The 115343-nt window shown below is 43.2% G+C and carries 84 protein-coding genes, 2 tRNA genes and 2 pseudogenes (2 of these 88 running past the window's edge); 29 read left to right on the forward strand and 59 right to left on the reverse strand.

All coding sequences use genetic code 11. The features are described from left to right. Positions 1-377, forward strand: partial view of a DEAD/DEAH box helicase gene (locus MmiHf6_RS05870; protein ID WP_316556870.1) — the end only. The gene continues 2239 nt to the left of window position 1, outside the view; only the last 377 of its 2616 coding nucleotides appear in the window; its start codon lies beyond the left edge, outside the window; its stop codon occupies positions 375-377. Positions 378-454: 77 nt separating this feature from the next. On the opposite strand, the gene MmiHf6_RS05875 is transcribed toward MmiHf6_RS05870, so the two are convergent. Then, positions 455-925 carry an Sjogren's syndrome/scleroderma autoantigen 1 family protein gene (locus MmiHf6_RS05875; protein ID WP_316556871.1) on the reverse strand — a complete coding sequence of 157 codons (471 nt, stop codon included), beginning with the start codon at positions 923-925 and terminating at the stop codon, positions 455-457. Between the two features lie 508 nt (positions 926-1433). Between MmiHf6_RS05875 and MmiHf6_RS05880 the strand changes: the two genes are divergently transcribed. After that, the gene (locus MmiHf6_RS05880; RefSeq protein WP_316556872.1) at positions 1434-1706 is read left to right on the forward strand and encodes a stationary phase-response protein; all 273 of its coding nucleotides are present in this window, start codon (positions 1434-1436) and stop codon (positions 1704-1706) included. A gap of 173 nt (positions 1707-1879) precedes the next feature. On the opposite strand, the gene MmiHf6_RS05885 is transcribed toward MmiHf6_RS05880, so the two are convergent. Both MmiHf6_RS05885 and MmiHf6_RS05890 read right to left on the reverse strand, forming a co-directional pair. Further along, positions 1880-2212 (reverse strand): hypothetical protein, encoded by a 333-nt coding sequence (locus MmiHf6_RS05885; RefSeq protein ID WP_316556873.1) that lies wholly within the window; start codon positions 2210-2212, stop codon positions 1880-1882. A gap of 96 nt (positions 2213-2308) precedes the next feature. Beyond that, positions 2309-3232, reverse strand: a complete 924-nt coding sequence (locus tag MmiHf6_RS05890; RefSeq protein ID WP_316556874.1) for an AEC family transporter — start codon at positions 3230-3232, stop codon at positions 2309-2311. A gap of 1107 nt (positions 3233-4339) precedes the next feature. Here MmiHf6_RS05890 and MmiHf6_RS05895 point away from each other — a divergent pair. Beyond that, complete coding sequence (locus tag MmiHf6_RS05895; RefSeq protein ID WP_316556875.1) at positions 4340-5005, forward strand: hypothetical protein; 666 nt, start codon at positions 4340-4342, stop codon at positions 5003-5005. A gap of 201 nt (positions 5006-5206) precedes the next feature. Beyond that, positions 5207-14530 carry an InlB B-repeat-containing protein gene (locus MmiHf6_RS05900; protein WP_316556876.1) on the forward strand — a complete coding sequence of 3108 codons (9324 nt, stop codon included), beginning with the start codon at positions 5207-5209 and terminating at the stop codon, positions 14528-14530. Positions 14531-14693: 163 nt separating this feature from the next. Here MmiHf6_RS05900 and MmiHf6_RS05905 read toward each other — a convergent pair whose 3' ends face one another. Both MmiHf6_RS05905 and cofH read right to left on the reverse strand, forming a co-directional pair. After that, positions 14694-14993: a hypothetical protein gene (locus MmiHf6_RS05905; RefSeq protein WP_316556877.1), complete on the reverse strand. Its 300-nt coding sequence runs from the start codon at positions 14991-14993 to the stop codon at positions 14694-14696. A gap of 315 nt (positions 14994-15308) precedes the next feature. Beyond that, complete coding sequence (gene cofH / locus MmiHf6_RS05910; protein ID WP_316556878.1) at positions 15309-16418, reverse strand: 5-amino-6-(D-ribitylamino)uracil--L-tyrosine 4-hydroxyphenyl transferase CofH; 1110 nt, start codon at positions 16416-16418, stop codon at positions 15309-15311. Positions 16419-16694: 276 nt separating this feature from the next. On the opposite strand from cofH, the gene MmiHf6_RS05915 reads away from it, so the two are divergent. Further along, the gene (locus MmiHf6_RS05915) at positions 16695-17939 is read left to right on the forward strand and encodes an HD domain-containing protein (protein WP_316556879.1); all 1245 of its coding nucleotides are present in this window, start codon (positions 16695-16697) and stop codon (positions 17937-17939) included. A gap of 97 nt (positions 17940-18036) precedes the next feature. Here MmiHf6_RS05915 and MmiHf6_RS05920 read toward each other — a convergent pair whose 3' ends face one another. The 15 genes and pseudogenes from MmiHf6_RS05920 to MmiHf6_RS05990 all read right to left on the reverse strand — a co-directional run bounded on the left by MmiHf6_RS05920 (position 18037) and on the right by MmiHf6_RS05990 (position 29666). Further along, complete coding sequence (locus MmiHf6_RS05920) at positions 18037-18183, reverse strand: hypothetical protein (protein ID WP_316556880.1); 147 nt, start codon at positions 18181-18183, stop codon at positions 18037-18039. 415 nt (positions 18184-18598) lie between these two features. Beyond that, positions 18599-19861, reverse strand: a complete 1263-nt coding sequence (lysA, locus tag MmiHf6_RS05925; protein WP_316556881.1) for a diaminopimelate decarboxylase — start codon at positions 19859-19861, stop codon at positions 18599-18601. 252 nt (positions 19862-20113) lie between these two features. Beyond that, on the reverse strand, positions 20114-20542 hold the full coding sequence (locus tag MmiHf6_RS05930; RefSeq protein WP_316556882.1) for a GNAT family N-acetyltransferase: 429 nt from the start codon (positions 20540-20542) through the stop codon (positions 20114-20116). 189 nt (positions 20543-20731) lie between these two features. After that, positions 20732-20809: transfer RNA gene (locus MmiHf6_RS05935), tRNA-Pro, on the reverse strand. A 145-nt stretch (positions 20810-20954) separates the two neighbouring features. Next, positions 20955-21683, reverse strand: coding sequence for a DUF1829 domain-containing protein (locus tag MmiHf6_RS05940; RefSeq protein ID WP_316556883.1), 729 nt, complete (start codon positions 21681-21683; stop codon positions 20955-20957). Positions 21684-21715: 32 nt separating this feature from the next. Further along, positions 21716-22150, reverse strand: coding sequence for a DUF6978 family protein (locus MmiHf6_RS05945; protein ID WP_316556884.1), 435 nt, complete (start codon positions 22148-22150; stop codon positions 21716-21718). A 94-nt stretch (positions 22151-22244) separates the two neighbouring features. Continuing rightward, on the reverse strand, positions 22245-22799 hold the full coding sequence (locus tag MmiHf6_RS05950; RefSeq protein ID WP_316556885.1) for a hypothetical protein: 555 nt from the start codon (positions 22797-22799) through the stop codon (positions 22245-22247). Then, the gene (locus tag MmiHf6_RS05955; RefSeq protein ID WP_316556886.1) at positions 22796-23287 is read right to left on the reverse strand and encodes a hypothetical protein; all 492 of its coding nucleotides are present in this window, start codon (positions 23285-23287) and stop codon (positions 22796-22798) included. Before MmiHf6_RS05955 ends, MmiHf6_RS05950 begins: the two co-directional genes overlap by 4 nt. 295 nt (positions 23288-23582) lie before the next feature. Beyond that, a pseudogene (gene pyrF / locus MmiHf6_RS05960) lies at positions 23583-24269 on the reverse strand (orotidine-5'-phosphate decarboxylase). A 47-nt stretch (positions 24270-24316) separates the two neighbouring features. Beyond that, positions 24317-25339 carry a deoxyhypusine synthase gene (locus MmiHf6_RS05965; protein ID WP_316556887.1) on the reverse strand — a complete coding sequence of 341 codons (1023 nt, stop codon included), beginning with the start codon at positions 25337-25339 and terminating at the stop codon, positions 24317-24319. A 126-nt stretch (positions 25340-25465) separates the two neighbouring features. Continuing rightward, positions 25466-26131, reverse strand: coding sequence for a hypothetical protein (locus MmiHf6_RS05970; protein ID WP_316556888.1), 666 nt, complete (start codon positions 26129-26131; stop codon positions 25466-25468). 197 nt (positions 26132-26328) lie between these two features. Further along, positions 26329-26520 carry a hypothetical protein gene (locus MmiHf6_RS05975; protein WP_316556889.1) on the reverse strand — a complete coding sequence of 64 codons (192 nt, stop codon included), beginning with the start codon at positions 26518-26520 and terminating at the stop codon, positions 26329-26331. Further along, positions 26511-26693, reverse strand: coding sequence for a hypothetical protein (locus MmiHf6_RS05980; RefSeq protein ID WP_316556890.1), 183 nt, complete (start codon positions 26691-26693; stop codon positions 26511-26513). Before MmiHf6_RS05980 ends, MmiHf6_RS05975 begins: the two co-directional genes overlap by 10 nt. 404 nt (positions 26694-27097) lie before the next feature. Then, positions 27098-27664 carry a LemA family protein gene (locus tag MmiHf6_RS05985; protein WP_316556891.1) on the reverse strand — a complete coding sequence of 189 codons (567 nt, stop codon included), beginning with the start codon at positions 27662-27664 and terminating at the stop codon, positions 27098-27100. Between the two features lie 163 nt (positions 27665-27827). Then, positions 27828-29666 (reverse strand): DUF2207 domain-containing protein, encoded by a 1839-nt coding sequence (locus tag MmiHf6_RS05990; RefSeq protein ID WP_316556892.1) that lies wholly within the window; start codon positions 29664-29666, stop codon positions 27828-27830. 150 nt (positions 29667-29816) lie between these two features. On the opposite strand from MmiHf6_RS05990, the gene MmiHf6_RS05995 reads away from it, so the two are divergent. Beyond that, positions 29817-30452 carry a helix-turn-helix domain-containing protein gene (locus MmiHf6_RS05995; RefSeq protein WP_316556893.1) on the forward strand — a complete coding sequence of 212 codons (636 nt, stop codon included), beginning with the start codon at positions 29817-29819 and terminating at the stop codon, positions 30450-30452. A 94-nt stretch (positions 30453-30546) separates the two neighbouring features. Here MmiHf6_RS05995 and MmiHf6_RS06000 read toward each other — a convergent pair whose 3' ends face one another. The 5 genes from MmiHf6_RS06000 to MmiHf6_RS06020 all read right to left on the reverse strand — a co-directional run bounded on the left by MmiHf6_RS06000 (position 30547) and on the right by MmiHf6_RS06020 (position 47691). Beyond that, positions 30547-30696 (reverse strand): hypothetical protein, encoded by a 150-nt coding sequence (locus MmiHf6_RS06000; RefSeq protein ID WP_316556894.1) that lies wholly within the window; start codon positions 30694-30696, stop codon positions 30547-30549. Continuing rightward, positions 30665-30898, reverse strand: coding sequence for a hypothetical protein (locus tag MmiHf6_RS06005; protein WP_316556895.1), 234 nt, complete (start codon positions 30896-30898; stop codon positions 30665-30667). Before MmiHf6_RS06005 ends, MmiHf6_RS06000 begins: the two co-directional genes overlap by 32 nt. A 294-nt stretch (positions 30899-31192) precedes the next feature. Beyond that, complete coding sequence (locus MmiHf6_RS06010; protein ID WP_316556896.1) at positions 31193-31993, reverse strand: RecB family exonuclease; 801 nt, start codon at positions 31991-31993, stop codon at positions 31193-31195. A gap of 233 nt (positions 31994-32226) precedes the next feature. Further along, positions 32227-37020, reverse strand: coding sequence for an InlB B-repeat-containing protein (locus MmiHf6_RS06015; protein WP_316556897.1), 4794 nt, complete (start codon positions 37018-37020; stop codon positions 32227-32229). Positions 37021-37470: 450 nt separating this feature from the next. After that, complete coding sequence (locus MmiHf6_RS06020; RefSeq protein WP_316556898.1) at positions 37471-47691, reverse strand: InlB B-repeat-containing protein; 10221 nt, start codon at positions 47689-47691, stop codon at positions 37471-37473. Between the two features lie 619 nt (positions 47692-48310). Here MmiHf6_RS06020 and MmiHf6_RS06025 point away from each other — a divergent pair. From MmiHf6_RS06025 to MmiHf6_RS06035, 3 genes are all read left to right on the forward strand, one after another. Continuing rightward, positions 48311-49057, forward strand: coding sequence for an ArsR/SmtB family transcription factor (locus MmiHf6_RS06025; protein ID WP_316556899.1), 747 nt, complete (start codon positions 48311-48313; stop codon positions 49055-49057). Positions 49058-49146: 89 nt separating this feature from the next. Next, positions 49147-49983: a tRNA pseudouridine(38-40) synthase TruA gene (gene truA, locus MmiHf6_RS06030; protein WP_316556900.1), complete on the forward strand. Its 837-nt coding sequence runs from the start codon at positions 49147-49149 to the stop codon at positions 49981-49983. Between the two features lie 461 nt (positions 49984-50444). After that, positions 50445-50744 (forward strand): hypothetical protein, encoded by a 300-nt coding sequence (locus tag MmiHf6_RS06035; RefSeq protein ID WP_316556901.1) that lies wholly within the window; start codon positions 50445-50447, stop codon positions 50742-50744. 143 nt (positions 50745-50887) lie between these two features. On the opposite strand, the gene corA is transcribed toward MmiHf6_RS06035, so the two are convergent. Then, the gene (corA, locus tag MmiHf6_RS06040; RefSeq protein ID WP_316556902.1) at positions 50888-52327 is read right to left on the reverse strand and encodes a magnesium/cobalt transporter CorA; all 1440 of its coding nucleotides are present in this window, start codon (positions 52325-52327) and stop codon (positions 50888-50890) included. A 38-nt stretch (positions 52328-52365) separates the two neighbouring features. After that, on the reverse strand, positions 52366-52572 hold the full coding sequence (locus MmiHf6_RS06045; protein ID WP_316556903.1) for a hypothetical protein: 207 nt from the start codon (positions 52570-52572) through the stop codon (positions 52366-52368). Positions 52573-52631: 59 nt separating this feature from the next. Here MmiHf6_RS06045 and MmiHf6_RS06050 point away from each other — a divergent pair, with 59 nt between their 5' ends. From MmiHf6_RS06050 to MmiHf6_RS06065, 4 genes are all read left to right on the forward strand, one after another. Further along, positions 52632-53621: a calcium/sodium antiporter gene (locus MmiHf6_RS06050; RefSeq protein WP_316556904.1), complete on the forward strand. Its 990-nt coding sequence runs from the start codon at positions 52632-52634 to the stop codon at positions 53619-53621. A 245-nt stretch (positions 53622-53866) separates the two neighbouring features. Next, the gene (locus MmiHf6_RS06055) at positions 53867-55552 is read left to right on the forward strand and encodes a KEOPS complex subunit Pcc1 (RefSeq protein ID WP_316556905.1); all 1686 of its coding nucleotides are present in this window, start codon (positions 53867-53869) and stop codon (positions 55550-55552) included. A gap of 109 nt (positions 55553-55661) precedes the next feature. After that, a complete protein-coding gene (locus MmiHf6_RS06060; protein WP_316556906.1) occupies positions 55662-57164 on the forward strand; it encodes a serine--tRNA ligase in 1503 nt (500 codons plus the stop codon). A 42-nt stretch (positions 57165-57206) separates the two neighbouring features. Beyond that, positions 57207-58316 carry a THUMP domain-containing protein gene (locus tag MmiHf6_RS06065; protein ID WP_316558652.1) on the forward strand — a complete coding sequence of 370 codons (1110 nt, stop codon included), beginning with the start codon at positions 57207-57209 and terminating at the stop codon, positions 58314-58316. A 52-nt stretch (positions 58317-58368) separates the two neighbouring features. On the opposite strand, the gene MmiHf6_RS06070 is transcribed toward MmiHf6_RS06065, so the two are convergent. The 3 genes from MmiHf6_RS06070 to MmiHf6_RS06080 all read right to left on the reverse strand — a co-directional run bounded on the left by MmiHf6_RS06070 (position 58369) and on the right by MmiHf6_RS06080 (position 60420). After that, positions 58369-58569, reverse strand: coding sequence for a hypothetical protein (locus MmiHf6_RS06070; protein ID WP_316556907.1), 201 nt, complete (start codon positions 58567-58569; stop codon positions 58369-58371). Positions 58570-58767: 198 nt separating this feature from the next. Next, complete coding sequence (locus MmiHf6_RS06075; RefSeq protein ID WP_316556908.1) at positions 58768-58998, reverse strand: hypothetical protein; 231 nt, start codon at positions 58996-58998, stop codon at positions 58768-58770. A 255-nt stretch (positions 58999-59253) separates the two neighbouring features. After that, positions 59254-60420 (reverse strand): class I SAM-dependent methyltransferase, encoded by a 1167-nt coding sequence (locus MmiHf6_RS06080; protein ID WP_316556909.1) that lies wholly within the window; start codon positions 60418-60420, stop codon positions 59254-59256. A 312-nt stretch (positions 60421-60732) separates the two neighbouring features. Here MmiHf6_RS06080 and purN point away from each other — a divergent pair, with 312 nt between their 5' ends. Next, positions 60733-61362: a phosphoribosylglycinamide formyltransferase gene (gene purN / locus MmiHf6_RS06085; protein WP_316556910.1), complete on the forward strand. Its 630-nt coding sequence runs from the start codon at positions 60733-60735 to the stop codon at positions 61360-61362. A 382-nt stretch (positions 61363-61744) separates the two neighbouring features. Here purN and MmiHf6_RS06090 read toward each other — a convergent pair whose 3' ends face one another. From MmiHf6_RS06090 to MmiHf6_RS06110, 5 genes are all read right to left on the reverse strand, one after another. Further along, positions 61745-63112 carry a tRNA (N(6)-L-threonylcarbamoyladenosine(37)-C(2))-methylthiotransferase gene (locus tag MmiHf6_RS06090; RefSeq protein ID WP_316556911.1) on the reverse strand — a complete coding sequence of 456 codons (1368 nt, stop codon included), beginning with the start codon at positions 63110-63112 and terminating at the stop codon, positions 61745-61747. Positions 63113-63317: 205 nt separating this feature from the next. Beyond that, positions 63318-64400 (reverse strand): class II fructose-bisphosphatase, encoded by a 1083-nt coding sequence (glpX, locus tag MmiHf6_RS06095; RefSeq protein ID WP_316558653.1) that lies wholly within the window; start codon positions 64398-64400, stop codon positions 63318-63320. 142 nt (positions 64401-64542) lie between these two features. Then, entirely contained in the window at positions 64543-64731 is a 189-nt protein-coding gene (locus MmiHf6_RS06100) for a hypothetical protein (protein ID WP_316556912.1), read from the reverse strand. A gap of 262 nt (positions 64732-64993) precedes the next feature. Further along, on the reverse strand, positions 64994-65290 hold the full coding sequence (locus MmiHf6_RS06105; RefSeq protein ID WP_316556913.1) for a hypothetical protein: 297 nt from the start codon (positions 65288-65290) through the stop codon (positions 64994-64996). A 340-nt stretch (positions 65291-65630) separates the two neighbouring features. Then, positions 65631-66890 (reverse strand): AI-2E family transporter, encoded by a 1260-nt coding sequence (locus MmiHf6_RS06110; protein WP_316556914.1) that lies wholly within the window; start codon positions 66888-66890, stop codon positions 65631-65633. Positions 66891-67578: 688 nt separating this feature from the next. On the opposite strand from MmiHf6_RS06110, the gene MmiHf6_RS06115 reads away from it, so the two are divergent. The 4 genes from MmiHf6_RS06115 (at position 67579) to MmiHf6_RS06130 (ending at position 70516) form a co-directional block, all read left to right on the forward strand. After that, positions 67579-67782, forward strand: a complete 204-nt coding sequence (locus MmiHf6_RS06115) for a hypothetical protein (RefSeq protein ID WP_316556915.1) — start codon at positions 67579-67581, stop codon at positions 67780-67782. Between the two features lie 254 nt (positions 67783-68036). Continuing rightward, on the forward strand, positions 68037-69218 hold the full coding sequence (locus tag MmiHf6_RS06120; protein WP_316556916.1) for a redox-regulated ATPase YchF: 1182 nt from the start codon (positions 68037-68039) through the stop codon (positions 69216-69218). Positions 69219-69354: 136 nt separating this feature from the next. After that, entirely contained in the window at positions 69355-70011 is a 657-nt protein-coding gene (locus tag MmiHf6_RS06125; RefSeq protein ID WP_316556917.1) for an undecaprenyl diphosphate synthase family protein, read from the forward strand. A 52-nt stretch (positions 70012-70063) separates the two neighbouring features. Then, positions 70064-70516 carry a DUF5817 domain-containing protein gene (locus tag MmiHf6_RS06130; RefSeq protein WP_420891300.1) on the forward strand — a complete coding sequence of 151 codons (453 nt, stop codon included), beginning with the start codon at positions 70064-70066 and terminating at the stop codon, positions 70514-70516. A 108-nt stretch (positions 70517-70624) separates the two neighbouring features. Here the strand turns inward: MmiHf6_RS06130 and MmiHf6_RS06135 are convergent, their stop codons facing one another. The 9 genes from MmiHf6_RS06135 to MmiHf6_RS06175 all read right to left on the reverse strand — a co-directional run bounded on the left by MmiHf6_RS06135 (position 70625) and on the right by MmiHf6_RS06175 (position 87807). Continuing rightward, positions 70625-72466, reverse strand: coding sequence for an InlB B-repeat-containing protein (locus tag MmiHf6_RS06135; protein WP_316556919.1), 1842 nt, complete (start codon positions 72464-72466; stop codon positions 70625-70627). A 657-nt stretch (positions 72467-73123) separates the two neighbouring features. Next, on the reverse strand, positions 73124-73774 hold the full coding sequence (locus MmiHf6_RS06140; protein ID WP_316556920.1) for a hypothetical protein: 651 nt from the start codon (positions 73772-73774) through the stop codon (positions 73124-73126). A 417-nt stretch (positions 73775-74191) separates the two neighbouring features. Next, a complete protein-coding gene (locus MmiHf6_RS06145; RefSeq protein ID WP_316556921.1) occupies positions 74192-74374 on the reverse strand; it encodes a hypothetical protein in 183 nt (60 codons plus the stop codon). A gap of 423 nt (positions 74375-74797) precedes the next feature. Further along, the gene (locus MmiHf6_RS06150; protein WP_316556922.1) at positions 74798-74950 is read right to left on the reverse strand and encodes a hypothetical protein; all 153 of its coding nucleotides are present in this window, start codon (positions 74948-74950) and stop codon (positions 74798-74800) included. A 134-nt stretch (positions 74951-75084) separates the two neighbouring features. Next, on the reverse strand, positions 75085-76515 hold the full coding sequence (locus MmiHf6_RS06155; RefSeq protein ID WP_316556923.1) for an RHS repeat domain-containing protein: 1431 nt from the start codon (positions 76513-76515) through the stop codon (positions 75085-75087). A gap of 1088 nt (positions 76516-77603) precedes the next feature. Then, a complete protein-coding gene (locus MmiHf6_RS06160; RefSeq protein ID WP_316556924.1) occupies positions 77604-81140 on the reverse strand; it encodes an InlB B-repeat-containing protein in 3537 nt (1178 codons plus the stop codon). A 217-nt stretch (positions 81141-81357) separates the two neighbouring features. Next, positions 81358-82974, reverse strand: a complete 1617-nt coding sequence (locus MmiHf6_RS06165) for a TCP-1/cpn60 chaperonin family protein (protein ID WP_316556925.1) — start codon at positions 82972-82974, stop codon at positions 81358-81360. 247 nt (positions 82975-83221) lie between these two features. Next, entirely contained in the window at positions 83222-85222 is a 2001-nt protein-coding gene (locus MmiHf6_RS06170) for a hydantoinase/oxoprolinase family protein (RefSeq protein WP_316556926.1), read from the reverse strand. A 668-nt stretch (positions 85223-85890) separates the two neighbouring features. Beyond that, positions 85891-87807: a uroporphyrinogen decarboxylase family protein gene (locus MmiHf6_RS06175; RefSeq protein WP_316556927.1), complete on the reverse strand. Its 1917-nt coding sequence runs from the start codon at positions 87805-87807 to the stop codon at positions 85891-85893. A gap of 360 nt (positions 87808-88167) precedes the next feature. Here MmiHf6_RS06175 and MmiHf6_RS06180 point away from each other — a divergent pair, with 360 nt between their 5' ends. Then, on the forward strand, positions 88168-88509 hold the full coding sequence (locus MmiHf6_RS06180; protein ID WP_316556928.1) for a hypothetical protein: 342 nt from the start codon (positions 88168-88170) through the stop codon (positions 88507-88509). A 574-nt stretch (positions 88510-89083) separates the two neighbouring features. Here MmiHf6_RS06180 and MmiHf6_RS06185 read toward each other — a convergent pair. Beyond that, complete coding sequence (locus tag MmiHf6_RS06185; protein ID WP_316556929.1) at positions 89084-91003, reverse strand: uroporphyrinogen decarboxylase family protein; 1920 nt, start codon at positions 91001-91003, stop codon at positions 89084-89086. An 813-nt stretch (positions 91004-91816) separates the two neighbouring features. On the opposite strand from MmiHf6_RS06185, the gene MmiHf6_RS06190 reads away from it, so the two are divergent. Beyond that, entirely contained in the window at positions 91817-92125 is a 309-nt protein-coding gene (locus MmiHf6_RS06190; protein ID WP_316556930.1) for a hypothetical protein, read from the forward strand. Between the two features lie 198 nt (positions 92126-92323). On the opposite strand, the gene MmiHf6_RS06195 is transcribed toward MmiHf6_RS06190, so the two are convergent. Together MmiHf6_RS06195 and MmiHf6_RS06200 are read right to left on the reverse strand one after the other, a co-directional pair. After that, positions 92324-93100: a helix-turn-helix transcriptional regulator gene (locus MmiHf6_RS06195; RefSeq protein WP_316556931.1), complete on the reverse strand. Its 777-nt coding sequence runs from the start codon at positions 93098-93100 to the stop codon at positions 92324-92326. Further along, a complete protein-coding gene (locus tag MmiHf6_RS06200; RefSeq protein ID WP_316556932.1) occupies positions 93090-94814 on the reverse strand; it encodes a sensor histidine kinase in 1725 nt (574 codons plus the stop codon). The genes MmiHf6_RS06195 and MmiHf6_RS06200 overlap by 11 nt, the downstream gene beginning before the upstream one ends. Before the next feature lie 83 nt (positions 94815-94897). Between MmiHf6_RS06200 and MmiHf6_RS06205 the strand changes: the two genes are divergently transcribed. Then, positions 94898-95137 (forward strand): hypothetical protein, encoded by a 240-nt coding sequence (locus MmiHf6_RS06205; RefSeq protein WP_316556933.1) that lies wholly within the window; start codon positions 94898-94900, stop codon positions 95135-95137. Positions 95138-95195: 58 nt separating this feature from the next. On the opposite strand, the gene MmiHf6_RS06210 is transcribed toward MmiHf6_RS06205, so the two are convergent. The 4 genes from MmiHf6_RS06210 to nadA form a co-directional block, all read right to left on the reverse strand. Next, a complete protein-coding gene (locus MmiHf6_RS06210) occupies positions 95196-95828 on the reverse strand; it encodes an indolepyruvate oxidoreductase subunit beta (protein WP_316556934.1) in 633 nt (210 codons plus the stop codon). Continuing rightward, positions 95825-97660: an indolepyruvate ferredoxin oxidoreductase subunit alpha gene (iorA, locus tag MmiHf6_RS06215; RefSeq protein ID WP_316556935.1), complete on the reverse strand. Its 1836-nt coding sequence runs from the start codon at positions 97658-97660 to the stop codon at positions 95825-95827. The genes MmiHf6_RS06210 and iorA overlap by 4 nt, the downstream gene beginning before the upstream one ends. A 255-nt stretch (positions 97661-97915) precedes the next feature. Then, entirely contained in the window at positions 97916-98782 is an 867-nt protein-coding gene (locus MmiHf6_RS06220) for a geranylgeranylglycerol-phosphate geranylgeranyltransferase (RefSeq protein ID WP_316556936.1), read from the reverse strand. Between the two features lie 185 nt (positions 98783-98967). After that, on the reverse strand, positions 98968-99882 hold the full coding sequence (nadA, locus tag MmiHf6_RS06225; RefSeq protein ID WP_316556937.1) for a quinolinate synthase NadA: 915 nt from the start codon (positions 99880-99882) through the stop codon (positions 98968-98970). Between the two features lie 124 nt (positions 99883-100006). On the opposite strand from nadA, the gene MmiHf6_RS06230 reads away from it, so the two are divergent. Beyond that, positions 100007-100219: a hypothetical protein gene (locus tag MmiHf6_RS06230; RefSeq protein WP_316556938.1), complete on the forward strand. Its 213-nt coding sequence runs from the start codon at positions 100007-100009 to the stop codon at positions 100217-100219. 471 nt (positions 100220-100690) lie between these two features. Here MmiHf6_RS06230 and MmiHf6_RS06235 read toward each other — a convergent pair whose 3' ends face one another. Continuing rightward, on the reverse strand, positions 100691-101506 hold the full coding sequence (locus tag MmiHf6_RS06235) for an aspartate dehydrogenase (RefSeq protein ID WP_316556939.1): 816 nt from the start codon (positions 101504-101506) through the stop codon (positions 100691-100693). Between the two features lie 328 nt (positions 101507-101834). Between MmiHf6_RS06235 and nadC the strand changes: the two genes are divergently transcribed. From nadC to MmiHf6_RS06255, 4 genes are all read left to right on the forward strand, one after another. Then, positions 101835-102689 (forward strand): carboxylating nicotinate-nucleotide diphosphorylase, encoded by an 855-nt coding sequence (gene nadC, locus MmiHf6_RS06240; protein WP_316556940.1) that lies wholly within the window; start codon positions 101835-101837, stop codon positions 102687-102689. A gap of 199 nt (positions 102690-102888) precedes the next feature. Continuing rightward, complete coding sequence (locus tag MmiHf6_RS06245; RefSeq protein ID WP_316556941.1) at positions 102889-104142, forward strand: COG1361 family protein; 1254 nt, start codon at positions 102889-102891, stop codon at positions 104140-104142. Between the two features lie 457 nt (positions 104143-104599). Continuing rightward, on the forward strand, positions 104600-105727 hold the full coding sequence (locus tag MmiHf6_RS06250; RefSeq protein WP_316556942.1) for an FtsZ/tubulin family protein: 1128 nt from the start codon (positions 104600-104602) through the stop codon (positions 105725-105727). Positions 105728-105841: 114 nt separating this feature from the next. Further along, positions 105842-106195: a hypothetical protein gene (locus MmiHf6_RS06255; RefSeq protein ID WP_316556943.1), complete on the forward strand. Its 354-nt coding sequence runs from the start codon at positions 105842-105844 to the stop codon at positions 106193-106195. Between the two features lie 53 nt (positions 106196-106248). Here MmiHf6_RS06255 and MmiHf6_RS06260 read toward each other — a convergent pair whose 3' ends face one another. Further along, positions 106249-107814, reverse strand: a complete 1566-nt coding sequence (locus MmiHf6_RS06260; protein ID WP_316556944.1) for an MATE family efflux transporter — start codon at positions 107812-107814, stop codon at positions 106249-106251. Between the two features lie 599 nt (positions 107815-108413). Between MmiHf6_RS06260 and MmiHf6_RS06265 the strand changes: the two genes are divergently transcribed. Continuing rightward, positions 108414-108872 (forward strand): 30S ribosomal protein S15, encoded by a 459-nt coding sequence (locus tag MmiHf6_RS06265; RefSeq protein ID WP_316556945.1) that lies wholly within the window; start codon positions 108414-108416, stop codon positions 108870-108872. A gap of 324 nt (positions 108873-109196) precedes the next feature. Here the strand turns inward: MmiHf6_RS06265 and MmiHf6_RS06270 are convergent, their stop codons facing one another. Then, positions 109197-109391: a hypothetical protein gene (locus MmiHf6_RS06270; RefSeq protein ID WP_316556946.1), complete on the reverse strand. Its 195-nt coding sequence runs from the start codon at positions 109389-109391 to the stop codon at positions 109197-109199. 280 nt (positions 109392-109671) lie between these two features. Between MmiHf6_RS06270 and MmiHf6_RS06275 the strand changes: the two genes are divergently transcribed. Beyond that, positions 109672-109899 (forward strand): hypothetical protein, encoded by a 228-nt coding sequence (locus MmiHf6_RS06275; RefSeq protein WP_316556947.1) that lies wholly within the window; start codon positions 109672-109674, stop codon positions 109897-109899. Here the strand turns inward: MmiHf6_RS06275 and hisS are convergent. From hisS to ilvE, 4 genes and pseudogenes are all read right to left on the reverse strand, one after another. Then, a complete protein-coding gene (gene hisS, locus MmiHf6_RS06280; protein WP_316556948.1) occupies positions 109886-111139 on the reverse strand; it encodes a histidine--tRNA ligase in 1254 nt (417 codons plus the stop codon). The genes MmiHf6_RS06275 and hisS overlap by 14 nt on opposite strands. A gap of 133 nt (positions 111140-111272) precedes the next feature. Next, positions 111273-111725, reverse strand: a complete 453-nt coding sequence (locus tag MmiHf6_RS06285) for a VOC family protein (RefSeq protein ID WP_316556949.1) — start codon at positions 111723-111725, stop codon at positions 111273-111275. Between the two features lie 213 nt (positions 111726-111938). Beyond that, entirely contained in the window at positions 111939-113036 is a 1098-nt protein-coding gene (locus tag MmiHf6_RS06290; protein ID WP_316556950.1) for an OBG GTPase family GTP-binding protein, read from the reverse strand. Between the two features lie 740 nt (positions 113037-113776). Then, positions 113777-114640: pseudogene (ilvE, locus tag MmiHf6_RS06295) on the reverse strand (branched-chain-amino-acid transaminase); the annotation flags it as partial. A gap of 421 nt (positions 114641-115061) precedes the next feature. On the opposite strand from ilvE, the gene MmiHf6_RS06300 reads away from it, so the two are divergent. Next, a tRNA-Arg gene (locus MmiHf6_RS06300) sits at positions 115062-115136 on the forward strand. Between the two features lie 150 nt (positions 115137-115286). Here MmiHf6_RS06300 and MmiHf6_RS06305 read toward each other — a convergent pair. Continuing rightward, positions 115287-115343, reverse strand: the 3' portion of a protein-coding gene (locus MmiHf6_RS06305; protein ID WP_316556951.1) for a hypothetical protein. 453 nt of this gene lie beyond the right edge of the window; the window shows 57 of its 510 coding nt (coding positions 454-510); its start codon lies beyond the right edge, outside the window; the stop codon is at positions 115287-115289.

The raw sequence follows: 115343 nt of genomic DNA on the forward strand, positions 1-115343 counted from the left end.
AAATGCATGAAAATTCTGTTCGCGGCGCTTTGCTTTCGATTGAAATTGATTTGAATGTGTCGATTTTTTATACAAAAAGCGAAGAAGAAACTGCTTTGCTTTTGAAAATGATGGCTAAAAAAGAACAGATCAACGAGAAAAAAACAGTCAATCCGCACGGGAAAAAGCCGGCCAAAACAACGCATGAGCAGCAGGAATATATTTTGTCTTCCATTTCAGGTGTCGGTCCGCACGCCGCTCAAATTCTGCTTCAGGAATTCGGTTCTTTAAATAATATTTTTAACGCGTCGGAAGAAGATTTGTGCCGCGTCAAAGGCATTGGAAAAGTGACGGCAAAACGCATTCGAGAAGTCGTTGCAGCGGAATATAAGAAATAAATCGAATGGAAAATCGATTAAAATTAAATCGAAGATGAATTGAAAAAAATGATAAAATGAATGGAAAATTGAAAAACTCAATAGAGTCTTTCGATTAAATCCAACCCCTTTTCGATAATTTCCAAATATTCAAAAACGCGGCGCGGGTCTGTTTCGTTCTGCATATCTTCGGCAACCGCCGTGAGTTTCATCAGAATCAAATCGCGAAGCTGTTCTTCTTCGACAGAATAAACAGTCGGTTCAACCTCATAATTTTTGTAGTTCTCAACAGGTGTACCTGACGCGGTTTGTTTTTTGTTTTCTTTGTTGTATTTTTGGGGCGGGTTTGCTTTTTTAGCGGGAACGCCGGGCGAACAAAAGACGGGCGCCGCATCTTTTGAAATCGGCGCGGGCGTTTGGTCTGTTTCAACGCCGCTGCAAAGCGGGCAGATGATTTCTCCTTTAAATCGGAAGAGGGGAGCGCCACAAGTGTCGCAGTGATTGGCAAGCATTGTGCCGCCGTTTTCAAGGAAACGGGCAATTTTTTTAACATTATCATCGGAATCCATTTTTTCACCTTTATTTTTATTTCTGATTTTTATTATTAATTGTTTGAATTTTGAATTTTTAATTGTTTAATTTGAAATGAATTAATTTGAAGAATTAAATTGAAATGAAGAAAATAGAATTGGGTTTTTGTTCTAATATAACTTTTCCAACGGTTTCGTTTTTATTTGTGATTTCTCTTTTTGATTCGATTGATATTGTTCGTTGTCTTCAGCGGCTGTTTTTTTGTTTTCAAAGGTTAAATTTAAATGAGAGTTCTCTCTACTCTAAGGTTAAGTCTAAAAGGCGACGTTAAAGTAATTAAAGTAATAAACCTTTAAATTTTATTCAACTTTATTATTAATATATATCAAATTTATTTATCGAGTCCGTTATCAAAAACAAAATTGTTTTGGATTTGGGGAAACCGACTTTTGGTTTGTTTTGCCTGATTAATTTCATTTGTTTCTCTTCAGTTTTTATTCCGGTATAACCCGGGTTTTTGATTTCGACTTCGGTTCAGGTGATATTATGGCAGCTGATGAATACCAAAAGACCATTGACCAATGTATTTCGGAATTGGATATGATTGCAAACGACACATCCGTTCCGAGAAATATAAGACGTTCCGTTACGGAAATTATTGAAGTTCTCAAAGACGAAAATCAAGAGCTTTTCCTGCGCGCGGCATCTGCGCTTAAAACGCTTTCCGATGTCAGTTACGACCCGAACCTCCCGATGCATACGGGAACTTACATTTGGAGCATCCTCGGAAAGCTCGAAACAATCCCGCCGGAAGCTTAATTCCGGTTATTTTTATATTTTTACTTTATTTTTTAGTTTTCTTTTATTTTCTTTTTTTAAATTGTTTTTTTTGAAACAGCGTATGCTCCGTTTGTTTTTGATTTTTGTAAAACGCGCCCGTTAATGAATATTTTTTGAATTTCTTGGTTCGTTATTGAATATTTTTTGAAAATTTATGCGGCTCGCGCGGCGGCGGTGGCCGGCGATTGGCAAAGCCGAAAAAGATGGCAAAAAATCGCGAAGCGATTTTTTATAAACACCTCCCTCCCGCCGGAAACAAACACCTGACTCCAATCGGAAACAAACACCTCCTTCCCACCGGAAACAAACATCTCCCTCCCGCCGGAAACAAACACCTCCCTCCCGCCGGAAACAGAAACCTGACTCCACGCGGAAACAGAAACCTGCTTCCAATCGGAAACAGGCGAAGCCTGAAAAATCGCGAAGCGATTTTTTAAAAACACCGCCCCCTGCCAGATGAAATTTTGTGAGGCGAAGCCGAGCAAAATTTTTTTACAAACACCACACTCCCCCCGCAACCTGAAATTTTGTGAGAGGCTGACCGAAGGTCAGCCGCGAACAAAATTTGAGCAAACCTTTTTTCACACCAGCCCCGCTTCCAAGATCAAATGAAGCAGCGGAATCGAACCGAGTGAAACGACGGTTGAAAGGAAGATGGACGCTGAAATCAATTTTGTATCAAAACCGTAAATTTCCGCAAAAATTGCGGGCGTCATCGCAGGCGGCATACCGGATTCCAAAATCGCGACTTTTTTATCAAGCGCCGCAAACGAAAACAGCGGCGATATGAGAATACCCATAATCGGAGCGATGATAAGCTGAATAATTGTAACGCCGACTGCCGGAATCAATGCGATTTTCAAATATTTTCCGGAAAGAGAAACGCCGAGCGAAATCATAATCAGAGGAACGACAATGCCTGCCAGCAAATCAAGAACTGTCGGAACAAATGTCGGAAACATTTCCATATTGATACCGAGCAAAATCAAAACAAGAGCAATCGCCCAGGCAATTGACGGCGGAAATTTCAAGACTTGCTTGAAGACATTCACTTTTTGGCCGCTGACTTTTGCGCCTAAATAACTTGCAAGACCGACAACAACAATTAAAGTCGCGACATCGCAGAAAATCGCGCGCGTGAATCCTTCCGTTCCGTAAAAACCGGTGATGATCGGAAAACCCATAAAAGCCGTGTTGCCGCAGGCGCAGACAAGAATGAAAGCGGCGAGTGATTTCGGCTGCAATTTCAAAATTTTTTTGCCGACCAAATAAGAGACAAACGCGCAAAGCAGCGAAATGATTAAAATGAAAAGCGTCAGCTTAAAAAAAGATGCCAAATCACTTGATTTGACATTCGTCAGCATCGAATTAAAAACAAGTGCCGGCATGCCGACATAAATGACAAGATTATTCAGCGTGATTTTGTCTTTTTCCGACAAAAATCCGAGACTTTTTAAAACCCAGCCCAAAAGAATTAAAAATATTATGACAAAAATAATATCCATACAATCATCGCTTATTGATACATTTTTTAATTTAAATTAAAGTATAAATCATAGTAAAATTGATTTCTTTATAATTCTTTTGTCTTATTTTTATCTATTTTTGTCTTTTTTATCTATTTTTGTCTTACTTTTGCCTGCCGTCGTTTTTTGTAGATTATCGTTTTTTCTTGTCTTTTACTCTTTGTTTTTTGTTTCCTTTGTTTTTTGTTTCCTTTGTTTTATTTTTGTTTTATTTTGCTGTCGATTTATGCTATTACTTCATGTATTTATTTGTTTATGATTTTGCTTGGTTATGATTTTGCTTGGCTTATGATTTTTTTGTTTACACTTTTTAGTTTATTTAATTTTAGTGTTTGTTTTTATTGGTTTTCTGCGGTTTTGAAAAACAGATTGAAGATACGTTTTTACAAAAAATCGGAAAACACACAGATTTCATACAAAATATATAGTTCATATAATGTAAAAGAGCAAATCGAAAACCGTATTATACATTGTATCGACTATTGTCTAATAAATATAAAATTAGGAACAGAACGTTTTACAAAAAAATAAAAAATAAAGAGTCAAAAAATAAACGGTTTTTGGAAAAAATTCGAATGTGTAAAATTATTATATTCTATAAATTAATCTTTCAAAAATATAGAATTTGCAAATAAAATATATTTGACGAATAACGAATAAGTTTCGAGAATGCAACAGATATCGATTAACAAATATTATAAGAATAACATTATTATGTTTTTTATCATCACTATTTTTTTTAATTCGGAAATTTTCCCATATGCAGAATAACATCATTTAAGTGATAAAATGTCGCTCGACGTTTATATAAAAATAGTTTAATAATATAGATAATTAAAAAATAAATTTTCGACAAACAGCGACATTTTACATAAAAGATTATCAGTCGCCGCCTTTTACCAAAATATTTATATCACTTTATAAAAAGATTAGTGGTTGAAAACGGACTTAAAAATCATCAGATTAAAATTGAAAAACGAAATAACCCGATTTTTTTTGGTTTTGTGAAATAACGAGATTCTAATCGTGATTGGTTTGCTATACAAATCAGGGTTTACATAAGTAAACCCGTGATGAGGGAAGCCTATGAAACGCAATAATTTATTTGCCGTTTTGATACTCGTATGTTTATTCGGACTGCTCAGCTGCGGAATGGCAGCGGCCGCCGAAGTTCCGTACGATCTCAGCAGCGGCGATTTAAAAATAAACGTTACAAACACAAATACTATGACAATAAATGGCGGCAGAACCAGTTATTCAATTTCTGACACTGTGATTTCGGTAAACAGTTCAGGAATAACAAACAACGCTATTTATATCGACGGCAGAAATCAAACCTCTGCTAATACAATACAAATTATTTTGAACGGGGTTGATATTGAAGCTCAATATCAGTCAAAAACAAGCCTCAGCTACAAACAAAATCCGATTTCCATCGTGAATCGGGCTAAAGTGAATTTAGAAATCAAAGAAGATACGGTGAATTCACTCAAAGCACCGGATTGGTACGCTGCAATCAGAGTTTCAAACGGAACTCAAATGACAATGAATGGAACCGGCACATTGAACATTCAGGGCGGTTCATACGCTGCGGGTATCGGCGGTAACGCCGGTTTAAATAACGCCGCAGGCGAGAGCACCGGTTCCATCACCATTAACGACGGCATCATTAATATTAATGTCGCTGAATACAGTATCGGCATTGGCGGAGGTGCAGGAGGCATCGGTTCCGTCGGCAAATACAGCGGTTAGGAATGCAATTCCTACGGCACAGACGGCGGTTCTGTTAATTTAACGATTAACGGCGGCGCGGTTTTAATCAGCGGTGCAAACACCGAGAACACAGTCGGCATCGGAGGCGGCACAGGCGGCGACGGTGCAACGATTGCGCAATGCGATCACAAATAGGGATACAGCACACCCGGTAAAGGCGGAAACGGCGGAAACGCAAATGTGACCATCAATTCCGATTCCGTGACGATTCAGAATGTTTGGCGCGGCGTTGCAGGCGGAGACGCAGGCGACGGCGGCCAGGCATACAGCACCGGCAAGAAATGGTTCGGCGGCAGCTCTTACAGCATCAACGGCGGTAACGGCGGCACAGGCGGAAGCCTCCTCCTTAAAATCACAGACAGCATCGTTACAATCAACGGTCTCGAAAGTGATGCAGCATTTGGTCTCGGCGGCGCTGCCGGTGAAGGCAAAAAAGCAGGAACCGCAGGAAAAGACGGCACAGCCGTTTCAACATTCATCGGTGAAAAGAACGATGTTGTGACACTCGGCGGCGGTTTTAAAGGAACCGTTACTATTGATGACGGCAGCTTGTACACTTTAAACCAAGGCACAGCCTCTTACATAAACAGCAAAACAGAAACGGTCTACCCGATGACTTTCAGAGTCATAGAATGTCCCGGAGTTGACCCTGTAACAAAACTATCCGGCGTCAGAATTGAATCCGGAGAATATGCAGCCTACTCGAGAACAAGCACACGATTGGACTCACCCGACCAAGCCACTTTCGGCTGGGCAACAGTTTGGCTGCCTGCAACAAGTGCCTTCCTTTTCACGTTAGATGATTATGAAGACACAGAAGCGATCGATATTTTGATCAACAGCGAGCAGGACGTTATGATGTGTCCGCTCGGAACAGTAACATTCTATGCCGACCCCGGCAATGTGACGGTTTCCGGTGAAGATGGTGATGTAGATTCCGACACATACGCAATGAAAGCTTCACACGGGAAAGTCTTTTCAGATCCGTTTGACGGCGAGAATGTTATTTTGAACCCGCCCGCAGGTTACACTTACAACGGCTGGTATGAGAAAGTCAACGGCGTGTTAAAGGAAACATCCTGGAACTTTGAAAGCGACTTGATGCCGCACGGCAACTTGGATTTGTATGCTGATAATTATGTAAGCTCTAAGTTCACCGTTACTTACCACCCAGGCACAGGAACAGGCACGGAAAAAGTATATGATGAAGACTTGGATGCAATCCACGCTGTTTTGACTCATGATCATGCTGACCTTGGATTCTCTAAGGATGGACACACATTCAGCCACTGGGAGGATGATTCAGAAAATCCTGTCACATATTCAGCTACCGAATCATTCCCGGTCACGAGAAACAGCGTTTTGACGGCGCAGTGGACTCCTATATCATATTATACTGTGACATACAAAGACAGTGAAGCATATGACGCTGCGACGTTTATTGATGACAACTTGGCATCAATTGGCGGCGTTCCTTACGACTATACTGTTCGCGGATGGGTCGGCGATGATCCTGAAAATCCGGATCCTGATGGCGTGCCTTTCACAAAGACAGGCTACACCTTGACGCACTGGTACAATGAAGCCAACCCTGCCGAGATTTATGAGTTCGGTGATGATGCTGCGCTTTTGAGCGATTTGACGCTCATTGCGGCCTGGCAGGCTTCTGACTGTTACTATGTCAACTACTACGGCGGCGAGTATGGTATTCCGATAACTCTGCCGTACACAGACGGCAATTTGGTATATGGTGAACTCTATGAAGTTTTGGATTTCAAAGATACCAATTTAACAAACAGCAGTGTAGGTCATGAGTTCGCTTACTGGCTCGATAATGATGTCCCTGACACGAAATGGTATCCGGGCGACACATTCACGGTTGAAGGTTACAAAAACTTGACAGCCGTTTGGGTTGCTAAGGAATATACTGTGACTTGGAACTATCTCAACACGGCTGACGCAGCGCAAACCGACGAAACCGAGACCTACAACTACGGCGCAACCCCGATTGCTCCGGTCAACGCAGTTTCCTTCGTCTTTGAAGGCAAAAACTATGAATTGACAGGATGGGAGCCGACCGTCGTTACCGTCACAGGCGACGCGGAATACACAGCTCAGTACGATATTACCGATGTCGACTACAACGTCGTTTGGAACTATCTCAACACGGCTGACGCAGCGCAAACCGCCGAAACCGAAACATACAACTACGGCGCAACTCCGATTGCTCCGGTCAACGCAGTTTCCTTCATCTTTGAAGGCAAAAACTATGAATTGACAGGATGGGAGCCGACCATCGTTACCGTAACGGGTGACGCGGAATACACAGCTCAGTACGATATTACCGATGTCGACTACAATGTCGTTTGGAACTATCTCAACACGGCTGACGCAGCGCAAACCGCCGAAACCGAAACCTACAACTACGGCGCAACCCCGATTGCTCCGGTCAACGCAGTTTCCTTCGTCTTTGAAGGCAAAAACTATGAATTGACGGGATGGGAGCCGACCATCGTTACCGTAACGGGTGACGCGGAATACACAGCTCAGTACGATATTACCGATGTCGACTACAATGTCGTTTGGAACTATCTCAACACGGCTGACGCAGCGCAAACCGCCGAAACCGAAACATACAACTACGGCGCAACCCCGATTGCTCCGGTCAACGCAGTTTCCTTCATTTTTGAAGGCAAAAACTATGAATTGACGGGATGGGAGCCGACCATCGTTACCGTAACGGGTGACGCGGAATACACAGCTCAGTACGATATTACCGATGTCGACTACAATGTCGTTTGGAACTATCTCAACACGGCTGACGCAGCGCAAACCGCCGAAACCGAAACCTACAACTACGGCGCAACTCCGATTGCTCCGGTCAACGCAGTTTCCTTCATCTTTGAAGGCAAAAACTATGAATTGACGGGATGGGAGCCGACCATCGTTACCGTAACAGGCGACGCGGAATACACAGCTCAGTACGATATTACCGATGTCGACTACAATGTCGTTTGGAACTATCTCAACACGGCTGACGCAGCGCAAACCGCCGAAACCGAAACCTACAACTACGGCGCAACCCCGATTGCTCCGGTCAACGCAGTTTCCTTCGTCTTTGAAGGCAAAAACTATGAATTGACAGGATGGGAGCCGACCATCGTTACCGTTACGGGTGACGCGGAATACACAGCTCAGTACGAGATTACCGATGTCGATTACAACGTCGTTTGGAACTATCTTAACACGGCTGACGCAACGCAAACCGCTGAAACCGAAACCTACAACTACGGCGCAACCCCGATTGCCCCGGTCAACGCAGTTTCCTTCGTCTTTGAAGGCAAAAACTATGAATTGACAGGATGGGAGCCGACCATCGTTACCGTAACGGGTGACGCGGAATACACAGCTCAGTACGATATTACCGATGTCGACTACAATGTCGTTTGGAACTATCTCAACACGGCTGACGCAGCGCAAACCGCCGAAACCGAAACATACAACTACGGCGCAACCCCGATTGCTCCGGTCAATGCAGTTTCCTTTGTCTTTGAAGGTAAAAACTATGAATTGACAGGATGGGAGCCGACCATCGTTACCGTTACGGGTGACGCGGAATACACAGCTCAATACGATATTACCGATGTCGACTACAATGTCGTTTGGAACTATCTCAACACGGCTGACGCAACGCAAACCGCTGAAACCGAAACCTACAACTACGGCGCAACCCCGATTGCTCCGGTCAATGCAGTTTCCTTCGTCTTTGAAGGCAAAAACTATGAATTGACAGGATGGGAGCCGGCCATCGTTACCGTAACAGGCGACGCGGAATACACAGCTCAGTACGATATTACCGATGTCGACTACAACGTCGTTTGGAACTATCTCAACACGGCTGACGCAACGCAAACCGCCGAAACCGAGACCTACAACTACGGCGCAACCCCGATTGCTCCGGTCAATGCAGTTTCTTTCGTCTTTGAAGGTAAAAACTATGAATTGACAGGATGGGAGCCGACCATCGTTACCGTCACGGGTGACGCGGAATACACAGCTCAGTACGATATTACCGATGTCGACTACAATGTCGTTTGGAACTATCTTAACACGGCTGACGCAGCGCAAACCGCCGAAACCGAAACCTACAACTACGGCGCAACCCCGATTGCTCCGATCAACGCAGTTTCCTTCATTTTTGAAGGCAAAAACTATGAATTGACAGGATGGGAGCCGACCATCGTTACCGTAACAGGCGACGCGGAATACACAGCTCAGTACGATATTACCGATGTCGACTACAATGTCGTTTGGAACTATCTCAACACGGCTGACGCAACGCAAACCGCTGAAACCGAAACCTACAACTACGGCGCAACCCCGATTGCTCCGGTCAACGCAGTTTCCTTCACCTTTGAAGGCAAAAACTATGAATTGACAGGATGGGAGCCGACCATCGTTACCGTAACAGGCGACGCGGAATACACAGCTCAGTACGATATTACCGATGTCGACTACAATGTCGTTTGGAACTATCTCAGCACGGCTGACGCAACACAAACCGACGAAACCGAAACCTACAACTACGGCGCAACCCCGATTGCTCCGGTCAATGCAGTTTCCTTCGTCTTTGAAGGCAAAAACTATGAATTGACAGGATGGGAGCCGGCCATCGTTACCGTTACGGGCGACGCGGAATACACAGCTCAGTACGATATTACCGATGTCGACTACAACGTCGTTTGGAACTATCTCAACACGGCTGACGCAGCGCAAACCGCCGAAACCGAAACCTACAACTACGGCGCAACCCCGATTGCTCCGGTCAACGCAGTTTCCTTCGTCTTTGAAGGCAAAAACTATGAATTGACAGGATGGGAGCCGACCATCGTTACCGTTACGGGTGACGCGGAATACACAGCTCAGTACGATATTACCGATGTCGACTACAACGTCGTTTGGAACTATCTCAACACGGCTGACGCAGCGCAAACCGCTGAAACCGAAACCTACAACTACGGCGCAACCCCGATTGCTCCGGTCAATGCAGTTTCCTTCACCTTTGAAGGCAAAAACTATGAATTGACAGGATGGGAGCCGACCATCGTTACCGTTACGGGTGACGCGGAATACACAGCTCAGTACGATATTACCGATGTCGACTACAACGTCGTTTGGAACTATCTCAACACGGCTGACGCAGCGCAAACCGCCGAAACCGAAACCTACAACTACGGCGCAACCCCGATTGCTCCGGTCAACGCAGTTTCCTTCGTCTTTGAAGGCAAAAACTATGAATTGACAGGATGGGAGCCGACCATCGTTACCGTTACGGGTGACGCGGAATACACAGCTCAGTACGAGATTACCGATGTCGACTACAATGTCGTTTGGAACTATCTCAACACAGCTGACGCAGCGCAAACCGCTGAAACCGAGACCTACAACTACGGCGCAACCCCGATTGCTCCGGTCAATGCAGTTTCCTTTGTCTTTGAAGGTAAAAACTATGAATTGACAGGATGGGAGCCGACCATCGTTACCGTTACGGGTGACGCGGAATACACAGCTCAATACGATATTACCGATGTCGACTACAATGTCGTTTGGAACTATCTCAACACGGCTGACGCAGCGCAAACCGCCGAAACCGAAACCTACAACTACGGCGCAACCCCGATTGCTCCGGTCAATGCAGTTTCCTTCGTCTTTGAAGGCAAAAACTATGAATTGACAGGATGGGAGCCGGCCATCGTTACCGTAACAGGCGACGCGGAATACACAGCTCAATACGATATTACCGATGTCGACTACAATGTCGTTTGGAACTATCTCAACACGGCTGACGCAGCGCAAACCGCCGAAACCGAGACCTACAACTACGGCGCAACCCCGATTGCTCCGGTCAACGCAGTTTCCTTCGTCTTTGAAGGCAAAAACTATGAATTGACAGGATGGGAGCCGGCCATCGTTACCGTTACGGGTGACGCGGAATACACAGCTCAGTACGATATTACCGATGTCGACTACAACGTCGTTTGGAACTATCTCAACACGGCTGACGCAGCGCAAACCGCTGAAACCGAAACATACAACTACGGCGCAACCCCGATTGCTCCTGCCGATGCAGTTTCCTTCGTCTTTGAAGGCAAAAACTATGAATTGACAGGATGGGAGCCGACCATCGTTACCGTAACGGGTGACGCGGAATACACAGCTCAGTACGATATTACCGCTCTTCTCACCGTCACCTACCGCTCCGGCGATGGCAACGGCAACGATGTCACATATTATGAGTCAGTCGACGCAACTCACGCCGTTTTGGCTCATGACGACGAAGCAATCGGATTCTCCAAAGACGGACATGAATTCCATTGCTGGAATATTGAAGGCATCGAACACCCGACAGGCACCTGTCAGCCCGAAGAAGAACTTCAGGTTGCTGACCACGTCACTTTGACTGCAATGTGGGTCGCTGATACATTTACAGTGACTTATACGGCAGGCGAAGGCGGTCTCGGCGGCCCGACTGTAATTCAGGAAACAAACGGTGCAGAGCACACTGTTCTTACTGCCGACGATGTTTCGATCTCAAAACCGGGTCATAAACTCATACATTGGGAAGTTGCTGCTGTCGAACGCAGTGTTGCAGTCGGTGATACATTCATCCCCGACGACACATTCACCGTCGAAAACGACGTTACTTTGACTGCCGTATGGGAAGCTGAAAAATATACAGTGACCTATAAAGCAGGAGACGGCGGCGTCGGCGGTCCGTATGTTGTCGATGGCTTCACTTACGGAGACGGACACAACATCATAACCAATGAAACTGCAGGCATTTCCAAGCCGGGATACAACTTCTCGTACTGGATGAATGAAGATACAAGTGACACGAAGAAATATCGTTCACCTGAACTCATCACCATCACAGAAAACTTGACCCTGGTCGCGTTCTGGGAGGCCGGAAACTGTTATACTGTCACCTATTACCCGGGAGACGGCACATACGAAGGCGGAAACAGCTTTACAGACCCAGGTTTGTACACAGATTCCGACTACACCATCAGAAATCCGAACTCCATACCGTTTGAAGCCCCTGAAAACCATGTCTTTGACTATTGGCTGAAGGTGGAGAACCCGCAACCCGCTGACCCGACGACATACCAACCCGGCGATGAAATTACCATCACCGATTACGTACATCTGAAAGCGGTCTGGAAACTCGCAAGCGATTCATTCACTGTGACCTACAAGAGCGGTGACAACGGAAACGGCGCAGACTTTATGGAAACCGTCTATTACGATGACGAAGCCTATACTGTGCTTGGCCCGTACAACGACTTGGTCAGGTTCACGCCGGCAGATGAAGGTTGCAGTTTCAACTACTGGCTCGCCTCTGACGGTGTTACAAAATACTATCCGGATCAAATCCTCACAATCGGCGAACAGCTCACCGGTGATGAGACTTTGACAGCATTTTGGTCAACCGACTGCGTTTCTGTGACTTACCTCTCGGGTGACCACGGAAAAGGATGGTATGCAGACAAGACACCTGTTGTCGGCGAACCTTACACCATTTTGACATTGGATTCAACAGGAATTATCCCCGACGGTGCAGAATATGTTTTCAGCGCATGGAGAGAATCCGGCACAGGAAACTACTACTACCCCGGAGATGAATTCACGTTTGAAGCCAGCAAGACTTTAACGGCGATTTGGTCTCCTGCAGAAGGATACACTGTTACATATCAGGCCGGAACCGGCGGTTCAGGCGACGATTATGCTGACAGCGGATTGTCTTTTGGAACCTACAGTGTTAAGTCAATCGATGATGTCAATATAGCTGCAATGGAAGGCTATGAATTCAGCCACTGGGCAGACTCAACCGGTCAGCTTGTCGGCTCTGAACTCTTCCTCACTGCGGATGTAATTTTAACAGCTCAATGGGTATCAGAAGACGAATCTTGCTACGTAATTGTTTACAATTCGGGCGAATTCGGCACAGGAGATCCGTTCCACGATGATATCGGCTATGGTGAGGAATACAATATCTTTACGATCGGCGAATCAGGATTTACAGCTGTTGACGGATATGTGTTCTCACACTGGATTTCAGAAAACAATGTCATCTATGACGGCGGCGAAACGATCACCGCAATTGAAGACGTTTTCCTGACAGCCGTTTGGGTACAGGAAATTGCCGGTTACACGGTGACATACCTCGATAACATTGAAGGCGCTGACGTTTACAGTGATTCTGCTGCAGGCACTTATGTGATTCAAACTCCTGAAGACATCGGTTTGACAAACGAGTTCTACTCGGTCAGTCACTGGATTGATGTCACAAACGGAATCGGATCATCATATGCCTCTGGAGAAACCATTACAGTTGAAAGCGATCTTGTTCTTGCACCGGTTTGGGTTTCCGTCTGCCACCGCGTTTACTACTTCAATGATGTAAGTGATGCGGATTTGATTGGAGATCTCAACGCAATTGAAAAATTGAGTGTTGCGACAAACAAGACATTCCAGCTGGAACACGACGCTGCCTACACGGTCTACACTCCGGAAGAAGCACTTGTTTCTAACGAAGGCTATGAATTCCTCTACTGGGTCGACCAGGACGAAAATATCATTTATCCGGAACAAACAATTACGATCGACAAAATCGAGACGTATTTGTATGCTGTCTGGGATGATGATTTCGGAAATGTTGAAGTCACTTTCAATGCCGGACTCGGTGAATTTGAAAGCGGACATCCAACATCAAGTGTCCTTGTTAATTCAGGAAGCTGGCTTGAAGAACCTGTTGCACCTGAGAACGGCGATTATGAATTGATTGCCTGGGTGACGGAAGACGACAGAATTTGGGAATTTGATAAATTTATTGTTCAAGAACCTGACTTCACGTTGGATGCTGTCTGGAAGGATGATGAAACAGAATGGCTGACAATTACATTCGATGCGGCAGGCGGCACTTTTGTGCTGGCTAACACAGGAAATGAATTGGACAGCTATTCAATCATGATTCCCATGGACAGTGTCATTTCAGAACCCGCTGAATTCTCGATTGAATCTTTCGGCTACAGAGCTCCGGAAGGCGCGACTTTGACCAATTGGGTTGACAGTGACGGAGTCTCTTGGGACTTCGGCGAACCGGCTGTCCAGTCCATGGATTTGAGCGCAGTCTGGGATTACGAAGAAGGCGATGAAATCGATGATAAACAGGGTGAAGACGAACAGGAAGAAGACGAAGATGAACAAGAAGAATCCGGAACCAAATCGAGGAGGATTTTTTCTTCATCATCAACAGCTTCATCAACAGCTTCATCAACAACTTCTGTTGTGACTCCTGAAGTTCCTGAATCAAACCTTGATGAAACAGAAGAAATCAATGACGGATTCAGTCAGGATCTGACTGCCTCTGATGATAAAGCCGAAAACAGTTTATTTGGCTTAATCCGGTCTGTCTGGTCTGTGATTTTGTCTTTGTTCGGGTAACTTGAACGATATTAAAAATATGAAAAATGGATTCAATTGAATTCATTTTTCTCTTCTTATTTTTTCATTCATTCTTTTCGTTTCATTATGACTCATTCTGTTTTTCTGTTCTTTTGAATGAATTTCTATTTTTACAATTATTTCATTTTTTGAAGCCGGCTCATCACATTGAATTTAAAAGAAAATGAGAGATTGATTTTGAAAAAGAATTGAAGAATGAGAGAGCTATTTTTAAAAAAATAATTGAAAAATGAGAGAGCGTTTTTTGAAAAAAATAATTGAAAAATGATGCGGCTCGCGCGCGGCGGCGGATTGTAGCGGCTGTAGGGCGGCGGTGCAAACCTGAAGGTAGCGGCGGCACGTTCGCGAATGCGAACGGATTACTTAAAAAAGAGCAGATACACACAGCAACGCAAACCTGATTGGCAGCAGTAAATGTAACGGCAAGTAGCAGCGGCAACATTAAAAGACAGTTGCAGACCGGCAGACTTAGAGGGAGCCGAAAAGCAAAATCATAAGTTCAGCGGTTTTTGGAATTTCATTTCATTTAGTTAAAATTCAATTGAAACATCGTTTTTATCAATCTAATACAAAAACGGAACGCCGTCTTTTTTTCAAAGGTTAAATATTTTTTAGGGTTTTATCGGGCGTTCAGGTTCACCGATTTCAAAAATGGGATGTTTAGGTTTCATCCAAAAATAAAACAAAAATGCCGGACAGGTTTGAAAAAATAAAACAAAAAATGATGCATTTCGCGCGCGCCGCCGCGCCGACCGAATCAAACCCTGACCGCGATTTTTGCGGGCGCTTCTTCCACGTGACTGTAAGTTGTGGTTCGCAGCTGCGGTTTTCTGCCGATTTGATTGAGACATTCTTCAATTTTCTTTTGCTCCATATTGGTGCCGTATTTGGCGCCGGCCGCTCTTGAGATGGTGTCTTCCATCAGCGTGCCGCCGAAGTCATTCGCGCCCGATCTGAGGCCGACTTGACAGAATTTGGCGCCGAGCTTAACCCAGGACACTTGAATATTCGGAAGCAATTCTTTGAAAAGAAGTCTCGGGACCGCATACATTCTCAAATCATCCAAGCCCGACGCGCCGGATTTGACGATTCCTTTTCTGTAAAGCGGCGTATTTTCATGCAAATACGTGAGCGGGATAAATTCCGTAAAACCGCCCGTTTCTTCTTGAATACGTTTGAGACGGAATAAATGTTCAACGCGGTCTTCGTTGTTTTCGATATGACCGTACATAATTGTAGAAGTGGTTCTGATTCCGGTTTTGTGAATGGTTTTGATCGTTCTTTCCCATTCGTCAACGGAAAGTTTTCCGGGGCACAAATTTTTTCGGACATCGTCGACCAAAATTTCGGCGGCCGTTCCGGGTGTTGTGTCGAGTCCGGCTTCTTTGAGCATTTCAACGGCAGTTTTTAAATCAAGGCCGGCGTTTTCTGCTGCCGAATGGATTTCCATCGGCGAAAAGCCGTGAATCGTAATGCCGCCGTAGGGTGCCGTTTCTTTTCGGATGTTTTTGACCATTTCGACTTGCAGATGCGTGTCGATTTCTTTTCGGATGCCGCCTTGGACGCAGACTTCCATTGCGCCTGCTTTTCTTGCCGCCAGCGCTTTTTTGCCGACCTGCTCAGGCGTCATGAAATACGCGTTTTCGTCTTTGGGTTTCGCTTTAAACGCGCAGAAGCCGCAGTTGAGATTGCAGACGTTTGTGAAATTGAGATTGGCGTTGATGATGTAAGTGACAACGTCGCCGCATATTTCTTCGCGAAGCTCGTCAGCTGCTTTGAGCGTGTCAAAAAACAGGTCATCATTTTCGAACAATTCCAAACATTCGGATTTGGATATGTCTCTGTTTTTCAGTTCAAATACATCCATTATAGACACCAAATTCGGTCTTTCGTTTAAACCTATTTAAACCTAATCAACGGCGAATGATTTTTCCGGCGAGTTTTTTTCGGTTTCAGATGAAAAAAGAACAAAAATGTAGAATTTTTTGAAATAAATGACAAATACAAACGAATTTGAGGGAATTTAAGAAGGATTTATAAATACGATTTTGAATTTTATTATATCATTGTTTGATTTCATTATATCATTAAATTATCATTGGAACAAGTAATACATAATTATCATTGGAACAAGTGCCTTACAATGAATCGAAATGTCATTTTGGATCCGATTCACGGATATATTGAATTTGATGAATTGAAAAGTTCTCTTTTTGACACGCCTCAAATGCAGCGCCTCAGACGCATCAAGCAGCTCGGCTTTTCGAATCTTGTTTATCCCGGCGCCAACCACACACGTTTTGAACACAGCATGGGAACGATGCATTTGGCTTCGCTTTTCACGAAAATTCAGCGCGAGAATGAAGTTTCGATTTCGGCCGTCACGGATTATGACGGTTTGGATGAGATTGTTGTTGCAGCGCTTCTTCATGATATCGGCCACGGCCCATTTTCGCACGCAACAGAAAAGCTGATTGAAAATTACACGCGCAAAAGCCATGATGATGTCCGCGGAATTCTTTCCGAAACGGAAGTCGGCGACGTCCTCAGGGACAACGGTTTCAAACCGTCTCGAATTGCCGAGCATATTGCAGGAAAAACGCCTGTCAGCCAGATTTTGAGCAGTGAAATCGATGTCGATAAAATGGATTATTTGGCGCGTGATATGCATTACACGGGCGTTACTTCCGGAAGCGTCGACTACATTCGTTTATTAAATCATTTGGAATATTTTGAAAGCAAACTTGTTTTGGACGCGGGCGCGATTCGTGCGGCTGAAGGTCTTTTGGTGTCGCGTTATTGGATGAACGTTTCTGTTTATTATCATCACGTCTCAAGAATTTCGGAAACAATGTGTTCGCGCGCTTGCGCTTATCTTTTGGAAAACAAAATCGTCCGCCCGCAGGAATTTGCGCGCTTGGATGACACGAGTCTGATGTCAATCATGAGAGCCGATGACGGTTTTGCCGGCGAAATTTCAACGCGCTTGGATAACAGAAATCTTTACAAGCGGGCGCTGTACACCGGAATTGATTCGATCGGCTTGAATAATATTTTTGAGCAGCGCAATCATGTCGCTCGAATTGAAAAAGAAATCGCGGAAAACGCGAATGTTGATCCCGAAAATGTGATCATTGACATTCCGTCAAAGCCGGCGATGGCCGAAATGAAGGCTTTGGTGATGGACGGCGGCATGAAAAAGCTGACGGACGCTTCTTTGTTCGTGAAAGATTTGGAAAGCGTTCAAGTCGCGAATTGGAAGATGGGCGTTTTCACGCCGAAAGAGCATTTAGAAGCGGTTTCGAAAGCAGCGAATAACTATTTTGAGATCGATTTGAAGCCGAAAATGAAACAGTCTTCGTTGACGGATCTTTTGGAGAATGAATAATCCGATTTCGATTATTCTATTTCTATTTTTGAAAAACGATTTTTAGAAAAATAAATTTTTGAAGATTTTAGAAAGACGGGGTACCGAAAGGTACCCCTCATAACGTAAACAGACTCCAACTGCAAACAAACATCGCCCTCCCACTGCAAACAAACACCACCCTCCAAGCGGAAACAAACACCACACTCCCACTGCAAACAAACACCGCCCTCCAAGCGGAAACAAACACTCCCTCCCGCTGCAAACCTGCAATCTCGACCGCGCGCGAACTGCATCATTTTTATTTTGATTTTCAAAAACCCGTTCTGCCATTTTTGTTTTATTTTTGGATGAAACCTAAACATCCGATTTTCGAAAGCGGGGAACCGGGACGCCCGATAAAATCCTAATCTTAAATTTTTAGACTTCAATAAAAAAGGCGTTTAAAAACTCTAAAATCACTGATTGTTAATTGCTTTTCGGCTCCGGCGAAATCTGTTTTTTGCTGCCAGCTTCAAGCTGAGCCAGCTCGTCTGCAACTGTCTTTAAATGTTGTCGCTGCCGGCAAACACAACTGCCGTCCCGCGCGAGCCGCTCCGCTTTTCAAAAAATTAAATGAAAAACGCCCCGCGATTTTTAATAAACAAAATAAAAATGAAAAAAGAAAACGGTCGAATCATTCATTTGAACGATCCCAATCCGTCAAAATCCAATGTCGAGAAATAATCATCAATCGTTTCCGCTCTTCTGATTTGTTTGACGCTACCGTCGGGTCTTAAAAGAAGTTCGGCGGATCTGAGTTTTCCGTTGTAATTGAATCCCATTGCAAAACCGTGAGCGCCCGTGTCGTGAATGACAAGCAAATCGCCGCGCTCGATTTCGGGAAGCATTCTGTCAACCGCGAATTTGTCATTGTTTTCACAAAGCGAGCCCGTGACATCGTATTTGAAATCGTGGGGCGCGTTTTCTTTGCCGAGAACCGTGATGTGATGGTAGGCGCCGTAAATGCCGGGGCGCATCAGATTTGCCATGCAGGCGTCCGTTCCGACATAATCTTTGTAAATGTGTTTCATGTGACGGACTTCCGTGATCAGGTAGCCGTACGGACCCGTGATTACGCGGCCGCATTCGAAATAAACATTCGGCTGAGCAATGTCCGCTTTTCCGATTGTCGCGTCGTACGCCATTTTCACACCGGCTGCAACGTCGTCGAAAAAGATACGCTCCTGCTCGGGACGGTAAGGAATACCGATGCCGCCGCCGAGGTTGACGAATTCAAAGTTGATGCCGACTTTTTGTGAAATTTCAACAATCACTTCAAACAAAATGCGGGCGGTTTCAACGAAATAATCGACATTGAGCTCGTTGGACGCGACCATCGTGTGAAGACCGAATCGCTTGACACCTTTTTGTTTAAGCATAACGTATCCGTCAAAAAGCTGTTCGCGCGTAAAACCGTATTTGGCTTCCTCCGGTTTCCCGATAAGTTCGTTTCCGCCTTTCAAAGGTCCGGGATTATATCTGAAACAAACGATGTCGGGAAGACCCGCGACTTTTTCCAAATATTCGATGTGAGAAATGTCATCCAAATTAATGATTGCGCCGAGCTCTCTTGCTTTTTTGAATTCCTCGGCGGGTGTATCGTTTGAGCTGAACATGATATTTTCGCCCGTGATGCCCGCTTTTTCGGCCAAAAGAAGTTCAGGCAAAGAACTGCAGTCGGCGCCGAATCCGTGTTCGGCAAGGATCTTTAAGATATAAGGATTCGGAAGCGCTTTGACCGCGAAAAATTCTTTGAATCCTTGGACGACGGAAAATGAATGCTTCATGTCCTCAGCGTTGTCGCGAATCGCTTTTTCATCATAAATGTGAAACGGCGTCGGATAAGTTTTGACAACTTCTTCAATTTGAGATTTTGTGAAAGGAAGTTCTTTTGAAACCATGAGTGTGCCTCTGATGTTTGTTTTAAATTGAAAAGAAGTAGGTTTGAATGATATATATTTTTATGGAGACAGGGGAACAAAATAAAAGGTTCAATTTGTTGTGTCATAAAAAAGCAATCGGAAGATGATTTAAAAACAAAAATAATATAAAAGGGGATGAGAAACGAGATGAAAAATGAGATGGAAAAAGAAAAAGAGAATAGAAAAGAGAATAGAAAAGAGAAGAATAGAAAAGAAAATTTAAAAAAAAGATTAATCAATAAACCCTTTTTCAAGCGCCGATTCCATATCAACAAATCGGCACATTCCGGTTTTTGCAGTCTTGAATCCGAATTTTTGATAAAATGCTTCTTTTCCCGGCGTTGCGTACAAAATGATGTTTTTATCTTCTTCGTCTTCCGTTAAAAGGCGAACGATCATTTTTCCGATTCCTTTCCCCTGCGAATCAATGTCTACTGCGACATCGTAAATAACGCTCTGATATGCGAAGTCGGACAAAAGGCGGCCGCAGCCGATTAGAATGTCGCCGTGATAAATGAAAATGACTTTGGCGCTGTTTTCAAATGCTTTTTGATGCAATTCCACATCGTAAGTTGTCATATCGGTTCGCTGAAGCAGGCTTTTGACATCCGCCCAGTTGATGCCGTCCGTGTTTTTTTGTATGGTTAAGTCCATGAACATAATTGTTCCCCCAAACCATTAAAGCGCTAATGGTTTATAAAATTTTTAATACGGCAATAGACGATTTTTAGAAAAAATGGAATCTGTTGACTCTGTCGAGAAGAATTAGAATTTAAAAAGAAATAAAGAAAGAATAATGAAAAGAAATGAAAGAAAAGAAAATACTAAGAAAAGAACAAATGAAAAGTATGGTGGGGCTGCTGAGATTTGAACTCAGGTCGCAAGACCCCCAGCCTTGCAGGATGGACCAAGCTACCCTACAGCCCCATTTTGAGGTCATTTTAATTAGAAAAGCAAGTGTAAAAACCGTTTTAATTATATAAAGGTTTCAATCGGAATGTTGAAAATAGGATTGGAAAGTATGAAGGTCAATTTGCCGAACAATATGTCAAATCACCAGACTGTCAAACCATCAAACTGTCAGCTTGTCAATTACATCATCTCGTTTTGACCAAAGCAACGGATAAATGCCGTAATTTTCAAGAGCTTGAACTGATTTTTGAGCATTTCTCTCGGTATCATCTAAAATTGCATAAAGCGCTGTATCTTCTGCGCGCAGCTCTTTGGAATCTTCCCACATCCAAATGAGATTTCCGATTTTTTCTTTCTGAGGATTGCTCACAGCTTGAATAATGCGTTCGGGAGCCTGATCGGATTTAGGAATCACAAAGTGGAATTCATGATTAAATCCGGTTTTGCCGGTCAGTTTTATTTTTGACGTGTGTCTGATTTTCTCTTCGTTCAGCCAAGCGGCAACATCTTCATAAAAAATATTTTCAACATTATGAGAAGCGGTGTAATACAAATCATCTGCCGAAATAAGTGCTTGAATGAAATTATTGTAAATTACAGAATAATTTTCGGATGTTGCGTATGCAAAAATTTGATCCTCGTTTAATTGAATACCGAGCCCCGCCAGCATATTGTTGAGCAAAGATTTTCTTTTATCTGTGTCAATCGAACAGCCGGAATCTGCTAAATCACCGATGGTAAAACCGCCGTCCGTTAAAAGAAATTGCCCGTCCTCCTTTTTTACAAATAATTGAAGACAATCATTATGATGATTCAAAAAAGGTACCGTAATTTCGATACAGCCGTCGCTGATTTCTTCAAATAAAGTTTTCTCATGAAGCCATTTCAAATGGTTTTCAGATAATCGGCAGAGTTCATCTTTTAATATAATTCCAACCCCTTTTGAATCGGCGGCTTAAGCGTAATATTGCAATAATCCATAAATTCCTGTAAAGTTTTAAAAGCATCGGAAGGATCACTAAACTCGGAAGGCAGCGGATAAGCCCATCTCGCGTCATACCCGTCTTTATAGATGTGGATGTGCGGACAAGGAACATCCTCATGATTCGGATTTCGATGCATTCGCCCGCCCAAATCAATTCGAAGAAGGACAACGCTTTTACGAACACGATTTTGAAACGATGCTTTCGTTAATTCGACACGGTTGATTCGGACAGTCAGAATAAACTCACATTCCCTGTCAACCGAATGAAGCGGGATATGAACCTCTCCCGGCATATAAAACATATTATTTCCTAAATATTTCTTTTCCATTCGACAGTAATTTTTTGCTTCTTCGTTTGTTAATGTACTCATAAAAATCCCGAAAATCGAGTATTTCTTTGGAGTACATCAAGATTTTTTAATTTTTCGAAAACAGATGAAAATATAAAAATAAAAATGAGATAAATTATTCGAAATCAAAACCCCATTCAATCTTCAGGCGCTTGGATTTAACAACGGATTTTACGATATAATTTTCATACTTTTCTTGTACATAAGCCAAAATGCCTTTATGGCCGAGTTCATCTAAATTTTTTCTGTATTCGATTATTTCGGTTTGCATTTTTTCGGGAAGCGACAAAAATAATTCTTCCGCATGTATTCTGCCGAATTTTGTAAGACTGTAAAGAGCATCCTGATCTTTGCGGTCATTTTCTATGACAAGCAGTCCCGAATATCTGAGAATAGAAGCGAGTTCAACGACTTTGTCACTGTAAGGACCTGATTCGGATGCGTAATACTCACCGTTTTGAACGTAAAAATCCGCATTCTTTTTGAAAAAAACATCGTAAATGATGAAAATTTCCTCAACGAATACAGTTTTACCTTTAATCGGCTTATCCGGCTGAGCATATAATACAAGCATAATCAATTCATCTAACGATAGCACTGCTTTATCAAAATCACGAAGCTTATCCTGAATGGCAGCCAATTCTTCCCAAACACTGAGTTCAGTACTCATTCGTAAACACTCCTTTGTATAATGCATTTAATTATTTTGAGTTTGTTTTTCTTTTTACTGAGTATTACTATAAACATTTTGTCTTTTTTTAGAAAGATGTGATGAATCGTTTCCTTTGAAGATCTTGTTCGTAGTTTTGTACAAAATTGACATAATTGATGAAGTTCATCAACATCCAACCCGATTTTGCTGATGTTTTTTGCTAAATGATTTTTCTCACTGTAAGTCATATTATCCAGTGCGTTTTTAACCATCGCTTCCATCTTTTCATAGTCAGATTTTTTCCATTGAATGACATATGTCAAATTGCATTCTTTACAATGAATTTCTGTTAAAGAATAATCAATGTTTTTTGTATTCTCATCAGAACCCGACAAACCGATTCCTTTGATGCTTAACGAACTGTTTAAACCGATTTTTTTGGTTTTGAATGAATTGCATTCAATATCGGATGTTAAACAGTAGCAGCAATGAGACGGGAAAAACATGGATGTACTCCGGCTTATAATTTGAAATGAACAAAAAATTAAAAGAGCGACAGCTATTTTAAAATATTCAATTTTTTATAAAATGATAGAATCAGTGAAATAAAATATGGCAAATAGAATTCAATGAAGTAAAATTCAATGAAGTAAAATTCAATAATGCAAAATTCAATAATGCAATGAAAACAGAATAATCAAAAACGCCTCAGGACTCATAGGGCTCATCACAAAAATCAGCTCAAACTCTCATCATCGGCATTTTGATTTCAAAAATAAATTAATAAATAAAGCAATAAATTCAAATCAACTTTTCAATCTCATTTTTCACTTTCATCGCTTCATCTCGCGGATTTTCAGCATTATAGATACTGCGCCCGACAATCACCCAGTCCGCGCCCGCTCGAATCGTATCGGCAGCGCTTCCGCCCTGCGCGCCCACGCCCGGCGAAATGATTTTCATGTCATCACCGATGACGGCACGCAACTATTTAACGCGCTCGGGGCGCGTCGCCGGCGCAACGATTCCAAAAGCATTTGACTTCTTGGCAAGCGCCGCAATTTCTTTTGAAACGGAATCCGTAAAGAAATAATCGCCGCCCGGATGACTCATCTCGGAGACGACAAAAACTTTGCCGCCGAATTCGTCTGCCGTTTTCACGCATTCCGTCAAACTGTCGGGACCGGTAAATCCTTGGACAATAATGGCGGCACATCCCGCTTTAAAGACGTGTTCGCAAATCAGGCGGTCGGTGTTTGGGATGTCTGCCACTTTAAAATCGGCAATGACAGGCGCGAATTCGGCAAGTTTTGAAACGATTGGAAGGCCTGTTCCGAGAATGAGCGGGTAGCCGATTTTGACGGCGTCGACCAATCCCGCAACCTGCGATGTCACTTCAAGCGCGCTTTTTTCATCGGTCACGTCAAGCGCTAAAATAATACCTGTTTTTCTTTGAAATTCAAATTTTGATTCGGATGTGTTTGCCATTTTTTTCACCGTTTGTTTTCACCGTTTGTTTTCACCGCTTGCCCTTTTCAGTCCGTCGGATAAGTGATGCCGTCTTTATCGACTTCGGATTTTCGCTCGACTTTGTTTCCGGCAGCTTTCTTTCTGAGCCGCGCTCTTGCCGCGCCGACCATGAGCGGAAGTGTGATTGTCGCGTCGGAATAAACGGTGACCGTCTTGGATTCGGCGTTGACTTTGCCCCAGGAAACCGCTTCATCAAGCGTTGCACCCGACAAACCGCCTGTCTGCGGCGTGTCCATCGTCAGCTGAATCACGTAGTCAAATTCGCGCGGCGTCACCAGCATCGTTTGAAGCGTATAATTTTTCGGAACGCCGCCGCCGACGAAAACTGCGCCTGCGCGTTCGGCTTCCCAGCAGATGTCCATCAAATCATGCATATCGCCGAGCGCGTCAATCACAAGCGGATTTGTTTCTTTGTAAAGCCAGGCCTGAAGACCGATGACGGAATCGGGAAACGCGGGGCAATAAATCGGGACGTTCATGTCGTACGCGGCTCTTAAAATGGAATCGGGATTGTCGATATTTTTTCCCATATGGCGCATAAATTCGGTAATTGAAATCGGCTTTTCGGTCGGAAGCGTTGCAATGATTTCCTGCATGAAGCCTTCGAAATCTTCGAAATGATTGTCGGGCAGATAAACATCGTAAATTCGGTCGATGCCTTCTTCACGGAGTTCGATGTCGTTTGCGTTGTCATCGCCGACAAAATGCGGCATGTACAAGCCTTCAAGCGCGTCGTGAACCATATTTGCGCCGGTCGTGACAAGCACGTTGATGTGTCCGTCGCGAATCAAGTCGGCAATGATTTTGCGCATGCCGGCAGGGACCATGGCACCTGCGAGACCGAAAAACTTGACCGCTTTGTCATCAGACAGCATTTCCGTGTAAATGTCGGCCGCTTTTCCGATTCTGCGCGCGCCGAATCCGCAGCCTGAGAGTGATGCGGCAAATTCATCCAAATCCATGTCATTCGTGATTTCAGCCGGCACGATCGGTTTGACCAACTTGCTTTGACCTTCCGTAATATGCATAATTTTCCTCTGTTTTGAATCGCCTTTCAAAATAAAATAAAAATGAAATTAAATTTAAAAAAGTGTAAGAAAGTATAAGAAAGAATTGAGGGGCAAACAATTTAAATTAACCGATTGAAAGCTGTTTTATTCGACGGATTTTAAGAACGCTTTCGCGATTTTTCGGGTTTTCGGGCTGTCGCCGTTTAAATTGGATTCGGCAAATTCGATCATCTGTTTTTTGTTTTCGTAATTTTCATAAAACGAACCGAATGATTCAATGGCGCTTCCCGCCAAAAATGAAAGCTGTCTTTCATTTCGCCCAGTACCTTTTTCAGAAACAATACAATCAATACAATCAATATAATCAATAATGGTCTGAACGATTTTTTCGGAGAGCTCGGGTTTGTAAACGGCAATCAGCGCACAGTTTTGGATGCAGTCGTTTGCCGTCATAAATTTGACGTCATCCAATAACGAAAGATAATCGTCAATGCAATTATTCATTTTGTTGTCGGCATCGACTTTTGACAAGCGCGCCAATATCGAAAGCGCAAAATTTCGGTGATAGGAGTTTTTGTGTTTGAGCAGTTTTTCGATTCCGTCCCAATATTCATACATCAATTCGGGAGAAGATTCGGAGACGGCTTCGGCGATATAATAACAGTGATAGTAAACCATAATCTGTTTATGATTCAGCATTTCATCAACAATGAAATCACGGAAATCTTTGTCTTTTTCAGCAGCGGCGGTATAATATTGCAGATCAAAATTCGGATCTGAAATTTCTTCTAAAAGTTTTTCCTTATTCATACGGCTCACTCTGAATTGTTAAACTGAACTTCTGAGAAGAATCTGATTTTATGATATTTAAAACCATAATCCTGTTGTTGAAATTTGAGAGAAAAAGAGAGACTGAATTGAGAAATAAAATAAAAAATGAAGGCAGGGTGGAAAATAAAATAAAAATCAGAGTCGGGTTAAAAATTAAAATAAAAATCAGAGTCGGGTTAAAAATTAAAATAAAAATGGAGCAGTTCGCGCGCGGCAGCGGCAGCTGCCGGACGGCAAGCTGAGAGGCGACGGCAAACGCAAACCTGACCGGCAGCGGAAACGCAAACCTCCCTCCCACTGCAAACAAACACCGCCCTCCCGCTGCAACCTGAAATTTTGTGAGCGAAGCGAACAAAATTTAATGCCAACGGATTACGATAAAAAGAGCAGATGCACGCGGAAACGTAAACCTGATTCGCAACGGCAACGCAAACCGCCCCGCAACGGCAACATTAAAAGACAGTTGCAGACGAGCAGGCTCAGCAGGGAGTTGACAGCAAAAGACAGTTGCAAGACAGCATTTCGCAAAGCTGAAAAGCAATTCACAATCAGCGGTTTTGAAATTTTTGTATTGTATTGGAAGAATCCGCCAAGTCTCGTCTCCTCGCTGCGCTCGGAAACTCAACTTGCGGGGGCGGTTTTTGAAAGTTCATACAATTCAAATTCAATTGAAACATCTTCTTTCATCAAAATTATTCAAAATGGAACGCCGTTTTTTTTCCAAATCTAAAACATTTAAAATTAGGGTTTTATCGGGCGTTCGGGTTCACCGATTTTGAAAATTGGATGTTTAGGTTTCGATGTTGAAAATGAAATAAAACATAGATGAAATATAAAACAAAAATAAGAATGAGTCGCAAAGTTTGAAAAATAAAAGAAAGAATGGAGCCGCTCGCGCGCGGCGGCCCCGTCAAAACGATTGAATTCGTATTGAATTCGATTGAATCAGAACTGAACTTTCGGTGCTTCTCTGACTTCTTCAGGTCCTGCATCAAAGAGTTCTTTGGGTTCGAAACCGAACATTTTTGCAACAATATTTCTCGGAATCGTTTGAATCGAGTTGTTGTATTTTGTAACGGTATCGTTGTAAAATTGGCGCGCGTAAGCGATTTTGTCTTCCGTGTCCTTCAATTGTTTCTGAAGGTCCTGGAAGTTTGTGTTGGCCTTCAAATCGGGATAGGCTTCGGCAACCGCGAACAAGCTCTTTAATGTTGATGTCAGCATGTTGGATGCTTCCGCCGCTTCGTGAGGCGTTTTCGCGTTCATCGTCGCGTTTCTTGCAGCAATCACATTCTCAAGCGTTCCTTTTTCATGGCTTGCGTAACCTTTGACAGTTTCGACCAAATTCGGAATCAAATCGTATCTTCTTTTCAATTGAACTTCGATTTGACTCCAGGCATTGTCGACAAAGTTTCTGCTTTTGATTAAACCGTTATACATTGCGGCGAACGCAACGATAACCAGCAAAAGCAAAACGATAATAATAATCGCAATAATAATACCGGTTGACATTTTTGTTTCTCCTTTTTTGTTTAAATTTCAAACCACCGTATTCATTTTATTTTAGCGGTTCTGATTCTTATATTCATCGTCGCTTCAAATAATTCAAATAAATAAAAATTGAAAATTGAAAAGCGGAGGGTCGGTGAAGGGTCGGTGAAAGGTCGGTGGAGGGTCAGCGAAGACCGCCGCCGCCGCCGCCGAAGCCGCCGCCGATACCGCCGCCTCCAAAGCCGCCGCCACCGCCGCCGCCATTGTTGCTCGGCGTCGATGACGCGTAGGCGCGTCCCATTCCTGTATAGAAGAGCGGGTAATAGTAAATGATACCGAAATGACTGGCAGACATCTGTCCTGTGGGAACAGCTAAATTCATATTTTTCAGCGCTTCTTCTGCAACGCCAAGCGCCATCGCATACACAATATAATGATCCCAAATAATCACGGATGCCGGCGGATATTTTTCAATCAGAGAATAATCCGTCAGATATTTTTCAAAGTTTTTCCACTTTAAGTAGAAAACACGACCGTCTTTCGTCCATTGTCCCATTGATTTTTTCCAAATCATCGGATAAACGATCAAAAAGATTCCTAAGATCAAACCGAGGAAACAGAAAGTGGCGACAATGGAAGTTGAGGGAAACTCTGAAGAAGGCGCAACAGATTCTGAGATGAAATACACCAAAATCGAACAAACGATAGATAACAATCCGACACTTGCGATTTTTCGGTTTCCTGTTTCATCAAAATATTGTGAAAAATGCGCTTTAGACGTGATTTTCGAGTTCCAGCTGTTGAGGAAATTATAAAATGAATCATTTGCTCCCAACTTATTTTGAAATGCTTTCCATTCGATTTCATCATTGACGGCATATCTTTTCAGGAAGCGATAGACATCTTTTTCAAAATCTTCCAGATTATTGTCTTCGGGAGCTTCGAATTTTAAAACGACTTCCTTAGAAGACTTGCCTCTTTGACTGATTTTTTCAGCTTCACGAATGGATAAATAATTTCTGTCAACCAAACTCATAATCGTTGAAACGAAACCGTCCATATTCGGTTTCCCGTGGCCGACAATAATTGCATTGACAATTGCGGGCTTTGTATCTGTCGGCAAATCTCTTTCATAAAGCGCGTTATATTCGATTTTGTGTTCTCTTCCGTATTTATTGTAAATATAAATCGGGCCGGCTATACAAATAAGAAGAATCAGAATTTGTAATCCCAAAAATAAATAAGAATACATGGCTTTTCTTTCGTATTGCGCTTCTTCTTCAAGGATTGTATCCAATCCGTTCCCGCGGATAATGTTCACATATGTGCTGTCCGGTGAATCCAACCGCGGATATACGATTCTGACATCGCAGCGTGTATATGAAGGAATATCCTGCGCATTAAATGTAAATGAAATTGTTTTTTCATCTGCGGTTGAGTTGACAACTTTGTCACTGAATTCCGTTGTATACGCATACGGGTGAGACCAGTAAAGAACAGTATTTTCGCCGTCGATCGTTTGATTTAAAACGCCTAAAAATGTAATGTTTGCATTCAAGTTTTGAATCGGCTCGCCCCAGTTATTACCCCATATGTTGTAATTAAATTCGGTAATGTCATCGTAAACATTAATACCGCCGTAATATTCGTAAGAAAGGACAAACGTAACTTCTCTCGGATTCGGCTGCGGCAGTTTGCAGATAAGTTCATAACCGCCTTGTACAGGCTGTACATAAAACAGCAGATTTTCGTAACCTTCTAAATATCCGGTCGCATTTTGAATCGTAATATCTGAATTTGTCTGAATAAATCGATAAGCTTCGGTGAATTGTTCTCCTTCTCCGGTTCTGAATTTTATTGTTTCATGAACGTAGACGATTCCTTTTTCATCAACAGTGATATTCACATCCGCATTTTCCATTGTATAAGCAAATGCCTGCGAACTCAATAACAGCAAAAGGAAGACTGCAACTGCCGCGAAGAGCGCAGTTTTTTTCAAAAATAATTGGTTATTTTTTATCATAAATTCGCCTGAATCCTTTTTGATATTTTCGATGTTAGTTTTATATATCTTAGTCAATAAGATAAAATAAATAAGATGTAAACTTAATTTACCATTATTTAAATCAGGTTCTAATAAAACTTATCTCTTTACTCTCGTGAGTGATTTTAAATGGCGACAAAATCAACTTCAGCAAAAGGTACAACAAAAAATGTGAAAAAAGGCGGACGCGCGCCGAAAGAGGAATCACAGACGGAAAGCACTCAGATGTTTGCCGCTGTTTCCAGTCAGATGCGTCAGAGGATTCTTCAGATTTTGGCCGAAGAAGATATGCATATTTCGGCGATTGCGCGCAATTTGGGAATTTCCGTCCCTGTTGCTTCCAAACACATCAAAGTGCTGGAAGATGCCGATTTAATTGACAGAAAAATTTACGGCAAAACCCATGTTTTCTCTTTGAAGAAAAAGAGTTTTACGGGCGTTTTTGACCCGTTCGCGCCTGTTAAGCGTCTTGAAGTCGAAAAGGGAACGACTTTGATGGAGGCGTTTAAAAGCGTCTCCGTTGTCGAAGTCAAAAATATTGACGGCAAAGATTTTATTGTCGCGGCCGACGGCGAAGAAGGTTTTTATCTTTATGAAGTGAACGGCAAACTCATTGAAAAGCGCGCCGAAGATTATGTTTTGGAAGAAGACGCGGTTGTCGAATGGAAACGTTTGGAGCCGGTCACCAAGAAAAAATTGATTGTTTCAGTCAAAAAAGAGGATGATAAAGAAAAAAGAAAAGGGTATTATGAAAGCCTGATTTAAATCGGGTGTTCTTCTCTTTTGCTTTTTCTCATTTTATTTTCTTCTCTTTTTTATTTTCGATTAAATAAAACCCGATGTCGTTTTTGATTCTTTTTTAAAAATTTGTGCGGTTCGCGCGGCGGCGGGCAGCTGCTGCCGAGCGGAAACCTGTAGGTAGCAGCGGCAAACACAAACCTGCAGGCAGCAGCAGCACGTTCGCGATTGCGTTCGGATTACGATAAAAAAGAGCAGATGCACGCAGCAACCCAAACCTGATTTGCAGCGGCAGCATTAAAAGACAGTTGCAGACGAGCAGGCTCAGCCGCGGAAGCTGACAGCAAAAGACAGGCGTAAGACGGAACAAGCAGGATCTGAACAGCCGCTAAAAAATCAGCTGTTTTGTATTTTTTGTTTCGTTTGGGAAGAATCCGCCAAGTCTCGTTTCCTCGCTGCGCTCGGAAACTCAACTTGCGGGGGCGGTTTTTGAAATTTAATTCAGTCAAAAATCAATTGAAACATCATTTTTATCAAAATTATTAAAAACGGAACGCCGTCTTTTTTCCAAAGATTAAACATTTTTTAGGATTTTATCGGGCGTTCAGGTTCACCGATTTTGAAAATTGGATGTTTAGGTTTCGACTTTGAAAACAAAATAAACATGGGGGAAAAGTTTGAAAATTAAATAAAAATGGAACATTCCGCGCGCAACGCCGCTGCAAACACCTACCGGCGCCGACACGACACGGATGAAAACAAAAAAATTAAACGGGCTGATCCGCCGAGTTTTGAAAAGCGGGGCAAATCGTTGAAAACTCGCACCAATTGCAAAGTTTGCTGACACGCGGCTTGAAATTATTTTCCCAAGAAGTTAATTCGATTGTTTGGATCAGGTCAACGATGTCGTTTTTGACGGCGTTCAGCTCTTCATCGGTTTTATGAAAACGGAATTCTTCATTGAATTTGAGATAATGATAGATGACAACGGCTTCTTTTTCATCGTATTCGGGATACTTTTTTCTTGCGCCGATTTGGTATAAAGAAAGCTGCCGATCGTTTTGAAGATCGCTGATTTGCGGCAGTCTTCCGGACGTTTTATAATCGTGAATTTCCAAGTTCCCGGTTTCGTTATTCACGGCAATGCGGTCGATGAATCCCATAATTTTAAAGCCTTCGATATTGACGTCAATTCGCTCTTCGACTGAAAGCGTTTTTTCTTTATCAAACGGCTGATTGTTTTTGTAATAATCAGCAAGGATTTTTTTGCCCTGCAAAAAATAATCTTCTTTTGTCATTCCTTCTTTGACAATTTTAATGTCTTCCGACCAGTTTTCGTCCCAAATCGTTTCGTATTTGTCAAGCAAAAGAATGAGTGAAATATCGGCGTCCGGCATTTTCTTTTGACGGCGGTACAAATATTCCAAAGATTCGTGAACGGTTGATCCCATGTAAGCTTCAATTCCGATGAACGGGATCTCAGGCTTGATTTTGTCGAGATATTTGTATTTGTAAGAAAGAGGACACTTCTCAAAAGTCGAGAGGCGCGAATGGGAGTAAATTGTCATTGTTATTAAATGAACGGTTTAGGATTATAAAAGTTGGTCTGCGGGGTGAAAGTTATTGAAAATAGAAATGAAAACATAAAAAGAAGAAAGAAGAAATGAAAAAAGAAATGAAAGAAGAGAATGAAAAAAGAAATGAAAGAAGAAAAGTGAAAGAAGAGAATAAAAGAAGAAAATGAAAAGAAAAAAAGAGAAAAATGAAATGAATCATTTTTCTTTTAACATTTTTATGATGTTTAGTTTTTGTTCATTTTGTATCTGTAACAGCCGTAGCCGATAATGACAACAAGCAACAAAATCAATAAAAGCCACCAGTTGCTGCTGACTTTTGAAATTGAAGTGTCTTCCATTTTCTCCGTCACGGTATCAACGATGCCGGTGAAACCGCTGCTGGGGCTTTCGGTATTTTCTTCTCCCTGCATTGTGCCGGATTCGGTGTTGTCAACGACAGTTGCCTGTCCTGTACCGCTTGAACCGGAATTCGACGTTACATCCTGATCTGCCGGATTCGGAACGTCATCCAGAGTCCATTTTGCATACAAGGTTACATTTTCAACCATGTTAAATTTGTCACCGGCATTGTAAATATTGCCGCTGCCATCCGCATCTACCCAGCCTTCGAAAGTGTAATCGGAATATTCCATCGAATGAGATTTAACTTCCGCTTCCTCGTTGTATTGATATTCTGTTAAATCTTCCGGAACTGCCCCACTGTAACCGTTGCCGTTGTAAGTTATTGTAAACTTATCGGAAACAGTTTCCCATTTTGCAGTGAAAACAATGTCTGATTCAGGCATAAAGAAGTTTTCATTACCGTCACCCGCGAATTCATTCATGAGTCCTGCGGAAGGTTCCAGCTCAATGTTAACATCTGATTTCCAGCCTGCAAACTTAGAACCGACATTGATCAGTTCAGTTCCGTCAATAATGTTGACTGAATTTCCTGAGTTGTAACGCTGGATTAAAGGCAATCCGTCAACCGGATCTTCAGAAACGAATTGAACTTCATATTCTCCTTCAACCCACTGAGCATACAAATTCAACGGGAAAGTTTGACTTGACAAATCTTCACCGATTAATCCGGGTGCATATAACGGTTCAGATCCGGCTGTGGCAACACTCCAGTTTTCAAAGGCATAATCTGTTCTGACAAAACCTGCCTGTTCAGCTGTTAAAATATCAATACTTGCAGTGTTTTCATAGAATTTTGATACGAAAACATCACTGCCGTCATTCATATGATATTTAATTTCAAATGTTGCCGTTGTGCTCCAAACAGCATACAGTTCAATGACAGTATTGCCGTCATATTCAATTGTCTGACCGTTAAGATAAGCCGGCTCTGCTGCATCATTTGTTTTGGCCCATCCGATTTGTGTTGCACCTGCGTTCACAAATGACAAATCATCTGCTGACGGGAGGTGAACAACTTCATTGGTGTTGTAAGAGACGCTTTCATTGAAAGTATCAGATATACCTGAATTTTGATAATATTTTACAATGAATGTGCCTGCGGGGAGGACAGTCAAATCAACAGAAGCGGTTTTAACGTTGCCTGCGCCGTCAGTGACAGTAACCGAGACAGTTTTGCCGTTAAGATCAGAGTCAATCGGATTGATTGTCAAAGAAGCAGCACTGCCGGAAGGTGTACCGTCAACAGTCCAAGCATAAGTGTAAGTACCGTCACCGCCGGAAACGTCAAGAGTGAAATCAAGTTTATCGCCGTCGGTAACAGCTTCATTGCCGTTGATTGTAACAGTCAATTCATCGTAAACAATCAAATTAACAGAAGCGGTTTTAACATTACCTGCGCCGTCAGTGACAGTAACCGAGACAGTTTTGCCGTTAAGAGCAGAACCGACAGGATCAATTGTTAAAGAGTTGGAAGTGCCGGAAGCAGATGAGTCAACAGTCCAAACATAAGAGTAAGTACCGTCGCCGCCGGAAACATCAAGAGTCAAAGCAAGATTGGCACCTGCTGTAACTGCGCTGTTGCCGACAATTGAAACGCTCATCTCATCGTAAACGGTCAAAGTTGCTTCATCAGTAACGTCAAAGACATAATTGTCAGCACTGCCTCCTGTAATACTGATCGTAAAAACACCTGCATCAGTCGTATAACCGCTGCTTGCAATAGGAGCATCATAATTGGAAGCAGTAAGTGCAGTTTCGCCATTCACAAAGCCGCTAACCGTTATAATATATTCAGGAGTCTCGCCTGCAATAATTGTTTCATCTTCAACCGTTGCTGTAAGAGTGGCCGGAAGAATTTCCATTGTAATTGTCTTTTCAAACGCATACATATATTCGGGACCGGTGATGCGGACATCAACCGTAACATTGCCGTCTGAAACATTTGTTACTGACGGTACTGTCGAACTGTATTCACCGTTTCCGACTTTGTACTGAGTAACAAAATCAATGCCGGTGGGCAATCCTGTGACAACAGGTTCATATGCCTGACCGTCATAAGTGACAGAAATGCTCTCTACATCAGCGCTGATCTGCTGCATGTATGAGAAATTAAACACGTTTAAATCATTATCATTTGTCACTGAAATGTAGAAAGGACTTTCCTTGGGAATCCACCCGGCAGCAGTCATTGTTGCATTCGGCTGAATATGAATTCTGCTGTAAGTTGCAGGAAGCGAGCTGTCGGTGTATAATGTATGGAAAGTATCTCCGACATAATATCCGTGATTGACAGTATATTTAATGTCAGAACTGCTGGTGTATGTGAAAGTAATAACATTTTGTTCGGCATCGCCGCTTAACACCAAGCGACCGTCCCATGTATCAGGGAAATATCCGCTGATTTCTTTTGCCGATGCTTTAATGGTTTTACCGACAGTATCAGATCCGGAATCGGATGCCAACAACTCATTTCCATCTAGGTCTACATATTTAATAGTGTATTCGACAGGAACAGTCGGGTCAACTTCCCAGCGTGCTGTCAGCGTAAAATCCTGTGTGACACTTGATTCAAAGTCATAGGAATAAGAAGAGCCTTCTGCATACCAGCCTTTGAAAACATAGCCGTTCTTCTCCAAATCCCCGGGATTTGCTGCTTTTTGATTATATTCAACAGTTTGTGCCGTCGTATCTGTTTCCGAGACTGGTGTGCCGCCGTTCACATCAAATGTAACTGTGAAAGTTTCAGGAATCCAGCCTGCGAATAAAATGTTTTCCTCAGTAAAGAATGCAGGTGTTGAAAAATTCGATCCTGCAGTAGTTGTATTTGAAATGATTGGCGTAGAAGAGCCTTGAGCTTCTGTGTACCAGCCTGTAAAGATATACCCTTCTCTTACGGGTTTATCGGGAACAGTCAGATTGTAACTGTATTTTACAGTTTGAGATGAACCTGCGGGTGTGCTACCGTTTTCATATTTATAATTCAAATTAAATGAAATATCGTAAGTTACGAGTTTGTATCTGATTGATCCTACATAGGTTTTCGTATCACTATCATATTCATACTGCTTGATTTCTTCCAATTTGTATCCTGTGATGTCGTAAACTTCATCATCAGTTATTGTAGGTTTACTACCAAGCGTATGGTCTTTAAGTGTGATTGTGGGCCCTTCCTGCACATATTTCCCCTCGATTGCTGCCGTATCCCCATTCTGCACTTCCCTGAGATGAGAGAGGATGTATGTATTAGAAGATGATGTCGGCTCAATTCTGCCGTAAAAAACAAAGCTGCCATTCTTTTCATTATAAGTGTAACTACTGTTAGCTTGATCATAAGCCGGCATAGTAGCAAGTGTTTTAAAGTAATTGGGATCATTCTTCGGTCCAACCAATCCTGTTGAATCGATACTTATAGGGGACCAATGCCAACGAAGATCACTCAGTGTATATTTGGTACTTCCATTGACATAATTAGAAAATTCGGAAAGGATATTTTCCCCATACTTTGCTGTAATAGTGTAAGCATATTTATTGTAATTGTTTGTATTTCCTTCATTATAGATACCACCGAAATAGGCATCATTTCTGAATCTCCAGAATTCAAGCGTAAACGTATTGCGCTCATAATAAATTTCAAGCACCGAAGTACCGTCGCCTTCCACAACGATTTCACTGTTTTTACTTGTATTCAATTTGAAACCTAATTTGTCCTGATCGGAGAAAGGAGGAATATGAACGGCGGAATTATATGTAACCGTAGAATCTGTTGTTGCCTCATATTCACCGGACCAGAAAACATCGTATCCTCCGGGATTTGTCAAACTTTCAACCAAGTAAGAAACAGTATATGTGGTTGTTTTGGGAGAACTCCATTTGGCGTACAACTGAACATTCGAATCGCCCATCGTAAAAGTAGAGACAGCATTTGTACATTCGGAATTCATGTACCAGCCTGAAAAATCATATCCTGCTTTTGTTGCAGCGGATAACTCACCGGCAGTCACAATTTCTCCGAATTGTTTCTGCAGCACCGGAACATAATTTCCGCCATCGGTGACAAAATAAACGTAACTGACATTGCGTTCGTAATAAATGTTAACGGTTGTAGAATTGTCATATTCGATGACTTCCTGAACAAAAAACTCAGGTGTAAATCCTTCAATTTGTTTTGCGGCGGCTTCGGTTTCTGCGCCCGTCACACTTTGAAGAGTTTCCGTATCATAAGGTGTTTCGCTGAAAGTTCCGTCCAAGTTTTTCTGAAAATGATTCACTGTGTAAGAAGCTTCATTCGGAGAATATTCAACAATAACTTCAAGACCGTCGGCGGGCATTGAAGAGCCGCTGACGACAGTCGAATTCGCCGTATAACCTGAAATTACCGGAGATGTATGACTGTAAGGCTGGCCGACTTCAAATTCGCCTGTAAACGGCGCAGCCATGGTAATTTCAATTTCAATATTACCGATATCACTGACTTCGGTGCGGATATAGTGAATGGAAAGCACCGCAGAATCAGTACTATCATCATTTATAGGTTGAGCTAATGCAACCCCGCTCAACATTACTAAAACGAGACATATCGCGACAAGCGACATTAAAAATTTATTTTTGAATCCCATAATAAATCACCATTTTTTCATATGTCGGATATGTTTTCCCGTGTTTTTTGAAACCTGAAAAACCCCGGGCCTACAACAAAAAAAGATATTGGCAACCGCCGGCACCTCTTTTTCGTTCAACAATATCCAAAAGTAAACTAATTGTAAAATACTATACTTAACAAAGTATAAAAGACTTTGCAAAAAAATTATAGGAAATATACAAAAATGAAGAAAATATAATAATATATACTAATGATATAACAGAATTTGATTAATAAAAACAAATGAAATAATAAATAACAAAATAAAAACAGAATAGAAATAACAAGGCAAATAATGTTAAGAAGAAAAATTACAAGATAAAAATCAATGAAAAACAAAAACGGAAAGTGAAAAATAAAAGAAACAAAAAAGAGAAAAAAACAAAGAAACAAAAAAGAAGAAAAATGAATCAAAATGATTCATTTCTCAAATTCCATTTCTTTTGAACCTGTAGAGGCCGAATCCCACAAAAAGAATCAGCATCAGTAATACCATTACAGGTACCCAGCCGGTGAGAAGCTCTGAAATCTTCGAAAAGATTGATTGATCAGATATCGCTCCGCCGGGGCTCACAGGTTCCAAATCTTCGGCAAATGCGGGTAACTCTTCGGGTTCTTCTTCAACCGGTTCATCAACTGCAAGAGACATTGTTACGACTGCCGTACCTGTACCGCCGCCACCGCTTCTTTTAACCCAGATAGCAGAGAGTTCTAAAAGTTCTGTTTCAACAGTGTTTGACACAAAGTCCCACTTCGTTGAACCGTTGTACCATCCTGCAATTTCATATCCGACAGGCGAAACGACAGTCACATTCTCAGAAGATCCCGGTTCGGAAACTAAAGAGCCTGTTGTCGTTATGTACGAATATGTTTTTTGTGATTCGGCAACACCAAAGATATGGAACTCACCGTCTCTTGCGTTGAAAACAACAGTTGCGAGATCTGCACTCGGCCAAACCGCGTACAAATCAACGTCATTTTCAAGAGAGTAGTCAGCGAAGAACCACCTGATGCCGTCAGAGGTCACCCAGTAAACAGGTATTTCATCTTCATGTCCTGCGGGCGGGTTCAAAGTAACGCCTTCTTCTGCAAATAAATCTGCTGGTTGAGGAATTGTTTGTCCATACAGCAATGAAACCGTATACTTATCACGTGCGACAGGTAATTCGTCACCGGTAAAGTTTCCGCCTGCTGCATGGAATGTGACTTCCAAAACACCGTCCCAAAGTGCATCCAATTCTGTAAAAGCACCTTTGTCTGACATGTCATAAGTCTGACCGACTTTGTAAGTCGTTGCTGTCAAACTGTCTCTTTCACTCCAGAAACTCAGAGCTTCGCCGGACTTTTTAAATCCGGTATCTGCATAGCCTGCGATTTTCACAGATGTCGAGTCTTCGTAGTAGATTTTCACAGGTTTGTCTTCGACGGCATTGTCTGCACCGTTCGGATAGTAGTTGATGTAATAGTCGTAAACCAATGCATCGCCCCAAACAGCATAGAAATTGAGATCCTGATAAGGCATCACAATTGGGACACCTTGATAATATTCAAGACTTCCTGTAGCTGATGTTGACCATCCGAGAAGGACATAACCGGGGTTAGAGAAGCCCAACTCTGTTGCATTGAGGAGTTGAACTTGCTGACCGGAAGTGTATTCCCCATCAATATAAGAGGTTGGATCCTCATTGTTGATATTTTGATAATACGTGATGTTATAGCCGGTTGTTGCTTCCCATTTGGCTTTGAGGCTCAAATCTGATATGATTCTTGTTTCAAAGCTCCAAGCTGTATCAATATTGTCATCTGTTCCGTCTGTTACATCATACCAGTGAATGAATCTGTGATCTTCTTTTGCCGGCTGAGTCGGCTCTGTTGCTTTGCCGTTGTAAGTAACGGGTTGATCTGCAGGTTCAGGTACACCGCCGTCAGCATCGAATGTGACAACAATATCCGACCCGTCATAAGCTTTCCATTGTGCATATAATTCAAGGTTTTCATTAATGCTAACAATGCCTGAATAAGAAGTACCCGTGCCTTCAGATTCATTGTTCCAACCATGGAAAACATAACCTGTGTAAATCATACCGGAACCGTCATCCAATGTAATAGGTTCATTGGGAGAGATTCCTGTAACAGGAACAGGAATATTTTCAACGTCATCATCAACTGCAAAGGGATTACCGTGATAGGTAATGGTCAAATATTCATCGTCTCCGAGAGGTGTCCAAACAGCGAACAATTCAACATTGGAAACCATTTTGAGTTGATCATCGGCAACGTATTCGACAATGCCGTCGGATGCGGTGGACCAACCGGTAAACTTGGAACCGACTTTATACAAGTCGCCCTGACCGAGAACAGTTGCATTTTCGTTCGGACTGTATCTGTTGGAATCGACAGGAGCGTCACCGGAACCGCCGTTGGCGTTGTAAGTCAAACTGAATTTATCAGCGTCAGTAATCGCAGACCAGACAGCGAACAATTCAATGTCGGAAGTCATAACGATTTCGTCATTAGCTTCGTATTCAACAGAGCCGGTAGAAGTGGTAGACCAGCCGTCAAACTTGAAGTCGACGAGATACAATTCACCCTGACCGGAAACAGTTGCAGGTTCGTTCGGACTGTATCTGTTGGAATCGACAGGAGCGTCACCGGAACCGCCGTTGGCGTTGTAAGTCAAACTGAATTTATCAGCGTCAGTAATCGCAGACCAGACAGCGAACAATTCAATGTCGGAAGTCATAACGATTTCGTCATTAGCTTCGTATTCAACAGAGCCGGTAGAAGTGGTAGACCAGCCGTCAAACTTGAAGTCGACGAGATACAATTCACCCTGACCGGAAACAGTTGCAGGTTCGTTCGGACTGTATCTGTTGGAATCGACAGGAGCGTCACCGGAACCGCCGTTGGCGTTGTAAGTCAAACTGAATTTATCAGCGTCAGTAATCGCAGACCAGACAGCGAACAATTCAATGTCGGAAGTCATAACGATTTCGTCATTAGCTTCGTATTCAACAGAGCCGGTAGAAGTGGTAGACCAGCCGTCAAACTTGAAGTCGACGAGATACAATTCACCCTGACCGGAAACAGTTGCAGGTTCGTTTGGACTGTATCTGTTGGAATCGACAGGAGCGTCACCGGAACCGCCGTTGGCGTTGTAAGTCAAACTGAATTTATCAGCGTCAGTAATCGCAGACCAGACAGCGAACAATTCAATGTCGGAAGTCATAACGATTTCGTCATTAGCTTCGTATTCAACAGAGCCGGTAGAAGTGGTAGACCAGCCGTCAAACTTGAAGTCGACGAGATACAATTCACCCTGACCGGAAACAGTTGCAGGTTCGTTCGGACTGTATCTGTTGGAATCGACAGGAGCGTCACCGGAACCGCCGTTGGCGTTGTAAGTCAAACTGAATTTATCAGCGTCAGTAATCGCAGACCAGACAGCGAACAATTCAATGTCGGAAGTCATAACGATTTCGTCATTAGCTTCGTATTCAACAGAGCCGGTAGAAGTGGTAGACCAGCCGTCAAACTTGAAGTCGACGAGATACAATTCACCCTGACCGGAAACAGTTGCAGGTTCGTTTGGACTGTATCTGTTGGAATCGACAGGAGCGTCACCGGAACCGCCGTTGGCGTTGTAAGTCAAACTGAATTTATCAGCGTCAGTAATCGCAGACCAGACAGCGAACAATTCAATGTCGGAAGTCATAACGATTTCGTCATTAGCTTCGTATTCAACAGAGCCGGTAGAAGTGGTAGACCAGCCGTCAAACTTGAAGTCGACGAGATACAATTCACCCTGACCGGAAACAGTTGCAGGTTCGTTTGGACTGTATCTGTTGGAATCGACAGGAGCGTCACCGGAACCGCCGTTGGCGTTGTAAGTCAAACTGAATTTATCAGCGTCAGTAATCGCAGACCAGACAGCGAACAATTCAATGTCGGAAGTCATAACGATTTCGTCATTAGCTTCGTATTCAACAGAGCCGGTAGAAGTGGTAGACCAGCCGTCAAACTTGAAGTCGACGAGATACAATTCACCCTGACCGGAAACAGTTGCAGGTTCGTTCGGACTGTATCTGTTGGAATCGACAGGAGCGTCACCGGAACCGCCGTTGGCGTTGTAAGTCAAACTGAATTTATCAGCGTCAGTAATCGCAGACCAGACAGCGAACAATTCAATGTCGGAAGTCATAACGATTTCGTCATTAGCTTCGTATTCAACAGAGCCGGTAGAAGTGGTAGACCAGCCGTCAAACTTGAAGTCGACGAGATACAATTCACCCTGACCGGAAACAGTTGCAGGTTCGTTCGGACTGTATCTGTTGGAATCGACAGGAGCGTCACCGGAACCGCCGTTGGCGTTGTAAGTCAAACTGAATTTATCAGCGTCAGTAATCGCAGACCAGACAGCGAACAATTCAATGTCGGAAGTCATAACGATTTCGTCATTAGCTTCGTATTCAACAGAGCCGGTAGAAGTGGTAGACCAGCCGTCAAACTTGAAGTCGACGAGATACAATTCACCCTGACCGGAAACAGTTGCAGGTTCGTTTGGACTGTATCTGTTGGAATCGACAGGAGCGTCACCGGAACCGCCGTTGGCGTTGTAAGTCAAACTGAATTTATCAGCGTCAGTAATCGCAGACCAGACAGCGAACAATTCAATGTCGGAAGTCATAACGATTTCGTCATTAGCTTCGTATTCAACAGAGCCGGTAGAAGTGGTAGACCAGCCGTCAAACTTGAAGTCGACGAGATACAATTCACCCTGACCGGAAACAGTTGCAGGTTCGTTCGGACTGTATCTGTTGGAATCGACAGGAGCGTCACCGGAACCGCCGTTGGCGTTGTAAGTCAAACTGAATTTATCAGCGTCAGTAATCGCAGACCAGACAGCGAACAATTCAATGTCGGAAGTCATAACGATTTCGTCATTAGCTTCGTATTCAACAGAGCCGGTAGAAGTGGTAGACCAGCCGTCAAACTTGAAGTCGACGAGATACAATTCACCCTGACCGGAAACAGTTGCAGGTTCGTTTGGACTGTATCTGTTGGAATCGACAGGAGCGTCACCGGAACCGCCGTTGGCGTTGTAAGTCAAACTGAATTTATCAGCGTCAGTAATCGCAGACCAGACAGCGAACAATTCAATGTCGGAAGTCATAACGATTTCGTCATTAGCTTCGTATTCAACAGAGCCGGTAGAAGTGGTAGACCAGCCGTCAAACTTGAAGTCGACGAGATACAATTCACCCTGACCGGAAACAGTTGCAGGTTCGTTTGGACTGTATCTGTTGGAATCGACAGGAGCGTCACCGGAACCGCCGTTGGCGTTGTAAGTCAAACTGAATTTATCAGCGTCAGTAATCGCAGACCAGACAGCGAACAATTCAATGTCGGAAGTCATAACGATTTCGTCATTAGCTTCGTATTCAACAGAGCCGGTAGAAGTGGTAGACCAGCCGTCAAACTTGAAGTCGACGAGATACAATTCACCCTGACCGGAAACAGTTGCAGGTTCGTTCGGACTGTATCTGTTGGAATCGACAGGAGCGTCACCGGAACCGCCGTTGGCGTTGTAAGTCAAACTGAATTTATCAGCGTCAGTAATCGCAGACCAGACAGCGAACAATTCAATGTCGGAAGTCATAACGATTTCGTCATTAGCTTCGTATTCAACAGAGCCGGTAGAAGTGGTAGACCAGCCGTCAAACTTGAAGTCGACGAGATACAATTCACCCTGACCGGAAACAGTTGCAGGTTCGTTCGGACTGTATCTGTTGGAATCGACAGGAGCGTCACCGGAACCGCCGTTGGCGTTGTAAGTCAAACTGAATTTATCAGCGTCAGTAATCGCAGACCAGACAGCGAACAATTCAATGTCGGAAGTCATAACGATTTCGTCATTAGCTTCGTATTCAACAGAGCCGGTAGAAGTGGTAGACCAGCCGTCAAACTTGAAGTCGACGAGATACAATTCACCCTGACCGGAAACAGTTGCAGGTTCGTTCGGACTGTATCTGTTGGAATCGACAGGAGCGTCACCGGAACCGCCGTTGGCGTTGTAAGTCAAACTGAATTTATCAGCGTCAGTAATCGCAGACCAGACAGCGAACAATTCAATGTCGGAAGTCATAACGATTTCGTCATTAGCTTCGTATTCAACAGAGCCGGTAGAAGTGGTAGACCAGCCGTCAAACTTGAAGTCGACGAGATACAATTCACCCTGACCGGAAACAGTTGCAGGTTCGTTTGGACTGTATCTGTTGGAATCGACAGGAGCGTCACCGGAACCGCCGTTGGCGTTGTAAGTCAAACTGAATTTATCAGCGTCAGTAATCGCAGACCAGACAGCGAACAATTCAATGTCGGAAGTCATAACGATTTCGTCATTAGCTTCGTATTCAACAGAGCCGGTAGAAGTGGTAGACCAGCCGTCAAACTTGAAGTCGACGAGATACAATTCACCCTGACCGGAAACAGTTGCAGGTTCGTTCGGACTGTATCTGTTGGAATCGACAGGAGCGTCACCGGAACCGCCGTTGGCGTTGTAAGTCAAACTGAATTTATCAGCGTCAGTAATCGCAGACCAGACAGCGAACAATTCAATGTCGGAAGTCATAACGATTTCGTCATTAGCTTCGTATTCAACAGAGCCGGTAGAAGTGGTAGACCAGCCGTCAAACTTGAAGTCGACGAGATACAATTCACCCTGACCGGAAACAGTTGCAGGTTCGTTCGGACTGTATCTGTTGGAATCGACAGGAGCGTCACCGGAACCGCCGTTGGCGTTGTAAGTCAAACTGAATTTATCAGCGTCAGTAATCGCAGACCAGACAGCGAACAATTCAATGTCGGAAGTCATAACGATTTCGTCATTAGCTTCGTATTCAACAGAGCCGGTAGAAGTGGTAGACCAGCCGTCAAACTTGAAGTCGACGAGATACAATTCACCCTGACCGGAAACAGTTGCAGGTTCGTTCGGACTGTATCTGTTGGAATCGACAGGAGCGTCACCGGAACCGCCGTTGGCGTTGTAAGTCAAACTGAATTTATCAGCGTCAGTAATCGCAGACCAGACAGCGAACAATTCAATGTCGGAAGTCATAACGATTTCGTCATTAGCTTCGTATTCAACAGAGCCGGTAGAAGTGGTAGACCAGCCGTCAAACTTGAAGTCGACGAGATACAATTCACCCTGACCGGAAACAGTTGCAGGTTCGTTCGGACTGTATCTGTTGGAATCGACAGGAGCGTCACCGGAACCGCCGTTGGCGTTGTAAGTCAAACTGAATTTATCAGCGTCAGTAATCGCAGACCAGACAGCGAACAATTCAATGTCGGAAGTCATAACGATTTCGTCATTAGCTTCGTATTCAACAGAGCCGGTAGAAGTGGTAGACCAGCCGCTGAATTTGTAATCTGCCTTCCATAATGTACCTTGATCGAGAACAGTAGCAATTTCATTATACTTGTAAAAGGTCGGTTCAGCGGGAACACTGCCGCCGGAAGCACCGTTTGCATTATAGGTCACGGACACATCATCCATTTTGATCCAACCTGCATACAAATCAATTGAAGAAGCACCCTCAACAATCTTTGAATCTAAATCCCATTCATCCGAAGCATCCAACGGTCCGCCGTATGTTTGCATAGATGTGTACCAGCCGCCGAAAGCATATCCGATCGGCAAGTCATCAAACTCTGGAACATCCGTAATTAATTGACCGATTTCTGCGATTGTTGAATATTCATCCAAACCGGACGGTTTGAAAGTCGCAGGATAGCCGTGGAAAGTAACCGTAACTTCAATGACTTCTGCAAAAATTGCAGTGTATTCTTCATTTTCGACAATTTGATGGGTGTATGTGTTAGGATCAGCAACAGTTTCCCCACCTTTATTAATCCAGTGTGAGAAGTAATGATTTAAACTGTCACTCGGTTTCGGTGTAGGAACGGTAATACCTGCATCAGTCCAAGCTGTGTTTGCAGGAATTCCCGTGAATTCGACACGTTGTGTTCCTTCACGGTTCAAATACCCGTTCTGGCCGGCATAGAAAGTTACATTAAATCCGCTGCTTTTCCATACGGCATAAAGATCAAGTTCATTTCCGGAGCCGGAAACAGTATACGTGGATCCGCATGGATATTTAGTGCCGTCTTTGTCCACCCAATATTCAACATATTCATTATCGGCGGTGAACAAATCGGATTGAGCCAAATTGATCGTCGTTCGTTCAACATAGAAGGAAACATCCTCAATATTGGTCTTGTTTGAATGATAAGTCAATTTAACCAAGTCATTACGGTTGGCATATTCTGCGCCGGGTTTCATATTGCCGGCAATCTGAAGCGGGTCTCCCGGACGATAAAGCGTGTCATCATTTTCGACTTTCCAGCCGGTGAATACCAAAAGATCGCTTTGTGCCAATCCGTTGCCGGGTTTCATTGTTACAAAAACACCGATATCGTACCTGTTATCATCTGTCGGAACTGTTCCGGCGTTGTTGCCGTTGCCGCTGTAAGTAACTGTAAATCCGCTTGATTGCCACTGGGCGTATAAATTCGTGTGGCCCGAAATAACTGTATCAGGCGCATAAGACACTAATTTTCCGGACACGAGCCAGTACCAGCCTTTGAAAACGCCTTTCTCAAGATCAACGTGACCGGGCGGATAGAGATCATCATCGGAGAAATCAATAGTGCCGCCCCTTGCGCCCGTTTGTGTCGCAACAACCTCATTAGAGCCTGTATTTTCATAGAATGTAATTGTGAATTCACCTGAACGCCACTGCGCATAAATCGGCAAAGTTTCACCGGTTGCGGTTGTCGGCTCGGGCACGAAGTCTTCATCAAAATTAACATCAATCAATCCTTCGGCATCGTATGTCCATTTTTGGAACACATAATCAATACCGTCAACAGTTTTGACAGGAGTTGCTGTCGGTTCAAAATGAGAAAGCTGTTCGCCCCATTTTACATTTGTATAGCTGTTTCCGGTTTGCGTATAACCGCTGACTGCGGGCAAACTTCCGGATTCAAAACTGCCGCCGTCCAAAACATAAACAATATCGCGTGTAAAACGGTCATAATAGAACATTTTGGGGTTTGTGGTTTGTGCATTCGGATTTAAAGCCGTCATGCCGCTGATTTCTTTGGCTTGAAGTGAATTCGTATTGGTTTTATAATTTTCAGAATAAAGCGGGCTCTTCACGTAATCTTTTGATCCGTATTGACCGTCTGCGATTTCGTGCAGAAGTTTTTCAAAATAATACTGAACTTCATGAGGATCGGCCGTTGTTCCCCAGTTTGCCGGATATGTAACTACTGTGCTGCCGGCATTTACCATTTCCGGGGACAGATACGGACGATTGGACACATAATTAACACTGGCAGCCTCCCTTGACCAAGATGCAAATTTAGAGTATACAATTCCGTCACGGCTGAATTCTGCCGTTGAAGAGCAAGGCCATAAACCGTTGATTTCTTGTCCCATCTTTGCTTTAAAAGAATACTGTTCGCCTTCAGTTGCCTTAGTCGAATCGCTATAAGTTTGCGTATAAGTTTGACCGTTGACAGTCATCGTTGTTGTTATAGTTCCGCCGACAGCCACATCAGTCGAAAAATCGGGATCCAAATCAAAGATAATTGTATACTCAATTAAATCGTAGAATAAGTTAACAACGGTTCCGCCGCCGCCAAGTATAATCGGAGAGCTGCTGTTGTAAACATTGTAATCGGCGTGAGCAATCGTACCGCCCAGTGTACCCGGACTCAAATCAGTAACAAGAGATCCGGCTTTTGCTGTTTTCGTCTCCATTTTCAACGCGTTGTATTTGCCGGGTGTATTCGGGTCTTCCAACCAATATAATACGGTATAATTGACAGTTTTGCCTTCCCAAACCGCGGTCAATACAAGAGATTCTGTAACAGGTGTGTCAAAACTGAAATCTTTTCCGTTCGAATCAACCCATTTAACAAATGTATAACCTGTGCGTGTCGGACTTGTCGGACGAGTCAATTTTCCGCCGTTTGGAATCGTCTGCGGGTCAACTTGAGTACCGTCGGAGATGAAAATCACTGTACAGTTATTACTGAAAGCCGGAAGGAAAGTAATTGTTCCGTTCTCATCCGCATAACTGTCACCGACTGTTGTCGGGAAAGGAAAAGCAGTTTCCACGCTTGTACCTTTGAGATACCAATGGTTAAAACTGTAATCGGCATCTGATGACGTAGGCAATATACTTGAAGAATAGAGTTGTCCCTCAGGAGCGAGCGTGTAACTGTCAATAACAATATTATACTCATCCATGAAGTGAACAATGTAATTTTGACTGTATTTGGCTTTTAAAACAGTGCCGCTGGCAATAGTACCCGTTTCAAAATTGAATGGTGTCGATTCCCCATCTTTATACCAGCCCAAGAATGACCTGTAGCCTGTCGGTATAGACGGATTAAATGTTAGCTCATCACATTTTCCGTCAGCGTCGAGCCCCAAATAATACAGAGGTTCTCCGTTATTCGGATCCAAAATTACAAATTTTGTGTTATCGTCAGCCGCGGCAACGCCGCCGAACATTAACAAAACGATACATAATGCTATGAATATAGCTGCTATAGAATGATTTTTCATTTCCATAATAAATTCACCGTATTAATTTATTATGGCGACTGGACCTAATTCCCCGTGATTGTAAGCTCGCAAAAGCTCCGTTTCGAAAAAGACAGTGCCAAAAACATTTTTCAATTCCCTAAATCGTTTTTGAGTACCTTAGTCGATATTATAATAATGAAAGTATTTTTCATTAAGCAATCAAGACTAATAAGATAACTCCATTAATTAGTAATAAATGTATTGCTCGGAAAATTTAGAATGTTTATTAAAAATAAGAAATAAAAACAGCAGTATACGGAAACAGAATAAAAAAATGAACGGGAAATAAGTATAAATTAAATTGAAGCTAACCAAATATTAAAATGATTTGAAGAACTAAAATCCGATGGTCAAAAATAATTTTAAGAAAAAATATCATTAAAACGACTAAAATTTAAAACTGTAAAAATCAAATAATTAAGATTTGAACTTTGAAAATTAAAACAGTTAAAATTAAAAACAAATCAAAGTTAAAACAAATCAAATTAAAAATATGCTGAAATTAAAAACAATTAAAATAATTCTGAAAGAAATCAAATTTTCAGCATACCGGATCAAAAACGAAAAATCATTGAAAACAAAAACGAAACAGGACAGGATATTCATGAACACAGCCGGCACAACATCTAAAGAGACGATTGACAACACGGTAAAACAAACGCCTGAGAGTGAAAACTTTGGAGAAGAAGCCGATTCTGTTATTGTCATTCCGGTCAACGAAGATTCTAAAAAAATCCGGCAGATTTTATCCAATGACACTTCCATGAAAATTCTGGAACTGCTGAAAAAAGAAAGTCTTTCGGCAAGCGAAGTTTCCGAAAAACTGGATATTCCGCTCACGACGGTCAAATATAATATAGACCAAATGGTCGAACATGATTTGGTTCACGTTCAGCGTATCAAATACAGTGAAAAGGGACGCCAGGTTAAAATTTATGAAGCGCCCGAAAAAATCATTATTTTCGCGCCTGAAAAAGTAAGTAAAACATCACTTATTTCAATGCTTCAGAAATATGCTTTCGCTTTTGTCGCGGCAGCTTTTGCCGGGTTCGGTTTGAATTATATTTATCAAAGGCATTGGACAAATCAAGCCGTTGATGAAGCCGCCGCAACGATGAAATACGGCATTGAGATGGATGACGTATTTGAAGAAACGGTTGAAGAAGCGGCTGCAGATACCGGCGCGGGCGTGCTTGCAGGCGGCGAATCTCTTGTCCATGACTCAATTATGTCGTTCAGCGACTGGTTTTTTAATATTATGAATTATCACGCTTTTTGGTTCATTGCAGGCGCGCTTTTCGTTTGTATTGTCATTTGGGTCATTGAATATGCGGCTGTCAAAAAAGACTGAAACAAAAAGCTGAATCGGAATGGATAAATAATAAATAAATCATCGGGTTTATTGGTTTATAAGAAATTATAAAATTATTGACGATGATTATGAAAGTTGCATTAAAAATCGGATATGAAGGAACTCATTTTTCCGGATCCCAAATCCAGCCGGACAAGCGAACCGTTGAAGGCGAATTACTGAAAGTGCTTCAGGAAACGGGAGTTATTTCAGATGTCGAAACGGCAGATTTGTCTTCTTCGGGCCGAACCGATGCGGGCGTTCATTCCATCAGTCAGGTTGTTACTTTTTTTACGGATAATCCGCGAATGGCCATTCCGCGTATTTTAAATTCTAAGCTTCCGCGTGATATTTGGGCGTGGGCGTACGCTGAAGTTCCGGATGATTTTGACCCGCGCCGCCATGCTGTGCGCCGAAAATACAGATACATTTTAAATGCCGACGAATATGACATTTCAAAAATGAGAGACGCTGCAAAGCTTTTCATCGGCGAGCATAATTTTTCAAATTTTGCGAAAAAAGATAAAAATAATCCGAGATCAACGATTCGAAAAGTTGAGAAATTAGATATTCGAAGCCAGGGTTCCGTCATCAAAATTGATATTGTTGCCAACGCTTATTTGTGGAATATGATTCGAAAAATCGTTTCTGCGCTGACGCTTGTCGGAAACGGCAACAGGGATACCGAATGGATTGCCAGAATGCTGGATCCCGAGATTTATGAAGAAGGAATCGAACCTGCGCCGTCATACGGTTTGATATTTCTTGACATTGAATATGATCCCGAACCGGAGTGGATGATTGACAGTTACGCCGTTAAGCATACCAACGATTTTTACGCGAGAGAAGCCAACCGTTTCCGCGTGATTTCAACGATTTTGGAACAGTTTGTGATGCAGCCCGAAAAAGAACCGGATTTGGACTGAAATTTTATTTATTTTAATTATTCTTATTATTTTTTATGTGTTTGTTTCGCAGCCGCCGCGCGCGAATTGCACCGTTTTTATTTTGATTTTCAAATTCGTGCTGCAGTTTTATTTTGTATTTTAAGATGAAACCCAAACATCCTATTTCGTGAAATCGGTAAACCTGAACGCCCGATAAAACCTTAGAAATATTTTAGATTTGGAGAAAAGAAGGCGTTCCGGTTTTGAATAATATTGATAAAAAGGATGTTTCAATTGATTTTAGATTGAATTAAAATTCTAAAACCGTCACCGCAATTTGAGTTCCGGGCGGCGCGAAGCGGCGAACCGGACTTGAAACGCAGTTTCAAGTTTCCGAGCGTAGCGAGGAAACGAGACTTGGCGGATTCTTCCTATACGAAACGAAAATTCAGAAACTGTCCGATTTTTTCAGCTGCGTTCGGCTCCTGCAAAGCGCCTTCTTGCAACTGTCTTTTGCTGTCAGCTTCCTGCTGAGCCTGCTCGTCTGCAACTGTCTTTTAATGCTGCCGGTGCGGGTCAGGTTTGCTTTTTTTGGACGGTGCGGTGCAGCGACCCAATCTTTCCGCCTGCATCTGCTCATATTAATCGCAATCCGTTGGCATAAAATTTTGCTCGTCTTCGCCTCACAAAATTTCAGGTTGCAGCGGGAAGGAGGTGTTTGTTTGCAGTGGGAGGGAGGTTTCTGTTTCCGCTGCTGCCTGCAGGTTTCTGTTTCCGCTTGCAATCAGGTTTCCGTTTGATAGCCGCCCCTCGCGCGAGTCGCCTGACTTTTCATTTTTAATCAGATCGACTCTTGTTTTTACTTTTAAATCAAACAGGCTCCCGTGTTTTTCAAATTATCCCGAATATTTTCAAAAACGACACACACTGTTTAATTCAATTTTCAAATCCATTTCTTCTTTCTGAAAAACAGCAGCATTCCGATAAAAATAACCGCCATCAGGATCAGACAAACATAATAACCGTAATCCCAATAAAGTTCCGGCATATTTTCAAAATTCATACCGTAGACACCGACAATAAATGTCAGCGGAATAAATATCGTGGAAATCACCGTTAAAATCCGCATCGTGTCATTCAATTTATTCGAAATTCCCGACGTATACAAATCATAAATGCCCGTTAAAATTTCATGATTCGTTTCAATCGAATCCGTTATTCGGTTCACATGATCCGACACATCTCGGAAAAGAATGCGCGTCGCCTTTTTGATCAATTTCGAATCACTTTTTTCCATCTTTTCCGTAATTGATACCGCCGGCCAAACCATCTTTTTAAACGCCGACAATTCATGGCGCAAAGAATTGATTTCTTCAGCCGTATTCTTCTCCGGGTTTTTAATGATCCGTTTTTCAATATCGTCCAGCCACTCATCAAAAGACTCGACAACAAAAAGATAATGATCGACAACAATGTCAATCAAAGTGTACGTCAAATGATCCGTTCCGTATTTCAGAATCTTTCCTTCCTTCTTGATTCTGTCCACAACCGGCTTGAAAATTTTCGGATCATCCTCGCAAAATGTCAAAACAACCTTTTCAAAAGTCACAATACTGATTTGATTATCATTAACTTCTTTTCGCTCTTCATCAAACCGAACCTGCTTCAAGATCGTAAACAAAAAATTATCATAATCTTCCGTTTTCGGGCGCTGCTCCATATTCAATATATCTTCCAGTACGAGCGAGCTGAGCTGAAACATTTCCCCGACTTTAGAAACACTCTTCACATCCCACAAACCCGAAATATGAATCCACGTAATTTTATCATCCAAATCAACGGCGCTTATTTCTTCCACATCTTTAATTTTAACTTCATTATAACCCGATTCACTGTACTGAATCAAACGAATAATGCTTTTCTCTTTAAGCATCTCATCATCTTTTCCGTCATCATCGACATAAATCAAAGCGCCGGGCGGCAGCCCGACCTTATCGGATTCTTTGGAGACGGATACCTCTGTCCAAACGTCTTGCAAATCGTCCGCCGGATGCGACCCGGAAGCCTGCAGCTCACCTGCGGTCTGTGACTCAGCCGTTTGCTGCTCGGCCGTTTGCGTTCCGTTCTGCTGCTCAGGCATTTGCAATCCGGTTTGCGTTCCGTTCTGCTGTTCGGGCGTTTGCTGTTCCGCAGTTTGCGGCTCGGGCGTTCGCGGTTCCGCGATTTGCTGCTCCCCGTTTTTCTGTTCCGCAGTTTGCTGCTCAGACGTTGGCGGCTCGGAAGTTTCATCGGGCTGCGATCCGGCAGCTTGCGGCTCGGCAGTCTGCGTTATTTCAAAGAATTCTTCATCCTGATCCGTATGTGTAATTTTCTCTTCCGGCATTTTCCTGTATCCCATTTTTTGTCCCAAAATCTATTTATTTATCTTATGACTTGTTGAGTTGTTCTTTTATTTTTTATTAACATCTTTTTATATATAATTGTCATTACTTTTTTATAACAAGCAATTCTTTGCTGTTGAGTTTTATGATTTGCTTTATATTTTGTTTCAATATCGCTTTCAATGTTTGAAGTTTGTTTGAATATTTGTTTGAAGTTTGTTTGAAGTTTGTTTGAAGTTTGCTTCAAAATCGGCTTTTGCCGCCGGTAAAACCCGGCGGATAAAAGTTTGAAATGGTGGATTAAAAATGACTATAGATGGTCTCCTCGTATACGTATTATTCGCCGTCGGCCTCGCTTTAATTGCGTTTGGCGCCGATTGGTTTGTTGATGCAGCCGTTAATATTTCCAAACGCTACGGAATTCCCAAAGCCGTTATCGGTGCAACAGTCGTCAGTTTCGCAACAACCGCTCCCGAATTTTTAGTCAGTTTTATGGCAGCGTTAAACGGTCAAGCGGACTTGTCAATCGGCAATGCCGTCGGATCGACAATCTGCAACATCGGTATTGCAATCGGTTTCATCGTCGCGATGAAAGCCGTGTCAATCGATGATAAAAGTTTCAATATCAAAGCCTTGATGATGCTGGCTTCAGGTGCCGTTTTATTCATTCTCAGCTGGAACGGTGTCATTACAAAGATGGACGGCTTGATCTTGCTCGTTCTTTTCGCCGCTTACATCGGCTACACCTACTGGGATCAAAAGAAACAGCCCAGGACGCCCGATGACGATAAACTCGCAGAACGCAAAGGAATTTGGGCGAAAATCAAAATCAAAGATTCCTATTTGGATGTTTTAATGTTCCTCGTCGGCGCCGTTTTCGTTGTCGGCGGCAGCCGCCTTGTTGTCACTTACGGCACTGAAATCGCCACACAGCTCGGCATTCCGGAATTAATCATCGGTTTGACGCTCGTCTCAATCGGCACGTCGCTTCCCGAAATTATCACCGCGATCACTTCTTTCAGAAAAGGATTCCAGGATCTTTCAATCGGAAACATTGTCGGTGCCAACATTTTAGACATCACGATGATTTTGGGTGTTTCATCCATGTTTGTTGACTTAACTGTGAACAGCCAGCTTCTCCGCTACGATTACATCTTCATGATGCTGATGTTCGTACTCATCGCGGTTTTCGGCTATCGGAAAAAAATCACGCGCTGGCAAGGCGCCGTTATCGCCTTGGTTTACATCGTTTATTTAATCGGACTGTTCGTTTACGTACCGACGATGAGCGTGTAAATTTGAACCCGAAAATATATGAATAAGACAAACATCGACTAAATAGAAGATACAAAATAATTAAAACACAAAAAATAAGAAAAAACGCAAAAACATAAAATAAGTAAAACAAAAAACACAAAATAAAGTAAAAACAAAAAACACAAAAAATAAGAAAAAACGTAAAAACACAAAATTAAGTAAAAACAAAAAACACAAAATAAGTAAAGACGCAAAAAATAAAAAAATAAAAAATCGTGACAATAATGGTAAACTATCAGTCTATGCCCGAATCGGAAAAAATCAGACACTTGAAAAAACATGCGGATTCAGCAGCTCGCTTTATCAAGCAGCATTCTCATGTTTGTCTGGTGACCCACAACGATTCGGACGGACTGACAAGTGCCGCCATCATGATTCAGGCGCTCAGACGCGAAGGAATCACCTATTATCATAAAATATTTCCGAAATTAGACGCCTCAGTCGTTTTTTCTTTAGCGTCTTCTTTTCCCGAAGATTTTTTAATCATTTTTTGCGACATCGGAAGCGGTCAGTCTGAATACTTATCTGAACTGCCGAATCCGATGGTCATTTTAGATCATCACGTCCCCGTCGGCAAAACGCCTGCAAAAGTCGTTGTCAATCCGATGAACGTCGGCCTGGAAGGTTCTTACATGATTTCAGGCGCCGGCGTCACCTATCTGACAGCGCGGGCGATGCGTGATGAAAATGTCGATCTCTCCTCGCTTGCCGTTGCCGGAATCATCGGTGACCGCCAACTCATGGTGGCCGCAAACGCCGACATTTTGGCGCAGGCAAAAGAAGCAGGCGTTGTCGTCAGCCGCCGCGGTTTAAAAGTCGGTGACGGCAATTTGTTTGATGTTTTCATGCGAACGACCGAGCCGTATTTGGACATCACGGGTAAGCCCGATGATATCCGTTCCTTTTTGTCGGCGCTGGAATTGAATGAAAACAAAAATATTCACGACTTAAACGATGATGAAATGAAACGTTTATGCAATGCGGTTTTGAAAAAGCTCGAACCGCTTAACAGCCCCGACGCAGTCGAAGCGGCAGTCGGCGACATTTATTATCTCAAAAATCAATTGGTCGAAAACGTATTCGATTTGGCCGGAATTTTAGACGGCTGCAGCAAAGACGATGACTTTGAAGCGGCGATCGCTCTTTGTTTGGGCGATGCTTCCGTTATTGACAAATGCTTTGAAAATTATCGAACGGTGCAGGAAACACTTGTCACAAACCTCGCTTCTGTTTTGCCGACAGCTCAGTCCCTTTCAAATATTTCATATATCTACGGCAAAGATCTGCATTCGGCCGGCAGCATTTCGACAACTTACATCCGCTACGTCAATCCGAGCAAACCGTTTGTCTGCCTCAATGAAAACGACGGCATTACACGCATTTCCTCCCGCGGCACACGCGGTCTGATCAAAAACGGCTTGGACCTCTCCGTCGCAGTAAAAGCGGCGGCGGAGTCTGTCGGCGGCACCGGCGGCGGACACAATATCGCATCCGGTGGTCTTCTGCCGCCCGGAAAAGAAGTCGCTGAAGCTTTTATGCTTCGATTAAACGAAATCGTCGGAATTCAACTCGAAAAAAAATCGACGGGTTCAAAAACAGGTTCCGGAAACAGTTCAGGAAAGGTATGTCCTGCTGTTCACATGACGGGAACGATTTGTTTTATTGATGAAACCGACGACGAAAAATCGGACAGAACTTCCGAAAAATTAGTCACATCTCTTGCGCCCGATAATATTTACGGAACCGAGACGATCATTTGCGACGGTTACGCTGAAATTTCAATGAAATCCGATAAAATCGGTTCTTTGCTGGCAACGGCAGATGATTTGCTGATGAACGCCGACGGCGCCGTTCGCGTCAAAAAAGCGTCTCAAGACGACGGCAAGACGGAAGATCAAAACGAAACGTAACAGAAAATTAATAAACAGATAAACTCTTTTTTGAGTCATTACATTCAATCATAATTACATTCAATCTATTATCATAAATCATAATTATTTTATTAATTCAGGTGACAAAATGGAATTTTACTTAAAAGCTTCTTTGAAAACAAGCGCTGATCCCGCTGCAGGAAAAGAAGAAATTGAAAAAATCATGGCAGAAGCCGAGAAGACGATATTTGCCAAAGGCGCGCCCGAAGGCGAAGGCGCTAAAATCAAAAGCTGGTCTCTCGGTGACAAAAGCATAGATGTTGAGCTGACATCCGGCCGCTACGTCCGCGTTCATGATGCTGTGATGCGTCTTAAAAAAGCGCTTGCCGAATCCATCGGAAAAACGCACAAAATCGGTATTCGCGGCGTTGAAGCGGAAACTTTTACGATTACCGTTCCGTCCGAACATGATTTGAAAAATAAGAAAATCCCGTACGTCAAATCCGTTGAATTCACTGACGGAAACCTTGTCTTGGAACTTGAAGTCAGCGAAACAGAAATGCGCAATCAAGTTCCCGACCGCATTTTGACTTTGATTGAAGACAAACTTGAAAAAGACGAATACGGCGCAAAAGCCGAACACTGGAATTTGCTTTGGGAAAGTGAAGACAGAGAATTCCATTATACGGAAGACCCGACCGAAGATATGCTGAAGCAGGGCTGGCTGAAAAGAGGCGCCGGCCGCGGTCAATGGATCCACGGCTCCGTGACGACGCGTCTGTTCCGCGTGTTTGAACAAATCGTTGTTGAAGAAATCTTAAATCCGCTCGGCTATGATGAAATGATTTTCCCGAAACTGGTGATGTGGGACATTTGGAAACATTCCGGCCACGCCAAAGGCATTTATCCTGAAATTTATTACGTTTGCCCGCCCAAGACGCGCGATCCCGAATATTGGGAAGATGTGATGGATTATTACAAAGTCACGCATGAAGTGCCTGTTGAAATGCTGAAAGACAAAATCGGCGACCCGATCGGCGGTATGTGTTACGCGCAGTGCCCGCCGTCCTGGGGATTTTTCCAGGGTGAAACGATTGCAACAGAGAGTCTGCCGATTCTCATTTTCGACCGCTCCGGAACATCGCACCGCTATGAAAGCGGCGGCATTCACGGCATCGAGCGTGTCGACGAATTCCACAGAATCGAATTGGTTTGGCTCGGAACGAAGGAGCAGGTCGTTGAAACCACAAAGCTGCTTCACGAAAGATACGCGCATATTTTCAATGACATTATGGATTTGAAATGGCGCAAAGCGTGGGTGACGCCGTGGTTTATGGCGCAGGAAGGTCTTGCCGGAATTGCCGCCGACGAAGTGACGGGAACGACGGACTACGAAGCGCCGCTGCCGTACCGCGGTCCGACAGGCGAATGGCTTGAATTCCAAAACGTCAGCATCAACGGTGACAAGTATCCGACAGGTTTTAACGTGAAAAGCCAAAGCGGCGAAAAGCTTTGGAGCGGCTGCTCGGGTGTCGGTCTTGAAAGATGGACGGCCGCGTTTTTGGCGCAGCACGGGCTTGATCCCGAAAAATGGCCGCCTGAAATTAAGAAAAGATTCGGTAAAATGCCGAAGCAGGTTAAATTTCTATAATTTGAAAATCCGTTTCGGATTTTCTTTTCTTTTTTGATAATTATGTTATACGCGTTTGAGCTCTCGGGCGAACATCCTCTCATTCCCGCCGCCGAAGTTTTAAGTGTTCTGACTTCCCGCGGTTTAGAGTATTCTGTTTCCGAAAATTATCTGAGCTGTTTGGTCGTTGATATTTTTTCAAATGATCCGAAAGTCACGGATGAGGACATTTTTTTAATGATGAGAAATGAAATGCCCGATATTTTGGCGATGACGCATGCGATTTCAAAAGTGATTGACATCACGGATGTCGATGAAAAACAAATCTTATCGGCGGCTGAGCGCTTTTTCGCGGCTGATTATTTAAAAGACGGCGAAACTTTTGTCGTTCGCGCCAAGCGTCTCGGCGACAATTCCGTTCTCAAATCTGTTGATTTGGAAGGCAAAATCGGCGGGCGCATTTATCGTCAGGGATTTCGTGCGTCGCTCAAAAATGCCGATGTCACTTTCCGGCTGACGCTGACGGACAAAGCTGTTTTCGGCGTCTTAGCCGCTGCCGTTGACCGCGGCGCTTATGAGCATCGCTCGCCTCAGAAAAAACCGTTTTTCTATCCCGGCGTTTTGATGCCGCGTGTGGCGCGAGCGCTGTCCAACATTGCAGGCGCCCAAAAAGATGCTGTCGTCGTCGACCCGTTTTGCGGAACGGCCGGCATTTTGCTTGAAGCGGGACTGCTCGGCGCCAAAGCAATCGGCGTTGACGCGCAGGAGAAAATCATCATCGGCGCGACGGCAAACATGAACGGCTACGCGCAGTCGACGGGACAGCTTTTGTCCAAAGAAGAACGTGAAAACGGGTTTGATCCGATTCAATACGATTTATTTGTCGGTGATGCTTGCGGTTTGCCGTTTGAAGATGAAATCGCTGACGCAATCATAACGGATCCGCCTTACGGAAGATCGGCGGCGATCAAAGCGGAATCTTTGGAACGTTTGTATGACGAATCGTTTAAGGAAATGTTCCGTGTTTTAAAACCCGGGAAAAAGGCGGTTGTTGTTTCCGAAATTGAAGTTGAAGGTTTTGCAGGCGGCGCGGGATTTGAAATTGAAAATATTTACAAACAGCGCGTTCACAAAAGTCTGACGCGAACGATTACAGTTTTGAAAAAGGCGTAACGGTTTCTTGGATTATTTATTTAAAAATCGTCGATGTTTTTTAATTCATTTTTTAAAAACCGGTACGCTCGCGCGCGGCGGCGGTTGCCGGTCGGGGAACAGCAGCATTAAAAGACAGTTGTAGACTGTTCCGCTTTGCAGGGGCTGAAGCAGCAAAAGACAGTTGCAAGAAGGAACAAGATGAAACAGAAAAGCAAAATCGTAAACGCAGCGGTTTTTGAATTTTTGTTTTGTGTGGGGAAGAATCCGCCAAGTCTCGTTTCCTCGCTTTGCTCGGGAACTCAACTTGCGGGGTCGGTTTTTGAAATTTCATTACTTTGTTTTTATTGAAACATCGTTTTTATAAAAATTATTCAAAAATGGAACGCCTTCTTTTCTCCAAATCTAAAATATTTCTAAGGTTTTATCGGGCGTTCGGGTTCACCGATTTCAAAAATGGGATGTTTGGGTTTCATTCAGAAAAATAATGAAAGAAAGAGGTCGGGTTTGAAAAACTAAATAAAAATGGAGCAGTTCGCGCGGCGGCGACAACTGTAGAATAAAAGACAGTTGCAGACTGTTCCGCTTTGCAGGGGCTGAAGCAGCAAAAGACAGTTGCAAGAAGGAACAAGATGAAACAGAAAAACAAAATCGTAAACGCAACGGTCTTTGAATTTTTTTTGTGTGGGGAAGAATCCGCCAAGTCTCGTTTCCTCCGCTTACGCTTCGGAAACTCAACTTGCGGGGGCGGTTTTTGAAATTTCATTACTTTGTTTTTATTGAAACATCGTTTTTATAAAAATTATTCAAAAACGGAACGCCTTCTTTTCTCCAAAGATTAAACATTTTTTAGGATTTTATCGGGCGTTCAGGTTTACCGATTTCGCGAAATTGGATGTTTGGGTTTCAATGCTGAAACAAAAAGAAAATGGTATGAACTTGAAAAATAAAAAAAATGTTACAAAATTTTAACGTCTAAACAAATATTGTATTGATGAGGCGCATAAGAACGGACGCTTCTTTTTTCAACGACTTCGATTTCTCGCCCTTGTTTTTTTGCTGCGTTTCTGATCAAATCGATTGACCCGTCAAACAAATCGTCGTCTGATGTCATTGCATAATAATGAATGGTGCCGCCTTTTTTGCAGATTGAAACAGCCGTATCCAAAAAATCGCAGGCGTTGTGCGGCAGATTCATAATAATGTGGTCTCCGGTTTTGGCGTATTTTTCGGAAAGCACGGCGGCGTCCTCGTTTAAAGCGGTGACGTTTTTGACTTTATTGAGCGCAATGTTTTCTTTCAGTAATTCGACCGCCGCGTCATTTTTGTCGTTGGCGATGATTTGAGCCGGCTTTGACTGTTTGGCGATGAGAATACTGTAAGGACCGACACCTGCAAACATGTCAATAACCGTGTCTTCCGACTTGATTTGGTCCGCAATTCTGCGGCGCTCGGTGGAAAGGCGCGGCGTAAAGTAAGCGCGTCCCAAATCCACTTTGTATTTGCAGCCGTATTCCTTGTGAACCGTTTCCGTTTTGTCGATGCCTGCGATAAATTTCAAATCGCGTGTTCTGAATTCTCCCGAAATCGGACCGAGAGAGAGCAAAACGGTTTTGACGGAAGGGTGAGCCGTTAAAATCGCGCCGGCAATTTCAGAAATGTCGGCGGCGCTTTTTTCAGAATTACTGTCATCGTTATTGTCAGTAATTTCATCAGTATTATCATTGACATTATCATCGATTTTGTCATCTAAAACAGCAATGTCGCCGATGATTTCATAAGCGGGCGAAAATCCTAAGATATCGGAAACGGTCAAGGCTTTCTTTTGAATATCGAATGAAATGTCTTTGACATACCAGCTGAGGAATTCAACTTTGCCTTTCGGTCGCGGAAGCTCTTTTAACAACGGTTCCAAATTGTCCCGAATTGCCAAACGCTCTTCTTTTTCGGGATAGCACAAAAGCGGGAGATAAAGATAAAGGTCATCTGCAAAGGGTTTGCAGGAATGATCGAGAAATTCTGCTTCATCCAAAATGCGGCGGACAGGCTCCCCGTATTCTTTATGAATACGAAAAGCAAAGCGAACAACAGATTCGCCGTCAACTGAAGAACCTGATTTTTGCATTAACCATAACATCGTTTTCATTTATTTTAATTCTATTTGTTCATGAAAATGCATGAGGATATACTTTAGAAAGTTCCGGCAGCAATTAAAAAATCAAACATTATTATATATTTTTTAAAATTTATTTATTAAATTTGAAGTTTTAAATTAAAAGTTTTAAGTTTAAAGTTTGAAGTTTAAAGTTTTAAGTTTAAAGTTTGAAGTTTTAAATTTTAAATTATAAGTTTGAGATTTAATGTTTTAAGATTTTGAGCGGCGAATTTTTAATATAAGACGGCTATGAAACTTTATTCAAAAACAGATGATATAAAAATGACAGAAATGACAAAAATGACAGTTAAAATTTCAATTCTCGTATCCGGCAGAGGAACAAACTTGCAATCCGTTATTGACGCCATTGAAAGCGGTGAAATTCAAAATGCGGAAATTGCCTGCGTCATCAGCGACAAAAAAGAAGCTTATGCTTTGCAGCGCGCGGAAAAACACGGAATTGAAGGCATTTTTGTCAATCCCGCCGATTTTTCATCCCGCGCGGAATACGATAACAAAGTGCTTGAAATTTTAAAGGAAAAGGAAACCGATCTTGTTCTTTTAGCCGGCTATTTGAGAATCATCAGCGATGACCTGATCAATGAATTCAAAAACAAAATCATCAACATTCATCCGTCGCTTCTTCCGTCTTTCAAAGGTTTAAACGCTCAAAAACAAGCAATTGAATACGGTGTGAAATTTACGGGCTGCACCGTTCATTTCGTTGAACCCGATTTGGATGCCGGACCGATCATTATGCAAAAAATAATTCAGGTTTTGGAAGACGACACCCCGGAAACACTTGCAGAAAGACTTCTTGTCGAAGAAAACAAAGCTTACCGCGAAGTTGTCAAACTCTTCGTTGATGAAAAACTGGAAGTTGACGGAAGAAAAGTCAGAATTAAAAATTGAATTCAAAAACGAAATTTTATTTGTATTCAATGAAGAAATGTATAAAAATTCACATTTCATTATTTTTCAATTCATTTTCAATTCATTTTCTTGTTTATTTTTGCATTATTTCAATTTTTGCAGATGCTGTCGCCAATCAGATTTATATTTATGTTTGCGCTGCTGTCTTTGTTTCTGTTCTCGCTGTCGGTCAGATTTGCGCTGCCGCCGCTTCTTTACCGACTGCTGCCGGCAGCCGCCGGCTCGCGCGAGCCGCACAACTTTTAAAAAGAATCAAAAAAGAGAAATGAAATATTTAAAATAATCAAAACGGGAAATACAATTTTGAAAAATAATCAAAAAAATAATCAAAAAAAGAATGCAAGTTTAAAATAAATCGATTTTAAACCAATTCGCCGATAAAATAACCGGGCGTCGCCTCGATGATTCGAGCTTTGACATTCATTCCGGGTTTTAATCCTTTTTCATTTAAAACGACCGGCTTGTAATCCGCCGTTCTCGCTAAAACACCGCTTTCTTTGCCGTATTTTGAAACAAAAACATCTTCGATTTTTCCGATTCTTTGATTCTTCGTTTCAAGCTTCAGCTTATCCGTCACTTCCGTTAAATCGCGTGAGCGGTCGGTTAAAATTCTGGAATCTAAATTTCGAAGTGAAAACGCTTTCGTCCCCGGGCGCGGGGAATATTTGGAAATATTGATTTTATCAGGCTTGTATTTTTGAACCCATTCGATCGTCTTTTCAAAATCAGAATCGGTTTCGCCGCAAAATCCGACAATAATATCGGTAAACAGTGTCAAATCCGGAAAACGCTCTTTAAAAACAGCAATAACGGTATCGACATCGCTCATTGAATAATGGCGATTCATTGATTTTAAAACATCTTCCGATGCCGATTGAATCGGAACGTGAAGGAATTTGTAAATTTTCGGATGATCAAAAGCGTCAACGAGTTCCGTCAGAATCGGCAAAATGGAAAACGGATTCATCATCCCGACACGGATTTTAAAGTCCCCCGGAATTTCTGAAATCTGTTTTAACAGCTCCGGCAAACGAATATTCGCATACGGGGAGTCATTTGAAAAATCCATCCCGTATTGGCTGTCGTCCTGCGATGTCAGCCAAATCTCGGAACAGCCTTCGGCAACCGCGGTTTTGACATCTTCGATAATTTCTTCGGGCGGAAAAGAAACCAAATCACCGCGGGCGAGGCGAACAATACAGTAGGAGCAGCCGAATTTGCAGCCGGTCGAAATCTGGCAAATATGAATATTATCGTGATAACGGATTTTCGGAAGATTCAAAAAACCCTCGGGCTGCTTTGATGAAACCCGAACAGGAATATAATCAAGAGAACTCAAAGAACTCAGAGAATCATGACAATCAAGAGCAGAATCGGCTTCAACTCCGGCAGCATTTTTATCGGAAATTTTTTGAAGCAGATCAGAGAGACCGTTGACGGAACGAACGCCGACGATGTAGGCTTCGGGGTTGGCGTTGAGAATCAAATCCAATTGCACTTCGGGCATGCAGCCGCAGACGATGACGTCTTTGCCGCGCTCGCCGAAGGTTCTGATTTTGTGAAGAATTTTCTGTTCGGTCGTATACTTGACCGTACAGCTGTTGCAGATGTAAATATCGGCATAGGTTTCATTGGAAAATTCAAAACCCGCATTACGGATGATTCCGCGCATCGTTTCGGCAGATGCCTGATTTGCGGAACAGCCGAATGTTTCAAAGTAGATCTTCATGTTAAAAATAAAAAGAATATTTGTTTTTAGTATTCAATTCAATTTTGTATTAAATTCAGTATAATTTAATTTTGGATTTAATTCAGTATAATTCAATTTTGTATTAAATTCAGTATAATTCAATTTTGGATTTAATTCAGTATAATTCAATTTTGGATTTAATTCAGTATAATTCAATTTTGTTTCAATTCGATAGCGAGTGTAGTCAAACGGAAAATGATTTGTTTTCTTTGTCTTTGACGTAAATGCTTTGCGTAATTCTGACAACGCCTGAACTTCCCGTTAAAATGCTTGTCATATATGCATCGCCGTCGCCGAGCAGTTTTGTGCCTTTCATGAACGGGCCGTCAGTAACGGCGGTTGCCGCGAATATGACATCTTTTCCGGGAACTAAATCATCGGTTTCGCGAATCATGTCAATTTCGTTTTCGGGAATTCCCATTTTCTGAAGGCGCGGGAGTTTTTCGGCGAATTCTTTTAAGATTTCGTCTTCTGATTTTTCGTTGGCAACGCTCGGAAGCACGAGACGGCCTGTGATTTTTCCGCCGAGACATTTCAATGCGCTTGCTGTCAAAACGGCTTCGCCCGAGCCGCCGGCGCCCATGACCACGTCAACGCCTGAATCTTCAAAGCATGTCATGACGCCCGGAAGCAAGTCGCCGTCGGGAATAATTCTGACGCGAGCGCCTGCTGCGCGAATGTCTTTGATGATTTGTTTGTGTCTGTCGCGGTCCAAAACGACGACGACCAAGTCTTCAATTTTTTTGTCAAGCGCTTTTGAAACGATTTTCAAATTTTGAATAACGGGAGCGTCTAAATTGATTATTTCGCCTGTTTTCTTCTCGTACAAAACGACTTTGGGACCGACGACGATTTTATCGAAATAAATATCGGGACCGTAAAAAATGCCGCCTTTTTCAGCCATCGACATGACGGCGATTGATCCGTTAATATCATCGGCCGCCAAGTTTGTGCCTTCCAACGGATCGACCGCGATTTCGACGACGGGCCCGTTTCCGGTGCCTACAGCTTCTCCGATATAAAGCATCGGCGCCTCGTCTCTTTCACCTTCTCCGATTTTGATCGTTCCTTTCATGTCAATATGATTTAAAACGCGGCGCATGGCTTCGACGGCGACGTGATCGGCGTATTTGCGGTCACCTTTTCCGACCTGATAAGCGGAAGCGACAGCGGCGGCTTCCGTAATTTGAAGCAAAGATAAAGATAAGTTTTTCTCAATCGGACCTGCGGCGGCCATCATTTCTTCGGTTGTTTTCGGGTGCGGCATCATAAATCACTCATTTTGAAATTCTGAAATGATTTTTAATAGGATTGCTCATAGTTAAAAGTTTTCAAATCAAAACGATTTTTTAATTAATGATAAAATAAAGAAGCGAGATTTTGAAATTTTTTGAAAAGGAGAGGACGAATTATAATATTTTTGAAAAATGAAGCGGTTCGCGCGAGCCGGCGGCTGCCGGCAGTGATCGGCAGAGGAGCAGCGGAAACACAAACCTGAAGGTAACGGCGGAAACAGAGAACTGATTCGCACCGGCAACATTAAAAGACAGTTGCAGACGAGCAGGCTCAGCAGGAAGCTGACAGTAAAAGACAGTCACAGGAAAGCACTTTGCAGAAGCCGGAAAGCAATTTACAATCAACGGTTTTAAGTTTTTTGTTTCGTATGGAAAGAATCCGCCAAGTCTCGTCTCCTCGCTGCGCTCGGAAACTCAACTTGCGGGGGCGGCTTTTGAACTTTTAATTCAATCCAAAATCAATTGAAACATCCTTTTTATCAAAATTATTCAAAACCGGAACGCCTTCTTTTCTCCAAATCTAATAATTATTTAGGATTTTATCGGGCGTTCAGGTTTACTGATTTCAAAAATAGGATGTTTGGGCTTCATTCAGAAAAATAATGAAAGAAAGAGGTCGGGTTTGAAAAACTAAATAAAAATGGAGCAGCTCGCGCGGCGGCAACTGTAGAATAAAAGACAGTTGCAGACTGTTCCGCTTTGCAGGGGCTGAAGCAGCAAAAGACAGTTGCAGATTGGCAGGCTCGGCCTGAGCCGTTACAGTAAAAGACAGTTGCAAGAAGGAACAAGATGAAACAGAAAAGCAAAATCGTAAACACAACGGTTTTTGAATTTTTGTTTTGTGCGGGGAAGAATCCGCCAAGTCTCGTTTCCTCGCTTTGCTCGGAAACTCAACTTGCGGGGTCGGTTTTAGAATTTTAATTCAATCTAAAATCAATTGAAACATCCTTTTTATCAAAATTATTCAAAAACGGAACGCCGTCTTTTTTCCAAATCTAATAATTATTTAGGATTTTATCGGGCGTTCAGGTTTACCGATTTCAAAAATAAGATGTTTGGGTTTCATCTTGAAAACAAAAACAAAAACAAAAACAAAAACAAAATTGAAATTGAAATTGAAATTGAAATTGAAAGAAGTTTGAAAATCAAAGACAAGTTTGAAAATCAAATAAAAAAGTTGCGGCTCGCGCGAGACGGGCAGTTTACCCTTCATCAACAATCGTTTCATTCGGATCTGTCGGGTCGGGATACATTGAAACAAGCATTTTGTAACACGATGTCAGAACGATTTTACAGAAAATGTAAATCGGAACCGCAAACACAAGCCCGAAAACGCCGGCAAGCTTCAGTCCGGCAAGCGTCAAAATCACGGCTGTAAAAGAGCTGACCTTAACCGTTTTCATCACCATATTCGGCAGAATAAAGAAGTAGTCAAAGAGCTGAATGACGATAATAATACCGATGACGGCAAGCATGACTTCCGTTCCGAGCGTATAAGCATAAACACTGATCGGAATCGCAGGCAGAAGGAATCCGACATACGGGACAATATTAAACAATCCCATTAACATACCCGCAAAAAGCCAATGCGGAATGCCGACAACATAAAAACCGGCGCAATAAAGGAACGTGATGACAAGCGATTCCAATACTTTCATGATCGTAAAAGCGCCCATGTCATTGACAACATTTTGAATGGTTGTCGTGACCGCTTCTTTGTATTTTTCGGGGATCATGGCGAGTAAATTGCTTCGCATGTTTCCTTTTTCCTTAAAATAATAACCGGCCATAATCGGAATAATCAAACACATCGCAAACAAAGTCGTTCCGATAAAAGAAATGGTTTCCGTCGTTGAAGACATAATCCCTCCGCCGGATGTCAAAACGGATTGAACCAAACTCGTCGTATTCCAGCTCATATTGAACATGGATGTGCTGCTCGAAGAATTAGCGGTTGCGTTTGCTGTTGTGTTTACTGTCGTGTTTGCAGTGTCAGCCGGAGGCGGATTTGCGGCTTCGAAATCCGGCGGATTTTCCGTACGGTTACCCTGCACTTCAATGGGAATCAGAATCGGTCGATCTTCAAAAGTAATATTTGTGATATCTTCCGCCATATTTTCAGCAGTTTCATTATATTGCGTCGTGAAATCTTCCAAAGAGGTAATGACCGAATTCACATTTGTCAAAAGGCTCATGACACCTGCAAATGCCACAACGAGCACAAAAAGAATTAAACAAGCGGCACTGGCAAGGGCAATTACTTTTCGTTTGGCTGCGGAATAATTAACGGTTGCTTTGCGGAAAATATCAATAAGCTTGTTCAGCAAAACCGTAATTAAAATACCGAAAACGAGCGCGATGAAAACGGGTTTAATGTAGAAAAGAAATGCAATGATAATGAAGAGAAGCGCAGCTACAATCAACATATACTGCCAAACTTTTTTATTAATTGACAATCCCATTTATATCTTAACCGTGTTTTTTCGTTTTACGCGTCATTAATCGAATTGACTGAAAAAGAATAGGTTGTTTTACTTTTTATAGTTTTCATAAGATGAAAGAACAGGTATTCCTGTATTTCTATGATACATTTTTACAGAATTATTGCCGGCAAAATAATTGCCGGTTGCTGCAGCCGATTATCGATTGCTGCTGCCGATTATCGATTACCGATTGCCGCTGCCGATTACTGATTGACGCTGCCGCTGCTCGCGCGAGTCACTTCGTTTTCAATAAATTTTCAAACTTGTCTCTCGTTTTTGTTTTATTTTCGGATGAAACCCAAACATCCCGTTTTCAGAATCGGTAAACCTGAACGCCCGATAAAACCCTAAAAAATGTTTAATCTTTGGAAAAAAGAAGGCGTTCCGTTTTTGATTAGATTGATAAAAAAAGATGTTTCAATTGAAAAACAAAAATAGTCGAAAAGACGATATACCGCCCCTTCAACGACGCGTTTCCGAAGCGTAAGCGGCAGGATTGAAGGAGTTGGAGATTCTTTCCATACAAAACGAAAAAAATTAAAAACAGTCTGATTTTTCAGCTGCGTTCGACTCCGGCAAAGTGCTTTCTTGCGACTGTCTTTTGCTGTCGGCACCCTGCTGAGCCTGCTCGTCTGCAACTGTCTTTTAATGGTGTCGCTGCAATCAGGTGTTTGTTTGCAGCGGGAGGGAGGTGTTTGTTTGCAGCGGGAGGGAGGTGTTTGTTTGCAGCGGGAGGGAGGTGTTTGTTTGCAGCGGGAGGGAGGTGTTTGTTTGCAGCGGGAGGGAGGTGTTTATGAAAAAATCGCGAAGCGATTTTTTGCGACTCTTTTGGCGCCTGCCGCCGCCGCGCGCGAGCCGCACAAATTTTTAAAAAATAATCAAACAGGAGAGTACGTTTTTTAAAAAATAATCAAATGGGAGAGTACGTTTTAAAAATAATCAAACAGGAGAGTACGTTTTTTAAAAAGAATCAAACGGAAGAGTGTGTTTTTTAAAAATAATCAAACTGAAGAGTGCGTTTTTTAAAGAATAACCAAAAGAGAAGGGACAAAATTTAATTTAAAGAAAAAAAATCCGCAAAACCCCGTAAAAACTTTAAATCATTACAGTTCCTATTCATCTCTTATGTCAATGACTTTAGGGCTTGCGGGAAAGCCGAACGCCGGAAAATCCACCTTTTTTAAATCCGTTACGATGGCGGATGTTGAGATTGCAAACTATCCTTTTACAACGATTCACGCCAATCACGGCGTCGCTTACATTCAGACACCTTGCCCGTGCTCGGAAAAAGAGAAAACATGCGGCAAATGCAAAGACGGCATCCGTTATGTCCCAATCGACATCATTGATGTCGCAGGTCTTGTTCCCGACGCGCACAAAGGAAAAGGTCTCGGGAATTCATTTTTGGACGATTTGAGACAGGCGCAGGCAATTATTCATGTGGTCGACGCTTCCGCTTCAACAGATGCCGAAGGAAATCCGATAGACTCCGGGTCCGGAAATCCCGCCGCAGATATTGAGTTTTTGGATTACGAACTTGAGATGTGGATGTTTGAAATTCTCAATCGCAATTGGACAAGGCTTTCACGCAAAATCAAAGCAGAAGGAATCAAGATTGAAGAAGCGGTTGCCGACCAGCTCAGCGGCGCAGGCGTTACGATTGAGCACGCCAACTATGCGCTTCACGACTCAAATTTGAATTCGATTGAGCCGACAAAGTGGACGGAAGAAGATATGATTCGATTGTGCAGAAGCATTCGAAAAGAAAGTAAACCGATGATTATTGCCGCCAACAAGTTTGATGTGCTCGACGCATTGGGAATTCCGATTGTGTCGGTTGAAGGAAAAACAATTATTCCGACAAGCGCCGCCGCCGAACTGGCTTTGAAGTCGGCCGCGAAAAACGGCGTCATTCATTATACGCCCGGCGCCGGCAGTTTTGAAATTGCGGGCGAAATCAATCCGGCGCAGGAAAAAGGATTGAACGCTGTCAAAGATCTGCTTGAAAAACACGGCAGCACCGGCGTTCAGGATTGTATCAACCGCGCCGTCTTTGAATTATTGGATATGATCGTCGTTTATCCCGTGGAAGATGAAGGAAAATGGACAAACAAAACCGGCGATATGCTCCCCGACGCTTATTTAATGAAGCGCGGCTCCACCTGCAAAGACATGGCTTACAGAATCCACTCCGACATCGGTGATCATTTTTTGTACGCGGTGGACGCCCGAACAAAGATGCGTCTTGCCGAAAAGCATGAACTTCAAAACGGCGATGTCATCAAAATCGTGTCAACGGCAAAATAAACCAAACGAAAATAAACAAAATAAAAACTAATAACAAGCAAAATAACAAGCAAAGCAAACAACAAAATTAACAAACAAATAAGTAAAATAAATAAAAAACAACAAAAACAAACAAAAAACAAATCCGCGGCGAAACATGACGAAGAATGAAGAAAACAGATTGAAGACACTTTTATTGATTTTAAATGAAAGTGATCTGCTTGATCAAAAAAGCATCCTTAACTTGTTTTCGCGTTTCCCCGTCATTGGAAATGAAGGTGTTGAAAATTTAATCGTTTATGTCGACATTTTAAAAACGATTGATGACGCCGGCAAACTTTCTTTAATTTCCGCACTGAAACGGCAAATTGAATCGACAGTCTCTGAAAAATCATTTCCGGAAGAAAAAATAAAAGTTGTTGAAAATTATGAAACTCCTGTTGACCACAAATTCTTTTCTGAACCGAAAACGACAGAAAATGAAACAGGAAATTTATCCGTTCTGTTTGTGCTCGGTCTCGGCGGCAGAGACGAATTAAAACGGATTTTATCGGATTTTATCGATTCCTGCCGAGCGGGAGAGTCAATTCCATCCGAGATGACATCGGAATACATTTCAAGCCGGCTGAAACTTCCGCCGGAACCGGATTTAATCATTTCTCATTCCAAGCACGCGCTGACAGATTTTATGATTTGGCAGACGGCGTATTCGGAATATTATTTCTTTGAAAAAGACGTCAGCCGATTAACGGATGTTGATTTCAAAAAAGCTTTTGATAATTTTTACAAACGCGAGCGGCGTTACGGCGCGTAATTTAAATAATTTTAAAATATTTAAAGAAAATATTTTCCGAAACGGTGATTTCATGTATTATGTTTTTGTTTGTCCGGCATGTCAGCGGCATGCGCAATTGTGGCAACCCGGATACAAGACGGTCGGCTGCCAAAGCTGCGGCGCAAAAATTAAAACGGACAGCTTGCGCGTTTTCGGTCCGTTTGAAACGCATGAAGAAGCAGTTAAAAAACGATCGGAAGTTCAAGCCGAGCTCAGCCAAACGCCCGGAACATTTTCTCAAAATGAATCATTGATGACGGTACCGCTTGAGAAAGAAATTCAAATGAAGCCCCCCAAAACGAAAAAACCGCAGCAGATCATTACGGACGTTCTGAAAGAAAACGGCATAATGATTGCCGCCGATTGTGAATATTATTGTGCGCAGCGCGGTGTTGACAGTGATACGTTTCAAAAAACTCTTGCAAAATTGATTGAAGCGGGAGAAGTTTATCGACCCGATAAAGGGCTGATTGCTCTTGTTTAATTTTTTTAGATTTTAGATTCATGAACAACCCAATCAAACGAATCAAAATTGAAAAAATGAATCTTTTTTAAAAAAGGAAGGCGGAATTCGATTATTTCACGAATTCCTTTAAATTTTATTTTTATCATTTTCGTCTTTGTCAATTTCGCTTTCCTTTCTGTAAAGGAAAACATAAAGTGCAGTTGTAAGGAAGCAAATCAAGTAAATGATTGCCTGATTTGATGTTTCAGTCGGCGGTTCAGGTTCGGGCTCAGGCTCAGGCTCCGGTTCGGGTTCGGGTTCAGGCTCTTCCGGCTCGGGTCCCGGCATGGGCTCGGTAACGGTTCCGTTTCCTGTACCGCCGCTGCCGCCGCCGGATCCGCCTGTCCTTATCCACTGCGCGTAAAGCGTTGTATTTTCAGTAATTCTGAAAGTATCGCCTGTACCGTAAAGTGTGCCGGTTCCTGCCTGATTCATTGTCCAGCCTTTGAAAGTGTGACCGGAATAATTCATGGAATGGTCTTCAACTGTGGCTAATCCGTTGTATGGATAATTGTTTGAATCGGATGGGATACCGGAATCGGTGTAGCCGTTGCCGTTGTAAGTGACAACATACGGACCATTATCTACAGACCATACAGCTGTCAACGTCAAATCAGTTGCCGGCATATAGAATATATCTCCACCAATAAACTGATCTGTTGTGCTTGGCGGATTTGAATTATCGATCTGAACGGATGCCGAGGATTTCCAATATTCAAATTTGTATCCGACAACAATCATTCCTGACCCGTCCGGAACAGCAACAGAACTGTTGTATTCAAAAGCTTTTGCTGAAGGAAGCGGATCTCCGTCATCTTCAATTGTTTCACCGCCGGCATCGTAAACAAGGTTATAGAAACCATTGTCTCCACCCCAAATCGCATAGAGATTCAAAGGCGGCGTTTCCGGAGCTACATAAGCATCTGTTTTATGTTCAGCATAAATACCATCTTTTTCTGTTGTCCAGCCGACGATTTCGAAATCTGTTTTCACAAATCCTAATTCTTCCTGAGATGTTAATAGAACATTAACATTACTTGTGAAATATTCAATTGCGGGTGTGCCCGGTTTACCTGAAGGTGTATCTGCACCATTCGGATAGTAATTGATTGAATATAGATATTGACCGGCATCACCCCAGACGGCATATAAGTCTATATCATCATCAGGCATTGTGAAGATGCTGCCAATTAAATAATCAATATCACTTACTGTCGGGTTTTGTTTTTCAGACCAGCCGATGATAATATTGCTACCATTTGTAAATCCTGAAAGATCTGACTCATTCAGAAGCTGATGTGTATCTCCTTCTTTTAAATTTTGAATAACGTGTGTCACCTGAGAAATGGTTGAAGAGTGGTATGTGAGGGTGTGGTCGCCTGTGTCAAGGGTCCACTGAGCCGTTAAAGTAACATCACTGATAACATTGGAATAAGTTTCACCTTCAAGATACGTAGTTGTACCGTCATTCCAGCCTACAAAACTGTAGCCGGGACGGGAAAGAGTACCTTTGCCGGCAACAGTAAAGGAACCGCCATAAGAAACATCAGCTTGAGTAGGAATATTGCCAGTAACATCAGAATCAGATGCAATATAAGTAACGGTATAATTGTTAACAACGGAACTGAAAACGGCTTTGTAAGTAATGTCGCCGGTAACCGAGGAAATCGCAGGATCCCAACCGGTAAACGTGTACGTATACTGTGCGTCGGCAACTCTGACGGGGTTGTTGCCGTCATAAGTCGGCGTTGTGCCGTAAGGAACATTGATATCCGTTTCAAGAACGGTATCGTCATAATTCGTCCAAGTAACGGTATAATTGTTAACAACGGAACTGAAAACGGCTTTGTAAGTAATGTCGCCGGTAACCGAGGAAATCGCAGGATCCCAACCGGTAAACGTGTACGTATGACATAAGTGCGTCGGCATCGATATCCGTTTGACGGGTCATAATTGCCGTCATAAGTCGGCGTTGTGCCGTAAGGAACATCGATATCCGTTTCAAGAACGGTATCGTCATAATTCGTCCGGTATCCGTAACGGTATAATTGTTAACAACGGAACTGAAAACGGCTTTGTAAGTAATGTCGCCGGTAACCGAGGAAATCGCAGGATCCCAACCGGTAAACGTGTACGTATACTGTGCGTCGGCAACTCTGACGGGGTCGTTGCCGTCATAAGTCGGCGTTGTGCCGTAAGGAACATCGGTATCCGTTTCAAGAACGGTATCGTCATAATTCGTCCAAGTAACGGTATAATTGTTAACAACGGAACTGAAAACGGCTTTGTAAGTAATGTCGCCGGTAACCGAGGAAATCGCAGGATCCCAACCGGTAAACGTGTACGTATACTGTGCGTCGGCAACTCTGACGGGGTCAGTGCCGTCATAAGTCGGCGTTGTGCCGTAAGGAACATCGGTATCCGTTTCAAGAACGGTATCGTCATAATTCGTCCAAGTAACGGTATAATTGTTAACAACGGAACTGAAAACGGCTTTGTAAGTAATGTCGCCGGTAACCGAGGAAATCGCAGGATCCCAACCGGTAAACGTGTACGTATACTGTGCGTCGGCACTCTCTGACGGGGTCAGTTGCCGTCATAAGTCGGCGTTGTGCCGTAAGGAACATCGATATCCGTTTCAAGAACGGTATCGTCATAATTCGTCCAAGTAACGGTATAATTGTTAACAACGGAACTGAAAACGGCTTTGTAAGTAATGTCGCCGGTAACCGAGGAAATCGCAGGATCCCAACCGGTAAACGTGTACGTATACTGTGCGTCGGCAACTCTGACGGGGTCAGTACCGTCATAAGTCGGCGTTGTGCCGTAAGGAACATCGGTATCCGTTTCAAGAACGGTATCGTCATAATTCGTCCAAGTAACGGTATAATTGTTAACAACGGAACTGAAAACGGCTTTGTAAGTAATGTCGCCGGTAACCGAGGAAATCGCAGGATCCCAACCGGTAAACGTGTACGTATACTGTGCGTCGGCAACTCTGACGGGGTCGTTGCCGTCATAAGTCGGCGTTGTGCCGTAAGGAACATCGGTATCCGTTTCAAGAACGGTATCGTCATAATTCGTCCAAGTAACGGTATAATTGTTAACAACGGAACTGAAAACGGCTTTGTAAGTAATGTCGCCGGTAAGGAAATCGCAGGAAATCGCAGGATCCCAACCGGTAAACGTGTACGTATACTGTGCGTCGGCAACTCTGACGGGGTCGTGTACCGTCATAAGTCGGCGTTGTGCCGTAAGGAACATCGGTATCCGTTTCAAGAACGGTATCGTCATAATTCGTCCAAGTAACGGTATAATTGTTAACAACGGAACTGAAAACGGCTTTGTAAGTAATGTGTCGAAATCGCAGGTAACCGTCATAAGTAAACGTGTACGTATACTGTGCGTCGGCAACTCTGACGGGGTTGTGCCGTCATAAGTCGGCGTTGTGCCGTAAGGAACATCGGTATCCGTTTCAAGAACGGTATCGTCATAATTCGTCCAAGTAACGGTATAATTGTTAACAACGGAACTGAAAACGGCTTTGTAAGTAATGTCGCCGGTAACCGAGGAAATCGCAGGATCCCAACCGGTAAACGTGTACGTATACTGTGCGTCGGCAACTCTGACGGGGTCAGTACCGTCATAAGTCGGTCATAAGTCGGACGTTGTGCCGTAAGGAACATCGGTATCCGTTTCAAGAACGTATTCAAGAACGGTATAATCGTCATAATTCGTCCAAGTAACGGTATAATTGTTAACAACGGAACTGAAAACGGCTTTGATAAGTAAATGTCGTATACTGTGCGTCGGCAACTCTGACGGGAGTGCCGTCATAAGTCGGCGTTGTGCCGGAACATCGGTATCCGTTTCAAGAACGGTATCGTCATAATTCGTCCAAGTAACGGTATAAACGGTAAACGTGTACGTATACTGTGCGTCGGCAACTCTGACGGGGTCAGTGCCGTCATAAGTCGGCGTTGTGCCGTAAGGAACATCGGTATCCGTTTCAAGAACGGTATCGTCATAATTCGTCCAAGTAACGGTATAATTGTTAACAACGGAACTGAAAACGGTATACTAACCGAGGAAATCGCAGGCGTAAACGTGTACGTATACTGTGCGTCGGCAACTCTGACGGGGTCAGTACCGTCATAAGTCGGCGTTGTGCCGTAAGTATCCGTTTCAAGAACGTTGTGCCGTAACGGTATAATTGAACATGAAAACGGCTTTGTAATATCCGTTTCAAGAACGGTATCGTCATACCGTCATTCGGCGTTGTGCCAAGAACATCGGTATCCGTTTCAAGAACGTCATAATTCGTCCAAGTAACGGTATAATGTCATAAGTCGGCGTTGTGCCGTAAGGAACATCGGTATCCGTTTCAAGAACGGTATCGTCATAATTGTCCAAGTAACGGTATAATTGTAACCGAGGAAATAACAACGGAACTGAAAACAACGGAACTGAAAACGGCTTTGTAAGTAATGTCGCCGGTAACCGAGGAAATCGCAGGATGTAAACGTGTAAACGCGTCGGCAACTCTGTCAGTACGTAAGTCGGCGTTGTGCCGTAAGGAACATCGGTATCCGTTTCAAGAACGGTATCGTCATAATTCGTGTAAACGTGTACGTATACTGTGCGTCGGCAACTCTGACGGGGTCAGTGCCGTCATAAGTCGGCGTTGTGCCGTAAGGAACATCGGTATCCGTTTCAAGAACGGTATCGTCATAATTCGTCCAAGTAACGGTATAATTGTTAACAACGGAACTGAAAACGGCTTTGTAAGTAATGTCGCCGGTAACCGAGGAAATCGCAGGATCCCAACCGGTAAACGTGTACGTATACTGTGCGTCGGCAACTCTGACGGGGTTGTTGCCGTCATAAGTCGGCGTTGTGCCGTAAGGAACATCGGTATCCGTTTCAAGAACGGTATCGTCATAATTCGTCCAAGTAACGGTATAATTGTTAACAACGGAACTGAAAACGGCTTTGTAAGTAATGTCGCCGGTAACCGAGGAAATCGCAGGATCCCAACCGGTAAACGTGTACGTATACTGTGCGTCGGCAACTCTGACGGGGTTGTTGCCGTCATAAGTCGGCGTTGTGCCGTAAGGAACATCGGTATCCGTTTCAAGAACGGTATCGTCATAATTCGTCCAAGTAACGGTATAATTGTTAACAACGGAACTGAAAACGGCTTTGTAAGTAATGTCGCCGGTAACCGAGGAAATCGCAGGATCCCAACCGGTAAACGTGTACGTATACTGTGCGTGCGTCGGTCTGACGGGGTCGTTGCCGTCATAAGTCGGCGTTGTGCCGTAAGGAACATCGGTATCCGTTTCAAGAACGGTATCGTCATAATTCGTCCAAGTAACGGTATAATTGTTAACAACGGAACTGAAAACGGCTTTGTAAGTAATGTCGCCGGTAACCGAGGAAATCGCAGGATCCCAACCGGTAAACGTGTACGTATACTGTGCGTCGGCAACTCTGACGGGGTTGTTGCCGTCATAAGTCGGCGTTGTGCCGTAAGGAACATTGATATCCGTTTCAAGAACGGTATCGTCATAATTCGTCCAAGTAACGGTATAATTGTTAACAACGGAACTGAAAACGGCTTTGTAAGTAATGTCGCCGGTAACCGAGGAAATCGCAGGATCCCAACCGGTAAACGTGTACGTATACTGTGCGTCGGCAACTCTGACGGGGTCGTTGCCGTCATAAGTCGGCGTTGTGCCGTAAGGAACATCGGTATCCGTTTCAAGAACGGTATCGTCATAATTCGTCCAAGTAACGGTATAATTGTTAACAACGGAACTGAAAACGGCTTTGTAAGTAATGTCGCCGGTAACCGAGGAAATCGCAGGATCCCAACCGGTAAACGTGTACGTATACTGTGCGTCGGCAACTCTGACGGGGTCAGTACCGTCATAAGTCGGCGTTGTGCCGTAAGGAACATCGGATATCCGTTTCAAGAACGGTATCGTCATAATTCGTCCAAGTAACGGTATAATTGTTAACAACGGAACTGAAAACGGCTTTGTAAGTAATGTCGCCGGTAACCGAGGAAATCGCAGGATCCCAACCGGTAAACGTGTACGTATACTGTGCGTCGGCAACTCTGACGGGGTCAGTACCGTCATAAGTCGGCGTTGTGCCGTAAGGAACATCGATATCCGTTTCAAGAACGGTATCGTCATAATTCGTCCAAGTAACGGTATAATTGTTAACAACGGAACTGAAAACGGCTTTGTAAGTAATGTCGCCGGTAACCGAGGAAATCGCAGGATCCCAACCGGTAAACGTGTACGTATACTGTGCGTCGGCAACTCTGACGGGGTCGCTGCCGTCATAAGTCGGCGTTGTGCCGTAAGGAACATCGGTATCCGTTTCAAGAACGGTATCGTCATAATTCGTCCAAGTAACGGTATAATTGTTAACAACGGAACTGAAAACGGCTTTGTAAGTAATGTCGCCGGTAACCGAGGAAATCGCAGGATCCCAACCGGTAAACGTGTACGTATACTGTGCGTCGGCAACTCTGACGGGGGTACCGTCATAAGTCGGCGTTGTGCCGTAAGGAACATTGATATCCGTTTCAAGAACGGTATCGTCATAATTCGTCCAAGTAACGGTATAATTGTTAACAACGGAACTGAAAACGGCTTTGTAAGTAATGTCGCCGGTAACCGAGGAAATCGCAGGATCCCAACCGGTAAACGTGTACGTATACTGTGCGTCGGCAACTCTGACGGGGTCAGTACCGTCATAAGTCGGCGTTGTGCCGTAAGGAACATCGGTATCCGTTTCAAGAACGGTATCGTCATAATTCGTCCAAGTAACGGTATAATTGTTAACAACGGAACTGAAAACGGCTTTGTAAGTAATGTCGCCGGTAACCGAGGAAATCGCAGGATCCCAACCGGTAAACGTGTACGTATACTGTGCGTCGGCAACTCTGACGGGGTCAGTACCGTCATAAGTCGGCGTTGTGCCGTAAGGAACATCGGTATCCGTTTCAAGAACGGTATCGTCATAATTCGTCCAAGTAACGGTATAATTGTTAACAACGGAACTGAAAACGGCTTTGTAAGTAATGTCGCCGGTAACCGAACTGAAAACGGCTTTGGGAAATCGCAGGATCCCAACCGGTAAACGTGTACGTATACTGTGCGTCGGCAACTCTGACGGGGTCAGTACCGTCATAAGTCGGCGTTGTGCCGTAAGGAACATCGGTATCCGTTTCAAGAACGGTATCGTCATAATTCGTCCAAGTAACGGTATAATTGTTAACGGTCCACTTCGCATAAAGATCAACATCTTCAACAACCTTATCCGGACTCACATCTCCATCAAACTGCCATTCCAAACCCCAGTCCCCGCCGGACCCGTCTTTCGTAAACCATCCTTCAAAAGTATACCCTGTCCTTTCCGGATTTGAAGGAGCCGTAAGTGTGCTGTTATACGCAATATCCGTCACGGGATTCGGATCAGGCATACCTGTAACAGAATCCGACCCTGCATTTGCATTATAAGTAACGGTCAGGTTTTGTATCCATTGAGCATAAACATCTATACCGGATTTACTGACGATAACATTATCAAGATAAACAGGAGTTGAAGGATTTTGTTCAGCGGTCCAGCCGACAAAACTGTAATCTGCCTTTGAATTACCCCAAGTAAAATTGGAATTGTTGATTCCATCCAAATCAACGGTTTCACTCTCATTATAGGGACCTTCGACAAATATTTCAGTATCACTTGAATCTGTATTTCTGTGATAAACAAAATAATATTGCCACTTCGCGTTCAACACAACATCCCCGCTCACCACAGTTCCGCCGTCACCAAACACCCATTTATCGTTTCCATTATACCACCCTTCGACGATAGAATAAGTATAAGGGCGATCTGCGTAAATCGATGTTTTAGAATAATCAGAAAGATTTGAATCCGGATCGGTCATGACCCCGTTACTTGAAACATAAACATATGTTTCTTTTGAATTCGAGCCCGACCCTTGTTCAGCCGGATATGTAACGGCAGAAGCTCCCGAAGAATTATTGACAGCGAGAACATTGCTTGAATTGTAAGTGCCGTCTGTAATATTGAAAGTGACTGTATAAATGTAAGGCGTATTGGCCGCAATCTCCCAAGTACGAGAATCAGTAGCATTAATTTGAGAAACCGCCCAAACATAATTACCGTTAATGGTTTTCGTGGCATTATAGGGCGAAGAATTCGTTTTATTAATAACAGCGAACCGGTCCCCTGAAGCAAGAGTATAAGAATTGTCACTGTTGCTGAAATTAAGCGACATATTCCAATACCATGGGTAATAGAGATTCGCAAATTTGATTTCCGTATCATCTAAAACAATTTTAAAATCAGACCCGGAAGAAGTGGTTGCATTAGACGTTCTGTTGACTTTAATATCCGTTAAATAAAGCAAATGTGAAGCGTCATCGCCGGGAGCAGTGGTCTGCCAGGACAATATCGGAAGGCGATATTTATAAGATGTGCCGTCATATGAATTATTTTTCCAGACTGAACTTGTAAAATTGGAAGGCCATTTACTGTCGGTTGTATTCGCATATGTGTCCCAAACATTATAGGATTTTATAAGAGTAACATTTCCAAGATTTGTAACAGTTCCTGTTGCATTTTTGTTTTGAATACCGTTCCAAGCGAAATTATTGGATGAATTCACAATACTTTCAATACGAAGATTACCGAAAACATCTGAAGAAGTTGTGCCGTTGACATATGCATTCAATGCCAATGAATTCTTGATGTAGGAATAATCATTAGAAGTTGCACTTTGCCCGACAAAACCTCCTGCATAATTTCCTGTAACGTTTCCGGTAGCATAACAATCATAAATGCCTGCAGATTCACTACCGATATCATAAGTACTGCCGATAAATCCGCCGGCAATCCCGCTGTTTCCTGTTCCTGTTGCATTTACATTACTCGTAGAATAAGAATTATTAACATTAGCTCCGCGATACATACCAACAAAGCCGCCGACATAATTGACACCATTCACATTACCGGAAGAGAAACTTCGCCCAGTGGCGGAATCTGTTGAATATCCTGCGAAACCGCCGACATAATTCCTGCCGGAAACAGTACCGATTGCAGATGAATTTTCAACTCGGATACTTTTATAGCCAAAAAGACCGCCGACGTAATCACCGGTTCCTGTGACGGTTCCTCCTTTATAATGACTGTTATTCGCCATCTTTCCTGAATAATTGCCAACCAGACCGCCTACATAGTTGCCGCCATTGACATTTGCCGAGGAAGAAACATTATCAATTCCGAAGGAAACAGAGTCTAAAAAAGGAGCACCATCGCCTATTAAACCGCCAACATAATCACCCGTTCCGGTGACAGTACCTGAAGACATACTGTCATTTAAATAAGCACCTGACAATTTTCCGATTAAACCGCCAACATAACTGGCTCCGGTGACAGTCCCGCCTGTATAAGAACAATTGACAGTAGCTGAAGAATTTGAAGAGCCTGCAAAACCGCCGACATAATTTACACCTGAAACCGTAACTCCGGTAACCACAGAGTTAACAATTCTGCCGTTTTTAGAACCAACGAAACCGCCGACATTATTACCCGTTCCTGTAACAGAAGTTGATGAAGTAACCGTTACTCCTGTAATACCTGTCGCACTGTTATAACCGACAAAGCCGCCAACATGGTTTTTACCGGAAACCGCAGAAGAAACAGTAGTACCGGCAGCAGTCGAACCGGCAGCCATATATCCAATCGCACCGCCGACATAATCGCCGGTTCCGTTAACAGTTCCTGATACAGTACATGCACTGGTTAAGCCACCATCTTTGAAATAGCCGACCAGACCGCCAACATAATTGGAACCGTTAACATTTCCGCTCACACTACATGAATACAGCTGACCAAGATTAATATAGCCTGCAACACCACCAGTGTTGTTCCCGGTAGAGGATAATTTACCCTCCCCGCTAAACGTACAAGTTGAAAGAGTACCGACGTCTAAGTTCCCGATAATACCGCCCGTATTTTCACCATTTGCTGTAATGGTTTTACCTGGATTAACCGTAACAGTGCAAGCTCGCATAAGAACATTGCTCTTATCACCACTGCTTAGACCGGAGCCGACAATAACACCAAAATTATTCGAAGTGGAAATGATATTACAGTTAACAACAACATTTAAATTGTAAATATTAGCGCCGTTTGCACTGTTATAATTCACTTTTGAGAACAAGCCGGAACTGCCGTTTTTGGCACCAAAAGTAAGAGTTCCTGTCGAAGAAGCGAGAGTGATTGTCTGACCATTACCATTGAAAGTGCCTTCAAATTTACCATCCGCAGTTCTTCCGATAGGAGTCAAAGAAGAATTGAGAACAGTAATACTGTTATTTAATTTGATATGTTTATCTGCATAACTATTTGCAGATACGGCAATTAAATCAGTTTCGTTATAAACAATATACGGATTAGTAGCCGTTCCGCTACCTGTTAAAGCAGCAGCCGTTCCACTCAATAATAAAATAATAAATAGTGCCCCAAGAACGAGATAAGCCGTTTTATAATTCATAATTCAACCTCTTTATTATATTAACAAAAAAAGTTCCCGTCAGATATAAACATTGTGTTAAAATATTTGGAGAATGAAAGAATATCTGAATGAAATTATGAAAATATAAATAAAATAGACAAAATATAGACTAAACGAATAAAATGCAGATAAAACAATATAAATGGATTTATAAAATGATTTCCAAGTGCAAAACACTTCAAAAATGAAAAAGATTTTACTTTTTCAGCAAAATCTCATCCACTCTTAAAATATTCATCGCGGTTTCAGTGGCCGCAACCAGCGCGTATTTTTTAACAGTTGCGCAGTCATAAACCGCCGGCGAATTGCCGATGACATGGCGGCTGACATCCAAACGCGCGTCAATGCCGTCTTCCTGCTGCGCAGACAAATCAATCATCGCATCCGTCACGTCCATGCCGATGTTTTTGGCAAGCGTCTTGGCAAGCTCTTCTGTCGCGTCGGCAAACGCGCGAACCGCCAGCTGCTCTTTGCCGGCAAGCGTATTCGCGTAAATGCGAAGCGAGCGAGCAAGGAAATATTCCGTTCCGCCCGCGCCGGTCACAACCGACGGATTCTTAATCAGCAAAGCCGCATTGTTCAGCGCGTCGTCCGCCGCTTCTTCAATTTTGCCGAGACCGTATTTCATCGGTTCATGAATCAAAACGGTTGTCACAGGCTGATAATCGATTTTCATAAAAGCAAACGTCTCATAACGCTTTTTAACAACTTTGATCTCATCCGCGTAACCGAGCCCGCGGTTCATATCTTCAGAAGAATCCTGAATCGTCATGAATTCAGCACCCGTTGCCGTCGCGATATAATCCATATCTTTGATTTTCAAACGCTTGTAAACAAGGATCTTCTTTCTCGCCAAAGCCTCTTCAATATGGAAATCCACTTCGCCTTCACAAAAAATCAAATTCGCGCCGCTTTCAATGATTTTTTCGGCAAATTCATAAGCTGCCGCCTTGCGCGCGTCTTTGAATTCAAACGCGGTTTCAGGTTTATCAATACGAACAAAATGCTGCGGATTAATATAACCGCTGTCGGGCTTGACTTCGTTTCTTAAAAGCAGAACCGCCGGATTTTGAAGATATTTCGGCATATCATCGCGCGCGGGTGTCTCATCCAAAATAAGACCCTGAAAAGAAAGCACGTCAGGAGAGCCGACCTTTTTCAAAACCTTAACATTCTTTTCCAAATCCAAATAAGAGCCGCCTGTTCTGAAATCCAATTCTTTGACCGTCTGAAGCATCGCTTCTGCCAATCGTTCTGCCTGATCTTCCAAAATGCCCTTGCCGAACGCGGACGACTTGACGGCCGAAAGAATCATTTCATCGTCAGCCTCTTCTGCGACGTATTCAAGCATTTCATAAGCTTTTCCCATCGCCAATTCATAGCCGTGTGCAATCACTGCCGGATGAACATTTTTTCGAAGCAGCGGAAGCGCATTTTTAAGCAAACTGCATGCCAAAAGAAGCGCCGTTTTCGTGCCGTCGCCGCAGGATTTGTCCATGGACTGTCCCAAGCGTTTCAAAGAAACGGCAACAGGGTGAAGAATATCGATTTCTTTAATGATGGTTTTGCCGTCACTTGTCATATAAACATCGCCGGCCGGACCGTAAACGAGCTTGTTCATGCCGCAGGGACCAAAAGACGAAGCCAGCATCTCGCGAATGTCTGTAACCATCGTTTCAATATGAAACAGCAGCTGATCATCTTCAACCGGGCCGTCAACGGCAACACGCTCACGAATTTGGCGGACAAGTTCATCCGGTATTTCAGGCATTTGATTGCGCCCCGATGTCGGGCGTAACATTGATGCAGACATAATTTAAAACCTCCAAATACACATCTGTTTTCGATCTGTTTTCTGATTAAATACAACAATACATACAACAATACATACAACAATCCCGTTTTTGAGAAATTGAAAAAATCAAATTTCAAATTTAGATTCCAAATTCAAACTTTAAAATTCAAACTTAAAATTCAAATTCAAACTCAAAAATTTAAATTCAAATTCAAACTCAAAAATTAAATTAAAATTTTCAATTTCAATTCTAAAAATTTATGAATTATAAATGAACGGACTCAGCCGTTTCCGAACTTGGTCGTTTCGGCGAATCCGTATCCGTTTTGCGCGGCGTTCCGACACCGATTCCGAACAATTTGATTTCAAGCGGATTCTCCGTTGAAAATCCGGCCTGAATATCTTCGCGTTTGATATCGATTTTAACGGAAGAATCCGGCAAACCGTATTTGGTCATATGCGTCTGAATCAATTCACGGATTTTCTCTTCACTTTTCGAAACAGCTTCTTCGCTTGTTTCATATTCATAGCGGCCGGTATCGTCAAAAGCAACATAAGCCAGACTGCCGATAGATTTCGGGCGGATCAAAACATTTGTTCTGAAAATGACATCGCCGACAAGCGCGCCGACAGCGTTTCCGACATCATAAAAATCGGGCAAAACGACTTCGGCGTCCAAAAGATTGCAGAAATCTTCATAATAAGCGCGAACAGGCGCGCCGATAAGAATGACCGGAGTTGTGATTTTAAATTTGGTGAACGGGGAATTCAAAACCAAACGATTCACATCCTCCGGCTTTAAGTAAGGCGCGAAGAAAGAGATGAGATCCGCTGCCATTTTTTCGGAAACGGACAACTGTACGCGCCTGCAAAACTCTTCGGGGGAAAGAGTCAGATAATCTGCAAGAATTTTTGCGCCAAGCTCGGCAGCTTCTGAATTCCAATTTGAATATTTGCCGAGAACATGCAAAGCGTCTGTCGGCGTAAAACCGATTTGAGAGACACATCTCTTCAGCACCAAAGAATCCAGGATTTTTGTAAACATGAGCGGATGATCGCCAAGCTTATTGGCAATATCATAAATGGTTGACGGTGTTTCATCTACGTCGCTGATTGCGTCAAGCACCGCCTGCTCGTAGTTTGACAGCGAAATGTCCGATAATCTTGAAGAGTAGGGCAACTTTGAAAAGAACGCCGTTCCCTGAACGACCGAGTCCAAAACGCGCTCGGAAGGGATTTCCATCGATTTCATCTTTTCAACCAATTCGGGGAACTCAACCGCAGCAAGCGAGATCGGAATGACGCGGCGCGGACCGATGTTCATTCCCTGACACACCCAAACGTGACTGTCGCCGCCGAGCGCCGAAGTGGTCATTTGAATCGCGCGAACCATCGTTTTCCAGCCGCCGACAGTCGCACCCGTGTCGCTGATATTCGGGATGCCGTCAACGATCATGGAAATATCCGTACTGGTTCCGCCGACATCAATTGTCACGCACGTTTTGTCGCCCGTCAAATGTGACGCGCCGACCAAACTGGAAGCGGGACCCGAAAAAATGGATTCGACCGGCCGCAAAAGCGCTTCTTCGATGTTCACCAAAGAGCCGTCGCATTTCATAATCATTAAATTCGAATCAATATTTTTGTCTTCCATCACAGATAAAACAGAGCGGACAAACTGATTTGTAACAGGGATCAGCTGAGCGTTCAAAACAGCCGTCAGCGTTCGCTCGTAAACGCCGAGCGCCCGGGAAAGTTCGTGGCCGCAGACAACCGGCTGGTCCGTCAGTTCCGCAATTTTTTCTTTGATCAAAAGTTCATGTTCGGGATTTCTGACACTGAAAAAAGACGAAACGGCATAAGACGCGACACTGCCTTTTGTCTCACGAATAAATTCCCGAAGTTCTTTCAAATCTTTCATCGGGTCATCCAATTCATTACCGTCGGCATCGTGTCCGCCGCGGATTTCAAGAACGTCCGAGACCGGCAAATCGCCTGAAATGGAATAACCGATTAAAATGAGTCCGCACGGATAGCCTTTTCCTTCAAGCGTCGTGTTCGTTGCAAGCGTTGTTGAAACGGATGTAAATTTAACATCTTTGAAATGAGATTCGGATAAGCCTTCAATTGACTTGGTAATTCCGGTCACCAAGTTGGAATGCGTCGTCAGCGACTTGCTTTTTTCAATAATCGAGCCGGTTTCAAGATCCATCAAAACCGCATCTGTATACGTTCCGCCCGTGTCAATGCCTAATCCGAGTTTCATGTTTTCCCCTCAAAGTGGTGTTTTTTCAAATTTTATTTTTAATAATTTCTGAGTATAAATAACAATAAATAATTGATACAATAACAAATACGATAGCGAATTCAAACAAATTCAATAATAAATCCAATCAACAAATCATAATAATCTCAACAAATCCAATAATAAATTCAAACATTCGATAACGAATTCAAACAAATTCAATAATAAATCCAATCAACAAATCATAATAAATCTCAACAAATCCAATAATAAATTCAAACATTCAATAACGAATTCAAACAAATCCGATAATAGATCGGATAATGGTGATAATGGCCGAAAAGACCTGCAGACGATACATTTCGGCCTGAAACGGAGGGTTCAAAGGAATTAAAAATGAATCTGAAAGCTGCAAACCAAATAAAAGCCGCCCGATAAATGACCGCGGGGATGCAGATTCACAGGATGATAAAAATCCTCATCGGACGGCTTTTGGTTTGTTGTATTTTACAGATGTTTTCCGGTGTGTCCGGCGTTTTGGAGAGTGGTTTAATTCCTCTTTAATGATTTTTGTTTTTGATTATACCGGCATTGAGGTCAGCCGATAAAGATTATTGCCGGCCAGATGAGGTCGGCCGACAATTTGATTGTGGTTATCGTTTTAACCGATAACGGAGATACCGATCGGCTCAGCCGATGATCTTTGCATATCTGTCTTCGCCGATTTCTTTGGCCGTGTCGACCATTGCTTTAACAGAGAGCAGTGAGCCTTCCGGCGGCACTTCACAACCGGTAGACAAGACATACTTGGACTGTCTGCCGCTGTCTTTAAGTGACTGCAAGGCACCTTCCATCAATTTGGACGTGTCATTGCGGATGTTTTGATAGGTCGCCTCATCATTGTTCATGAACTGAATCGGGTCGACTTCTCCCATCATACAGCAGATGTCGGTGTATGCCGGAATCAAGTCAGCATAGTTCTTGGAACCCTTGTCTCTGTTCTTCTCGTAGTAAGCGTAGCTGTAAAGAGACGTTCCGAACTTGCGGATCTGGATGTCGAAGTGAACAGCATCGGCACAGTTGTGAATGACGTACGGCGCATTGAATTTCTTAAAGACAGGAATGTGTCTGTCATACACGTATTTGCCGTCGAATTCCCAGTACTGGTCGGCGCTCATAATCACATTGTTGGACCACAGGTTGTCAACACAAATCGCGTCTGCTGCACCTTCTTCGAAGAAGACGGTAGAGATTTCGCTGACGAAGTCCGTGATTTTATCCAATGCTTTGTGAACATCGGCCGGGTTTGTGTTCATGTCGTGAAGGACACGGTCTGCGCCCATTGCTTGCGTTAATGTCAGCAAGGGACCTTCGTGGAAGCCGACAAACGGTGCGTCGAGTTCTTCTTTGTGAAGTCTCTCTGTTGCGAGTTTTGCGGCTTGGATGTGGTTGTAGATACGGGTTCCTTTCTTGACTTCAGGGATTTCGATGTCTTCGTAGTCTTTCAAGTGACCTGTTGCGGAAGGTGTGTCTTCTTCAGGTATTGTGACACCGGCACCGATATCGGTTGATGTAATGGAAAGGTCTGTTAAACCGACGAATGTGTCAACGTCCAAGTATTTGACAGCGCCTTCAACGGATGCTGCAAATTTCTCGGGAATCGTTGCATAGTCTTTATAGGTACAGGGAACGAATTTTCTGGAAATGCCGCAAGCGAGCGGGTAAACCGGAAGTCTGTCCACTTTCTTGTCGCCGAGGGCACCGAAAACACGCTCTTTGTGAGACATTTTGGAAGCGCCTTTTGTTCCGACTTTGTTGTATTCGTCTATGACTTTCTTTGCGGTTTCAAGCGTCATGTTGCCGGACGAGGTTGCAGCGGCTTTCTTTTTAAGGACTGCATCCTTGTATTTGGTTTTTGTAACGCTTAATTTTGCATCGCTCCAGCGGTCTTCTGCCGGGCCGAGTTTGGATGTTGCTTCTTTGGCGAATGTGACTGCGCCTGCTGCGTCTTTTGCGGTCCCGTCAGCGCCGACTGTTTGCGCGTACTGCGGGGAAACCGGAGCGCCGCCGACCATGAAGACGAGAGAGTCACGGTAACCGTTTTCAAGAAGCATTTCTGAAATTTTGTCCATGCCGGTCATGGTTGTGGTCATCAAAGCGCTGACCGATAAGAGGTCGGCTTTGTTTTCTTTTGCCGTTGAAACGAATTTCTCAAGAGGGACGTCGTTTCCGAGGTCGATCATTGTAAATCCGGCGGCGGCCATCATTGTTTTAACAAGATTTTTGCCGATATCGTGAACATCGCCTTCGATTGTTCCGATAACGCCTGTAATCGGGCGGCTGGCAGCATCTGTTTTGATATGGGGTGTTAAAACATCCATTCCCTCGTAAAGGGCAGAAGAGGCAATCATCAAGTGCGGAACGAAAACTTCGCCGCGCTCGTATTTGTCTCCCATAATTGACATGCCTTTTGCAAGACCGTCAACAATGGCTTCTTGAGGATCAATTCCCTCTGAAAGCGCTTTTTGGGCATATTCAACTGCTTCATCGTCGTCGCCGGCAATGACAGCATCCGCTAATGCTTTTAAAATATCTTCTTTTGACATAATCGAATCACCATACATTCTATTATTACACACATGGTCTCAAGAGGGGTTAAAAAAAGGAGACCTAAAAGAAATCCCCCAAACCATCAGTTCGTTTTACACGTCATACCGTGTACATTATAATAAACGGCTTGTGAACATATAACATAAATCCCGTCGAAAAATCAAACCTCGTAATAAAAAGTTTAGAACAAATATAATCAAAGAGATTAATAAAAATAGAAGGATTAATTTGATTAACCGTGTTGATAAAAATAAAGCCTTTGTAATTTCGGTTCAAAAAATCAAGGAGAGTCGAAGAAAAGAAAAGCGGCAGAATTGAAAGTAAAAAACATAAAATTGAAAGATTCGTAGCGGAGTGTGTTTGTTTCCGACGGGAGGGAGGTGTTTGTTTCCGCTTGGAGGGAGGTGTTTGTTTCCGGCTGGAGGGAGGTGTTTGTTTCCGGCTGGAGGGAGGTGTTTGTTTCCGCTTGGAGGGAGGTGTTTGTTTCCGCTTGGAGGGAGGTGTTTGTTTCCGCTTGGAGGGAGGTGTTTGTTTCCGCTTGGAGGGAGGTGTTTGTTTCCGCTTGGAGGGAGGTGTTTGTTTCCGCTTGGAGGGAGGTGTTTGTTTCCGCTTGGAGGGAGGTGTTTATGAAAAAATCGCGTAGCGATTTTTATTTCCGCCGCCGGCAGCGCCGCGCCCGCGAAACGCACCAATTTTAACAAAACGAATCAAAACAGAGACCCTTGTTTTTAAAACAAAAGAATCAAAAATGCTGCCACATATTTTCAAACAAAACGAATCAAAAAATATTCCCGAATTTTAAACAAAAAAATTGAAAAAAAGATCGAATAATGCTGAAAAGGAAGCAATATCCTTTTCAGTCATAAACGGAGGTTGAAAGGAATAAAACAGATGTGGAGGTTTTCCGGAAAAATCCGGCTTGGGGGAAAGCCGGAGCAAAGCGCAGGATGAATAACGCAGGCCAAGCAGTTGTGTGTTGTGTGTGTTGTGTGGTACTGCCTGACATGTTTTTCCCGGAAAAACCGTTGAAAAAAGAGGTTTAATCCCTTTCCGTTTTTGATGATACCGACTGAAGCAGTCGATAATTGTGAAATATCGGACGTTTGATGACGGCAATGAAACATCATCAAAACGACCGATGAATAACCGCTCAGGCTGACAATTAATTGCAATAATTTTGTAAATTGATTGTAATTATATTACAAACGAATTCAACTGCAAATTGATGCATTAATTGTACTGTTTCGTCAGCCCGCTGCGGCGATTAACGGCTCAGCCGATAATCTTTGCGTATCTGTCTTCACCGATTTCTTTGGCGGTGTCGACCATTGCTTTAACGGCGAGGAGTGAGCCTTCCGGCGGCACTTCACAACCTGTGGACAGCACATAATTAGACTGTCTGCCGCTGTCTTTGAGTGTTTGCAAAACACCGTCCATCAATGCGGATGTGTCATTGCGGATGTTTTGGAATGTTGCCTCATCGTTGTTCATGAACTGAATCGGGTCAACTTCTCCCATCATACAGCAGATGTCAGAGTATTCCGGAATCAGGTCAGCGTAGTTCTTGGAGCCTTTGTCCTTGTTCTTCTCATAGTAAGCGTAGCTGTACATAGCGGTTCCGAACTTGCGGATCTGGATATCGAAGTGAACGGCGTCAGCGCAGTTGTGAATAACGTACGGCGCGTTGTATTTCTTAAAGACCGGAAGGTGGCTGTCGTAAACGTATTTGCCGTCAAATTCCCAGTACTGATCAGCGCTCATAATCACGTTGTTGGACCAAAGGTTGTCCACACAAATTGCGTCTGCTGCGCCTTCATCGAAGAACGCTGTGGAGATTTCGTTGACGAATCCGGTGATTCTTTCAAGAGCTTTGTGAACGTCTTCAGGATTTGTTTTCATGTCGTGAAGAACGCGGTCAGCGCCCATTGCCTGTGTTAAAGTAAGCAAAGGACCTTCGTGGAAAGCAACGAACGGCGCGTTGAGTTCGTCCTTGTGCAATTTTTCAACAGCCATTTTGGAAGCCTGAATATGGTTGTAGATACGTGTTCCTTTCTTGACTTCGGGAATTTCGATGTCTTCGTATTCGTGAAGGTGTCCTGTTGCCGAAGGGGTGTCTTCTTCGGGCATCGTAACGCCTGCTCCGACATCGGCTGCCGTGATGGAAAGGTCAGTTAAACCGACGAATGTGTCAACGTCCAAATATTTGACGGCTGCTGCCGCTGTTGCTGCGAAGTGTTCCGGAACGGTTGCGTATTCTTTGTATGTGCAGGGAACGAATTTTCTTGCAACACCGCAGGCAAGCGGATAGACCGGAAGTCTGTCAATTTTCTTGTCGCCGAGCGCGCCGAAAATACGGTCTGTGTGAGACATTTTGGAAGCGGCTTTGGTGCCGATTTTTTCAAATTCTTCCATGACTTTCTTGGCGGATTCCAATGTGATGTTTTCGGCAGCACCGCTGGCTGCTTTTCTTTTAAGAATCGCGTCTTTGTATTTTGTCTTCGTCACGTTCAATTTTGCATCGCTCCAGCGTTCTTCTGCGGGCGGAAGCTTGGTTGCGGCTTCTTTGGCGAAAGAGACGGCGGTTGCTGCGTCTTTGGCTGTTCCGTCAGCGCCGATTGTTTTGGCGTATTCGGGGGAAACCGGCGCGCCGCCGACCATAAAGACGAGGGAGTCGCGGTAACCGTTTTCAAGAAGCATTTCCGAAATTTTGTCCATGCCGGTCATGGTTGTTGTCATCAAAGCGCTGACGGAAAGGATGTCGGCTTTGTTTTCTTTGGCGGCTGTCAAGAATTTTTCAAACGGAACGTCGTTGCCGAGGTCGATCATTGTGAATCCGGCTGCGGACATCATTGTTCTGACAAGGTTTTTGCCGATGTCGTGAACGTCGCCTTCGATTGTTCCGATAACGCCTGTAATCGGGCGGCTTGCGTCGTTAGTCAATTTAATGTGGGGTGTTAAAACGTCCATTCCTTCATAAAGTGCAGATGAAGCGATCATCAAATGCGGAACGAAAACTTCTCCGCGTTCGTATTTGTCGCCCATAACCGACATTCCTTTTGCCAGACCGTCAATGATTGCTTCCTGCGGATCAATTCCTGCTGCAAGTGCTTTTTCAGCATATTCTACTGCTTCGTCATCGTCTCCCGCAATAACAGCATCGGCGAGTGCCTTTAAAATTTCATCTTTTGTCATAATCTGTTCACCATATTGTAAAAACTGTGTAAAAACAAAAATACTCTCGGGGACCTGCAACACATTTACACATTTGAAGCCCCGAGATTTCGGTTCGTACCAACACGTTTGTTTAAATAATCGTGTTCAGAAAATGTAAAGGAATAAAAATTATATAACTTAAATCGGATGATAAAATCAATTGCTGTAACCAGAATTTTACGAAAAATCTAATCAAAACATTTGACGAGAAAATTATCATTAATAATTACAAAGGCGTTATAATTATTTGAAAAAAAGTATTCAATGAGACAAATAAAATGATGAGAGAAGTATTTTACGGCTGTTACTTGCCGGCGGCGGCGCGCGCGAATTGCATCATTTTTGATTTGATTTCAACATCAAGTGTCGTTTTTATTTTAGTTTTTCAAACTCGACCAACATTTTTATTTTTGGTTTTCAAATTCGCTCATCAATTTTTTTGTTTTTGTTTTTCAAACTCATCCTCCAATTTTATTTTGATTTTTCAAGATAAACCTAAACATCCAATTTTCAAAAACGTTGAACCTGAACGCCCGATAAAACCCTAAATTAATGTTTTAGATTTGGATAAAAGAAGGCGTTCCGTTTTTGAAAATATTGATGAAAGACGATGTTTCAATAAAAACAAAAATGAATGAAACTACAAAAACCGTCCCCGCAAGTTGAGTTTCCGAGCGTAGCGAGGAGACGAGACTTGGCGGATTCTTTCCATACAAAACAAAAATACTAAAACCGATTTTTCTGAGTTACTGTCCGGCTCCTGCAAAGTGTCGTTCCTGCAACTGTCTTTTAATGCTGCCGCTTCCGGCCGAGCCTGCCAGTCAGCAACTGTATTTTAATACTGCTGCCAAGTCAGGTTTGCGCTCTGCTTGCATCTGCTCTTTTTTAATAAATCCGTTCGCATTCGCGAACGTGCCGCTGCTACCTACAGGTTTCTGTTTGCCGCTGCTACCTACAGGTTTCCGTTTGCTGCTGTTACCTACAGGTTTCTGTTTGCTGCTGCTACCATCAGGTTTCTGTTTCCGCGCTGTCGACAGGTTTTCGCGTACTGCTGCCGCCGCACCGCCCGCGCAAGCCGCACAAATTTTAAAAAACAAATGAAAAAACGCCCCATTGTTTTTAAAAAACAAAAAACAAAAATAAAAAACGACTCATTACTTTTAAAAAACAAAATCGAAAAATATCCCATTACTTTTAAAAAACAGAATCAAAATCCACCCTTTCGTTTTTAAGAAAAGAACATAAATCAGGACAATCAAAGACAATCAAGGAATTGAGCGTCCTAATAAGCCCGAAAATTCATTCGATTTTCTCGGACTTATCTAAATAATATTTGAACAAATCTTCTCCCCACAAAACCGAAGAATTTTCAAAACTCATCAGCGAATGGTTGTGATAAATATTATCATTGTTGAACAATGAAACCGAAAAGAAATGATCGGTGACGACCGCTGACGCAATTTCGATCGGTTTTTCATAAACGTAAATGCGCGCGTTTTTGTAAGACAAATATTCGTCAAGAAGAGCGCCGTAATCCGTTCTGAATCTTTCGATTGCAATCGGCGGCAGAATAATATCAATTTCAACGCCTTTTCGCACTAATTCCATGTAAGTGGAATGGTAAACCGGGCTGAAGAAAGAAGAAACATCGCGGACGTGCTTGGATTTCAGCAAATTTTCTTCGAACTTGAGCGGCAGTTCATAAAGCCGACTGAGTTCAGGCTCGACCAAAACACAATTTCGAAGCTCGCCGAGGCGCGATAAAAGAGCAGCCGGAAAAGCCGGTTTGTGGTCCGTCCAATATTTCTGATTCGTCGAATAAACATCCAGCGTTTCCAAAAGCGGAATCATTTTTTGAGAAATGACCATTCCCATCACCGTTAAAGAATAAACGTTTCCTTCGTAAACAACCAAGCCCTGGTCCATCAAAATCTTAATTTGAGTCATAATCGCGCTTGTCGTCACATTCAGTTCATCTTTAATTTCTTCAATCGACATCGGTCCGCTCAGCAAAGAAATCATCAAATTCTTACGTTTTTCCGATAAGAAAAGCGTACCGATCAATTCAGTTGTCATCAGACTTCACCTCCGTTTTTTGATCATTTTCCGGAGCTTCCTGTTTAGCTCCGGGTTTGTTTAAAATCGGCAATTTGACGACAAAAACAGAGCCGCCGTCAGGGTTTTTCTCACCCCAAATGTCGCCGCCGTGTTTATGAGTAATAATTTTCGCAACATATAAACCGGATTCCGCGCCTTCCAAACGGTTGGCATGGAAATGACCCGAGCCGACAAACATAATGCTTTGGAAAAGATACGGCAGCGATTCTTCATCCAAATCCGGACCGGAATCGAAGAACCGGATTTCTAAAAATCCGTCTTTGACCTCGCCTTTGAGACGGATTTTGCCGCCTGTAAAAGAGTTCAGGCAGGCGTTTTCAATAAGAGTCGTAAAAACGACTTCCAAACTTTCGTAATCGCCGAGAACACTCGGGAATTCTTCCGGCATGCAGCGGTCAAGCGTCACATCTTTGTTGCGCAAAAGCAGAATCGTATTCAAAAAAGCCTGTTCGATCAGACTTCCGAAATCGATTTGAGTGAATTTTTCATAACGAATGTTGTCGCCGGCCATGCTGATGTAAACCATAGAGTCGACCAAATGCTTAATGCGGTTGGCCAGCAGCAAACCTTCTTCAATTGCCGCCTGCTGTCTTTCGTAAGCCATCAAAAAGACTTCATCTTCCATTGTTCTCAAATAACGATCGGGAGATTGATTTTCCGTTTCATTTTGAACATCTTTGAGAAATTCCTGAGAAACCATTGACATCGAACGCAATTTTTCGTAATGGGCCGCCAGCTCGCCGGATCTTTCTTTCAATGACTCTTCAAGTCTTTTCTTCTGAATCACTTCCCACAATCCCTGCATTAAAATCATCAGATTAAAAATGTCATTGGAATCGTATTCATCTTCCTTGTTGCCGACACCGATCACAATAACGATTCGCCCGCCGTCAAAAATCGGAACGTGCATGTAGCTGGAAAGCGTAACGTGTCCTTTCGGAAAACCTTTTTTGAGTGACGAAGGAGATTGATAATTATTTAAAATCATAGGTTTCCGTTTACGGATGGCTTCTCCCCAAAGTCCGGTTCGGTGAACGGGATAAACGTGCGGACGGTTTTGTTCGTCAATAGAACATTCGCGGACGGAACTTTTGGACCACGAATGCATGATAAGAGTGGCTTCATCGGGTGTCGGAAAAGCGATGTACCCGATTTTGCTTTTTGTCAGGCGAACGGCTTCTTCACGGGCGTAGTCGATGATTTCCTGGAAAGAATAGCCGCCCATGCGCTTGAGTTTAAGCAGAACTTCCTGGCGCGCCAAATTCAAAGCGGTTTCTTCTTCGGCTTTTTTGCGGTCGGTAATGTCAAAAAGAAGACCCTGATAATGCAAAACATTTCCGTCATCGTCACGGATAATGAAAGTTCTTTGTTCGACCCAGCGAATGGAGCCGAATTTTGTATAAAGTCTGTAATTTAAAGTGAATCCGTAAGTATCCGTTTTTGCCGAATATTCCTCAAATTGAACTCTGAGTTTTTCCAAATCGTCGCGATAAACGATGTTTTCAAAATCATAATTGTAATCGCTGAATTCTTCCGGCGGATATCCGAATTGAATAATATTATTTGAAACATATTTGACGGGAAGACCCGCGTCGGCGCCGAATTTAAAAACGACGACAGGGCTCATATTGACAATAAATTCCAATTCTTTACGCGTATCCGACCACTTCATTTCAGCACACCTACTTCAAATCCCATATTAATAACGCCGATTAGGTTAAGGTCTGTAAAAGGTTAAAAAGTTTTGTTTAAGAATTGTTCACTTCGCCCACAACATTTCAGGCAGAGGAGAAGGTGTTTGTTTGCAGCGGGAGGGAGGTGTTTGTTTCCGCTTGGAGGGAGGTGTTTGTTTCCGCTTGGAGGGAGGTGTTTGTTTCCGCCGGGAGGGAGGTGTTTGTTTCCGCCGGGAGGGAGGTGTTTACTGAAAAATCGCTGCGCGATTTTTTACGGGCTTGCGCCCGCGCGCGAACCGCAACAAATTTCAAAAATTCATGAAAATGGAGCGGCAAGTTTACAATAAACAAAAAAAGAAAATGAAAAGAAAAAGCATCCGTCACTGAACGCTTTTCTTGCCCAAATCAAAAGCTTTTAAATTCACATCCAAAAACTTCGGCGGAACCAAAACTTTGATGCAGTCGATGAATGTCTGCTCCTGAAGCGGAATATAATGCGACGCGGCGCCGACCATGACAACATTTGCCGCCTGGCGGTTGCCGGCTTCCGTTGCAAGACTTGTTGCCTGAACCGTTTTCACGACGAAAGATTCGGAAAGCGCGGAAAGCATTTGGTCGATGTCGGGATATTCGGCTTTTCCGGTCGTCACCGTAAACGGATAAACGGGTTCGGTGTCAACGAGAATGATGCCGCCGTCTTTCATTAAATGGGCGTAGCGAACGGCTTCAGCCGGCTCAAGCGCAATCATCAGATCTGCACCTCTTTTCGGGATGAGCGAGCCGTAAGCGCTGCCGATGCGGACGTGGTTTTCAACAGATCCGCCGCGCTGCGCCATGCCGTGCGTTTCTGCGGCTTGGACGGCGCGATCTTCGGCAACAGCTGCCCTTCCGAGAATGTCGGACGCCAGAATAGCGCCTTGACCGCCGACGCCGCAGATGACGACATCGTATTTGACATCGGTTTTGCCGGAATTCGGAACGCTGCCGAAACATTTGTTTTCATCTGAACTCATTTTTTCACCTCGACAATCGCATCAAACGGACATATTTGAGCGCAAACGCCGCATCCGATACATTGAGAATTGATAAACGCGAGAGCGGGACCCTTATCAAATTCGATTGCGGGGCAGCCGAAGTTCACGCATTTGCGGCATCCTTTGCATTTGTCGGAAACGACTGCAAACGGATCCATTTTAATGCCCGCTTTCTTGGCAACGATCGCGCAAGCCTGCTGAACAATGACGACAGAAACGCCTTCAAAGTTTTTCGCATCACGGAAAGCTGTTTTCAAACCTTCATAATCGTAAGCGTCCACCGTTCTAATAAATTGAGTGCCGGCAGCCGCGCAAACGGCTTCAAGCGAAACAGGAAGCGATTCGATGCCGACGGCGGTTTTGCCCGTATTCGGATTCGGCTGGTGGCCAGTCATTGCGGTGATGCGGTTGTCCAAAATGGCGACCGTCATTTTCGCGTTGTTGTAAACGGCGTTCATCAGCGAATTTACGCCTGTATGGAGGAAAGTCGAGTCGCCGATGGTACAGCAGACCGCTTTCTTTTCGCCGGAATGAGCGATGCCGGATGCCATGCTGATGCTTGCGCCCATACAAATCGTCGTGTCAACGGCGCCGCTGTGGATGCCGAGTGTGTAGCAACCGATGTCGCTTGGGAAAATAGCGTTTTTGCCGAACACTTCTTTAATCACTTGGAAAGCGGAGCGGTGAGAGCAGCCGACGCAAAGCGCGGGCGGTCTCGGCGGCAGAACGATTTCTGTCACTGCGGCAGGCAGCGCGGGAACGTTTCCGGCGGCAGCAAATGCGGGAGCGGACGGGTCGGCGTATTCTTTGAAAACGGATGCCATGACGTCGCGGCAGACTTCGAAGCTGAGCTCGTTCACGCGGGGAACCGGATTTTTGCCGATAATTTCGGTTTTGATTTGGTGCTGCTGCGCCAAAATGCGGACGCGGTCTTCGACGATGGGTTCCAATTCTTCAACGACAAGAACTTTGTCGCAGTGGTTGAGCATTTCAAGAATAAAATTATCCGGCGCGGGATAAGCGGTAATTTTTAAAAATGATGCGTTGATGCCGAGCGCGTGAAGCGCTTCTTTTGCGTAAACGGAAGCAATGCCGGATGAGATGACACCGATTTTTGAGTCTTCGCAGCGTTCCAAAACGTTCCAGGGGGACTCTTCGAGTGCTTCTGCCATTGGTTTTTGGCGTTCCAGTGACGCGATATGGCGCGGGCGCGCAAAGTTGGGCATCATGACCATTCGGCTCGGGTCTTTGACGAAATCAACGACATTTGAATTGGTTTTGATTTCACCGAGCTCAATGCCGGATTTGCCGTGGCTGATGCGTGTTGTCGGGCGGAAAATGACCGGCGTTTCAAATTTCTCGGAAAAATCAAATGCGAAAGCCACCATATCTTTTGCGTCCTGAAGTGTCGCGGGATCAAAGCAGGGAATTTGAGCGAACTGCGCGTAGCGGCGCGTGTCCTGTTCATTTTGAGATGAATGGAAAGACGGGTCGTCGGCTGCCAAAATGATTAAACCGCCTTTGGTTCCGGCGAAACAGACAGTCATCAGCGGGTCGGCCGCGACGTTTAAGCCGACATGTTTCATTGTAACGAGTGCGCGCGTGCCTGCAAATGCGGCGCCGATCGCGACTTCTACGGCCACCTTTTCATTAACCGACCATTCGATATAGAAATCGCGGTCATTTTGAGCGCGCAAGATGTCAACGATTTCAGAAGACGGCGTTCCCGGGTAACCTGAAACCAACCCGACGCCGGCCTCTCTGACACCGCGGGCGATTGCGGCATTGCCGAGCATATATTCTTTAGTCATAGAAAACTCCGAATTTTGTTTTTTGAAGGATTAATAATTATCAAAAATGATATTCATCATTAAAAAGAATGATTAAAAAAGGTTTTGATAAATCCGAACATTTTTTTGAATGAATGATAAATAGAAAAATAAAATGAAAAATAAAATGAAAAATAAAATGAAATGAAAAATAAAACGGAAATAAAAACAAAAGTGAAAGATAAATGAAAAATAAAAGATTAAAAATAAAAACGGTATGAAGTAAAGGCAGCAAACTCAAATCAAACCGAAAATGAACGCCGCCAAAGATAAAAGCATCGCGATTTTAAAGTATTTGGAAGATTTTGCGTAATCTCTTTTGAACAGGTAATAAATCGCGACGAAGAAACATAAAATCACAATAATGAGCGCGTAAAGATAATGGACGGTCAGGTATCCCAAAATATACGGCAGCGGGCTGAGCAAAACGGCTAAAAAGCCGAATGCGGACGCTAAATAGATCGCGGGTTTTTCGCCATATTTGATCGGGAAAGTGACGGCGCCGTCTTCGGCATCGCCTTTGATGTCTTCGATGTCTTTAACGATTTCACGAGCGGCCGTTGCCAAAAAGGCCAGCAGAAACAGCGGGATCATGACCCGAACACCGTCTGTTCCGAGAAAAGACGCGCCGAAAAGGAAAGTCGATCCTGTCAGATAAGCGATGGAAAGATTTCCGAGAAGAACGGTGCGCTTCAGTGTTTTGGCGTACCAGATGAGAATGAAAACGTTGATAAACCCGATGATTCCGGCGACAGGATTGATTAAAAACGCAATCAAAAGCGCAACCGAAAAGCAAAGGATCGTCAGATAAACGGCTTCTTTTAAGCTGATCCGGCCTGACGGAAGCGGACGGTTCGGTTTGTTGACGCGGTCAATATCGACATCATAATAGTCGTTGAGCATATTGCCGGCGCCCGTTGCTAAAAAGACCATGATGAAAATGTAAAAGAGATGAATGAGATTGTAAAACAACGCCCCCTCCATCGGGTAATCTAAAATGATGGCGGCGATGAAAACGGCGATAACCGATGAAATGCCGGCCATTGCAGCGTTTTTATACCTCATGAATTCCAAATAAGCGGAAATTTTTTGAACCAGATTCATTTTTGTCATCCGTTTGCCGTTTGCGCAAAGTTTACAATCAAAATATTTACATCAGAATTTACAATCAAAATATTTACATCAGAATGTTTGCAATCAGAATATAATCACAATATTTGTCATCATTTAATTGTTTGATGTCATTTATGTTTTCGTCAAGCGTTTTACAATTCTTACATATTTTTATATTATTTCGGAACAGCCGCAAGCATTCGGTCAAGCGATTTTTTGGCTTTGACGCGAATGTCTTCGGGAACCGTGATTTTTGTATTTCCCGTTTCAAGCGCGTTTAAAATTGCCGGAAGCGTCGCCATTTTCATGGTGGAGCAGTAAGCGTATTTGGAAACGGGATAAAAAGACTTGTTCGGGCTGTCTTTCATTAATTTATGCATCATTTCCTGCTCGGTTCCGATGATGAATTCTTTTTCGTCGGCTGCAGCGGCGTATTTAATGATTCCCGCCGTACTGAAAATGCCGTCGGCGTGCTTTAAAACTTCGGGGCGGCATTCGGGATGCGCGAGAAAAACAGCACTCGGATGTTTCGCTTTTGCCGTCAGAACATCGAATTCCGTAATTTGCTGGTGAATCGGACAAAACCCGTTCCAAAAATGAATTTTTTTGTCCGTTAAAGTTGAAATGTAATGACCGAGATTTTTGTCGGGAACGAATAAAATTTCGTTTTCTTCGATTGCGGCAACGACTTCTTTTGCGTTTGCGGAAGTGCAGCACACATCGGACTCGGCTTTGACTGCCGCCGAGCTGTTGACATAGCAGACGACTGCCGCGTCAGGATACTGCTTTTTTGCTTCGCGAAGCGCTTCGACCGTGACCATGTCTGCCATGGGGCATCCGGCGTCGGCGTCGGGCAGCAGAACTGTTTTCTGCGGCGACAGAATGTAAGCGCTTTCCGCCATGAAGTGAACGCCTGCAAAAACGATCATGTCGGCATCTAAATCGACAGCCGCTTGGCTGAGCGCAAAAGAATCGCCGACCAAATCGGCGTTGTCCTGAACTTCGGCGCGTGCGTAATTGTGCGCCAAAATGACGGCGTTTTTCTCTTCCTTTAACTCGGAAATGCGCCGTAAAATTTCATCGCTTTTCATAAAAATCCCAATCCTTGAAAACAAATAATCAACAATATTATTCCTATTAAACGGTTTCGGAAAAACGAATTGTATCGAATTGAAAAACATAAAAAAGAGATGAAGAGAAAGGAGAATTATAAAAATGGATGAGATTAAAATTTTAAAATATGAAATAAAAACGAGAGGCAGGTTTGAAAAACAAAAAAAATGGGGCAGCTCGCGCGCGGCGGCGGTTTGGAGCGGCAGCAGCGCAAACCGGATTGCAAACGGCAACGGAATCCTGTTGGTAGCGGCGGCAAACAGAAACCTGTGGGCAACTGCGGCACGTTCGCGAATGCGAACGGATTATGATTAAAAAGAGCAGATACACGCGGAAACGCAATCCTGACTGCAAGCGGCAATAAAATACAGTTGCAGACGATCAGGCTTAGCCGGAACCGGATGCAATCAGAAATTGAATTTTTTTTTGTTTCGTTTCGTACGGGAAAGAATCTCCAACTCCTTCTTTCCTCTGCACCGCTATCGGAAACGCGTCGTTGGAGGTGGCGGCTTTTGAACGTATTATCCAATCTAAAATTGATTGAAACATCGTCTTTCATTAAAATTCTTCAAAAACGGAACGCCTTTTTTTATCGAAAATCTAAAACATTTAAGATTAGAGTTTTATCGGGCGTTCAGGTTCACCGATTTCAAAAATGGATGTTTAGGTTTCATCCAAAAATGAATAAAACCGGGGGTCAGGTTTGAAAATCAAAATAAAAACGATGCATTTCGCGCGCGGCGACGCCTCAAAAATAGAAAAACTGAAAAATAAAAAGATGAAAAATCAGACGCCGATTTGCATCGGATCCGTAATTTTCTTCAATGTCGAAACGGCTGACAGTGCCGCCAAATAACTTGTTTTCGGATTTTTCGGAGACGGTTTGTTTTCGATTGCCATTTTCATATGTCCGAAGTCGCCGTAAACTTCCAGCTCGTGCATGTTTTCTGAAATCGTCGGGTCGGCAATGATTCGAACGACCGTTTTGTCAAAACCGATGCCGCACAAACTGATGGTTGCGCAGACATTGACGTTTTTCGGGAACCCGACGACGGCTTCAGCTGCCGTTCCTTCGAAGATGAGTTTCGGCTCTTTCAATTCCGACAGATCAATATTGTTTTCAATCAGATAAGGAGAGCCGGAAAGCCCCGAAACCGGTTTTCTTGTTGTGACGGAAACCGACGAAATGTTTGCCATCGCGGCTGATTTCAATCCATCCGTTCCGGCAATCGCGCCTGACGGAATATAAATTTTAGATCCGCTTGCGGCTGCCGCATCTCTGACTTTTTGATAAAAATCAGGATTTTGGAAAGCGCCGACGCTTAAAACCATTAAATCAACGCCGTTTTCTGCTGCCGGAAGCGCATATTTCAAAACAGCGTCTTGAGAAGCGCATTCGACAATTAAATCACAAGACTCAATCATCTCTTCGGGCGCGCATTTTTGAGGATTGCCCGTTTTCAAAAGTTTCAAAACATCATCGGCTTTCGCTTCAGAGAAATCAAAAATACCGAAAATCTCGGCGGGAACTGCGCCCGAATCAACGGCAGAGCAAATCTGCGTGCCGATGAAACCGCATCCGATTATACCGATTTTAATCATGAGAAAACTTCCAATTAAATAAATCCGACTGTTCGGGTAAATGGCATTACATTTCAGACTTATTATGTCTTTTGCTTTAATCAAAACAGAAGAGTTTATCTGTCATGAATTTTCAATACGACTGAAAAATATTTAATCAAATGAACTGTAATTTATAACTGTATTAAAAAAATGTAATAAAAAAATGTAATTTAAAATTATTTGAATTGTTATTTTTTATGACATACCGCATTAATATTTCACAATTGTTTTACAATCATCTGTCATCATCTTACAATTTTTAACAATAATTTTAAAAATATTTTAAAAATGCTGCGGAGAGAACGAATTGATACTGCAAAAAGAAATTGAGCTGTTCCTTGAAGAAGATTTAAGGGAAGATGATGTCTCCTGCACTCTTGTTAAAAGCCAAAATGTCAGCGCGGTCATTTTTGTCAAAGAAGACTGCATCGTCTCCGGTCTTGAAATCGCGTCCGCCATTCTGGATTATATGAAAATCGGATACGAACAGAAAAAAATGCCGGGAGATTTTGCAAAAGCCGGCGATGTTTTGTATGAATTAAACGGCGATTCGGTTTCGATTTTGCGCGCCGAACGCCTCGTTTTAAACTTTTTATCTCATTTATCCGGAATCGCAACCAACACGGCCGATTACGTAAAAATCGTCAAAGAAGCGGCAGGCGAAAAATCGGAAAGCGGAAAAGTGCCGAAAATTGCAGCAACGCGTAAAACAACACCCGGAATCCGCAAATTCGAAAAGAAAGCTGTCTTAGACGGCGGCGGCGACCCGCATCGCCAAAGTCTTTCAGATATGGTCATGATCAAAGACAATCATATCGAGATCATGGGACTTGAACAGGCTTTCAGCGAAGCGAAACGCCAAACCTCTTTTTCGAAAAAAATTGAAATTGAAGCCGACACAAAAGAACAGGCGGTCCGAGCCGCTGAAATCGGTGCCGACATCATTCTTTTAGATAATATGTCACCGCAACAGATCCGCGAGGTTGTTGCTTTGATGGAGCAAAAAGATCTCCGAAACCGCGTTTTATTGGAAGCATCCGGCGGCATTCGCAAAGAAAACTTAAAAGAATACGCGACCAGCGGAATTGATGTTATATCTCTCAGTGCCGTTACAAATGCTGCTGATTGGATTGATGTGGGACTTGATATTGCAAACAAGTAAAAACAGAATCTAAAACACTGTCGAATCCCGTAACTGCGATTGTTGAAAAATCAAAAATATTAAATAAATGAGAAGAATGTTAACTTACTTAAAAGATAGAGATTATATTAAAGAATTCATTGAATTTCATTAAAAATAAATAAAAACGAACAAATTGTAAAAACAAACAAATTGTAAAAACAATTAGAGGGGAGTAATTTTGAAAATAATGAGATACGGTGCAGGAATATTGCTTTTCGCATTAATTTTAACAGCTGCAATGATACCGGCGGCGGCATGGGAAAGAGACGACTGGCTCGAAGGCAGTGACGGTTATATGATCAATAATGTGATTATTGAAGCCAGTGCAATCGGCGTCAGCACGGATGAAAACAACAGCAGTAACACATCCGGAAATGCATCCATCAGTATTTATGAATGGAAAAATGATGCCTGGACAAGAATAAACGGAACAAAATTATCCTTAAATAATACATTCAGTTTTACTGCATCTGACGGCAATTATTCAGTCAGAGCAATTGATTTCAGAGAATCCGGAAAATTCAATCAAGTCAGATTAGAATTTTGGACAAATGCAAATGTTACGAATTACGGCTATGTCGAGGGCGGTCACAGCAATGCGGAAGGCGCCGGAAGACCGAATCTCGTCATTACGAAAGTCATAACACCTTCTGAAAACATATCCGTCGATGACATTATTACGGTGATGATTTATGTCAATAACAGCGGGAATTATGACGCGAAGAATGTGACAATTACAGAATCCTATTCAGAAGGATTCTTGATGTCAAATGTAACAATCAACAATACCGTCAATCAGACAATAAACAGAAACACAAACAGTACTTATTGGGTATATCAATTAAAAGCTGTTGAACCCGGAACCAAAACCCTGCCGGTAACAAATGTCACCGCAGAAAATGCGGTCGGCGGAAAATTCGAATATCAGAGCAACACCGTCACCATTGATGTCAGTGATTTGGCCGCTTTGACATTTACACCGTCAGCGCCGAGCGGAAATACGGTTGATTATCACACGCGTTCAAAGATTGAAGGAAACATTACAATCAAAAACACGGGAACGATGCCCGCGCAATATGTCGGCATTGAGTTTGATCTGCCGTCGGGCGCAACAGTCAGCGGAAGCGACATTACGACAACAGGCAATAAAGGAACTGTTTATATTGACCAGATTATGCCGAATAACCAAAAAGTGATCGAATATTCTCTTTCCGCAACCGAAGCCGGATATTTTGATGTCAACATCACTTACAATTACACTTACAATAACAGTTCAAAATCGGGAACAATTCAAACTGTTTCATACAATTCTATCAGCAACAATGCTATAGAAACACTGATGGATTATTGGTATGTTTTGCTTATTCCGATCATTTTAATCGCTGTTGCGGCTCTCTTTTTATGGAAACGCCACAGAGAATACAAATTCTGAGTTAATTGAAAAAAACGAATTAACTCTCCTCATTCTTTTATTTCATAATTTTTTAATTATTTTTGATTTTTTTCATATTTTTGATTTTTTCATACTTTGATTTTTTTCATATTTCGATTCAGCTTGATTTTTTCTCATATTTTTGATTCGTTCCATTCATAGCCGTTTCATTTAATCTGTTTCTTTAATCCGTTTCTTTTTGATTTTCGTCAATTTTTGAAAAATATGTTTATTGCGGTGTCGTCGTTTGCCGACACGCCGAAGCGCCCCTCATTGATTCAGTCGACCCCGAATATATGAGAAACGAATATAAGCGAGATATAAAGAAGAAAGAACAAATATATATACGAAAATTGATAATCATGAACAAATTAGTTATAAATAACAGTTTGATTCATTATCATAAAGTATTTTTTAAAACAGTTTTTGAACACAGATATTTTCGGAGGATTCCATTTTGCTTAACGTATTACTTGTCGGAAACGGCCAATGCGGCAACAGAATTTTAGATGCCGTCAACAAGCACGCCATGAACCGCGGTTCCAATGTCAAGGAAGCCGGCGGCGGCTTTTCAAAATATTTTTCAAAACATAATTATCAAAGCAATGTTCAGACGATTGCGATTAACACGGCAATTAATGACTTAAAAGAAATGAAGTTCACGAAAGCCAAAGACAGAGTTCATATCAAAAACCTTCACGGCGTCGGCGCCAACCGTAATATCGGCAAAGAAGTGTTTGAACAGCAGAAATCAAACATTATGAGATCTATTGAAGAGAGAGGCGACTTTGATATCGCTTTTGTCATCACTTCCGCATCCGGCGGAACAGGTTCGTCATTTACGCCGCCTTTGATTGAAGAAATCAAAAAGTCTCACAACTTCCCGGTTTATGCGCTCGTTATTTTGCCGTTCAGGGAAGAAGGAACGCTTTATTTGCAGAACGCTGCGTTCATGCTCAAAGAATTAAGAGAAGGGCCGTGCGACGGCATTATTTTAGCCGACAACCAGTATTTGAAATCCATCGGCGGCAATGTTCAGGAAGCTTACGACGGTATCAACAGCATGATTGCAAAACGCCTGTTGTTCCTGCTCGACTCTTTGGACAGTGAAATGATGATGGTAACCGACTTGGGTGACTTTAAGACTGTAATGAGCGGCGGCGCGGGTCTTGCGACCATCGGCTACTTTAAAGCTGAAAATGAAATGCCGATTCGAACTGTTATTCAAAATTGTATTTCGCCGCGAGGTTTGCTTTTCTCAACGGACGCATACAAGGAAGGCGGCCGTGCGATGGTCATTTTAAAAGGCGACAAAAAATATTTGAGCATGGAAGAAATTTCAACGGAAGTTGAAAAACTTTCAGGCGCAATCGGTCACGTTTTCAAAGGCGTTATCGTTGAAAACGGCAGTTTGCCCGAAGCGCTTTGTGTTTTAACGCTGAACTCCGCCGAAGAATTGGAATCCTTATATGAAGGCGCCATTCAGGCGATCGGCATGGAAAAAGACAAGAAAGACCGTGTCAAAAAGAAAAAGGAAATGGAATCGTCGTTCATGACGATTGACGGTATGGATCCGGAATACTAAACCGGATTCAAATTACTTTTTTACTTTTTTCATTTATTTCTGTTTTAATTTCTAAATTTTTTTCAATTATTCTATTTTTTCATTTCAATTTTTAATTGCCGCTTGCAGTCAGGTGTGTGTTTAAATTTTGCTCGTGACCGACCTTTGGTCGGCCTCTCACAAAATTTCATCGGGCAGGGGAGGGAGGTGTTTGTAAAAAATCGCTTCGCGATTTTTCAGGCTTCGCCGATTTCCGCATGCATATCAGGTTTCTGTTTCCGCGTGGAGTCAGGTTTCCGTTCCCGCTGCCGGTCTTCCGGCGCCTCGCCATGCAGCTGCCGCTGCCGGTCGCCGCCGCGCGCGAGCCGCCTCATTTTTAAAAAATATATTTTCAAACAGAACCCCGTTTTTTCAAAAATATCGCAAAACAAAATGTATGTTTTTCATTCTCTCGAAAAAATGATTTTTGCAATTCATTTCGATAAATAAAAAAGAAAAAGAAAGAAAATGCCGATTTCTGGCATTTTCAAATTTGAATCGACTTACGGAACGGTTTCGACTGTCGGCGTCGGATAAAGTTTTTTCAAATTTTTGATAACGTAATTTCCGAATGTGAAACTGATCAGCATGACCAAAAAGTCGCCGACAAGCGCGCCGATCCAAATGCCGGGCAGACCGTATCCGAAATAAATGCCTAAGAGGTAAGCAATCGGCACTTCAAAGATAATCGCCCGAATAAGCGTTAAGACCAATGCAGAAGAGCCCATTTTCAAACCCTGAAGCATTGACGATGTCAGGATATTTGCCGGCAGGAACATGAAAATCAGACACATGACCTGAAGGAAACTTGCAATGTCTGCCTGCAAGTAAGCAGACTCGCCCGTTGCGAAAATGCCTGCAATCGGGTCGGCAAAGATGAAAACGAATGCTGCAATCACCAATTCGATCAAAAGACCGATTTTGATGCCGAAATAGTAAACGGATTTGAGCTTTTTGATATCGTGTCCGCCGAAAGAGACGCCGGCCATTGTTGTCATACCGGTTGCCAGACCCATCATCGGCATCACACCGATTGAAATGATACGCCAGCCCGTGCTGTAAATTGCGGCGCCGTCTGTTCCGCCGACATTGAGAACGATCATGTTCAGCAAAACGGTTGAAATGGACATTGTCAGCTGTGAAACGGTTGCCGGAATGCCGACAACAATGATGTCGCGAATAATCGGCCATTCGAATCTGAATCCTTTGAAGCGGATGGACACGTAAGTCTTTTTCTGGATCAAGAGCCAGTACATAACCATCGCGGTTGAAACGCTGAATGAAAGAACGCTGGCGTAAGCCGCGCCGTCAACGCCGAGTCCGAGACCCCAGTCGTAAATGAAAATCGGGTCCAAAATCATGTTTAAAACGGCACCGACAATGGTTGCGAACATGGTTTTGCGGCTGTTGCCTTCGCTGTTTAAAAGGGAATTGCCGACGTTGAGAAGGAAGATTGAAAAGGAACAGTAAATGAACGGATTCATGTATCCTGCTGTTGTTGCCGCTAATGATGCGTCAGCTCCCATCAGCATAAAAATCGGTTCCATTAAGGGAACGGCTAACCAGGCGACAAAACTGAGAATGACGGCAAAAATAATGGCGTGCGTTGCGAATTTGTCGGCCTGCTTTTTATTTCGGGAGCCGATGGCTCTTGAGACGGCTGACCCTGCACCGACACCGATACCGGTTGCGATTGCCATGAGCGCCATGAAAAACGGGAAAGCTAAACCGACGGCGGCGAGTGCTTCAGCGCCGAGTCCTGCGACCCAAAATGTGTCGACGAGATTGTAAATGGATTCAAAGAAAAGCGCGATCATGACGGGAACGGAAACTTTGATCATGGCTTTTTTCGGATTTCCGAGAAGATCGGCAACGCCTTTCGTCATTTTTCCTTCGCCTGAATCATCAGAACCGGAGCTCGGCGTATTGCCTGTATCCGCGACAGGGTTTCCCGAAACGGAAGTGTTTACAGCCGAATCGTACGGCTGCGTCGGAGTGGAGGGGGACTCTGCTTGTCCCGCGGAAGAGTGTGAATCCTCCGGTTGAGAATGATTTTCTGAAATGACCATAATAAAACCTCATGACAAAAACGGATACGAGGATCCGATGTTGAAAACATGAATAACGTAACGAATTGCAAGCCGAATGCAATATAAGGAAAATGTAATGTGACGGCTTTGCCAAGTCAGAAACATTCAGGAACTATATATAATATATCATACCGAATAAACATTACCAATTGAACGGACCGATTGAACGGATTGAACGAACGTGCTGATTGAACATGCTGATGACCGTGCCGGTTGAACGTGCTGATGAACGTGCCGATTGAACGTGCTGATTGAACGGATTGACTGAACTGCTGAGAAAACGCAGAATAAAGTCGGAACAAAGCGGCTGAACATTATCGTTTCGACAGGAATTCCGAATGTTTATATACCATGTTTGTATTTTGAGAGTGCGAATTTTGATTCAGAAATTGTTGATTTTAGATTTTTAAATTCATTTGTTTAAATTTTTAATTTTAAAATCATTCTTTTGAGTTATTTTCGACACAATAACACGCGAAGAAATATCGGGACTTTCGATTGTATCAATTGTTTTCAATGAATGAATCGGGATTCTTGAAACGGTATTTTGAAGTAGCGGTTATTTTGAGGTTGATATTATGGCAAAAATGCACACTAAGAGAAAAGGTAAGTCCGGCTCAAAGAAGCCGCTTCGAACCGAAGTCCCTGAATGGTCAAATGTTTCCGCTGAAGATGCGACACAACTCGTTTTGGATATGTGGAAACAGGGTATCCCGACAAGCCAGATCGGCATGATTTTAAGAGACCAGTACGGTGTCGGCGATGTTAAATTGCTCACCGGCAAAAAGGTTACTCAGATCTTAAAAGACAATGAAGTCGCGCCCCACCTTCCGGAAGACTTGACCAACTTGATCGTTAAGGCACTCAGACTCAGAAAACACTTGGGCGCCAACAAGCACGACCTTCACAACAAAAGATCTCTTCAGTTGACTGAATCCAAGATCAGAAGACTCGTGAAATACTACCACGGCACAAAAGTTCTTCCGATGGACTGGGTTTACAAGCCCGACACCGCGGAAATGATGCTGAGCAGATAATTTCTGTTCTTTCATTTTTTGTGTAAAGTAAATTAAAAATTATGTTTCGGCAGCATTTTGCTGTCAATCTTTTTCTTTTTTTGTTAAAATTGAAGAGACGAAGTCTTTTTTGTTGAATTTTTTTGATTTATTTTTGAAAATATATCGTGTGTATTTTTCGATTTGTTTTAAAAAACGTTCTTCCGTTTCAGTTTGTTTAAAAAATATGTGTTCATTTCAATTTGTTTTTTAAAAATTTGTGCGGCTCGCGCGGGCGGGCGGCGGCGAAAAGTGGCGAAAAAAATCGCTGCGCGATTTTTCAATAAACACCGCCTTCTTGTAGACTCAGTGGGCCTCTACAAGCCGAAACGCAAACCACACTCCAACCGGCAAACACAAACCACACTCCAACCGGCAAACGTAAACCACACCCCAAGCGGAAACACAAACCACACTCCAACCGGCAAACGCAAACCACACTCCAAGCGGCAAACGCAAACCACACTCCAAGCGGAAACACAAACTGCATTCCGACTGCAAACATAAACCATCGGTTGAGTTTTTAACTAAATTATAGCAACCCTGTTGTTCGAACTTTTTATTCGTCGTTGAAAGAATCCGCCAAGTCTCGATTCCCTTCGCTACGCTACGGGAATCTCAACTTGCGGGGATGTTGTTTGGGATTTTTATTAATTTAATCAAAAAACAAACATCATGTTTATTTCAAATTAAACAAAAACCGAACGCCGTTTTTCTTTAAAATATTCTTTAATTTTTAAGGTTTTAAGGGGCGTTCGGGTTTTCGATAATTTTCACGAAAATGGATGTTTGGGTTTGTCCGAAAATTGAAAAAAGGCGAAATACCGCCACTCCAACGACGCGTTTTCGAGCGCAGCGAGAAAAGAAGGAGTTGGAGATTCTTACCGCGATTCAACAAAACAGCAAACACAGGCTTTTTCAATATTTTCAATTCATCACAAAAAATAAACAAAAAAATAAAATGGAAAAAAGAAGAAAGAGAAACCGTATTCCTGTCACTCTTTCTTAAACTTTAAAATCAAATCTTCCAAACTCAATGAAACCTGTTCGCCGCTTTTCATATCCTTAAGCGACAAAAGTCCCGATTCCAATTCTTTTTCGCCGACAATCAAAACGTACTCGGCGCCGACCGTATTGGCGTATTCCATTTGCGCTTTGAAATTGCGGCCCATAATGTCGGTTAAAACCGAAACGTACGGGCGAAGTTCGTTTGCGATTTCGATGCCGTTTGTTTGGGTTTCGGGTTTTGTAATCAAAACGATTGTTTCGGGTTTTTCAACCGGCAACTCGCAAATTTCCATGATCCTGTCAAAGCCGATTCCGAATCCCGTTGAAACAACGTCGCCGCCGCCGAATAAGGAGATCAATTTATAAGAGCCGCCGCCGCAAATTTGTTTTTGAGCGCCGAGACCGTCGGCATAAACTTCAAAGACAATTCCCGTATAATAATCAAGACCGCGGGCGACACCAAAGTTGACAGTGTAATCCGTGACGCCGTAAGCAGTAAGAAGCGTGAGCGTTTTTTCAAAAGCGTCGAGTTCGGGCAAATCGCCGACAACTTCGCGGGCGCTTTTGGCAGCCGCAAAACCGTCTTTGCCGGAGAGAGAAATGATTTTGTGAATCTTTTCAATCAATTCGGCTGAAACCGAAAGTTCGCCGAGATAGGAATCCAAATTTTCATACTCTTTTTTGTCGATGTAGCGCATGATCTGATCCGCAACGGCAGACTCGGTCGTGATTTGAGCGAGCAGACATCTGAGAATGGACAAGTTTCCGATGTTGAGGTCGCCTTTGATTCCGACAGATTCAATCATCGTCATCGCAAGCGCAATCACTTCCGCGTCAGCTTCGGGTTTGCTGCTGCCGATGAGTTCTGCGCCGAACTGCCAGAATTCTCTGTAGCGTCCCTTTTGCGGGCGCTCGTAGCGGAAACAATTTTCGAAATAGAAAAGTTTAATCGGTCTTGAAAAAGACTGCATTTCATTGACATAAGCGCGCATGACAGGCGCTGTCAGCTCGGGGCGAAGCGTCATTTCGCGATCTCCCTTGTCCGTGAAATTGTAAAGTTCGCCGATGATTCCCTGACCGGATTTGAGCGTGAAAAGTTCAAGCTCTTCAAAAGTCGGCGTCACAACTTCGCCGTAACCCCATTTTTGAATCACTTCGCGAAGTTTGAATTCAACAGCGCGCCGGCGTGCCATTTCTTCAGGCAAAAAGTCGCGCGTGCCTCTCGGTTTTGAAATTGTCATAATATAAGTTCCTGAAATGATAATGTGAAATCGATTGCGGATTAAATGGATTGGGATTAAATGGATTGAGATTTAATGGATTGAGATTAAATGAATATGCAGATTTAATGAATATGAAGATCATGAATATTAATCAGGCATCATGAAGACTGCTGCCGCATTTGGAAGGGTCGGCGTAAGTCAGCTGCCAGGTCATTCCGAATTTGTCAACAATCATGCCGTAGAGAGTTGCATAGAAAGTTTCCTGCAATTCCGATGCGACTGTTCCGCCTTCTTTTAAGCGGCTGAAAACGGTTTCAATTTCTTTTTGATCACGAGTGCCGAAAAACAAACTGATATTGTTGCCTTTAATCAAATCAAACTCGTCAGGCATATCGCAAAACATCACTTCAACGCCGCCGATTTCCAATTCACAGTGCATGATTTTATCTTTCATGCCTTCCGAAATTGAAAAGTTTGAATCGGGACTTTCGGGAACATCGCCGTACGTTAAAAACGAAGGAACGTCTTTGCCGAAAACACCGGCATAAAAAGTAACGGCTTCACGGCAATTCCCGCTAAAACAGACATAAACGCTGAATGACATTTTTTCACCTGACCGATATGATTAATGACTGATTTGACAATAATTGGCAAAATATAATACAATAATAAATACAATAATAATACAAATATTGAAAAATGAATGACGGAATAAATTAAAAAACTTGTGACGGAAAAAACATTCAAAGCTCAAATTTGAAACATGAATATTCAATTCGAATAAAACATTCAAACTCAAACATTCCGGCTCAAATGCTCATTTCTGAATAACGACTGAAAGAATGTCGCCGTCCATCAATTTATGTTCCAATCCGACTCGCTGTCCCGGATGTTTGGCGGATTTTCCCCAAACGTACGCGAATCTGAACTTTCGTCTGAAATCTTTGTGAAGACGGTCACAGATTTGACCGACATCGGTTCCTTTCAAAACGATCATCGGCTCTTCCAGATCGGCGGCTTCGCCCTGCGGTTTCATATAAACGCGGATGAATCCGAGGCGGTCGTAAAGAACGTCGCGGAGCATATCTAAATTCTGGCTGTTGTGCGCGGAAATAAAGACGGCGTCAGGATGTCTTTTCTTGTTGTCCGCCAAACTGTCGGCGTTTGCCAAATCGACTTTGTTGACGACAATCATTGAAGAAACATAACTGCGGTTGCCTGCGACAACATCAATAAACTGATCGACTGTTACGTTTTCTCTGAAAAGAACGGTTGCGTTGTGGATTTTGTATTCGTCCATAATGGATTTGATCGTGTCTTCGTCCAAATAATCCAATTCGACGGTTGAATTGATACGAATTCCGCCGCGATCCACTTTTTTAATAACGACGTCAGGCGGAGTTTGATCAACGCGGATTCCGGCTTCATAAAGTTCTTCCATCAAAACTTGATAGTGCGTCGGCTGAAAAACGTCGAGCAGAAAAATAACAAGATCGGAACTGCGAATAACGGCGATAACTTCTTTACCGCGCCCGCGCCCGGAAGCGGCGCCTTTCACAAGTCCGGGAACGTCCAAAATCTGAATGATGGCGCCTTTGTATTCCATAACGCCCGGAACAACAGTCAGCGTCGTGAACGCGTAAGCGCCGACTTCGGAATTGGCATCGGTCAGTTTGTTGAGAAGCGTTGACTTACCGACAGACGGAAAACCGACAAGCGTAACGGTTGCGTCGCCTGACTTTTTGACGCTGTAACCTTCGCCCGTTCCGCCGGAAGAGCTTTTCTTTTCGACTTCGTCATGCAGTTTTGCAAGCTTCGCTTTCAATCTGCCAATGTGAAAAGAAGTGGCTTTGTTGTAAGTCGTTTTCTTGATTTCTTCTTCGACTTCCCGAATCTGTTCCTGTAATGTTGCCATCGTTGTACCGAAATAAAATTTGTAATCAAAACTTGTAAATCAAAACTTTAATTAAAACTTGTAATTAAGATTTGCAATCAGCAATAGTCACGCGAGTCTGCTCGCGGTGAAGAATAACCTGTTTTTCAGTATAAATAATTAATGAGGCGCAAAAATGCAGTTCATCTGTTTGCAATTTTTTGCAGTTTTTCGGCGGCGACGCGCGCGTGAGTTGCATCATTTTTAATAAAATGAAAAAAAGATCCGTGAAGTCAGAAAAATCAAAGAAAACGGCGGGAACAAAAATGAAAATAAAAAATGAAGTCGAAAATAAATGAAAATGAAAATTAATGAAAACGAAAATAAATGAAAAAAGAAAGTGTAAGCGAACTTACGACTTTCATTAATTAAAATTGCGATTCGCAATTATTCTGCGATTATTTTTTTGCAGCCGGTTTCTTTGCTGCGGGTTTTGCAGCCGGTTTGGCGGCAGGCTTTTTTGCAGGCGCTTTTGCAGCGGCAGTCTTGGCAGCCGGAGCTCTTGCTGCGGGCTTTGCAGCGGTTTTAGCGGCGGGTGCTTTTGCTGCGGGTTTGGCGGCAGCAGCCTTAGAAGCAGGTGCCTTAGAAGCAGGTGCCTTAGCAGCGGCAGCCTTAGAAGCAGGTGCCTTAGCAGCGGCAGTCTTAGAAGCAGGCGTTTTAGCGGCGGCAGCCTTAGAAGCAGGCGCTTTGGGGGCGGCTCTTGCCGGCGCTTTCTTTGCCGTGTAGATTTCGGTTCCGGTCGTTGTTGTGACTCTTTCGAATTCTTTAAGCATCAAAGCTGTGACAGGACCTGTTTTTCCGGTGCCGACTGTTCTGCCGTCCACCCAAACAACTGCTGCGGCTTCGGCAGCGGTTCCTGTGACAAAGATTTCATCGGCGGTGTAAACGTCGAAGAGACCGATATTTTCGACGCGGACGGGGATTTTGTTCTTTTCCAAGAGTTCGATTGCCGTTGCTCTTGTGATTCCTTTGAGATTGTTGATTGTCGGCGGCGTGTAAACGACACCGTTTTTGATGATGAAAATGTTGTCTCCGGAGCCTTCTGCGACAAAACCGTTGTTGTCAAGGAAAATCGCTTCCTGACCGCCTTTGGCGTTGGCCTCGATTTTGGCGAGAATGTTGTTCAGATAATTCAAAGATTTGATATTGGGAGACAGCGCATCGGGCGCGTTTCGGCGGACGCCGACGGTAACTGCTTTGAGTTCCATTGTGTCGTACAAGGAATCCATTGTTTTGAGGACGATGAAAACATTTGCTTTGTCACATTTGAGCGGGTCAAGTCCTAAATCGCCGTTGCCGCGTGAAACGATCGGGCGGATGTAGGCGTCTTTTAAGTTGTTTTGGCGAAGTGTTTCAAGAATGGCTTCTTCCATGGCTTCTTTAGTCATTCCGATGTCCAAGTCGATGGCTTTGGCGGAGTCAAACAAACGGTCGACGTGTTCTCTTAATTTGAAAACGCGGCCTTTGTAAGCGCGAATTCCTTCAAAAACGCCGTCTCCGTAAAGAAAGCCGTGGTCAAAAACGGATATGACAGGTTGGTTCTCGGGAACGAACTTGCCGTTGACATACATTAAATTCTCGCTCATAGTAAATCACCCGATTTTATTCATATTATTCATATATTAGATCATAATTAAAGTGACAATTGTTACAATAGTTATTGATAGTGTTTATGATATTTTTATTTGATAATTTATTTGATAAATTAATAACAAATTAGATTTTTAACGGAAAAATATGAAGAAATCCGCACCCAAGCGAAAAACGTCATAAATACAGATACAAAATTCCCGAACAGATTTAAATGTTTTTCCAAGAAAACGACTTCATGAAGATTTATCACAGAATATGAGCCAAAAAAATCAATTAAACAAATGGAATCGATTTAACATTTTTTCGAAATAAAAATAAAAACGAAATGTTGCTGCTGAAAATTTCAAAAAAGAAGTAAAACCCTGAACAAAAGGTATATATGAGAAAAAATGCTTTCTTTGAATCCTGTCCAATGGGCTCGTGGCTTAGCCAGGATATAGCGTCGGGCTTCTAACCCGAATGCCGGGGGTTCGAATCCTCCCGGGCCCGCTTTTAAAAACCTTTTTTTGTAATTTATTTTTCAAGTAAATGAAATTTTTTTGTTTTCGATTGATTCGTTTTTTGAATTTTTAATTTTGTTTTTTTTTTGTTTTATTTCATTTTAATTTCAATGAAAACGCGTGGTTCGAATTGAAAAAATTAACAAACCCGGGAGCGGGTTTGAAAATTAAAACGAAAAATGATGCGACTCGCGCG

It is taken from the genome of Methanimicrococcus hongohii (assembly GCF_032594095.1).
GTDB lineage: Archaea > Halobacteriota > Methanosarcinia > Methanosarcinales > Methanosarcinaceae > Methanimicrococcus > Methanimicrococcus hongohii.

Coding starts and splice junctions, on each gene's coding strand:
- MmiHf6_RS05905 (WP_316556877.1), bottom strand. CDS start 14,993: ATGTTGCCGCTGCTACTTGCCGTTACATTTACTGCTGCCAATCAGGTT.
- corA (WP_316556902.1), bottom strand. CDS start 52,327: ATGCCGGAAGAGAAAATTACACATACGGATCAGGATGAAGAATTCTTT.
- MmiHf6_RS06265 (WP_316556945.1), top strand. CDS start 108,414: ATGGCAAAAATGCACACTAAGAGAAAAGGTAAGTCCGGCTCAAAGAAG.
- MmiHf6_RS06065 (WP_316558652.1), top strand. CDS start 57,207: ATGTTATACGCGTTTGAGCTCTCGGGCGAACATCCTCTCATTCCCGCC.
- MmiHf6_RS06060 (WP_316556906.1), top strand. CDS start 55,662: ATGGAATTTTACTTAAAAGCTTCTTTGAAAACAAGCGCTGATCCCGCT.
- MmiHf6_RS05955 (WP_316556886.1), bottom strand. CDS start 23,287: ATGTTTTTCCCGTCTCATTGCTGCTACTGTTTAACATCCGATATTGAA.
- MmiHf6_RS06080 (WP_316556909.1), bottom strand. CDS start 60,420: ATGCAAAAATCAGGTTCTTCAGTTGACGGCGAATCTGTTGTTCGCTTT.
- lysA (WP_316556881.1), bottom strand. CDS start 19,861: ATGGTTTCAAAAGAACTTCCTTTCACAAAATCTCAAATTGAAGAAGTT.
- MmiHf6_RS06170 (WP_316556926.1), bottom strand. CDS start 85,222: ATGAAACTCGGATTAGGCATTGACACGGGCGGAACGTATACAGATGCG.
- MmiHf6_RS05965 (WP_316556887.1), bottom strand. CDS start 25,339: ATGCATATTACGGAAGGTCAAAGCAAGTTGGTCAAACCGATCGTGCCG.
- MmiHf6_RS06275 (WP_316556947.1), top strand. CDS start 109,672: ATGGATGTTTGGGTTTGTCCGAAAATTGAAAAAAGGCGAAATACCGCC.
- MmiHf6_RS06050 (WP_316556904.1), top strand. CDS start 52,632: ATGACTATAGATGGTCTCCTCGTATACGTATTATTCGCCGTCGGCCTC.
- MmiHf6_RS05880 (WP_316556872.1), top strand. CDS start 1,434: ATGGCAGCTGATGAATACCAAAAGACCATTGACCAATGTATTTCGGAA.
- MmiHf6_RS06125 (WP_316556917.1), top strand. CDS start 69,355: ATGACGAAGAATGAAGAAAACAGATTGAAGACACTTTTATTGATTTTA.
- MmiHf6_RS05990 (WP_316556892.1), bottom strand. CDS start 29,666: ATGATAAAAAATAACCAATTATTTTTGAAAAAAACTGCGCTCTTCGCG.
- MmiHf6_RS06020 (WP_316556898.1), bottom strand. CDS start 47,691: ATGGAAATGAAAAATCATTCTATAGCAGCTATATTCATAGCATTATGT.
- MmiHf6_RS06260 (WP_316556944.1), bottom strand. CDS start 107,814: ATGGTCATTTCAGAAAATCATTCTCAACCGGAGGATTCACACTCTTCC.
- iorA (WP_316556935.1), bottom strand. CDS start 97,660: ATGACTAAAGAATATATGCTCGGCAATGCCGCAATCGCCCGCGGTGTC.
- MmiHf6_RS06015 (WP_316556897.1), bottom strand. CDS start 37,020: ATGGGATTCAAAAATAAATTTTTAATGTCGCTTGTCGCGATATGTCTC.
- MmiHf6_RS06120 (WP_316556916.1), top strand. CDS start 68,037: ATGTCAATGACTTTAGGGCTTGCGGGAAAGCCGAACGCCGGAAAATCC.
- MmiHf6_RS06190 (WP_316556930.1), top strand. CDS start 91,817: ATGCTGCCGCTTCCGGCCGAGCCTGCCAGTCAGCAACTGTATTTTAAT.
- MmiHf6_RS05970 (WP_316556888.1), bottom strand. CDS start 26,131: ATGAATAAGGAAAAACTTTTAGAAGAAATTTCAGATCCGAATTTTGAT.
- MmiHf6_RS06285 (WP_316556949.1), bottom strand. CDS start 111,725: ATGTCATTCAGCGTTTATGTCTGTTTTAGCGGGAATTGCCGTGAAGCC.
- MmiHf6_RS05945 (WP_316556884.1), bottom strand. CDS start 22,150: ATGAGTACATTAACAAACGAAGAAGCAAAAAATTACTGTCGAATGGAA.
- purN (WP_316556910.1), top strand. CDS start 60,733: ATGACAGAAATGACAAAAATGACAGTTAAAATTTCAATTCTCGTATCC.
- MmiHf6_RS06055 (WP_316556905.1), top strand. CDS start 53,867: ATGGTAAACTATCAGTCTATGCCCGAATCGGAAAAAATCAGACACTTG.
- MmiHf6_RS06090 (WP_316556911.1), bottom strand. CDS start 63,112: ATGAAGATCTACTTTGAAACATTCGGCTGTTCCGCAAATCAGGCATCT.
- MmiHf6_RS05875 (WP_316556871.1), bottom strand. CDS start 925: ATGGATTCCGATGATAATGTTAAAAAAATTGCCCGTTTCCTTGAAAAC.
- MmiHf6_RS06230 (WP_316556938.1), top strand. CDS start 100,007: ATGGATGAGATTAAAATTTTAAAATATGAAATAAAAACGAGAGGCAGG.
- truA (WP_316556900.1), top strand. CDS start 49,147: ATGAAAGTTGCATTAAAAATCGGATATGAAGGAACTCATTTTTCCGGA.
- MmiHf6_RS06145 (WP_316556921.1), bottom strand. CDS start 74,374: ATGACGGCACTCCCGTCAGAGTTGCCGACGCACAGTATACGACATTTA.
- MmiHf6_RS06140 (WP_316556920.1), bottom strand. CDS start 73,774: ATGACGGTACACGACCCCGTCAGAGTTGCCGACGCACAGTATACGTAC.
- MmiHf6_RS05890 (WP_316556874.1), bottom strand. CDS start 3,232: ATGGATATTATTTTTGTCATAATATTTTTAATTCTTTTGGGCTGGGTT.
- MmiHf6_RS06130 (WP_420891300.1), top strand. CDS start 70,064: ATGTATTATGTTTTTGTTTGTCCGGCATGTCAGCGGCATGCGCAATTG.
- cofH (WP_316556878.1), bottom strand. CDS start 16,418: ATGGATGTATTTGAACTGAAAAACAGAGACATATCCAAATCCGAATGT.
- MmiHf6_RS06010 (WP_316556896.1), bottom strand. CDS start 31,993: ATGACAATTTACTCCCATTCGCGCCTCTCGACTTTTGAGAAGTGTCCT.
- MmiHf6_RS06025 (WP_316556899.1), top strand. CDS start 48,311: ATGAACACAGCCGGCACAACATCTAAAGAGACGATTGACAACACGGTA.
- MmiHf6_RS06220 (WP_316556936.1), bottom strand. CDS start 98,782: ATGAATCTGGTTCAAAAAATTTCCGCTTATTTGGAATTCATGAGGTAT.
- MmiHf6_RS06235 (WP_316556939.1), bottom strand. CDS start 101,506: ATGATTAAAATCGGTATAATCGGATGCGGTTTCATCGGCACGCAGATT.
- MmiHf6_RS05985 (WP_316556891.1), bottom strand. CDS start 27,664: ATGTCAACCGGTATTATTATTGCGATTATTATTATCGTTTTGCTTTTG.
- MmiHf6_RS05930 (WP_316556882.1), bottom strand. CDS start 20,542: ATGTTCATGGACTTAACCATACAAAAAAACACGGACGGCATCAACTGG.
- MmiHf6_RS06110 (WP_316556914.1), bottom strand. CDS start 66,890: ATGGGATTGTCAATTAATAAAAAAGTTTGGCAGTATATGTTGATTGTA.
- MmiHf6_RS05995 (WP_316556893.1), top strand. CDS start 29,817: ATGGCGACAAAATCAACTTCAGCAAAAGGTACAACAAAAAATGTGAAA.
- hisS (WP_316556948.1), bottom strand. CDS start 111,139: ATGACAATTTCAAAACCGAGAGGCACGCGCGACTTTTTGCCTGAAGAA.
- MmiHf6_RS06165 (WP_316556925.1), bottom strand. CDS start 82,974: ATGTCTGCATCAATGTTACGCCCGACATCGGGGCGCAATCAAATGCCT.
- MmiHf6_RS06175 (WP_316556927.1), bottom strand. CDS start 87,807: ATGTCAAAAGAAGATATTTTAAAAGCATTAGCGGATGCTGTCATTGCC.
- glpX (WP_316558653.1), bottom strand. CDS start 64,400: ATGCCGCACCCGAAAACAACCGAAGAAATGATGGCCGCCGCAGGTCCG.
- MmiHf6_RS06160 (WP_316556924.1), bottom strand. CDS start 81,140: ATGAATTATAAAACGGCTTATCTCGTTCTTGGGGCACTATTTATTATT.
- MmiHf6_RS06195 (WP_316556931.1), bottom strand. CDS start 93,100: ATGACAACTGAATTGATCGGTACGCTTTTCTTATCGGAAAAACGTAAG.
- MmiHf6_RS06200 (WP_316556932.1), bottom strand. CDS start 94,814: ATGAAGTGGTCGGATACGCGTAAAGAATTGGAATTTATTGTCAATATG.
- MmiHf6_RS05895 (WP_316556875.1), top strand. CDS start 4,340: ATGAAACGCAATAATTTATTTGCCGTTTTGATACTCGTATGTTTATTC.
- nadA (WP_316556937.1), bottom strand. CDS start 99,882: ATGAAAAGCGATGAAATTTTACGGCGCATTTCCGAGTTAAAGGAAGAG.
- MmiHf6_RS06290 (WP_316556950.1), bottom strand. CDS start 113,036: ATGGCAACATTACAGGAACAGATTCGGGAAGTCGAAGAAGAAATCAAG.
- MmiHf6_RS05950 (WP_316556885.1), bottom strand. CDS start 22,799: ATGAGTACTGAACTCAGTGTTTGGGAAGAATTGGCTGCCATTCAGGAT.
- MmiHf6_RS06185 (WP_316556929.1), bottom strand. CDS start 91,003: ATGACAAAAGATGAAATTTTAAAGGCACTCGCCGATGCTGTTATTGCG.
- MmiHf6_RS06135 (WP_316556919.1), bottom strand. CDS start 72,466: ATGCCGACGCACTTATGTCATACGTACACGTTTACCGGTTGGGATCCT.
- MmiHf6_RS05915 (WP_316556879.1), top strand. CDS start 16,695: ATGAATCGAAATGTCATTTTGGATCCGATTCACGGATATATTGAATTT.
- MmiHf6_RS06210 (WP_316556934.1), bottom strand. CDS start 95,828: ATGAGTTCAGATGAAAACAAATGTTTCGGCAGCGTTCCGAATTCCGGC.